This window comes from Ercella succinigenes, from assembly GCF_900002895.1.
Window position 1 is genome coordinate 1 of the sequence record NZ_CDHP01000063.1, and the last position, 103,825, is coordinate 103,825.

Consider the following 103,825-nt stretch of genomic DNA (forward strand, 5'->3'; position numbering starts at 1 on the left):
ATTAATTATGTCTTTATTATTCTATCATTTATCTAATATAAATACATATTATTGAATATATTATTTATATTAGATATTGAAATAGTCTTGTATTTTAAAACTACTTCATTCTGCATCAGGACGAAAAATCTTTTTTTGTCCCGTCATATCAAGTATTCCTTTACCATGACCACTGAGAACCTCCTGCTCGATTGCAAATCTAAGCCATAACATATCCTCTGTCAGAGAGCTTCCTCTTTCTGCAAGAACAATCATTTCCTCTTTTGTTTGTGGCAGTTCTATAGTTACATATATAAGATTTCCACCAGCAGGCCGGATTATTCTTACCTGTTCCATTAATGAAATCTGCGGCCTCTCATCACGGTCTGCATCTATTATTGCACCCATGAGTGTTACAGCAATTTGCATGGCACTTGTAACATCCACAGTTAATTCCTGACCTAGATTAAGTGAAACTACACGTATACCTTCTATAACAGGTATATCAGAAGGCAGTTCGGATTTAATATCAAGAGCATAACCATCTTTATCGATCAGCACACAACCGTCTGGGATAGCAACATAGGCCACTTCGGTTCTTTCCTCAACATTAATGCTTATTTTGCCTGGGAAAGACATTTTTACCACAGCAGATTTTACATATGGCATACTATCAGTAATTTGATTTTCGGCTCCACCATACCTTAATTCAAAAAAATGCCGCAAACTTCCGCCCAGGCCTTTTGCAAGATGTTGTCCTTGCTGTAAACCACTATGATTAACTATATCCTGTTCACTTATTGATACGGTATCTGAAAAAATAAATTCCTGAAGGTGAAATATCGGCAAGGCAAGAAAAATAACAGCAATTGCCAGCAACGCCGCTAACCAGATCAGAAAACTGCGCAATTTTGATTTACGTGGATTTTTTCTGGTTTCGCCCATTCATAATCTCCAATAAACAATTATATATATCTTTTGCCGCTTCAGGTTTTGCAAGCTTCAAAGCCTTTGCACCCATATTTTCAATCAAACTACAATCTGAAAAAAGATTATCCAAAGTATCTGCCAGCCATTGCGAGTTGCAGTTATCATCAGATTGCAAAATAGCAGCACCGGCATCAGACAATGATCTGGCATTAAAAGTCTGATGATCTCCTGCTGCATAAGGATAAGGAATAAGAACTGCGGCTTTGCCCAGAGCAGCCAGTTCTGAACATGTCATGGCGCCTGCTCTTGCAATGACAATATCGGCAGCTGCCATCCATAAGGGAGCATCAAAAATATATTCAAATATACTAAAGTCCGATGACTTTGGGAAATTATCTATAACAGCCTGATAATGTTGTCTGCCTGCCGCCAGAATTATGCGAACATTATTATTCAGTTTGGTTCTTAAATTTTGCCAGAGAGGTTCATTTTTAAGACCGGTTGCAGCATCGTTAAGAGTCTTGGAACCAAGGCTTCCTCCCATCACAAGTATAATTTTCTCATTACTATCCAAAGCAAGGGTGTTCCTTGCCTCTTCCTTCGTCAAATCAAAAAATTCACTGCGTACAGGATTACCTGTAAGCACAACAGGTGCAGTGGTTTTGAAATACTTTTCAGTACCACTAAAGCTAATGCAAATCATCTGACATCTACTTGCAAGTAATCTGTTTGATCTTCCCGGGTAGGCATTCTGCTCATGTAACAAAGCCGGAATCTTCAGTCTGCCTGCAGCTGCAATCAAAGGACTGCAAACATAACCGCCTGTTCCTATAACAGCATCCGGCTTAAATTCCTTTATAAGATTGATACACTGACGGCGTCCGGCAAAAAAATCTCTGACTGCGGCAAAAGTATCTTTGTTTATTCTGTTTGGCAAGCCCCGGGCAGTTATCTCCTTAAACTTGTAGCCTGCTCTTGGGATCATTTCACTTTCCATGCCTCTTGCCGTGCCACAAAAAATTATTTCTGCTTCAGGATCGTTGTTTTTTATCTCTTCTGCAATAGCAAGGGCAGGATTTATATGTCCGCTGGTACCTCCACCTGCCAGAATATATTTTTTTGTTTTTGTCATATATCTCTCCTTCTAGGTTTAGCTGGGACTCGCTTCACCTGATCATGCCCATACCCGCTAGTCGGGGATCCTGCCAAAAGCATATCTGCACTTGTTTTTTTCTTCTGACCGGAGCGGGAAACGCAAAGCAAAAGCCCGATTGCTATAAGGAAAAACAGATTTGACGTGCCTCCATAGCTAAAAAAGGGCAGAGAGATACCTGTTGCAGGCAAAACACTGGTTGCAACACCTATATTTAATAATGCCTGTATACTTATGAGACCCGTATAGCCGGCAGCAAGCATTGCTGCATAATTATCCTTGGCTTTGATCGATACATTTACTCCGGCAACTAAAAATATAATGAACAGAAGCAGTACGGAAAGAGTACCTATAAATCCTAGTTCCTCACCTATGATAGCAAAAACATAATCATTATGAGCTTCTGGCAAATAATTGTATTTTTGTCTGCCCTTGCCAAGGCCAACACCGGTCAAACCACCGGATCCTATTGCTATAATAGCTTGATCTATCTGATAGGTATCGTCATCACTAGCTTCATCAGGATTAACGAACATATTAATACGTCGTTCTACATGTGAGAAATTACTTTTTATTTCCTCACCAAATTCATCCATCGATTTATTATTGACATTTAGATATACAGGCAGCATTGCCCCTATCAACAAAGCTATAATTAAAACCATGATTATAGCTTGAGTTATTCCGCTTATCCATGAACGAAAAGGAATGCCGGAAGCAAGAAAAACAGTGAAAATAATAAATCCTGTTATGATAAATCCTGACATATGAGGCTGCCAGGCAATCAAAAAAAGCCAGACCATCATAGCGGCTGCTGGAATCAGAATATCTGTCCAACCATCTGCAAGCCACTGTCTGACATACCCCCGTTTTTTTGACTTACCTTCAGCTTTGCGTTTTCTGACCCAGGAAAAGTATCCCGCAAGACAAAAAACACTGGCCACTTTCGCCAATTCTGAAGGCTGCAATGTTAATGATCCTATCAAAATCCAGCGTCTGGCACTGTTTATAACTACCCCGAAAAATTTAACATATAAAAGTAAGCCTGTGGTTATGAAATAAAGAAGAATTACAAAAAACATTCTATTAAAGAAATCGACTTTAAAACCAATAGCGATAGCAAGAGCAATAATCAGGCCTGAAGCTGTTATTGCAGCCTGTCTTAAGACATAATACATGGAATTACCTTCATAATTAGCATAGCCATCACTCATGCTGGCACTAAAAAGCATAACAAGTCCGAAAGCTATCATAATCAGAACAGTAAGAAAAAGTGTACCGTTCATCTGATAGACAGGCCTTACCTGCAACTGTCTTGGTACACGCCTTACTTCACGATTTTTTAACTGCGAAGCATGAGCAGAATTTATTCTTTTTTCAAATTTTTTCTCACTGCTTATCACTTAACACCTCATCAACCGGTATTTCTGATTTTCTTATATAAATATAATTTTCTAAGTTCTAAAAACAGGCAGGAGCATTATTATACCCATGATTCCGCCGATTACTGTAATTATGGAAAAAACAACAACAATTTTAACTTCTTTCCAGCCGCCAAGTTCATAATGATGATGTATAGGAGACATACGGAAAATTCTTTTACCACCTGTCTTTTTATAATACGCAACCTGTATTATTACAGAAAATGCTTCAGCCATATAAATGATTCCCACCGGAATGATCAACCAGGGAACACCTAGCAACAAACAAATACCTGCCATAGCAGCTCCCAGCGCCTGGGAACCAGTGTCACCCATAAAAACTTTTGCCGGATAATGATTAAAATATAAAAAGCCTATACAAGCTCCAGAAATAGCAAAAGGCAAAAGCCAGAGGGCTTTGCTGTCAGAAAACAAATGTCCCATCATAAAAGCTATCAATCCTGTAAAAGCTGCCGCTATAGCAGTTACCGTCGAAGCAAGTCCATCAACGCCATCTGTAAGATTTACTGCATTGCAAACAAAAAACAAATATAAAACAACAATTATCCCATAAGGAATTTTAAACCAGCCGTTTATAAAAATTTGATTTTGAGAGAAGGGTAGCAGTATAAAAGGATCTGCAGGGGATAGATACAGATAATAAATAGTAAATAAAACCGAAAAAAGTCCGAGCAAAAAAGTTTTCTGTCTAACTGAAAGACCTTTTTTATTAACTCTTACTTTTATATAATCGTCGAGGAAGCCGGCAAAACCAAATAAAATCATCAAAAGTACAATAATTGAATAATTGTGGCTTTCAGGAGCTATTATCAGAATTACTATAGCTGAAATCACAAGTGGTATCAAAAAGAAAAAACCACCAAAGGTTGGAGTTCCTGATTTTTTGAAATGACTTTTAGGACCATCGTCACGTACAGTTTGTCCTACCTGCAAACGCTTTAATATAGGCATTCCTATTAATCCTGTTAATACAGTGGTCACTAGTAATCCGATAACTATAAGTAATATCTCTAACTCAGAGCTCATTGATATTTTTCCTCCCAGAACGTTTTTATGGCAGATGTTATGTTCTCCATTGCATAAGCTCTTGAACCTTTAACGAGAACATTATCTCCAGATTCCAAAATTGATTTTAAACTATCAATAAGTTCTGCCTGATTTGAAAAAACAGTAATGTCCGCCTTGTTTTTAAAATAAGAAATAGCACCTTTCTTAACAGATTCAGAATCTTCACCAATCAGAAAAATAATAGCATATCCAGCCTCAGCAGCAGCAAAGCCTGTTTCAAAATGTGCTTTTTCTGAATATTCTCCTAATTCCTTCATGCTTCCCAAAACAGCTATTTTTCTATTATTTTGTGCAATTGCAGCCAGCGTTTTTAAAGCGGCCAGCATTGATTCAGGAGAAGCATTGTATGAATCGTCCATGATTATCAGATTATCAAGATTAATTATTTTTTGCCGATAACCTGTGTTTTGGTATTTTCTTATTTGTCTTATAGCACAATCTAAAGGCACATTAAGCAAATCGGCTGTCATCAGGCTCATAAGAACATTTTTTATATGATGTTCTCCTGGAACATTTATATGCACTTCATGTTTTGCGCCATTATATACATAAAAATTGCTTCCACCTGTTCCAGTCCTAATGTCATCTGCCCAAAGTACAGGACCTGGAAAAGTAGATTCAATATCAGTGCCTTTTTTATCTACTGAGACAAGCGCTATGGCAGGAGATATTTCTTGCTTTTTGCGCCAGTCTGAAAGCATTTTATCATCTTCATTCAATATCAGCCAGCCATTTGAATTCATCCCTGCTATAATTTCAGTCTTAGCCAAAAGAATATTTTCACGACTGCCTAAAAGCTCCAGATGTGACCAGCCAATGTTTGTAATCATTGCTATATCGGGACAGGCAATTTTACTAAGCAGCTCAATCTGCCCTCTGCCACGCATACCCATTTCAAGAACAAGAAAATCCGTATCTGGTAGAGTTTTCAAAATGGTCTGAGGCAATCCTATTTCATTATTCAGATTTGCAGCTGTTTGATGAACTTTACCCCCTGCCGAAAGACAGCAACTAACCATTTCACGGGTTGATGTTTTGCCTACACTTCCTGTAACGGCAATAATTTTAGCTGCCAGTGTGTGTCTATAACCACAAGCTATCTGTTGTAAGGCAAACAGCGTATCTTCTACCTGCAAAACTTTTGTACGATTATCGGAAACAATTGGAGTGCTCTGCCAATTATCTAAAAAAACAATGTTTTCATTTGCTCTCAATCGTTTTACTGATTTATGATTTTTGCGTAAAATTAACAAGGCAGCACCTTTTTCCAAAGCCTGATCAATAAAATCATGCCCGTCAAAACGATCTCCCGTAAGAGCCAAAAAAACATGTCCAAGTTCAATACTTCTTGTATCAGTACTTAATTCTTCAAAAAAAACCTCTCCGAAATTTTCAGTATTATTTAAGCTGATTTCATTTTCAGCAATTTTTTTCTGATCTTTTTCTGGCAAAAGAGGTGAACAGGTCCATTGCAAAATCTGCAGAAGATTAAATCGATTCATTTAACCCCTCCCCTCTGAGAGGATTAAAGCAGCGGTTTCTGCATCATCAAAATGAATTGTTTTATCCTTGAATATTTGATAAGTCTCGTGACCTTTTCCCGCAATAATGATCATATCACCACTTACGGCATGATTTATAGCATATTTTATCGCTTCCTCGCGATCAGGAACCACAGTGTATTCGCCTCCTGTTGGTTTTATTCCCGTAATAATATCCTCTATAATTGCCATGGGATCTTCTGTTCTGGGATTATCAGTTGTAATTATAGTTAAATCTGCCATTTTACCGGAAACCTCTCCCATTTCAAATCTTCTTGTTCTGGCACGATCTCCGCCATTGCCAAAAACAACTATCAAACGGTTAGACGCATAATCACGCAAAGTTGCCAGCAAATGTTCAAGACTGGCCGCATTGTGAGCATAATCAACAACAATTTGAAAATCCTTGCCGGTAGGTACACTTTGAACTCTGCCGGGAACAGAAACTACTGCCAAACCAGCTCTTACAGCTTCAAGACCAATACCCATGCTTCCACAAATCGCAATTGCCGCAAGGGCATTGCTGACATTGAAAAGACCAGGCATTCCCACAAAAACTTCACCATTATACCATGGGGATATGAGATCAAATAAAGTACCGGATATACCTCCCCTTGTTTTTTTTCGCAAATTTGCAGCTCTAACATCTGAATTATAATCCAGGCCATAAGTAATGGCTTTGTTATCTGCTGCTTTATATACTTTTTCAAAAATATCTATATCACGGTTGACAACTACCTTTTGACTTATATCAAAAAGCAGCAATTTGGACTCGAGATACTCTTTCATATCTGCATGTTCGTGTGGACCTATATGATCTTCATATAAATTAGTAAATGCTCCTATTTTAAATTTACAGCCGTGAACTCTGCTCAATTTAAGCCCTTGTGAAGAAACTTCCATAACACAGCTATCCATACCTCGACTAACCATTTCATCGAGCAAGGATTGCAAATCATATGATTCAGGAGTAGTTCTCGAAGCATATGTGATAGTGTCTCCAATCATATTCGCGACAGTACCAATCAGTCCGGTTTTTCTTCCTGCAGCAGATAAAACAGCTCTAACCATATATGTTGTTGTTGTTTTACCCTTGGTACCTGTAACACCTATCATATCAAGACGTTCGGAAGGATTTTCAAAAAATCTGGCTGACACATGTGCCAAGCCCTTTCTGGTATCAGAAATCTGTATCCAGGCAGTTTTTTTAAGAGCCTGTTTCTGCAGATCGGAAAGATCAGTATATTTTTTCTGTATCAGTACGGCACTTACATTCTGATTTACAGCCTGTTCTATGAATTTGTGCCCATCGGTAACATAGCCGTCAATACAAACAAAAAGACTTCCTTGCCTGGCCTTCCTTGAGTCATATACTATATTGTCTATATCGGTATTAAGGTCACCTTCTGTTTGTAATATTTCAAGTTCCTTTATAAGTTCAAAGCAAATCATTTTATTCTCCCGCATTACTATCCAAATTATCTGGTGGTTCAACAGACAAATTTTCAACATTATGATTATGATCAGGGTTATCACAGTTATCGCCTACACATTCCTCCATAGGTTCGAACCTCAATCTAACTTGACTGCCTTTTTGCAATCTGTTAGTCACAGGTCTTACCGGATTTCCTGTTTCAGGATCAATCATACTTGACTGACTGTTGCTATCACCTGTTTCTTGATTATCATTATCTACTTCCTCAACCTCTCCATTCTCGGCATTTTCTGCTTCATCCTCCTGATTATTTGCTTGATTATTTGTATTGCCATGAGTAGGTAAAGGATTTTGCTCGATAACAACGCCTAAGCACTCTCCATCTATGAGAATATTTAGCCCGGCTTCTGTAGCAGAAAGCATGCTTTCATGAACTGTTTTACCTGTAAAATCAGGAATAACAACAAGATCATCAGGCACATTTTCGTCGGGGTAAAGATAAATCTGACTTCTTAAATGAACCTGACTGCCGGCTTGTGGCCACTGACTCTTAATAATTGTCTGTCCACCCATAGAAAGCACTCCGGCTTCCGCTCTCAATCCTACGTCACTTAGCGCCCTCATAGCCTCGTTATAAGTCATTCCGACAATATCAGGAACAGGCTTCAGTTCGCCCAGTCTGGATATATCCATTTCACTGTATTCTCTTGAAACACCCATATATTCAAGACTTCTTTCAATAATTGTTCCACATGCCTTGGCAGAACCGGAAGATGACAGCGAACGGTCTCTTGGTTTTTGCAAAACTACCAGAACAACTATTTCAGGGTTTTCAGCAGGAGCCAGCCCAGCAAAAGAAATCGTATGATCACCAAAATCATCAGTAGAGGTACTTGTCTTACCGGCTACTGAATAGCCCTCTATATAGGCAGCAGAACCAGTGCCATACAAAACAACACCCTTAAGTAGTTCCATTACGCGTGCAGAGGTTTCCTCAGAAATTACTTTGCGAATAGTTTCAGGTTGTGTTTCTCTGACAATAGCACCTTCAGAATCTGTGACAGATTTTAATACGGTAGGCTGTATCAAATTACCGCCATTAGCAAATGTGCAGAATGAATTAACAAGCTGCAAGGGGGTCAGTGTTGATGATTCACCATAAGATAATGTTACCATATCAAGTTCAGTCGGCTGCGTATGCAAAATCCCTGTTCCCTCAGCAGGTAGATCAATGCCAGTTATATTCTTGAATCCAAAAGCCTGCATATAATTATAGAATTTATTTACACCGGTTCTTTGCGCCAACTGAGCAAAAACAGGATTACAAGATCTCCAGAAACCCTGTTCAAGAGTCTCAATGCCATGACCTACTTTTGTATGACATGAAATGGTCCAGTCCAGAACCTGCATCGGACTGTCATCAAAAAGTTCCGACTCATTGGACAAAGCCTCTTCAAAAGCAATAGCCGCAGTTATCGCTTTCATCGTTGAACCAGGTTCATATGTATCGGAGATCGCTCGGTTACGCCAGATTTCACTTGATAAAAACTCTATTATTTCTGAATCAGAGGCAGAAATATTATTCAATGCATCCAAACGGGTATTTTCGGCAATCGTTACCGGATCTGAACTGTCAAAATAAGGATAGGACGCCATTGCCAGTATTTCACCGGTATATGGATCCATTGCCACAGCTGATCCTCCTGATGTTACATCATTTAGATTTATTGCTCTTTCAAGCTCTTCCTGAACTATTTTCTGAATATTAATATCTATACTCAAATGCACATTATTTCCATTTTTAGCGCCCAGGCTGGTAGGTACTGAAAATGGCAAAGATCCTCTGCCACTGTAATTATCCGTTTCAACATACTTATAACCTGGTTGACCCGTAAGCAAATCATTATACTGTAATTCTACACCTAATTGTCCGGTAAGATTTCCATTATCAAAATTAGCAAAGCCAATTACCTGGCTTGCAAGACTGCCATTTGTATAATATCTACGTGGTTCAGAATCTATTCTTACACCACCTATATCATTTTTACTCAGCCATTCTCTTAATGCATCGGCTTCATCTCTAGGAACATCTTTTTTTAACTGAACGTATCTTTCATCAGTTTTTGCTAAATCCTCCAGAACAGAGTCAGTCTCTAAATGCAAAGACAAAGCAATCGCTTCTGCTATTTCCTTCTGACTGATATTTTTTGTGATTGATCTAACATCGGAAGGGGTAATACCAATTCTGTACACATAAGTTGTTCCAGCAAGCTCAACACCATTTCTATCATATATGCTGCCTCGCTCAGGCTGTTCTGTTACTTTAGTAAAATGCTGCCTTGCGGCCTGTTGAGCATTGACTTCATGCTCTACGATCTGTATCTGATACAACTGGCTTACTAAAAGAGCTGAAAAGAACAACATGACCACCATCAAAACCAGCAAGGGGATTTTTCCTCCCCTTTGCATTTGTTTTTTCCGGTGGCCTTTGCTTCGCATATCTCTAGCTGCAGAATCTCGAATGGTTCTATCCACAACAGACCTTTGCCGTACTGATCTGTTATTGCTATAGCCCTGTTTCAAATTACTCTACCTGCCTTTGCTGATTCATTGTTTTAAAAAAGCCTTCAACATTTGTAAATATATTATTTAAATATGCTTCCTGATCTACTATTCCGGCATTTCCTGAAGCATAGACAACTCTATCCGTGTCAGGTACATATACACCAACAACCTGGGATCTTGCCGGATCTTGCAAACCTAAATCCTCTATTGCTCTTCTCCTTATTATATCCAGATTAGTCTTCTGAGCAAGTGCTTCACTTATCTGTCTGGATTCCTGCTCAAGTGATGATATTGTTCTTTCTAATCTGATATTTTCAAAATTTGCTTCCAGTATCATAGCCTGACGATATACAACGACACCATAAACAGCAGCAACTACTGCTATAACTGCAATTGCGGATAGGAGAGCTTTAACATGCCGGCGTGCCAGCTGACGATTTATCTGCCTGGCTTTTTCTCTTGCCAGATTTTGTCTTTGTTCAGATTCCTGAACCGATACTCTTCTTACTCTTAATTTTACCGGTTTAGAAACCTGAACTTTATGTGATGGTACTGGCTGTATGATTTTTCTTAATGGTCCGGGAGATGAATAACGGCTGTTGCGTGACATCCCGGAATTTTTTACAGCAAGATTTCCTCTTGTTGAATTCATTTCGGTGCCTCCCCTTTGACAATTCTTTCAAAGCATCTGAGCCTTGCACTGCGAGCTCTTGGATTATTGCCCGCTTCCTTTGCTCCTGCTATCAGTCCTTTTCTGTTTATCTGTCTTCCTAGCGATTCTTTGCCGCATATACAAACCGGAAAAGATCTTGGACAAGTGCAGGGATTTTCCCATTTTTTAAAAGCCTCTTTTACCAGACGATCCTCAAGTGAATGAAAAGAAATAATACAAAGCCTGCCACCATCATTTAGAAGTCCACTTGCATCCTTGAGGAGGCTTTCCAATGAACCAAGTTCATTATTAACTGCTATCCTCAAAGCCTGAAAAGTCCTTCTTGCAGGATGCTGCTGTTCTTTTAAAGCAGATCCGGGCATTGCTCTTTTCACAATTTCAGCCAATTGTACCGTTCTGGTTATTTTTTCTTCATTTCTTTTCTTATCTATTGCCCTTGCAATTCTCATTGCATATCTTTCTTCGCCATACTCTTTTAAAATTTTGGCAATATTCTCAACAGTTTCATTGTTAACAATAAATTCTGCAGTTAGTTGCGCACTCATATTCATTCTCATATCCAGCGGTCCATCCTGCCCGTAGCTAAATCCTCTTTCCGGTTGATCAAGCTGCCAGGATGAAACTCCAAGATCTGCAATAATTCCATCTACTGCATTAATGTTAAGACTATGCAAAACATTTTTTATTTCCGAAAAATCTTCAGGGATTATTTCCCATGTTCCTTTGCCTTTTACAGTTGAGAGTCGTTCAGCAGCAGCTTTTCTTGCCTGCTTATCCTTATCAAAAGCAATCAATTTTCCTTTTTCAGATAATAAATTTAATATTCCTGAACTATGTCCCCCTCCACCAAGGGTACAGTCTACATATATTCCATCAGGTTTAATTGACAGAAGCTCCAGTGATTCTTTGTAGAGAACTGAAACATGTTCAAAATTACAATCCTTTGACATCAAAATTTGAGAGATCTATATCTGACAAAGATCCCTGCTCCTCCTTCTGCTTTTGATAGAAGGATTTCGAGCATATTTCCAATTTATCGAACATGTCAATAAAGCAGACTTCCTCACCGGCACTGACATTAATATGCGACCAAAGTTCTTCCGATACCGAAATACGGCCTTGTTTATCAAAGTCACAAGGCATTGCTTCACCGATGATCGCCCTCTTTAATTTTCTTACGGCTGGATCAGTTCCCGATAATTGACTGATTTGAGATCTGATTTCATGGAAATGCTCTGGAGTATATGCAGACAAATAACCATCGTCAAGGCTAAGAGTGATAATAAGAGTTCCTCCTAAGCTGTCACGCAAACGCGCAGGCACAAAAACACGACCTTTTGCATCAACGGTATGTGTATATCTGGCCATGCCTGCACCTCCTTTTGTAAAACTCCACCACTATAACCCACATTAATTATATTTTGCGCTACAATTCACCACCTAAAATGTATTTTACTGCTTTATCGCAAATAAAGCAATAAATCTGTAAAAAGAGAAAACTTTTGTAATCAAATTTTAATTTTACAAAAATATGCAAAAAAAAAGCTGTCCCTTGTTTTAACATGAGACAGCTGAATTAATTTATCTTAATTTATTAGGAATATTGGTAATTCTTTTTATTATCTTTTTAAAAATTTATTAATCATTTATGATCAAAGCATAGTTATCATTGCTATTTTTGCACAATATTTCTTTCCATTGAAAGGTTGAGCAATATACCTAAGGCAATAAAATTAACCACCATAGCAGTTCCACCTAAGCTTACAAAAGGAAGAGGTATGCCGGTAATTGGCAATAAACCAACACACATTCCCAGATTTTCAACATAGTGTATAGCTATTGCTGCCGTAAGACCCACCATGGCATATGAAGCGGCAGGTCTATAACCTTCCAGTTTGGAAGCAACATAAAATGCTCTTGCAAGAAAAAAGAAAGCAAGGGCAAGCAAGGCTGTAGTTCCTACAAAACCCATATGCTCTGAAACAGCTGTGTAGATAAAGTCTGATTCCTTTACAGGTACATGTACCGGTACATCTGACCTGCTACCGAAAAGACCTCCTGAGGCGATTGCCTGCTGAGATTGAAAAAGATTAAATGAAGCATCAAGATCATGTCCAGGGAACAAAAAAGTGATTATTCTGTTTTTTTGCCAATCATCAAGATACAAAAACCAAATCAAAGGAACGGTAATAACAGCACCCGAAATCCCAAGCAAGACATAACGCCACTTGATTCCCCATATGAAAATCATACAGACAAACATAAAAAGAATCACCATGGCGGTGCCAAAATCAGGCTGTTTAATGATCAAGCCTAAAGGGATGGCATAAACAATAGCTATAAGCAAACCACCTTGCCACCAGTTCAATCGTTTTTCATTCATGCCTTCAAGTATGAACGCCGACACCATAGCCAAGCCAACCTTAGCCAATTCGGATGGTTGAAAGGATCCAACAAAAGGGATTAGCATCCAACTGTCAGCCCCCCATTGATCAACAAGAGAATAACCATCAACCAGAACATATACCAATAATAAAACGCTAACGGAATAAATCATCCAGCCAACAAGCTTAAGTGTTGGTGCTTCCAAAAGACTTATAATCAAAGCTATGACCAGACCAACCAGAACAGCTCCTGCCTGGCGATAAAAATTCATTGGATACCTATCTCCAAACCCATCTGATAAAACCCTGTTCAAGACAAATAAGCCTATAAGAGTTACGGCCATTATGGGAATCAGCAGCCAGTAATCCATTTTTTTGAAAAAAGTATCTCTTTTTAGTTGTTCAAAACCAGTATGAGACATTATTCCTGTTTCTCCTGATCTTCATCAACGGCAACAAAATCGTCCGTATTATCAGAAACCGGAACAAAATCATCCTTATTTTGATCATCTTCATCAATAGCAATAAAATCATCTTCATCTGTCAATTGGGTGAATTCTTCTTCAGTATCATCAGCTTTCAAAGCCGCTTTTATCAACAGCTGTTCTTTTTTTCTGACTGCAAAAATTATATATGCTACAGATGCTACTACCATCAGCCCTGACAAAATCATTGAGATTCTAAGATCTGTTCCGGCTATATAAAGAGCGTCTGTTCTGATTGCTTCTACAAAGAATCTTATGAATCCATACATTCCCAGATAACTGAAAGTCATTATCAATGGTAATTTTACTTTCTTACGTAAATTAAGCAAAATAATAAAAATGATTATATTTCCAATAAATTCATATAAAAAAGTCGGATGAACAGGTAAGGAAGGGTCAAAACCTTCTCCCAAAGCCCTTAGATATCTTGCAGTCTCATTGCTATACATACCCCATGGCATAGTTGTATTGCTGCCAAAGGCTTCCTGGTTGAAAAAATTTCCCCATCTTCCTATGGCCTGACCCAGTGGCAAATAAACCACAAGATAGTCAACAAGTTTTGCCTTGGATATTTTTTTGTATTTAGCAACAAGCAAAATTGCAACAACTCCGCCTATAACACCGCCATAGAAAGCAAGTCCGCCATGCCTTGTATTAAATATTCGTTTTAAATCAACTGCATAATATTCCCATTCAAAAATAACATAATATATTCTGGCAAAAATTATTATCATGGGAATTAGTAAAATAAAGGTATCCATGATATCATCTGCCGATAAGCCAAACTTCTTTGCTTCTCTGGAAGCAAGCAGCAGACATGTAATTATTGCTAAAGCAATTAATAACCCATACCAATATATTGATTGACCGAAAACAGAGAATGCTTCCCTGTTTACAGGAAGATCATTTATACCCAACCCTGGAAAACTAACAAGAAAATCACTATTCACAATTCTTTCCTCCAATACAAAGCATATCCTTTTGCTGTTGTCTCAATCTGTATTATATGCAGATTAAAGATAAATTGGCAGATTAATCTAAAAATCAGACTTAATTTTTACGATTGAATTACTGTAATTACTGGTATCAGATATAAACGAAAGCATATCAGCCGCAATTCCAGCTTCCATTTTATCATATAACAAGGGGTAATCGAATAAATCCACACCATGAAGATTGCACTGTGCCTGAACCATGCCACTATGTTCTACGGCGTCGAGCGATCTTACAAAATCACCGGCTGCGGCTCTTTTTTGTATTTCAAAAAGTTCTTTGTTGACACCTTGCTGCAAAGCTTTTGAAAGCAATTCAGTCAATTTTTCACATGTTTTTTGAGGATCATTAGCTTCACCTCCCATGGCAAGAAAAGCAAAGCTATTCTCACAGGAGTAGTGATAACCAAAAGAATCATTAATCAGACCTTCTGAGAACAAGGTTTCATATATTGGAGAAACTGGCGAGAGCAAAGTGTCCAGCATCAATCTTGCCGCTCTTTGCCTGTTGATTAAATCCAATCCTTCAATCGGTTTTTGGGGCAATATGAAAGGATCTTTAATGCCTATCAGGAATGATGGTGCTGATATATCCATAAACATTTCCGATCCTGAACTATTAACTGCAACAGGTTCTTGTGGCAAAACTGACTCAACAGCAGGGCCTGGCTTTTCTGGAAGAAATTCGGCAATTTCTTTAAGAATACGCGTTTCATCAAAGTCCCCTGCAATTGTAAGCGATAGACTGCCAGGTCGATAAAAAGCAGAATGAATCTGTTTTAGATCTTCAGAGCTTATTTTTTTAACCGAATCTATGGTACCGCCGATATCAGTTCTAACCGGATGATTTTTATAAATATTTTCGATTAGCTGCATATAGCAGCGATTATCGGGATCATCAAAATACTGGCCAAGTTCTGCCAGAATAACCGGTCTTTCAGCCTCCACCCTGTCTGCTTCAAGATAAGGCATTAAAACTGAAGAAAGATATATTTTCAGAGCTCTTTCAAAATGATGAACGGCAGAAAAATAATACATCGTATGTGTATGTGTTGTATAAGCATTAGCAGAGGCTCCAAGTGCGGATAAGCGCCCAAGCAGTCCCCCCTGGTCATCTCTACTAAAAATGCAGTGCTCAAGAAAATGGGCTGATCCTGCAGGTACATCAATTTTTTGCCCTGAAACCATGAAAGACTGGTGTATAGATCCATAAGGTACGGTCATTGCTGCAAAGCGTTTGGAAAAACCAGGACGTGGCAAAACTTTTATCATCATGCCGGAAACATGGCGCCATGTTCGCATTTTTTTACCGGTTAATGGATCACGGGTTTCCTGAACATGGAAACCGGGAAATTCTCTGGATATGTCTAAACTCATGAATTTACCTCCTTCCGAGATTCAGGCAAAAGTCTGTATCTAACTGATACTTCCAGCTTTTGAGCCATATTCACAACTTGTTCTTTTTTTACAGCATTCAACAAAGATAAAGCATCTTCTGTTGAAAGAGTACGTCCAAGAATAACTGCACTTACAACTGAAGATAACATCTGACCGAGATCATCATGACTGGATTCAATAGAAGCTGTCAGCAACCTCTTTGAAGTTTCGAAAAGACGATCATCAAAATCTCCTCTGGCAATGACTGCTATTTGGTCTTCAATAGCAGCAATAGCAGCATCAGTCTGAGATGGTTCGATTCCTGACAAAATAAAAAGAGCAGACAAATATCTTGAATATGCTGAATAAACAGAATATGCCAGCCCCATTTTTTCACGTACAGTGTCAAATAGAAGGGAGTGAACATCTCCGCCAAGCATACTGTTAAGTAAAGATACAATTATGCCCTGATGACTAAAGTAATATGGCAAACCTGTAATAATAAGATTTACTCTGGCCTGTTCTATTTTTTTATATTCATCCTTGCATATTTCTCCTTCTGGTATTTTCACAGAAGCTGGTTTTATGCTGCCAAATTCACATCTATCTTCCGAATATGGTAGTCTTTCTAAGTTGTTATAGATTAACTCCTGCAAACCCGAACTAATTTTGCCGCCAACACAAACCATCACGGATGTTTTGTTTAAAAGATCATTATAAACATCTTTCAAATCTTCCAGGCTTACGTTTTTCAAGTCTTCAAGGTTACCGCCCGCTTTAATACCATGAGGCTGATCACCACAAAATAGTTCCAGGCTGCGATCATATGAATATCTGGCTTTGTCGTTTTCACGTGCTATTGCTTCCATTATGAGGTTTTGCTTCTCTGATTCAAATATCGTCTTACTGAAATTGCCGTCTTCATCAAGATCAGGTTCCAGCAGTATATCAAAGAGAATCTGCACAGCCTGTTTAAAAGGTTTTGAGCCGTCCGACCAACCTATCAAACCATCTACCGTGAGATAAACAGATTGCAAATCACCTTGTTTTTCTACGTGACTGTCAATTGTGCTGCCATACAATCTGTCAAGTTCGGTCGACAGGCTTACACGAGTAGGATATTTCTTACAGCTTGCCGTCAACACCTGCATAAGCAAGGCATAACAAGCTGCTTTTTCACGATTAATTCTCTGTTGAAAAACAATTTGCATACTCGCCTGGGCAAATCTTCTAGTTTGTAAAAACCAAACCGGTATTTTATTTACCGTAGCTGAAACATAACTGTCTTCACAATCCTGATGCCAGGCATATGCCTGTTCAAGATCTTCTTTGATCTGAGTTCCCAGTTGCAGCAAAGAGCCAAATTTCTCTTCAGGTCTTAGCTTTTCGAGGAAAAAAACTTCAATTGTCTGTCCGTAAAGATCCTGCTTTGTATCGTAGAGATACGTTTCTACGGTAGGCGATTTATCTTTGTCATTAACTGTTGGCCGCAGACCAAAATTTGTTATTGACCAGTAGGTTCTGTCACCTACTCTTGTCCTTGTTACATATACACCGTACTCAGGACACAACAAATCAGGATCTAAAACAAAGTTTGCCGTAGGGAAACCCATTGCTCTGCCAATTCTTCTCCCCTTTACAACTTCACCTTTGAGAGAAAACGGTCTACCAAGACAACTGGCAGCATGTTTCATATTTCCTTCCTTAAGCAGTTTTCTTATTCTACTGCTGGAAACTCTTTGATCGTATAAATTAACATCCGGAACAATGATCAGTTTAATGCCTTTTGATTTACACCATTTCTCAAGAAGTTCAGTATCGCCTGCGCCTTTATAGCCAAATCTATAATCAGCTCCTGCTACTACAAGTTTGGTGCTAAGCTTGACACCAATAATCTGCTGAAGAAAATCCTCAGGCTTCATTCGGGAAAATTCATCATCAAAGTGCTGACAATGAACTTCTTCAACACCAAGTTTTCCAAGCTGTTCAACCCTGTCTGACCAAGTGGTGATATATCCGCCAAACCCTTTGTCGTCCTGTAAAACGGTTCCCGGATGTTGATCGAAAGTATATACTGCAGGAATCAAATCGAGCTGCTCACAATTGACAACCAGCGTTCTTATTAAATCTGCATGCCCACGATGAACACCGTCAAAAAATCCTAATGCTACTCCACGGTTATGCTCAGGAATACTCTGTTCAGATTGATCGAAAATCCTCAAGATTTATAAACACCCTTTCTGTTTTCAGATGATTAACATCATCTTCTGATACAATCGCTCCAATGGCTATCAGACTGTTTTTAGCATATATAACATATCTTTTATCCGTAATCAAACCATCAACTGATAAATCAATGTCAGACTCTGCGATCTTTTGACCACAAATAAGTTTGACCGCATTCTCATTTGATAAAACTATTCCCGGATAATCTTTAAATGCACTATCTAAAGGCAGCAATATTTTTTTATCTTGAATCAGATTAACAAAAGATGCCTGATCAGGCAATAATCTGGACATATCAAATAAATCCTCTATATCTTGTGCCTGCTTGTAATCATAAGGGCCGCAGGTTGTTCTGATCAAAGAAGAGGCATGGGCATAATATCCTGAATTTTTGCCGATAGAATCAGCTATAACACGTATATAGGTGCCTTTTGAACATTTAATATTAAGACACATTTCCAAAGTTTTTGCCTTGGGATCACATTTTATATTATCAATAGAAGCAGCATAAATTTTTATTTTTCGGCTTTTTCTTTCGAGAACTTTTCCTTCTCTGGCGTAACTGTACAATGGTCGTCCTTTAACCTTTACAGCAGAAAACATAGGCGGAATCTGATTTTGCTCGCCCTGTAATTGACTGACAAGATTTCTTAAAACAGAATAATCATCTTTTATTAATTCCTGAAGCTCAGTTTCTGAAAAAACATAACTATTGATAATCTCACCTTCAAGATCCATCGTATCTGTCTCTGCACCAAATTTTATATTGACCTGATATGATTTATCGTATTGATCCATAAACTGGACAGCAGCAGTTGCTCTCCCGATACATACGGGCAATAAACCTTCAGCAAAAGGATCGAGTGTTCCGCAATGCCCTATTCGTCTTATGCCTGTTAATTTACGCAAACGAGAAACAACCCCAAAAGAAGTCATTCCCCGGGGTTTATTTATAAGAACTATTCCCTGTGCACTGTTTTTGAGCGCACTCATGGCAAATACCTTTCAGCCTCCCCGATAAGCATATCGGCCGCCTCCTGCAAACTAAACCCCTGCAAAGTCATGCCTGCTGCTTTCGGATGTCCGCCGCCATTATATAAGCTGGCAAACTCAGAAGCATTAAAACCATCACTACTGCGGATATTGACTCGAATTCTCTTGTCGTCAAGTTCTCTTAGCATAAATGACACTTCTACTCCGGCAACATTTCTTAATTGTGAAACTATTCCCTCCAGATCATGTTCTGCAGCACTGTATTCCCTTAGAAGTTTCTGATCAACAATAGCAATTGCCAGTCTGCCAGCAAAATGGAATTGAGCATCACTAAATATTCTTCCGGTCAATCTAAGTTTTGTCTGCGAACTAAGGTCAAATAACTGATATGTTATTTGTCTGATATCAGGTTTGTAGCTCATTAAAAAGGCTGCAGTAGAAAAGGTTCTTGCTGTGGTATTTGAATAAACAAATCCACCGGTGTCAGATATAATTGCAGTCATAAGCAAGGATGCAATATCGGTATCCATGAGATTAATATTCATTCTTTTTTCAAAATCCACAATTAAATCAGATATAATCTCCGCGGTTGCCGCCGCCTGAGAATCAATTAGCCTTAACTCAGAAGACTCTCCGCTTGAAACATGATGATCCAAAGCCATTTGAACCGGAGCTTTTTCAAATAATTCACCCCTGCGACCGGTACGATCAGCATCGGCACAATCAACAGCCAAAGCAATGGTCTGATATTCTTCCCAGTGAGATGATTTGTTTTCATCATACACCTCGGCCAGATCATAAGCAGGAATAAATTTGAGTTTAGGAGAGATAGGCTCATCAATAAGTAATTCAGTTTTTATGCCTATTTTTCTAAGGGCAAGAAGAAGAGACAGTGAAGATCCCAGAGCATCTCCATCCGCACCTGTATGAGGATATATTATAACGCTTTCAGAATTATTTTTTGCCTGCAAAAGGCGCTCCATAACACTGATACGGACATCAATCATCTTTGTCTGCTCCTTTTACTGTTTCGTCTATTAATTTTGACATACGTATTCCACGTTCTATTGAATCATCTACGACGAAATGCAGCTCGGGGGCAACTCTTAATCTGACTCTAGCTGATAATTCTCTGCGAATAAAACCAGAAGCGCTCTTAAGAGCAGCTTCACAGTTTTTCTTTTCTTCTTCTGTTCCCAGTACACTTATATATATATGAGCATGAGATAAATCTCTTGAAGCTCTCACCTCGACTACAGACACCATTGCCGGAAGTCGAGGATCCTTGATATGGTTTTGAATCAGATCTGCAACCACCTTGCGAATTTCATCGCCTACTCTATCTGAGCGTTGCATAATATTACTTCCTCTCAATTTCTTTCATTTCATAAGCTTCGATAACATCATTTTCTTTAAGATCATTAAAGCGCTCAATGCCAATACCACATTCATATCCTGCAGAAACTTCACGGGCATCGTCCTTAAATCTCTTAAGAGAAGAAAGTGAACCTTCATGTATTACTATTCCATCTCTGACTATTCTGACATCACTTGATCTTAGCAACTTACCGTCAGTTACATAACAACCGGCAATAGTTCCCACTCCACTAACTTTGAAAGTCTGTCTAACCTGGGCATGTCCAAGTACATTTTCCTCAAACTCAGGTGTGAGCATTCCTTTCATAGCAGCTTCGATATCTTCTATCGCATTATAAATGACTCTGTACATACGCATGTCAACACCAATTTCTTTGGCGATATCTGCAACGTTCGCTGCCGGTCTGACATTAAACCCTATGACAATAGCATTAGAAACCTCTGCCAAACGAATATCAGATTCAGTAATAGCACCAACTGCGCCATGTACAACTTTTACACGAACTTCATTTTCTTCACCGTTATTCAATTTTTCCAGAGACTGTCTTACAGCTTCTACACTTCCCTGTACGTCAGCTTTAATAATAATGTTAAGATCCTTAACTTCTCCAGCAGCCATCTGGCTGAAAAGATTATCAAGTGACATACGTGAACTTGAGCGTAGCTGTTGTTCTCTTTGCTGTGATTTACGTTTTTCAACCAAGCTTCTTGCTACCTTGTCGTCTGTAACGGCATAGAATATTTCACCAGCCTCAGGAACTTCCGGCAAACCTAAAACTTCTACAGGTATTGAAGGACCTGCTTTTTTCACATTTTTGCCCTTATCATCTGTCATAGCTCTTACATGCCCAATAATTGAACCTGTAACAAGAGTATCTCCTGAACGCAGTGTACCACGTTGTACAAGCACAGTAGCAACAGGACCCCTGTTTTTATCAAGCTTTGCCTCAACAACAGTACCTTTGGCCTGTTTGTCCGGATTAGCTTTAAGCTCGAGCAAATCTGCCGTAAGCAATACCATTTCGAGCAATTCATCCATATTGCTTCCATCAAGAGCCGATACAGGAACCATTACTGTCTGACCGCCCCATTCTTCCGGTATCAACTCATACTTGGCAAGCTCCTGCTTAACCCGGTCTATATTAGCGCCTTCTTTATCAATTTTATTAATTGCAACTATTATCTCTGTATTTGCAGCTCTGGCATGATTGATAGCTTCAATAGTTTGAGGCATAACACCATCATCGGCAGCAACAACCAGGATAGCGATATCAGTAACCTGAGCACCACGTGCTCTCATTGTTGTAAAAGCCTCATGACCTGGAGTATCCAGGAATGTAATTTGACGATCATTGGCTCTAACAGTGTATGCACCAATATGCTGGGTAATACCGCCTGCTTCCCCACTGGCAACAGAGGCAGATCTTATATGATCAAGTATGGAAGTCTTACCATGATCAACATGACCCATAACAACAACGATCGGAGGACGTGGTTTGAGATCTTTGTCATCATCATCTGAATCATCAAACAAGATATCCTCTTCCGTTACTTCAACAAATTTTTCACAAGTAATATTGAACTCCTGAGCAATAATCTCAGCAGTGTCAAAATCTATTTCCTGATTTACGGTCGCCATAACGCCCATTTTCATCAAATGTTTTATAACCTCTGCAGCTGTTTTCTTGATTGCTTCAGCAAACTCCTTAACAGTAAGCATTTCAGGTAGTTTCACATGTGTAAGAACAGCTCTGACAGCAGGAGTTGATGACTGACGCTGTTGCTGGCGACGATTATTCCTATTGTTACGACCACGTGATTTTACCGGATCTTTATAGATTGTTTCCAATATTGTTTCGTCATTTAGTGCATCTACACCTTTACCAGATAAAGCTGCAGCCTGCTGCTTCAGTGTGCGATGCTTGTCTTTAACATCATTCACAACTGTCTTTCTTGGTTCACGTTTATCGTCTCTTTTGTTGCCCTTGTCAAATGCATCTCTGGCAGCAAAATTTGTACGTGGTGCCTGTGGTACTACATCACGAAGCTCATCCGGAACTCCTGGAATTGACATTTTACTTTTGGGTGGTTTGCGGCTTTGTGAACGAGCACCATTATTCTGACGATCGTCCTCATCTTTATCTTTATTATAACCAAAACCACCACCACCGCCGTATGGTCTGTTATTTTGATAACCACCGCCGCCTTGCTGTGGTCTATTACCCTGGTATCCTCCGCCGCCCTGTGGCCGATTACCTTGATAGCCTCCGCCTTGCGGTCTTCCGCCACCTTGTGGTCTATTACCCTGATATCCGCCCTCTTGTGAACGATTACCTTGATAACCACCACCTTGTGGCCTATTGCCCTGATAACCACCGCCTTGCGGTCTGTCTGAATTATTATACTGACCACTTTGAGGACGATAACCATATTGTCCCGGACGTGGACGATCACTACTATAGCTATTTAAAGGACGATCCGCCTGAGGTTTGTCAACCTGTTCGCCTGGTTTCGCTCTGACATAATTACCCTGTTGTGGCCTAATAGGAGGTCTGGCTGCTGGTGTTTTATTATCAGCATGACGACCTTGTTGTGGCCTTACAGGAGTTTTAGGCGCTGCTTTAGAAGCAGATGGCTCTGCCTTATCTGTTTTACTGACAGATTCAGAAGTCTTTGCAGGTTCTGTCTGCTTCTCTTTTTTTGAAACTGCTGCAGTCGTCTTTGTCTCATCATCAGTCTCTTTTTTGTCTTTTTTCACAACTTTTTCTGCAGCAGATTTCTCTACAGCAGTTTTTTCTGTTTTACTTTTTTCGGAGACTTTAATATCAGCAGATTTAGCAGACTTACTGCTTTCTGATTTTGCTTCCTTCTTAGTTTCTTTTTTAGGCTCCGAAGCTTTAGAAGCAGGTAAATCAGAAGTTTTTTTCTTTGCTACAGTTTCTTCGCTTATAACTTCACTGCTTTTTCCCTTTTTAACTTCTTCTTTCGCATCAACTGTTTCTTTCACTTCAGTTTTTGTTATTTTATCTGATGAGGCATCTTCAGTGGATGGAGAGGCTTCCTTGCTTTTGTCAGCCTTACTTACTTTGACAACTTTAACAACACCTGTTATTTTTTTACCAGATACGCCTTGCATAGTAATAGTTGGACCGGTTTGATCTTCTTTTTCTTTTACCGAATTGTCCACGGCAGCTGTTGCATTATTCTGTTTTTCGTCTTTTTTCACCATAATGTCTTGTAAATCCTCCAACACTTTTCTTTATCTTTTTTCTATTTCATATATTTGCCTCTATAATGTTATCTGTATCCGTACATTTATTATCCAGATCCTTAAGTCTGTCAGCAAACCCCTTGTCAACAACAAGAGCCGTTACTCTCTCATCTTTACCAGTCCATTTGCCAAGCTGGTAACGATCACCTTTGATTATAACTTCTATTCCATTTTTGTCAGCAATATTTGTAAGTTTCTCTCTGCCGGACTGAGCCATATCGCAAGCCAGTATCAAGAGAAAGCCCTTTTTTTGTCTGATTGCTCTTTCTACAGCATCACTGCCGCTTATTACTTTTCTGGCTCTTACCGCAAGTCCCAGTAGCCGCCAGAAAGATTCCGCATCATTTTTCTTCAATGGGAAGTGCCTCCATCTCTGCAATAAGTTGCTCAATAACTTCTTTTCCGAGTTTTTTCTTGAGCCCCCGGTCAAACTTATTAGTTTTTAGAGCTTCTCCCATGCAAAGTCTGTTTCTGCAGACATAAGCACCTCTGCCTGCTTTTTTGCCTGTGGTATCTAAAGCAATATTGCCATCACTGTTAAGCACTACTCGAATGAGTTCCCGTTTTGGTTTCATTTCCCTACAGGCTACGCACATACGAGCAGGAACTTTTTTAGACATAATTTACTCCTGTATATCAGAATCCTGATCCTCTTCGGTATCTTCGAAGCCTTCAGGTGCAGTTTCGTCAACTGCCTGCTCGAAACGTGACATCAGTTCTTCTTCGAGCACCGAGCGGTACTGAGATTCACTCTTTATATCAATTTTCCAGCCGGTTAACCTTGCGGCAAGCCTTGCATTCTGACCTTCACGTCCAATTGCAAGAGAAAGCTGATGATCAGGAACAACTACTCTTGCAGTTTTTTCATCATCATTAATATCTACTCTAACAACTTTTGCAGGACTTAAAGCATTGCTGATAAATGCTGCTTCATCCGAACTCCACTCAATAATGTCTATCTTCTCACCCATCAGTTCATCCATTATTGCCTGAACTCTAAGGCCTCTTTGCCCAACACATGAGCCGACACTATCGACATTCTCATCACGAGAAGTTACAGCTATCTTTGATCTTGATCCGGCTTCTCTGGCAACTGATACCAGTTCCACAACACCTGTCGCAATTTCAGGTACTTCCTGCTCAAAAAGCTTTCTTACAAGATTCGGATGGCTTCTCGAAACATATACTATCGGCCGGCCTTTTTTCTCGTCAACCTTCAGTATATAGAATTTCATTCTCTGGTTAAAGTTATAGCCGTCAATTCTTACCTGCTCATTGTAGGGTAGTACCGCTTCAGCTCTGCCGATATCAACAATTACTTCTCTTCTGTCTTTACGTTGTATGACACCCGCGGATAATTCTCCCACTCTGCTGCTGAATTCGTTTTGTATTCTCTCTCTTTCAGCACTGCACAGTTTCTGATTGATAACGTTTTTAGCAGTCTGGGCAGCAAGTCTGCCAAAATCCTGAGGACGAAGCTCATATTCCATCATGTCGCCAATTTCGAAATCAGCAGACAATGCTTTTGCTTCTTCAAGAGACATTTCAGAATTTACATCTTCAACGTCTTCTACTACCGTTTTAGTTAGAAAAACCCGCATCTCACCAGTTTCACGATCTACTTCTGCACGAATATTCTCTGTAGTTTTTGCTTCAAACTCACGTTTGTATGCTGAAACAAGTGACTCTTCGATTGCCTCGAAAAGCATTTCCGCATCTATTCCGCGTTCCTTCTCCAGAAGTCTTATAGCTTCAATCAATTCAGCATTCATGCCTTTTTGTCTCCTTCCAATATATCAGGTGCTTTTATTCAAATAATATAATCCGCTTCACTCTGGAAATATCGGATCGGTTAAAAGTTTTTATGACTCCATCTTCCATTGAGATCGAAATATGATCTTCTGTGCACGGCTCCAGATACCCCTGATAAGTTTTTTCACCATCAACAGACTTATACAATTTTAATTCTACAAGTTCACCCTGATAACGCTCATAGTCCTTAAGAGTCTTTAAAGGGCGTTCAAGACCAGGCGAAGAAACCTCCAGATAGTCATGACTGCTGATTTTAAGTTCTTCATCTATAACAGGGTCGGCCATTCGGCTTACATCTGAACAATCATCAATGCTGACGCCGCCTTTTTTATCTATAAACAAACGTAAAAACCTGGAAGAGCCTTCTTTCACAAAAACAACATCAACCAGTTCTAATCCCATTTGTTCAACTTTTTTTTCCAGAGCATCAAAAACTTTTTGTGCCTGCTGCGACCTATCTGCCATCCATTTTCCTTTCAAACAGCGGTATAAACAAAGAGTGGGGCTTCCCCACTCTTTGCAAACAAGTAAACGTCATTCCTTGCACATTATAACAGTAGCTAGGTTATATTGCAAGCATGGTAAAAGGCTTTCAAATAGGGGTTTTTAACGTCTGCAGAGCATGTTGAATATAGTCGAAAACCCTTTGATATACATGATTTCACAGCTTATCTATTGTGCATTTTATTCGATCAAAGCAATTTTTCTTCAATATTTTTTCGTCATATTGACAAATTAATCGTTTCTTATTTGTTAATTTATGTTGTTTGTTTTCTTTGTTTAAGCCTTCATTTGCTATGAATATTAGGTTAAAATAGGTTAAAGTCATTTATCGGAAATGACTTCAGCAAATGCAAGGGAGTGATGCTTATGGTCAGAATAATTGTAGGCAGCAAAGGAAGCGGGAAAACCGCACGTCTGGTGGATGATCTTAATGCACAGGCATTTAGTGATTCAAACAACATCGTATGTATCCAGTACGGACATCGACTGGACAGACTGGTCAAGTATAAAATACGACTGGTCGATATCATGGAATATCCTGTAAATGGATATCAGGAACTCTTAAGTTTTATAGCCGGTATAAGTGCTAAAGATTATGATCTAACCCATGTTTACATTGACAGTATTTACAAAGTGGCAGGTAGTAGTGATCTGACTCAGCTGGAAACTTTTTTGGGAGATCTGGAGGAATTCTCCGATAAAAACAGTCTTAATGTAACGATTATGTTAAGTGCAAAAATGGACGAGCTTTCGGAACAAATCAGGAAATACAGTCAGCCTCTGGAATAGATAACTAAGCTGATTAATAATAAAAAAAGGGATGCTTCAGAATTTTGAGGCATCCCTTTTTATTTTCCTATTAACTTTACAAAAGCAAATTATACTTCTATTTCATTATTCCAGCTCATCATTGCTCTGAGTTCACGACCAACCTGTTCTACCTGATGCTCTGACTCAATACGGCGGCGAGACATAAAATTAGGTCTTCCTGCCTGATTTTCCAATATCCAGTTACGTGCAAAAACACCTTCCTGAATTTCCTGCAAAACTTTTTTCATTTCTTTCTTTGTTTCATCTGTAATAATTCTGCGACCGATCGAATAATCACCATATTCTGCAGTGTCACTTACAGAATAACGCATCAGCGATAAACCACCCTGTGCAATCATGTCAACAATTAACTTCATCTCATGCACACATTCATAGTAAGCATTTTCAGGATCATATCCTGCTTCAACCAGAACTTCAAAACCAACCTTCATCAATTCTGAAACACCACCGCATAAAACAGCTTGTTCACCAAAAAGATCAGTTTCTGTTTCTTCACGGAAAGTAGTTTCCAGCATACCTGCTCTGGCGGCACCTATACCAAAGCCATAGTCAAAAGCTATATCACGAGCTTTACCTGTAGCGTCCTGATAAATAGCAAAAAGGCCAGGCACACCGCGACCTGCCTGATACTGGCTTCTGACAGTATGACCAGGACCTTTAGGAGCAACCATAAATACATCTATATCGGCGGGAGGTATTATTCTACCAAAATGAATATTAAAACCATGTGCAAAAGCTATAGCTTTGCCAGGTTTAAGATTCGGGAGTATGCTTTTCTCATAAAGCTCTGGTTGTTTTTCATCATTGATCAATATCATGATCACATCTGCTTTGGCTGCTGCGTCTGCAGCTGTAGCGACACTTAATCCTGCAGCTTCAGCTTTTTTCCATGATGGGCTGCCTTCATAAAGTCCAACAATAACATTAAATCCACTTTCATGCAGATTAAGAGCATGTGCATGTCCCTGGCTCCCATAGCCTATAATAGCAACGGTTTTACCATCAAGTGCATTGGTACGGCATTCATTTTCCTTGTAAATCTTTTTCATTTTATCCTCCTACAAATATATATGGTCATAAACCTTATTTATTTTTCTTTGCCTATTATACATCAAAGGCTATCAACATTCATTGCCTGCAAGCCTCTTTCGATAGCAATTGTACCTGTTCTGACCATTTCCAGAATATCATAAGGCTCAAGCATATTGCGTAAAGCTTCTATTTTGTCTTCACCGCCACTAAGTTCAATAGTAAGTGTGTCAGGAGAAACATCGATTATATGTCCTCTGAAAATGTCAACAACCTGCATAACTTCAGCTCTGTTCTGTGCCTTTGCCTTAACCTTTATAAAAACAAGTTCTCTTGAAAAATGATCTTCAGGTGTAAGATGCCTGACCATTAGAACATCAGGTAGTTTATGTAGTTGTTTAGTAATTTTATCAACCAGTTCCTGATCACCCTTTAATGTAACGGTTATCCTGGAAATAGACTCATTTTGTGTTGTACCTACCGCCAGACTTTCAATATTATATCCTCTTCTGGAAAACATATTAGTTACTCTGGTTAGTACTCTGGTTAGTACTCCGGCACGATTTTCTACTAATACCGAAAGGCATTGATTTTTCATGCTTAGCCTCCAAAAATAAATTTTTGCTACTTTTCAAATTATCACTTTTTGAGCTTAAGAGCAACCTCTAATAAGCTTTGTGCTGATTATAGTCCTAAAACAGTAATTTTTATACTTATATTCACTCACGATTAGATAATAGTTAATCTGCCCCGAACATAAGTTTGACTTTTTCCGATTTTCACGCTAATATCATTATAAAGAACTTATGTTCCTTTTGACAAAGCAGATATAGGAGTTTTTTTATGAACACATCAGAAAAGCTTAATATTTTAGGCGAATCCGCTCGTTACGATGTATCTTGCTCAAGCAGTGGGAGTGACCGTTCCAACAATGGCAGCGGAATAGGTTCAACTTATGCTTCAGGGATATGTCATAGCTGGACCGAAGACGGCAGATGTGTTTCATTACTTAAAGTTCTTCTAACTAATTATTGCGAATATGATTGTCTCTATTGTATAAACAGAAAATCAAATGATCATAAAAGAGCCATGTTTAAACCGGCGGAGCTTGCAGATTTAACAATGCAGTTTTACCGTCGCAACATGATAGAGGGATTATTCCTTAGTTCCGGTGTATGGAAAAGTCCCGATCTGACAATGGAACAGATGATAGAGGTTCTGCATTTGCTGAGGAGAGAACATAATTTCCAAGGATATATACATGCCAAAGCTATTCCGGGATCTTCCAGTGAATTGATAAAAAATCTGGGAATTCTGGCTGATAGAGTAAGTGTGAATATTGAGCAATGCACACCTCAAGGTCTCAAAATGCTTGCCCCGGAAAAAAATGCCGCAGCAATTTCAAAGCCTATGCTTATTTTGCGAGATGGTGTTGCAGAATATAATTCACTCACTGTCAGGGAGAAAAAAACACGACCTTTTTCACCAGCAGGACAAAGCACTCAGATTATAGTCGGTGCCAGTCCTGAAAAGGATTTACATATATTGAAAATGTCGCAAAAAATGTATGATCAGTATCAACTAAAAAGAGTTTATTACTCGGCATACATGCCTGTTAACTCAAACCCTCTTCTACCGGCAATTACACAGGCACCGCCTTTACTGCGCGAACACAGACTATATCAAGCCGATTGGCTGATGAGGTTTTATCGTTTCAAAGCTGATGAACTTGTTTCACCACAAAGTCCAGATCTTGATCTCGAAATAGATCCCAAATGCCATTGGGCATTACATAATCTCGATAAATTTCCGGTTGAAATAAATAAAGCTGATTTTGAGCTTTTGTTACGTGTACCGGGCATAGGAGTTATTTCTGCACGCAGAATAATTGCTGCCAGAAGATATCACAATCTCCAACCTGAAAATCTCAAAAGAATGGGAATCGTTCTAAAAAGAGCTTCCTGGTTTATTACATGCAGTGGCAAATATATAGCTCCATTTTTGCCGGAAGCGTCTCAGCTGAGATATCTTTTATCTGATAAAGCAGGAAAGCAAAGGCAAAGTGCCAGACAAATATCTATCGAGGAGCTTCAATATGATTTTGCGAATTGAAAATAATTTTGATGCCATGCTTTCGGCAATTGCCTGGTGCTTTCGCAACAACAAAAAACCTGATGAATTTGTGACAGGTAATGATTGCCCACTCCTGACAGAAACCATATTCACAGAGCCGGAGCCCGATATAGTCAACACTTTTCATAAAAATCTGTCTGCAAGAATTAACCCCGCATCAGCAGCTGAAATAATGCATGATGTGTGGTGTGCCTGGCTTTCTGAAATAGCAGGTATTGAAATGAAAATATATAATTATTTGTATACAGCAATAAAAATGGCATATGATCCGGCGGGCAGAACAGATCTGCCTGAAATATCAGCAGTTGTGAAAGCTGTACGCAAAGCCAATGCTATGGCTCATTATTATCTTGGTATATTAAGATTCCAACTTATAAACAGCAATGACGAAGAAGAAATATATCTGGCAGATATTGAGCCTGATTGCAATATTCTGCCATTGATTATAAAACATTTTTCTGAAAGATTTTATGATCAAAACTTTGTTATAAGAGATCTTCGCCGCAGCTTTGCAGTTTATCACAAAGCCCACGGCAAAACCTCTCTATTTGAATTTGATTTGAATGAAAATACTCAGCTCCCGGCTGTCAGTCTTGGCAAATCAGATTACATGTCTGAAATGTGGAGTGATTATCTAAATCACCTGACAATTCCTGAAAGGAAAAATCAGAAACTGCAAAATGGAAATCTGCCAAAAAAATACCGTAAACATATGACCGATTTTAAACCAGAAAATTAGTCGTCCAATCCAGGCATTATAAGATCACCTGGCAATTTACCTGCCGGTATCATCGGATATACATTGGTTGAACCATCCAGCATTACATGTACGATATAAGGTCCTTTTTCAGCAAGCGATAAATTTATTTCACGCCGCAAGCTTTCAGGATCAGTCGCTTTTCCTGCTTTTATATTATATGCCTCGGCAATTTTAAGGAAATTTGGATTAGTTTCCAATATTGTATGACAATATCTTTCTCCAAAAAACAATTCCTGCCATTGCCTTACCATACCAAGACAGCCATTATCCATAATAAATATTTTAACAGGCATATTATGACTGGCGATAACACCCAGTTCTTGAACTGTCATCTGAAAACCGCCATCACCAACAAACAAGACTGTTGTTCTATCGGGATAAGCAGTTGCCGTACCCATAGCAGCAGGCAATCCAAAGCCCATTGTTCCTAAACCACCGGAAGTAATAAAACTACGTGGTGATTCAACTGGGAAATGCTGTGAAGCAAACATCTGATGCTGTCCCACATCTGTAACAAGTATCGGGTCCTGTCCTTTAAGTGCCTTTGCAACCTCGTGAACTACATATTGCGGCTGCAAAGGATCAGTTGGTTCATACATTGCTTGTTTCAGCTCTTCATATCTGATTTTTTTGTTTTTCAGCAATTCCTGCCAGTCTGCCCAACGATCAGAAAAACTGCCACAAGTCTTCTCATCGGGCTGAGCCTGCAGCATAGTCTTAAAAAAGTCTGCTGCATCATCTTCAATTTGTATATGAGCATTAACATTTTTGCTTATTTCAGCCGAATCTATATCAACCTGTATAACTACTCTGTCATTTTCTTTATTATATATTTCAGGGTCTCCAACAATGCGGTCGCTAAATCTTGTACCTACAGCCAGCAAAAGATCACAATCAGCCAAAGCTTTATTTGCCTGTGGTGTACCATGCATACCAAGATTGCCAAGATATAATGGGTGATCTTCCACTATAGAACCTTTACCCATCAGAGTTGTAGCCACAGGTAAGCCTATGCACTCGGCAAAAGATCTCAAATCTTTGACCGCTCCTTCAGAGATTATGCAGCCGCCCCCTGCCAGAAGCAGCGGTCTTTTTGCCTTGGCAAGGGCAGCATAGACCTGGTCAGACATAGAGGCAGTTCTCACTCTTGGTGGTCTGTGCCTCACATAAGTAGAAGTTGCGGTCACAGAACCTGATTCTGACAAATCAATCTCCATTGCCATTATATCCTTAGGAATGTTTACCAGCACCGGTCCAGGTCTATCTTCGGTGGTCATCTGCCAGGCCTCTTCAAGAATAGGCAAAAGTTCTTCTGGTTTCATGACCAGATAATTATATTTAGTTATCGGCTGGGTAATACCCGTGATATCAGCTTCCTGAAAAGCATCTGATCCTGTAGCCTTCCTCGCAACGGCACCTGTTATTGCAAGCATAGGTACTGAATCAAGCATGGCATCAGCAAGTCCTGTTACTAAATTAGTAGCACCTGGTCCAGAAGTTGCAATCACAACACCCGGAATACCTGTAGCTTTGGCAAATCCCTCAGCAGCATGGGCAGCACCTTGCTCATGCCTCGTTAGAATATGTGGGAAATCTGCTTTATATATGGCATCATACAAAACTATCACCGGACCTCCGGGATAGCCAAAAGCATGATTAACACCCTTTTTTTTCAAAAAATCAACTATTATTTCTGCACCGTTCACTGATAATCCTCCTCTCGGCTGTTTCCAAAATTCTCTGATAATTCATAGAATCAGTCGATTATGCGTGCACCACGACTACTTACATCAACATTTTTCTGATATCTTTTAAGCACGCCGGCCAAATTTCTGTCAGGAGCTGGTACCGGATCCCTTTTACTTAATTCTTCGCTATCAACCAGCAATTCTAATTTTCTTGCCGGAATATCTATCTTTATACGATCATTCTCTCTGACATATGCCATTGGTCCTCCGACTGCCGCTTCAGGACAGACATGTCCAATAGACGCACCTCTGGTAGCTCCGGAAAAACGGCCATCCGTAATAAGGGCAACACTATTATCAAGTCCCATACCAGCCAATGAAGCTGTAGGTGAGAGCATTTCTCTCATACCTGGACCACCTTGAGGACCCTCAAATCTAATAACAACTACATCGCCCGGATTAATCTTTTTGGCAAAAATAGCCTCACTTGCTTCCTCTTCACTGTCAAAAACTCTTGCCGGACCTTCGTGAATCATCATTTCCGGCAAAACAGCTCCTTTTTTCACAACACATCCTGCCGGTGCCAGATTACCAAATAACACAGCCAGACCACCATCAGCTGCATATGGCTCTTTATAATTCTTTATAACCTTGCCATCGGAGCCTTTGCTCATAGATAATTTTTGTTGCAAGCTACCTGTTACAGTGATGGTATCGGTGTTGATAAAACCACCTTTTGCCAATTCCGCCATTACAGCTGTTATTCCTCCCGACTCGTTTAAATCGGTAATGAAATCCGGGCCGGCAGGGTTAAGCTTGCAAAGCTGCGGCGTTGAATCACTGATTTTACTGACTTCCTTGAGATCAAGTTCATAACCGGTTTCTCTGGCTATTGCAAGCAGATGCAGAATTGTATTTGTTGACCCGCCAAGAGCCATATCAACACATAAAGCGTTTCTTATTGCATCAGGTGACATTATTTCTTTGGCAGTTATCCCCTGATCAAGCAATTCAACAATTCTCTCACCTGTCATTCTCGCAAGTCGAATTCTGTCCGAATAAACAGCCGGAATTGTTCCCGAACCTGGCAAAGTAAGGCCAATAGCCTCTGTAAGACAATTCATAGTATTGGCAGTATACATTCCAGAGCAGCTTCCGCAGGTAGGACAGGCAGACATTGCCATCTCATCTAGTTCAGACTCACTGATTTTACCGGCTGAATGTGCTCCAATAGCTTCAAACATATTGCTTAATCCCAGCTGGTCTTTACCAAAACGACCGGGAAGCATAGGACCACCGCTTACAAAAATACTCGGCAAATTCATTCTTGCCGCAGCCATCAGCATACCCGGGACAACTTTATCACAACTGGGGACAAAGACTACTGCATCAAAAGCATGTGCCATTAACATAATTTCACAGCTATCAGCGATAGTATCACGACTAATAAGTGAATACTTCATGCCTGCATGATTCATTGACAAACCATCACAAACTGCTATGGCAGGAAATTCAAACGGAACTCCTCCAGCCTGACGAATTCCCGACTTAACAGCATCGGTCAATGTTCTCAAATGAATATGACCAGGAACAATTTCATTAAATGAATTTACAACAGCAATAAAAGGCCTTTTCATTTCACTTTCAGACAAGCCGAGAGCATAGAGCAAAGAACGATGAGCCGCACGAGCAGGACCCTTCTTTATTGCATCACTTTTCATATTTTTATCCGGTAAAGTTCTAAGTACTTTACCTTCTCCTTTCTGATTCAGGCTTGAAGTTCTTTTACAACCAGATCACTGATCTGACGGGTTCCTATCAAAATCTGCTGATCATCAGCCTGATTATTCTGATAAATATCACCTGTACGATAACCTTTGTCAAGAACAGATGCTACGGCTTTCTCAATTATCACAGCCTCTTGTTCAAGATTGAGCGACAATCTTAACATCATTGCAGCAGACAGAATGGCAGCTAAAGGATTAGCTTTATTCTGACCTGCAATATCAGGTGCAGAGCCATGTATAGGTTCATACATTCCAGGGGTTCCGGAAACACCAAGTGAAGCAGAAGGAAGCATTCCTATTGAACCGGTTATCATTGCAGCTTCATCTGAAAGAATATCACCAAACATATTTGTTGTCACTATAACATCAAAGTCATCAGGTCGTTTGATAAGCTGCATAGAAGCATTATCGACATACAGGTGATCAAGCTCCACTTCAGGATAGTCAGCTGCTGTTTTTATAACAATTTCTCTCCATAATCTTGAGCTTTCAAGAACATTAGCCTTATCAACACTAGTCAGTTTTTTGCGTCTCTTCATTGCCATCTCAAAGCCAACTCTAGCTATTCTCTCGATCTCAACAACACTATATGCCTCGGTATCATATGCCAGCTGACCCATCTGACTGTCTCTTCTACCTCTATCTCCGAAATAAATACCGCCTGTAAGTTCTCTGACAAAAACCATATCAATGCCACGTTTGGCGGTGTCAGGATGTAAAGGACATGCCCGGGCTAATGCCTGATGCAAAACAGCTGGTCTGATATTAGCATATAAACCTAATTCCGATCTCAAACCAAGCAAAGCTCTTTCCGGTCTTTTGTCTCCGGGAAGTGTATCCCACTGAGGTCCGCCTACGGCTCCAAGCAGAACCGCATCACTTTGTTTACATCCTGCTATAGTTGCAGCAGGTAAAGGTTCTCCCGTAGCGTCAATTGCTATACCACCTGCCAGCAATTCCTGAAAGGAAAAATCATGGCCTTTTAAGCCTGCAACAGTTTCCAGAATCTGACGTGTGCAGTTAGTCACCTCCGGTCCAATACCATCACCAGGTATAACTGCTATTTTATATTTTCCCATTTTATATTACTCCTTGTTTCTTTTTAGCAATGTACCCAACCAGGCCATCTGATTCTACTATTTTTTTAATAAATTCAGGAAATGGCTCTGCCTGATAAGTTTCGCCACTGGTCAAGTTACTTATAATACCGGTATCAAAATCTATAGAAAGTTCATCGCCTTCATTAACTGCTTTCGATGCCTCAGGACATTCCATGATAGGAAGGCCCATATTAATTGCATTTCTATAAAAAATTCTGGCAAAGCTTGGAGCAATAACACAGCTAACACCACTTGCTTTAATGGCAACAGGAGCATGTTCTCTAGAAGAACCACAGCCAAAATTAGGACCGGCTACAATGACATCACCTGGTTTCACTCTTTCTACAAAAGTTTTATCGATATCTTCCATGCAGTGTGCTGCCAGTTCCGAAGGTACTGAAGTATTAAGATAACGTGCCGGAATAATTACATCCGTATCGACATTGGCACCATATTTAAAGGCTTTTCCTTGAGCTTTCATAAATATTTCCTCCTATTGGTTATAATCATATTTCATCCGGGGAAGCAATAACGCCTTTTATCGCAGAGGCACAGGCAACAGGTACACCTGCCAAATAAACTTCTGATTCAGGATGACCCATTCTGCCGACAAAATTCCTGTTTGTAGTTGCTACACATCTTTCACCTGCAGCAAGTATACCCATATGCCCGCCAAGGCAAGGTCCACATGTCGGAGCACTGACAACAGCACCTGCATCGATAAATATTTCCATCAAACCTTCACGGAGACATTCTCTGTAAACTCGTTGTGAACCTGGTATTACTATCAGGCGCATCCCTTTACTGACCTTCTGTCCCTTAAGATATTGAGCTGCAAGACGCATATCTTCCATCCTGCCATTTGTACATGATCCAATAACCACCTGATCAATTCGGATTTCTTCAAAGCTTCCTACCTGACGGGCGTTTTCCGGCAGATGCGGGAAAGAAACAGTCAAAGGAACTTCAGACAGGTCTATTTCAATTGTCCTGATATAATCTGCATCTTCATCGGCTTTATAAACCTCATATTCATTTGCTTCATATTTTTCAGGAGCAAATGTTTTTATATAGTCTAAAGTAATTTCATCTACAGGGAAAATACCATTTTTGCCGCCGGCCTCAATTGCCATATTACAAATCGTCAGACGGTCAGCCATATCAAGAGAGGAAACCCCATCACCGGTAAATTCCATTGATTGATAGAGAGCTCCATCCACACCAATCATACCTATTATGTGCAATATAAGATCTTTACCGGTAATACCCGAGTTAAGCTTACCTTTAAGTCGGAAATTAATTGCTTCAGGAACACGAAACCAGGTTTGTCCTATCGCCATCGCACATGCCAGATCAGTACTTCCTACACCGGTGGCGAAAGCTCCTAAAGCACCATATGTACAAGTATGAGAATCCGCTCCAATTATTGTATAACCAGGCATTACAAGTCCGTTCTCAGGCAATACAACATGCTCTATACCCATTGCTGCCTCGCCTTGTTCATAATAGTTTTCAATATCAAATTCATGAGCAAAACGTCGCATCTTTGCACAGTGCTCTGCTGACTTAATATCTTTATTAGGTGTAAAGTGATCAGGAACCAAAGCAACCTTGGATTTATCAAAAACATCTTTTGCTCCGGTTTTTTCAAAAACAGAAATTGCAGGCGGTGTTGTTACATCATTACCCAAAACCAAATCCAGTTTTGCTTCTATCAACTGACCTGCATTTACCTTTTCCAGACCTGCATGAGCAGCCAATATTTTTTGTGTCATCGTCATAGCCATTTTATTATTCCTCCCAGCCTAATTGTTTACGCATAAGTTTATATTCCAGAGAATCAACCAGAGCATGCCATGAAGCTTCCAGAATATCCGTTGATACTCCCACGGTTCTCCAAACCATATGTCCATCTGTTGATTCAATCAAGGTTCTTACTCTTGACGCAGTTGCATCTGCGTTTAAAACTCTTACCTTATAATCGGTAAGCCTGACATTAGTCAGTTCAGGATAAAAAACCTTCATTGCCTTTTTCAATGCACGATCCATAGCATTTACAGGTCCTTCACCTTCCGCAGCAGTTGTTTCGTCAACACCTTCTACCAGAATTTTTATAAAAGCATAGGCACTGTACTCCCCTGTCTGCGGTTGTTCACTGGCAATACGAATTTTTTCCAGATTGAAAAATGGTTTATATAATCCCAGTTGTTTGCAAACAAGAAGCTCCTGAGATGCTTCTGCACCTTCAAAATGATATCCCTGATGTTCCATCTCTTTCAATTTGTGAAGAACAACGGCTACTTCAGGAGCATCCTTGGCAATATCAGGACGCACTCTCCTGATAACATCAAGTACGGCAGCACGCCCTGATATCTCTGACATTAAGAAACGGCGCGCATTACCAACAGACTCCGGGGGCACATGCTCAAAGGTAGCAGGGTTTTTCTTAACACCATCAACATGCATTCCTGCCTTGTGAGTAAAAGCAGATACACCTACATAAGGCTCACCATTTGGAATAACTATATTAGAAATCTCGGCCATTGCCCGCACAATAGGAGTTAACAGTTCAAGCTTTCCCTCAGGCAGACATCTGATATTGTATTTTAATTCCAGATTTGCAATTATTGTTGCCAGATTAGCATTGCCACAACGCTCACCAATTCCGTTTATTGTACCCTGAACATGGCTTGCTCCTGCCATAACTGCAGCAACAGAGTTTGCAACTGCCATGCCTGTATCATTATGGCAATGTATTCCTATTTTTATGCCAGGCAGTTTTGAAATCAACTCCGAAGTCACTCTTGCAACTTCTTCCGGCATGGCAGCACCATTAGTATCACAAAGGCATATACATTCTGCTCCACCGTTTTTAGCCGCAAGCATGCACTTTAAGGTATATTCCTGATCATCTCTCCATGCTTCAAAAAAATGTTCTGCATCAAAAATTATTTCCTTTCCTTTTGACTTAAGCCAGGAAATAGTATCTTCTATCATTGCCAGATTCTCTTTTTTTGAAACTCGAAGTACTTCTCTAACCTGAAGCCCCCAACATTTACCAAAAATAACAATTGTACTTGTTCCTGCGGATATTAGATCTGCAAGCCCCTGATCATCCTGAGACTTGAAACCTTTTCTTCTTGTGCTGCCGAAAGCTGCCAAAATACTGTTTCCGGTTCCTCCGGACTGATATCTGGCAAAAAACTCTCTATCCTTCGGATTTGAGCCCGGATTTCCAGCTTCAATATACTTTATCCCCAATGCTGCAAGATTATCCAAAACCTGGAATTTATCATTGACTGAAAAGGATATTCCTTCCATCTGTGCCCCGTCGCGCAAAGTCGTATCCAGGATCTCAACTATTCGGTTTTCCATATAGATCCTCCTTGACCAAGTTACAACAATCATCTGTCTTTTATTAATTATCTTGACCAAACAAATGATATGCTGCAGGAATTAATTTGTTTAAGAATGCATTTAACCAGCATAATACAAGAATACTCCTGGATACTTAATTTCACAATGTCACACTGACAGGTTTTTCTTAACGCTTTCTGCCAAAACTGGAGTAAAATATAAGTATATGCTATACTTTCGCATTGTATGCCAGACAAAAAGTAACATAAGCAACTATTAATACCAGTTAACCCGGAGAGATTATGAGTTTTTTAACAATTGAGAATATTTCCAAATCATATTTTGACAAAAAAGTTCTGGACAGTGTTTCTTTTCGCCTCGATAAAGGGGAAAGACTCGCACTTATCGGTAGTAACGGAACCGGCAAAACTACGCTGCTTAAATTGATAACGGGACTGGAAAAACCTGACAGCGGTAGAATTATTATGCCCTCTGGTGTAATACCCGGTTATTTATCACAGCATGTCGAAGATATTTGCGATCTGGATAAAACTGCTTTGCATAATCAGGAACTGACAGATCTGGAAAATCAAATGAGAGAAAAAGAAAGAGAAATCTCAGAACTGGCAAACTCAATTGAAATATGCAAAAATGATGAACAGCTTAACACATTAAAACAGCAGCAAAATAGGTTATATGCTATTTACAATAATCTTACTGCAACCTTCGATTCGGCAGGTGGATATAATTTTCGTCATCAGATGATGGATACATTAAACGGCCTAGGTCTCGATAACGATACTTTTGATCGTCCAATGAGTCAATTATCAGGTGGGGAAAGAATGAGGGTCGCATTAGCAAGACTACTGATTAAATCACCCGATCTTTTATTACTCGATGAACCCACAAACCATATGGACGCCAAAGCAATGGAATGGCTGGAGCAATATCTTGTGTCTTTTAAGGGTGCGGTGCTGCTGATATCACATGACCGTATGTTCATTGACAAGACAGCAACATCGGTAGCTGAACTTAGTCAGGGAGCAATCAGAATAAATCCGGGAAATTACAGCAAGTTCATTGAATTGGAACAGGCCAGACAGGAAACACTAGAAAAGGAAATAGCCAATCTGTCCAAAGAATTAAAAAGACAGGAACAGGTCACTCAGACTATGCTTTCACATAGAAATATGTCCGGTTATCATGCCAGAGAAAAAGTTTCCGCTAAGCTGTCTGCAAAATTAAGCCAAATAAAAACAAGTGCAAAAAAAGAAAGAAACAGTCTTAATTTTCGCTTCATGCCGGGGAATCTTGACGGAGCACCTGATAAAGAACTTGTTTCTCTTAAAAATGTATCGATCTCATTTAGCGGAGATAAAAATCTCTTTGCTGATGCCAGTTTTGTAATCAGACGTGGAGAAAGGTATTGCCTTTGCGGTGATAATGGTTGCGGTAAGTCAACTCTGTTAAATCTTATTTTGGGTAAAACAGATCTTTTTGATGGCGAAATCCATTTATCAAGGCAAGCTGTTTTTGGACATATGGGACAGCAGATAGATTTCTCTGATGAAAATGCCTCAGCACTGAATACTTTGTTGGTACACAGCGGTATCGACGAGGCGACTGCAAGAAATTTACTTGCAAGATATGGCTTCCGGGATGTAGATGTTTTTAAAAAGGTAAAAATTCTTAGTGGAGGCGAAAGAGCCAGGCTTTATCTATGCTGTCTGCTGCTGGAACAGCCGGATATGTTATTTCTCGATGAGCCCACGAATCATCTGGATATTAATTCTCGTGAAATACTGGAACAGGCATTAATTGGTTTTGACGGTTCAATTCTATCAGTCAGCCATGACAGATATTTCATAGATAAATGCGCTGATAATATCCTGGGCTTTATAAACGGTAAAATTGACAGTTTTGATTCCTTCACAAATTATAGAAAAAAGGTAAAAGAAACAGAAGAAAAATTTATTAATGAAGATTTAATAAAAAAACAATCGGCCAGTGAACAGGCAAAAGTCAAAGAACTCGCAGGTCGTATTAATCGTGCCGAGGAAAGAAAAAACGAAGCCAAACGCAAGCAAAAAATTCGGGATCTGGAAAAAGAAATAGCAGAACTCGAAAAAGAAAAAACCGAACTGGAAAACAAGTTCAGTCAAGACAACACTCCGGAATTATATGCAAGATATGCTGTTGTACTGCAAAAAACCGAGGATATCTACGAAGAACTGTTTGAATTGTCGGATACATAATTAATTTATCAAAGCAGTTGAAAATTTTCAGGGAATTACCAGCTTTATTGCCGATGGTACAGATTTTATTTTTACAGGCAATGTATCACCTTGTTCCCCGTCAAGATCCAAAGGCACAGAGCAATTGCTATTGCAAACTATTTCCAGCTTTCTTGTTTGGAAATAACTGATACTTTTATGATTTAAATGTTCTCCATTAACAAGTCTCACCAACAGCGGCAAAAAATCTATCCAGCTTTGTTTATGAACAACAAGCACATCAAGGAGACCATCTGTAATACTGGCATCTGGTGCCAAATTACGAAAACCGCCAACACTTTTGGAATTCGAAACAATAAACAGCATTATTTCGTCATCTATTATTTTATTATCTGCCGTTATTGAAACAGGCACAGTCTGCCACAACTGTTGAGGTAAATCCATAGCGCCGCTAAAAACATATGCCAGTTGACCTAAAACTGTTTTAGCATCTGAAGTAGTTTTGTAAGCAACATCGGTTAAAATACCTCCGGCTGCAACATTAAGAAAATACTTGTTTCCAGCTTTGCCTACATCTGACCATATAGTATTAAATCTACGCAGCATTTTACAATATTCATCAACTTCACGGGGAATCCCCAGGGAAAAAGCAAAATCGTTTACAGTACCCGCAGGCAGCATTGCCAGAGGGGTTGTTTGACCACCGTCAAGCATACCGTTTATTACCTCGTTTAAGGTACCGTCTCCGCCAACAGCCAATATCAAATCTGTCTGCCAGGGCTGAAATGTTCTGGCAAGTTCATATGCATCTCCGGCACCTGTCGTCTGCGTTATATCAACCTGGCGAAAAGTTTTATCTTCAACCAGCTTATCTATTATCTGTTGTGCATGCTTTTGCACGATCTGTCGTCCTGAAGAAGGATTTATAATAACTTTTACTTTCAAGTCACATTTCCCTTTCTTATTTTTATATTGTTATACTTATATCATAGCTATTGCACTAGCACATTTCAATCCGTCAAGTGCAGCCGACATTATGCCTCCAGCGTACCCTGCACCTTCACCACAAGGGAAAATGCCTGTTTTTTCCGACTGCATATTATCATTTCGAAGAATCCTCACAGGAGATGAACTTCTTGTTTCCGGTCCTGTAATAACTGCGCCCTCCCAGGCAAAACCTTTGATTTTTCTATCAAACTGCTCAATTCCTTCCTGCAGACTTTTGCATATATAAGAAGGTAGATAATCTTCACTGGCGCAAAAGTTTGAGACTGGTTTGATAGTTGATTCAGTCTTAAAAGGCAGATTATTCAGCATTAACTGCCGGCTGACTTTATCGGTTTTAGCAGCAATACCTTCAGGCATAAAATCTGACAAAAGCTGTGAAGGAGCATTATATCCACCGCTCACAACATATGCTCTCTGTTCCAGACGACGCTGCAGCTCAATTCCACCCAATGGGCTTTGTCCAATAAAGTCTGCTTCAGATATCGATACCAAAAGAGCACTGTTGGCATTATTCATATTTCTGGCATGGTAGCTCATGCCATTTGTTACAATACCTCCAGCCTCAGAAGAAGCAAGTATAACTTCTCCACCAGGACACATACAAAAAGAATAAACAGATCTGCCAGAGGATAGTTTTGTTGCCAGGCGATATTCAGCAGCCGGAAGCTGTGGATGAGACGATGACACTCCGTACTGTGCCGCATTGATCAAATTCTGTGGATGCTCTATTCTTACACCCATAGCAAAAGCTTTTGCTTGCATCGGCAGTCCTGATTTATATACAATTTCAAAAGTATCTCTTGCGCTATGACCTATAGCTAAAATCAAGCGCTTAGTTTTTAGATATACTTGTTTAGAACCTGCTGCACTATCTGAATTGTCTGTAAAAAAAACACCTTCCAGGCACCCTTTGTTCAAATCAAAACCATCTAAAGTGCAATTAAACCTGATCTCACCACCAAGACTGATAATTTTTTCCCTTAAGTTTACAACTACTTTGCGAAGAATATCCGTGCCTATATGTGGCTTTGAAAGATAAAGAATTTCTCCCGGAGCACCACATAAAACAAGTTCCTGTAAAATAGACTCACACCTGGAATCTTTGATTCTGGTAGTCAGCTTACCATCGGAAAATGTTCCTGCACCGCCCTCTCCGAACTGGACATTGCTTTGCAAATCAAGAAGGCCTTCTTTCCAGAAGCTAGCAACATCAATACTTCTTTTTTCTACCGGACTTCCCCTTTCCAGCACAATGGGATTATATCCACATAAAGCCAGATAAAGAGCAGCAAAAATACCTGACGGTCCGAAGCCCGCAATCACAGGCCTGTTGATATCTCTCAACAGTTTATGACTGCTGTTTTTCCGATAATTATCGGGCAATAATCCAGCTATTCCTTTACATTGTGGCAAAACACCTGTTTGAATAGCATAATTTATCTTGATCGCATCTTTTCTACGGGCATCTATTGATTTCCTGATAACAGTCCATTGCGGAATATCTTCATAGGAAATTGATAATTTATCTGCCAATTTAGAAAGCAGTTCTTCCTGACTATGACCCAAAGGCAATACCAGTTCTATTATTTTTTTAACTGCCATTGAATTCTGCCTCCTGTTTTAGCAAATGACCTGCAGCTCTGAAACCGGCAATCCAGCCACTTGACCATGCCCATTGCAGATTAAAGCCGCCGCAAGAAGCATCAATATCCAAAACCTCTCCGGCTGCAAAGAAACCTGAGCAAATACGTGATTCCATACTATCGGGATAAAACAGCCTGACATCAAGACCTCCTGCCGTAATCTGAGCCTGATCCCAATCCCTTGAGCCTGTTATTTTTATATTTAATCCTTTAATTGTATTTATAAGAGAATCAATATGTTCTTCTGTAAGTCTGGAACTAGACAAAGTGGGCACCACCGAATTATGTACACCTGCTTTTACCAGTTCTTCACCCAATCTTCTGTGCATAAGTCCTGTTAGCACACTTTCACAAATCAGATCAGGATGTAAATCTATTCTTTGGCGCAGCCACTGACGAAGTTCTTCCTCACTCATATCCGGCAAAAAATCAAATTCCAAATCTGTATCTATCTCGTTAGAAACAGCATTATATGTTCTCGATAATTCCATTGCAGCGATCCCGGATATACCGTAATTTGTCCACAAAAACTCGCCTCGGTTTTTCTCTAGTATTTTGCCTTCCTGTTTTATACTAGCTATTGCTTCAAAGCGAATACCGCTGCATCTTTTGCAGATTGGTGATTGAAGACATAAAGGTACCAGTGCCGGAAATGGAGTAATAAGATCATGCCCCAGTTCAGCAGCTATTTTATAACCATCTTCAGTTCCGCCAAGAGCAGGTGCGGCAAGACCTCCGGTAGCAAGAACAACAGCATCGGCAGTGTATATTTTGCCGTTACTTGTTTTTACACTAAATGCCGGTTCTGATGTTAATGGCTTCTTACCAAGATATAGAGGCTCTGAGCGTATTATTTCACTAACAGGCTGTTCTGTTTTAACGACGATATTCAATCTGTGCATTTCAAGTCTGATTATGTCAAGAACCGTGGCAGCTTGATTAGATAATGGATATATACGACCTTCCGAATCCTGTCTTGTCTTCAAACCTAATTCTTCAAATAAAGATAAAACAGCAGCAACTGAAAAACGATGCAATGGCCCCCGTGCGAATCTTGCTTCACTACCATAATAACAGTCAGGACCGGCATTAATATTGGAGAGATTACATCTGCCATTACCTGTTGCAAGAAGTTTCCTGCCGGCACGTTTACCTTTTTCCAGCACCAGAACTTTGCTGGTATCAGGCAGTACTCTGGCAGCAGCAATCGCAGCCATCATACCGGAAGCTCCAGCACCAATTATAATCAGAGCATAATTCTCATTCATTTTGCATCTCCGGTTTTACTATCTCCTTGCTTTGCCTAACAAGGCTCAGGCAACGTGCATATTTACTTTTTGTTTCCGGCTCCAGTTTCAATTTTTGACTCAAAATTGCACCTAAAGAAATCAAATCATCTACTTTCCCCTTTTTCAATTCAAGCTCCAGCTCACATATAGGTTCACGCAAGGAACCTCCTAAAATAAAACCCTGATCAAGAGCTATCTCCACAACCGTATCACAATAAGCCAGATCATAACAAAGACGGCTGAAATCTGCCTGACAGATCAATATCAGAGGCTTTTGGTTTATTTGCCGCAATAGATCAGCTAAAACATTTCCGGATTTTTTTCAGCTGATAATGTTGCTGAAAAGATATCAGCATTAAATCCGGCAGCAAATTCCTTTAAAGAAAACTCTTTTCCCAAATCAACATTCCATTCAAATCGCTGATGAAGAGCATCGGCAATTTTCGAACCCATTTTTATGGTAACTACAAATAAATCATTCTCCTGCCTGACACGCAAGGTTGCCCTGTTTTGGCTCAAATCACCTGAAAAAGTGTCAAAATACATACTTTGCATTTTGTAATTTGCCTTTGAAGCAGGAATTATATATTTTGCGACCATTTGATTTGAGAAAAGTTCGGCAACTAATGACTGATCAGAAAATCTGTATTTCAGCTCGGTTTCCATCCTTTTACCTCATCATTTTTGATTATATAAGCTCTGACAACATATCCAGAGTCTTCTCAAAATCCTTCATTGCATTAATCAATGGTTCTGTTCCTGTCAGATCAACACCAGCTTTTGCCAAAATATTGAGAGGATAATCTGAGCCACCGGCAGACAGAAACTGCATATACTGGTCAACAGCATTGTTCTCTATGATATTTTTAGTAATTGCAACAGCCGAAGAAAAACCGGTTGCATATTTAAAAACATAAAACGAATTATAAAAATGAGGTATTCTTGACCATTCCCATGACATGTAATCGTCAATAACAGTCTCAGGTCCGAAATATGAACGCAACAGCTCTGCATAAAGCTTATTAAGGGAATCAGCATTAAGAGTCTCACCTGACTGAAGCATAGAATGAGCAGTCTTCTCAAATTCGGCAAACATGGTCTGTCGAAAAACAGTAAGTCGGAATTCCTCCAGATAATGATTAAGCAGCCAGGCTTTTTCAAGACGACCTTCCTTTGTTGTTTCATCACATTGTTCAAGTAAATATCTGATCAAAAGATTCTCATTAACTGTTGAAGCAATTTCAGCCAGAAAAATGGGATAATGCGACTGTACAAAAGGTCTGGCGGAAGAAAAGAAGGTGTGCATGCTATGCCCTATTTCATGCGCCAGTGTAAAAACATCCGACAAAGTACCACTAAAATTCAGCAGAACATAAGGATGTGTTTTGTAGGTACCCCAAGAATATGCCCCACTGGTTTTTGAAGGTGTTTCGTAAACATCAATCCACCTGTCTGTCAGATGACGTTCAAGTTGTTTTGCATATTCTTTACCTAGAGGAGCAAGTGCTGCCTTTACCATGTCACAGGCCTGTTCAAAGCTATATCTTCTTTTAGGCATTTCGATAATCGGGATATAAGTATCATAAATATGCAGCTCATCAAGTTTTAAAAGACGTCTGCGCAAGTCAAGGTATTTGTTTAGTACAGGTTGAGTATCATGAATAATATCTATCAGATTAGTATACAGTTCCTCCGGCAAACGATCAGAAAAAAGAGCTGCCGCCAGAGAACTGCTGAATTTACGAGCAGAAGCATATACGTAGTCAGATTTAACCTGTGTACTGTAAAGACTCGCCAAAGTATTGCCCAGTGCAGAATAAGACTCATGAACCTTGCGGAAAGCATCTGCTCTTACTCTGCGGTCAGGGTGATCCCGCAGCTGTGCAAACTTCGCCATTGTAAGCTCTATGTCCTGGTCATTTTCGTCTTTTATTTTGCCAAATTTTATATCGACATTATCCAGCATATTATGTACATCTTCCAACCCTTGACTGACATTGCCAAAAGCAGATAATAATTTCTCTTCAGATTCACTAAGAATATGCGGACGCTGGCGAATCTGGTTCATCAGAAGATGCCGATAAGTCTGCAGACCTTTTTCCTGTTCAATATATTCTATAATTTTTTCTTCCGGTATAGCAGCAATCTCCGGTCTTAGAAAAGATGTCATTGCTGCAATCTGAAAGTATAACGACATAATTCTGTCTGTCATATCCTGGTATACAGGCAGACTGTTATTCTCATCTCTTTTCATTCTTGCATAGGCAACAAGCTCACTCATCGCCTGATCAAGTTCAGAATCACATTCAAGAGCGGACAGCAGATTTGCAGAAGAACTGCCTACACGACCCTTCCATTCAACTATTTTTTCAGCTGAGGACTGCATATTTTTAAAGGAAAGTTCCCAAGCTTTATCATCGGAGAAAATATCTTCCAGTCTCCACTTGTACTTTTCCGGTATTTCATCTCTACTTTTCCAGACTGGTATCTCTGAATCTGACATATCGGCATTTCTATTGAACTTTATTGTTTTTATCATACAAAACCTCCATGATTTTTCAAAAAACTAAATATACGATCATATATAAACATTGACCACAATATACTATAATTATTCCATTTTTAAATTAAGTCTACGAATACCTGTTTTAGTTACGACAGTCAGTAATTCATCAGATACAAAATCCGCTCTGACAATTTCTACTGCCAGATTCTGGTCAAAGAGAACCTCATTTTTATCCAAATCAATAACCATCATGCTAGTCCCGGCACCAATAACCATTTTACTGTTTTTTATGGCAAAAGGAGTAACAGACTCTCCCAACTCTATACCAGCACTTAGGTTCCCTCGACTATCTCTTGTGAAAACTTCCCATTTGCCTCCATATCTTTGATTGGCAATAATGACAAGTCCTCCTTGGTATCCCTGTATCATTTTTATCTGATGAAAAGTTTCCTGATACAAGGGCAAATCCTGATTATAAGAAAATCCGTATAATTCACTCACACCACCGGCGGTCATCACCCCATCGCTGTCATAGGCAACTATAGGAAGAACATTTACTGTGTCTGGTAAAAGTTGACCTTGCTCTAACCCTTCTATGCTATATCTCTTAAAAACAGGTTGAATAGAAGCGCCATCCGTATTAACAATAGCTACATCAAAATAATCTTCATATGGTGAAAAAGAAACAGAAAGAACATATCCGGATTCTGGGAAATAGCAGTCATATAACTTCAAGCCTGTTTCTGGCTCAAACATTCTGACAATACCATGTCCATCAGTCTGATCCTCTATAAGAGCCATATAGCCATCAGCTCTAACAGCTGCACCGGCAATCCTACCAGTAAGATTTCCCTTATATAAGATGCCTTCTTCAGTCAGCATAATATAAGCATGCCCGTCACGATCTGCAACCAGAAGATATTCCCCTGCCTTAACACAAAAAGGAGCAGACATCTCTGATTCAGCAGCAAAAATCTCATTACCCTGAATATTCAGATAAGCCACCTGATTCTGACTTATTCTAACAACACCTTGTCCAAGAGGATAAATATTCTGAACCTGTGAGGAATCGGCATCAAAACCTGTATCCAAAACTGGCTGAGTAAATACAGGTTCGGTTTCCTGAGGCCAGTTATTTTCCTCAGGCAGACTTATCGCTAGAATAACAGCAGCAATCATAAGAAGCAAAGCCAGCACAATCAAAACGATCAGGCTGGCCCTGCTTCGGCGTTTAACAGGATAGTGTTTTCTTTGATTAACCATAATATCTAATCAATCTGATAGCCTTCCTCTGTATTGAATACTCCATCAACTGAATTCAAAATAGAATATTCGAGCATTTTATAAGCAGTAATAATGCCTTCACTATTTTTTTGATCAGAAGTGAATGCAGCTTCCCTGTTTATGTAGAAACCAGTATATTTCCCATCAATAAAAACATAATCAGTATAAGCGTCCCGCTCAACAAATTCAACAGTCTCTGTTCTGGCAGGATCACCACTGTCGGTATCCTTTTCAAGATAAAAAACAAGTTTTGCCTTCGCATTATCAACTGCCCCCGGTTCCGGCACATCGGTTGTGTCAATGCCTGCCAGAGTTATACCTATTATACTCTGATAAAATTTTGTATACAGATTTGTATTTGTTTGACTAAATATCTTAGCATCTTTCCCGTTTAAGAAGAAAGCCGCCTCTTCATCACTTGTTGATTGACCCATTTCAAGCTCTATTTCGGTTTCAAAAACGGTTCCGTATATATCAGCTTCTATTTTTGAAACACGACCGATATTATAAAGACAGACAAAAGGATCTACTAAATCAACCAGCGGAGTATCGAGAGCTGTCAAAGTTGAAGTTTCAACAGTAAAAACTGCATCAACCTGATCAGAAACAGCATAAAGTCTGCCAGATTCAGCAATATCTCCTATTTTTAAAGTGAGTTTACTGTTTTTTGTCGCTAATTCAAAAACATACTGCGGGCTGTCAAGACCATAAATTGAAATGTCTGCCGGATTAAGTTCAACAAAATCAGCCGCACTGATGCTGGTAATCTGGGATACCAGATTACCCATGCTATTTGCATCACCTTCTTTATATAAAGGGGATACAACCTTGAAGCTAAGTGCATTTGTCTGTGAATCTTCAGGATCACCTACAAACTCACAATCAACTTCCATTTTTACATTATCCCTTGATCTTTGCATCGAAAAGCTTATCAAATCATTATAAAGAAAATTTACCGGCAAATTGTTATCCAGCCAATAGAGGTTATTTTCTTGAAGTTTTGCAGATACGGATGTGCTGACAGAACAAACTCTGCCACTTCCTTCAAGCATAACATATTCAGAAGTTCCACTGGCAAGAGTATCGCCAATCAAAACTTTTTTGCTTGTATTGTCCTTAAGATGATAATTAATCTCAATTTGTGGATTGCCAAGCCCGAAACGCTCTATATTCTCCGCAGATGTTTCTATTTCACGTTCGGCATTTAATAACAAAATACTATTAACCAGATCTGTAAGTCTCTCTTTATCATAAAAAGAACTGTTTTCATCTGCCAATGTCCAGGTAATCTTTTCAGAATCACCTTCTGAAACCAGCTCAGGTATCAGTAAAAGACTGGTATTCTGATTAATGATTTCTATTTCTTTGATATCAGCAGAAATTAATTCAATTACAGGTTCTATTTCTATTATATTATCATCAGATGGATCTGATGATCCTAAATCTGGCTTTTGATTAATAATTACCAGTACCGCAATCAAAATAATTAAAACAGCACCGAATATTATTAATGTTCTTTTTTGCCTTATCATTTTACGCCTCCGTAATTTACAGATGTTTGCGTTTCCTATATACGACCAGAGCTACGATGAGCAAGGAAATCGGTATAATAAGCATTACAAAAACAGCAGTTATAATAATACTGGTGGTTGTACCTTTGGCAATTGCATAAGAAGTAGGAACTTTGGGACTAATCAGAAGAGTTTCATCCTGGTTTTCACCAGCCAGCCAGTTGATACTGTTATAAAACAAAGTAGGATTATATAAATTTGTACCAAAAGCCTGTATTATATCGTCGCGGAACAAAGCACTGCTGCCATAAACAATAACACGTGCAGGATCAGTTACAGTATCTTGATTAACCCAGCCATTATACTCTGCCAGCAGCCCTATATACTGAAGAGATTGAGCAGAAGAACTTTCGGCATCGCCGCCGACCTCGGCTACACCTTTATCGGAGGTAGTAAGCACAGGTTCTACTGTCAGCCAGTCTCTGGCATTTTTTATTTCATTTATTGCTCTGGTATTGAGAGATAATGTATATCTATCAATTGCAGTTGCCGTAACAGCTCCGGCCGGAGCATTGGCTCTTATAGAATATGCATCCTGCTGATACTGGTTTTCAATATCCTCTTCCCTTAATCTGCTGTTGCTTATTTCAATATTGAATTCCTCAAGTAAAGTGTTCAGCTCTGAAAAATCAGCCTGATTAAAACTGCTTAAAACCATCAAACTGCCACCGGACCGAAGCCAATCGAAAATAACCTGACGGCCTCCTGCCGTAATATCATTTTGAGGATCAACCATAATCAGAGCAGCACAATCTTCAGGTATTTCATTGATATCAAATATATCAAGAGGCAAAACTTTATAATTGTTATTCTGCAGCAGACTCACCATAGTCTGGTATTGATTAGTATAATCAAGCTCGCCATGCCCTGAGGTAAAATAAATAACAGGCGTAGTTTCAGATGCCACGTATCTGATTGCACCGGTGATGCTTTGTTCTGCAATTATACCTGTTACTACAGTTTCATAATACTGATTCATTTCAACCTGATACAGTTCACTACTGATCAGATTTTTTGCCTTGCCTGTATCCTCGCTGAAAACAACAAAATTACCGGCTGAAGGCTTAACTACATTGTCAGGATCAATTTTTTGTAAAATTGTCGGATCAAGATCAGGATCCACAAAAGTCAAGCTGATTCTGCCCGAACTTTTGCTTACATATTCATCAAGCATAGGCATGATATCTGCATAATAGTTATAGTACTGGGAATCCTGCTCAAACAAACCTATGATCTCAATATTTTTGTCAAGATTTGCAAGAATCTCTTCAGTAACATCTCCTATAGAATACATCTTATTGCCTGTCCAGTCCCACTTAAGTTTATCACCAAGCAAATTATCAAAGACAATATTGAACACAAGAACAATCGCAATAAACATTATTGTCGCTATTACAGAAAAATTACGCAGGCTCAGATTTCTCTTATCTACAGCTCTATCTTTCTTAACATCACTTTTCTTTTCTTTTTGTATATTATTTTTCTTCTCACTCATATGCCTCACCTCTGACTCCAGCGTCTTTTTTCTATCACACGGTTTGTTAAAAACAAAAATACTGCAACTATGCTGACAAAAAATATCAGCGGCGATATTTCAAAAATACCTGCAGAATAATTGCCTATACGTGTACTGGGGTTTATCCACCTGACAGCATTTGTAACAGCATCCCCGGCTGAACCGATCTGCGTACTTGATAAACCGAAAAAATTAATTTTGTCTATCAAGGTAGCAGCTATCGAACCAAGCATACTGGCAATTGCATCAATCAGGGTAAGCAGCATGATAACAATGAATGATATAACTGCGGAAATTATTTGATTTTCAGTAAGAGCTGAAGCAAATATACCAATAGCAATATAAGCAGAACCCAGGAAAACAAATCCTATATAGGCTCCCAAAACACTGATATTAATGACACCATCATATAGTAAGGTAATAAAAACATGTATAAATGTACTTGCTGTCATAACAAGAAACAAAGACAAGGCAGCAAGATATTTTCCTATTACGATTTCTATTGTACTGGCGGGGGAGGTATAAAGAAGTACTTCCGTACCGTTTTTACGATCTTCAGAAAAAGACCGCATAGTCATTAAAGGTATCAAAATAAAGAAAAAAGATTGTAAAAATGCCAGTTCACTCACTATATTTATCGCTCCGCTTAAAATGAAAGAAGAAAAAAACAATCCTCCCAGAGCTAAAAATATTGCCAGAATGACAAAACCCATCGGTGAATGGAAATATGCCATAAAATCACGTTTACAAATTGCTTTTATACGATTCATACAAATGCCCCTCCTTTATACCAGCTTATTCTCTGTTACCTTCAGGAATATTTCCTCAAGAGTCGGATCAAGAGATTTCATTTCCACTATAGGCCAGCTATTACGAGCCATTTCGAAGAATACCTGCTTTCTTACATCGGCATCTGCTGAATTTTCAATTTCAAAAATATTTATATTGTCTTCCTTTTCCATAATCAGTTCTGCCATTCTGACACCTGGAATTAACCGTACTTTTTGAATTACTTCTTTGGCAGGTCCCTCCGCAGCCAGTTGGAACTTGGAAGTTTTTGCCATTTTGCGTGACAATCCGTCAGGAGTATCCACCGCAGCAATCTTGCCTTGATTAATGATAACTACTCTTTCGCAAATAGCCTGCACTTCAGGCAGAATATGTGAACTTAGAATTACCGTATGCTTTTTGCCCAGTTCTTTAATGAGATTTCTTATTTCAATAATTTGTTTAGGATCAAGACCCACTGTCGGTTCGTCAAGCACAAGCACATCTGGATTGCCAATCATCGCCTGTGCTATACCAACCCTCTGCCGATAACCTTTAGATAGATTTTTGATAAGACGTTCGGCAACATCCGTTATTCTGACCAGCTTCATTATATTAGCCATTTCCGATATGCGAACAGATTTTTCAACACCCTTGAGATCAGAAACAAATTTTAAATATTCAAGGACTGTCATATCCAGATACAAAGGAGGGTTCTCAGGAAGATATCCAATACATGATTTAGCAGCCTGCGGATTTTCTAAAATATCATGTCCGTTTACAGTAACTTTGCCAGATGTTGCAGAAAGAAATCCTGTCAGGATATTCATAGTTGTGCTTTTACCTGCTCCGTTTGGTCCAAGAAATCCCAGAATTTCACCTTTCTCAACTGTAAAACTGACATTATCAACCGCCAGCTTTTCCCCATAATACTTTACGAGGTTATGAATTTCTATCATAGTATTTCCTCCCGTAATTCAGTTTTGAATGTTTTTTTTGCATATTAACCACGGCAATCATTATACTTGATTGATAATTGAATGTTAATGATAGTTCACAATTGTTCAAAATGATTTAGTTTTGATGAAAAAATATACGGCTGCGAAAAGCAATATTCTCATTTTTTCCAGTTCTACCTTCAACAAAACAAACATTCTGCTCTGACATCTGAACGAATAAAAGAACCTTGCTCTTAAAAACAATTTCACTTATATACTGAATATCAATACCGGTAATAGTCATAGGTATTAACTGGTCACTATCACTGCTATTATAAATTGCAGCTTGTACGGCATCTACAGCCCAGGCCACATAACGAGTATTATTTACATGCCCATTTCTATCAATATCACTGTAATCTGCATATTTTAACAAAAGAGGCAAATCTTGCTCTGGAAGTTCTAGATTTTTTAATTTCGGACAATCAAAATCAAAAACAGAAGGTGCTTCCAGCTGATTATGCAACATCTCCGCATCAATAACCTGTTCAGGTCTAACAGGGCGATGTGTCTCCTGACTTGCAAGAAACCACTCCGAGGAAGCTTGACCGATCAGCTCAGTACCATCCTCGCCACTATAAAACTCGAAATCCCTTAAACATAATAGCCGCCTTGCTCCACGACTCCAGGTTTTTACTCTCAGCGGCTCATGCCATGAAGGCATTCTCTTCATTCTCACTGATTTTTTAGACAATAACCAGCAGATATTAATCGGATCAAGCCTATCAGCTCCCATATTAATACTTTTTGAATGATTATATGCAGCTTCCTGCATCATAGCAAACAAGGAAGACATATGAAGAGTATCATTAAAGTCTGTCTCTATAGCACGAATATCAAAGGAATAGATCCCCTCAAGAAAGTTTTTTTCATTATTAGTATGTTTAGTTGTCATTTTTTATGTCTCCGTAATTTAGTGATTGACGTTCAGCCTCCTGTAAATCTTTTTTGCAAAAAGCAATAATAATAAGACCTATACCAAAAAGTAAAAGCAATGACAAAATGCCATATGAAGAACGTCCGGTCAAATGTGCAATAAGTGCATATAAAGCTGGACCTGTAACGGCTGCGAATTTGCCGAAAATATCAAAGAATCCAAAAAATTCATTAGAACGTTTTGGCGGAACAAGCTTTCCGAAAAAAGATCGGGATAATGCCTGTATACCACCCTGGACTGTTCCTACCATAAAAGCCATAACCCAGAATAATCTTGTTGAAAACTGTAAAGCATCTGCATAGCCTGGAGAATCAGGTTGATACTGTTCCAGCGAGAATCCCATAAAAAATCCGGTCAGACAAATAAGAAAATATATTATTATTGCCACCGATATCATTTTTATAGAGCCAAAACGAGAAGCCAGGCTGCTAAATAAAATTGAGCAAGGAACCGCTACAATCTGTGTTACCAGCAAAGCAAGTATCATGCCGGTTGATCCAAGACCCAGCGAAGAACCATAAACAGTTGCCATGTGAATAACTGTATTGACACCGTCTATGTAGAAAAAATAGGCAATCATAAAAACAAGCATTGCCCGATTATGGATAATATCACTCAAAGTTCGGCGTAATCCTATAAAAGCCTGCCCGATAAGCCGACCTGCCGGACGATCTATATAATACTTCTGTTTAACATTAAATAATATGGGAATAGAAAAGACTGCCCACCAGACAACACAAATTATGACAGAAAGCTTAACAGCCAGAACAGAATCCATACCCCAGTTTTCACCAAACATAATCAAAACAATAGAGATTATAAAAGGAATAGTGCTTCCACCAATATACCCCATAGCATAGCCCCATGCCGAGAGCTTATCCATTTTTTCCGCTTTGGTCACATCAGTAATAAAGGAATCATAAAACAGCAAAGAGCCGGCAAAACCTATATATGAAAAGGCATAGCCGGCAAGCATTATTTTCCAGTTATCAGTCAAAGCCATTGTTGCGGTAAAAACTAATCCTAATAGCAGAAAAAAAGCAAAAAGCTTCTTTTTCATCCCTTTAAAATCACCAAGAGCTCCAAGAACAGGTGCCATAACAGCAATCACCAAAGTTGCAGCCGAAGTCGCATATCCCCAGTAAACATCGCCATTAACACCACCGGAGGAAGCTATTTCGGCAAAATATATCGGAAATATTGCCGCCATAATAATTGTTGCATAAGAGGAATTAGCCCAATCATAAAGAATCCAGCTTTTCTCAGTTTTGTTAAAGCGTGATTCGGAGAGCATACTACTTTGCATTCATTTTTACCGTCCCTCTTATTTATTGACCGAATTGATTGTATTTAATTCTCGAAGGATTATATCTTTTCATATTTTTGAGCATTCTCTCATCCGGCGCAAAAAGAATCATTACCCGTTCCTGATTGTAATTAGTAAGTATGAACCAGTTATCAGCCGACTGTGCATAGCCAGAAAAATCAAGAAGTTTATAATTGCCCTTGCGAGCCTGCTTATCGTCATCAGTTCCTGTTTTTGCCATCAGCTCAAATTCCTTGGCTTTAACTGAAAGAACTCTTTTACGCCTACGCTTAGCAATGATAATATCAATATCCAAATCACCATTAGTTACGATATATTCATATTCTTTGTTCATTCCTGTAAGCAAATACCATAAACCATAACCAATACCTACAAGCAGAAAAGGAATCAGGAAGCTAAACATACTGCCATACATAAAAATAGCAGTCAATAATACGAAGGCAAGTAAAAGAATACCTGCAATTTTTGCGTAATCCTGTCCTGTTTTGCGTTTAGTAACAATTTTCTCTAAAAAAACGTCGTCCATAAGATGACCTCCCTTGTTCTCCTGACTATTCTATCGCAATGTAGTTAAGTTGTACAAGTAAAAAAACTGCCCCTGACAAAACAAAAGTAATGTCGGGGCAGCTTTATCTCTATTTATTTGATGAATGTAATTTCGACGCTATGTCCGAAATCCAATTAATACATGCCTGCTCCAGGGCCACCAGCCGGCATTGCAGGCTCTGGCTCAGGGATATCAGCAACAACAGCTTCTGTTGTCAAGAGAATTGAAGCTATTGAAGCAGCATTCTGCAGAGCAGAACGAGTAACCTTAGCAGGATCAACAATTCCGTTTTCCATCATATTGACATATTCTTCATTGAGAGCGTCAAAGCCGATACCTACATCACTGTTCTTAACCTTTTCGCAGATAACACTGCCGTCAAGACCTGCATTGGCTGCAATCTGGCGTACAGGTTCTTCTAGGGCTTTCAGAACGATACGTATACCAGTTTTTACATCGCCTGAATGATCAGCAATCATTCCCTCAACACCAGGCAAAGCATTGATATAAGCAGTACCACCACCTGCAACAATACCTTCTTCAACAGCGGCTCTGGTTGCAGCAAGTGCGTCTTCTATACGCAGTTTCTTTTCTTTCATCTCAGTTTCGGTTGCTGCACCAACTTTGATAACAGCTACACCACCTGAAAGCTTTGCCAAACGCTCCTGGAGTTTTTCACGATCGAAATCAGAAGTTGTTTCTTCAATCTGTGAGCGAATAGATGCGACACGAGCTTTGATGTCTTCATCTGATCCAGCACCGTCAACAATAATTGTATTTTCTTTCTGAACTTTGATCTGACGTGCACGTCCGAGCTGCTCAAGTTCGGTTTCTTTAAGATCAAGGCCGAGTTCTTCTGTAATTACTTCACCACCGGTCAAAGTAGCTATATCCTGCAGCATGGCTTTTCTTCTATCACCAAAACCAGGAGCTTTAACAGCAACACAGGTGAATGTACCACGCAGTTTATTAACAACCAGAGTAGAAAGCGCTTCACCTTCAACATCTTCTGCAATAATTACCAGTTTTTTGCCTGTCTGAACAACTTTTTCAAGAAGTGGCAGTAAATCCTGAACATTGCTGATCTTTTTATCTGTAATCAGAATATATGCATCATCAAGTACAGCTTCCATCTTATCTGTATCAGTAACCATATAAGCAGAAACATAACCACGGTCAAACTGCATACCTTCAACAATTTCAAGCTCGGTACCCATGGTTTTTGATTCTTCAACAGTTATTACACCATCATTAGTCACTTTTTCCATGGCATCTGCAATCAGTTCGCCTACATAGCTGTCATCTGCTGAAATTGCAGCAACACGGGTAATATCTTTTTTGCCGGAGATTTTTTTGGAATTGTCCTGTATACCTTTTACAGCAGTATCAACGGCCATCATTATACCCTTGCGCAGAATCATCGGATTTGCACCTGCAGCAATATTCTTAATACCTTCACGAATAATTGCCTGAGCCAGCAAAGTAGCAGTTGTTGTACCGTCACCAGCGACATCATTTGTTTTTGTTGCAACTTCTTTTACCAGCTGAGCACCCATATTTTCAAAGCGGTCTTCAAGTTCGATTTCTTTTGCGATTGTTACACCGTCATTGGTTATCATAGGTGAACCGAATTTTTTGTCTAAAACAACATTACGACCCTTTGGACCGAGAGTGATTTTAACTGTATCAGCCAGTTTATTTACGCCTCTTTCCAGAGCATGTCTGGCGTTTTCTGCATATTGTAAATCTTTAGCCATTTCTATCTACCTCCTGTGAGTATATGTTTTTTCAAAACTATTGTTAATTATTAATAAAAAACCGGTCAAATTTCTGATTATTCTACAATTGCCAGAATATCGCCTTGTTTCAAGATAGTGTAGTCTACATTATCCATCTTTACTTCTGTGCCGGCATATTTGCTGATAAGAACTTTATCACCAACATTTACCTGCATTGTAACTTCTTTGCCGTCCACAAGACCGCCAGGCCCTACAGCAACAATCTCGGCAACCTGCGGCTTCTCTTTAGCTGAACCAGGCAGAACAATACCGCTTCTTGTAGTTTCTTCCATTTCAATCATTTTGATGACAACTCTGTCACCTAAAGGTTTAATGGTCATAGTTTTTGCCTCCTTTATTGTGTATAAAATACGCTTTATTAATTCATTAGCACTCTAAACTATTGAGTGCTAATTCCAGAGTCTAATATATTGTTTTTGCAGTGATTTGTCAAGTTATTCGATTGTGAAAAATTATGAAAAATTTGTGTCTAAAAGTCCATGCCAGATTTCTGCCTGATAAAACCAGGACAAGACTGCCGAACTTTCCAGCCAGCTGCTGATATTTTCTGACAAAGGTGCAAGGAGTGCAGCGATAAAAAGAATCACATGTACTATTACAAGGGCAAAAATCAAATTAATCAGTAAACCGGTAAAACGATTTGCAAAACCCAGCAAAGGTAATTTATCCATAAAATCTGTGAGCTTACGGCCTATCATAACGATCAGAATGATGATGACTGACGTAATGATTAAAAACAGACCTGCAGATAAAGCAAAGCGAAACATCATTGATGACAAGTCCTGCCAGGCTGTCTGACCGCCGGAAGAATCTGCAAAACTGCCGATCAAAAGCTGTTCAACGGCACTCGGCAGGCCAAATCCAGCAATAGCCTCGGCAACGGTTTCTCCTGATGCCTGCAACGGTTCAATAGTTTTTGCCTCTATTCTTTCTGCCAAAGGTTGCAAAAAAGGCGCTTTTTCAAGCACCCTTGTCATTGGCCCCATCAGGAACCAGGCTACAGCCAACGATATAAGAGTAGTGGCCAGACTGATCAAGGTCAGTAAAAATCCTCTTTTCCAGCCAATAAAAGCCATAATAAGTATAAATGCTATTACTATAATATCTGTAATCATGTCTCTCCTCAGATTGATAAAAAACTACTGTTTTCTGGTGATTATATTGGATTACCTTCTGCTAAGTCAGCATTGTCGCCATCACCTGGATTTGGATTTGGACTTGGAGCTGGTAATGGAGTTGGGGTTGGATTTTCCGGTTTTGGCGTAGGTGTAAGTGCAGGAGTCGGCTTTGGCGTAGGTGTAGGTGTAGGTTTAGGTGTCGGCTTTGGCGTAGGCTTTGGTGTAGGCTTTGGTGTAGGTGTTGGCTCAGGCTTCACCGTAGTCGTTGCTTTTGTTTCTTCAGATGCAGAAGGCTGCGTTTGGGGCGCAGCCGTCGTTGGTTCTATTGTTTCAGTTGTTGTCTCTTCCTGTATGGTTGTTGTCTGTACTGTCGTTGTACTCCGAGTCGATGCAGTTGTTGTACTACTCATCGACAAGTTACCGTTTGGAGCCCCCGGTATTTCTTTTACCGGGTCAAAGGGGAATTTTTGACCGAAGATAAATTCCTGCAGATGAGGTATCATACCGTTAAAGTCACAAAGATTTACCCAGCTTTGTCCATTACTCTCTGTAAAATATCCTTCTATCGGAATCTGCATCTGTTCTATTTCACCATTCATTATCGGTAGTGTTTTCAGACCCAGATCCATGATCTGACCTTCGCTTAGATTTGTTGTTATATACTGAAGGCCACCTGTTATCATATTAGTCTTTGTGATTACATTTGCTTCATTGAATGCATCAAGCAAAGCCTGCATAACAGTTCTTTGACGACCCATACGGGCATAGTCGGCTCCAATTACTCTGATGCGGGCATATGAAACAGCTTGTCTGCCGTTTAAGAGCTGCACACCGGATTCTGTAACAAGTGGTGATTGCGGTTTGTCCGGATGGTCATTATTGGCGATTATTACACTACTGTTAATATGTTCAATTTCAGCCGGTTGAACATCTATTTTTACACCGCCTACAATATCGATTATCTCTTCCATAGCAAACATGTTAACTACAACATAATTTTGAATATTAAGACGGAAAGTATCGTTGACAACACGTACAGCCATTGCAGGGCCGCCCCTCGCATTGGCAGCATTGATCTTGTCAGGTTGATCTTTGCCTGGGAAATAAACCAACATATCCCTTTGCAAAGAAGTAAGCTTAAGCTTATTGCTTTTCTGATCTATGGTTAGAATCATCATTGCATCCGATAAAGTTTCAATACTATCAGGATCGCGCGAATCAACACCTAAAAGCAAAATATTAGTTACACCCTTAACCTCAGGCAAAGGGTTAAGCAAGCTTTCAGTCGGCACATTGAATTCATCCGGTAGAGTTTCCTTGTCGGAATCAATCAGATTTATTCTGCCCATCACATATCCCCAGACTAACCAGCCTGCCAATAATAAGACTACAAGAATAGACAGAACTATAATTAAAGCACGACGTCTCTTCTGTTTTTTTGTAAGCTGCTTTTTGGGTTTACCGTTTTTATCCAGCTTAACTTTTCTGCCATTAGCGTTTTTCATCCCGTTGGGTGCTGTTTTATTGCCATTTGACATTGTGCTATTTACTGATTTGTTTTTATTTGAACGAGGATCTATTGGCTGCCAGACCTCTGGTTGAGAGTTTCTGCCGCCGTCCTGCTGATGTCTGTTCTTTTTCACAAAAAGACCTCCTGATAAACAGGTCACTTGAACCTGAGTCGATTAATAATATCATGCGGAAGATATTTAAGGCAAACATCTTCTGACAAAGTCAAGTAAAATTTACAGTATAGTATTCTCAGCAATTTGAACTTTCATAGCCATCAGGATTATTTTTTTGCCAGCGCCAGGAATCTTCACACATTGAAAAAAGATCTTTTTTAGCTTTCCAGCCCAGAGCATCGGCAGCTTTTGCCGGATCTGCATAACAAATTGCTATATCACCGGGACGACGTGCATCTATTACGTACGGAACTGACTGTCCACTGGCTTTCTCAAAAGCAGCTACCAGCTCAAGGACACTATACCCTTTTCCTGTTCCAAGATTTATTGCTTCAACACCCGTATGAGAATTTGTGTAATCAATCGCACGGCAATGACCCTGTGCCAGATCTACAACATGAATATAATCTCTGACCCCTGTACCATCAACTGTAGAATAATCGTTGCCAAATACATGTAGTTCCGATCTTCTGCCGACAGCAACCTGAGCTATATAAGGCATAAGATTATTTGGTATACCTTTAGGATCCTCTCCTATTCTGCCGGAAGAATGAGCTCCAATAGGATTAAAATATCTTAAAAGAACAATAGACCACTTATTTTCAGCTATTCCCAGATCTCTAAGTATCTGCTCATTCATCAGTTTAGTCCAGCCATAAGGATTTGTGCAGGATAAAGGGAAATCCTCTTTAATAGGCACTTGATCAGGAACACCGTAAACAGTTGCAGATGAGCTGAAAACCAACCTGTAAACATTGTGCTTTGCCATCACTTCACAAAGAGTTATTGTACTTTTAATATTATTACGATAATACTCAAGTGGCATAGCAACTGATTCACCTACCGCCTTTAAACCGGCAAAATGAATAACTGCGTCAATCTTATATTGATTAAATACGTCATCAAGTGCAGCCTTGTCACAAATATCAAGTTTTATAAAACAAAAATCACGTCCACTGATTTCTTTAACACGCTTAAGGGACTCAATGCTGCTGTTTATGAGGTTATCAACCACAATCAGGTCATGACCCTCATTCAACAATTCGACGCAAGTATGACTTCCAATATACCCTGCTCCACCAGTTACTAGAATTGTACTCATATTTTTATCTCCTGATTTTTTATTTTCCATATTATCTGGAATTGCAAAATTTAATTTTATTTTCAACAAATTCTTTATTATGCAGTCGACGGATATATAAAAACTCAGCCGCCGCACATCAAAAGACTATCAGCTATCTTCTGATCCTTCCAGTGTAATCAGTCTTTATAATATGTTGTTTTGTTGTGAGCTGTTTTATTTTTTTCTGCCAACAACAATTAATGGAACGCTTGCATCAATATCAAATGCTTCTTTTGCGAAACCGCCAAATTTTTCAACATTTTCCAAACCTGATTTTCTTAGTATTTCTAAAAGATCATTGCTGCGCAAAGGATATAACAAAACTTCATTTTTAAAAGACTGATGACCTTTATTATTTTCGATATTCAGTTCGGTCTGAAATATAATACGCTCATTTTCCTTACTTCTAAAATAGTGTCTGGTAAAACTAATCCCTGCTTCCGTATTCTTGATTGTAGGCAGTCCGTCTATATTATAATCAAGTATTCTGTCATAATTAATAATCTGAAGCAGTAATATTCCATCCGGAGCCAATAAAGAAACCATGCCAGCCACTGCTTTGTTTATAGCTTCTTTATCGGGCAAATGAACCAGAGAGTTGCCTATGCAATAGATCAGCTTGTATGACCCGGCAAAAAGCTTTACCTCTTCATGTTCTGCCAAAAAGCTCATATCAGCGGCAAAAGCTTTTACCCCTTCTCTTTGACCAGCTCTATCAGCCATCTTCTGATCGAGATCGCAAGCCTGTACGATGTGACCGGCTTGTGCCAGAATTTCAGCATAGCTGCCTGTACCACAGGCAACATCCAGAATATGTTCTGATTTATCACCTGCCAACTCAAGCAATAATTGTGAAGTTACGGAATAAGCGGGGAAAACCTGATCATAATATTTAGATAATTGTTCATAGAACGCCATACTAATCATCTCCTTGGATAAAAGCTTTTACTTAACAACCTAAAGATATATACTAAAAATAATTTCATCAGTAAAAAGCTGATACAATAATTTTTTTCTTTGACTATAAAGCATATTATATGCCATAAGTATTTACAAATCAGTATATCTTTGCTCGTACTTACTAATTTGTTACAATAAGCTTTGAATATCTCAATTAAAGGAGAATTACAACTGTGAAAAATCCTAATCTTGCTATCAGCAAATTAATAATACTTACTATTGTCAAGCAGATACCTGCAATTACATATAATCAGCTTACAAATCTGGCTTTAGAGACTTTATATATGGACTATTTCACGTATATTCAGGCATATCAGGAATTAAGCCGCGATCATATGTTATTAACTGGAATCAGAAAAGATGAACATGAACTAGATGCTTCCGGTAATCCTTTGGAAAGATGTGATATAACAAGACAAGGTGAGTCTGTTCTGTCTACGCTTGATCATAAAATACCTTTGCATGTTAAAACTTATCTGCTGCAAACAACTGCCACTTGGAGAAAAGATCTTCGCAGACAGCACGATGTCCAGGCTATATACGAGCCGGATGCAAACGGACAGTATAAAGTTGTACTCAGTCAGAATGACGGCGTCCACGAAACTATAAAAATACAACTTACAATTCCTGACCGCCAACTGGCCAAGGGCATCTGCAAGCATTGGAAAAATCAGCCGGGATCAACTTATGTTGCTATGCTGGCATTATTGACCGGTGAAATAAACAATCAAAAAACAGAAGCGTCAAATTCCGATTTGTCTACCAAGGCAAAAGAAAAGGACGAGCATTCTCACCAGGAGCCTGCCCGTCCATATAAACAGGAACAACGACTTATTTAAAACTTACTATTAAACCTGTCTCAACTTGGTTTAAGGCTTTACAAGGTTAGGAATCGCTTTGATTTTTTCGGCAAGTTCAATTGCGAGTTTATCTAAACGCTCCAAATCTTCTTTCCTTGGCAGACCTTTCACAAGTACCGGATCTAACCTCTCCACTTTTAGATTAGAAGTAAGAGCTTCAAGCGTATCTGATATTTTTGTTCCCCAGCCATAAGACCCTATCATGCCATAGAACTTGGTTTTTGGTCTCATAGCATTTGCAACAATAGCTGCGTATGCTATGTTGGGGTGAGGACCTCCAATAACGGTAGGTGAAGCCATTACGACGGCAGCTGCATCAACCAAATCTGTTATAAAATGCCCGGTTTCAAGAGATAAAGAGTCTGGTTTGTCGCCAAGATTTCTGCAAACAACTGACAATCCCTGCTCAGAAAGCTTAATTGTAAGATGTTCTACCATGACTTTTGTACTATCATGCATACTTACATAAGGTATTGCTACAAGGTTCTTAACAGCATCACCTGTCCAGCGCTCATATCTGCGTAAAATTATGTCGGGATCATACCAAACCGGCCCATGTGAAGGTGCAATCATTCTGGGGGATAATTCACGTACACGCTTAGTGTATTTTGCTACATGGTTTCTATAAGGCAGCATTATCTCGGCAAAATAATTTTTGGCCGCCAACCTCTGTTCTGCACTCGAGGTTGAGAATGCCTTTGGTGTAGCATAATGAGATCCAAACAGATCACTGGAAAACAATATATTGTTTTCTTTAAGAAAAACCATATAGTTATCAGGCCAGTGGGCAAACGGAATCATCATAAAGGAAAGTGATTTACCGCCAAGATCAATTGTATCTTCCTCGGTCACAACCATCATCTGGTCTTCTGGTATATGAAGATGCGTATGCATCAGTTCTTTCACTTTGGCATTAGTTACAAGCTGTACTTCCGGATATCGATCTGCTATAGCCTTTGCTGAACCTGCATGATCCTGTTCCGTATGCAGATTAATCAGATAATCCAGTTTTTTTACACCTGCTTCTTCAAGATTACGAAGCAGAACATCTGTTTTTTCAGGATCAACGGCATCAATCAGAGCGGTTTTATCCGAACCGATTATTAAATATGAGTTATAAGTCGTACCATGCGGTGTCGGCATCAGACAGTCGAATAATTCACGTTCTGAATGTGATGCTCCAACTTCAAAAACCTGGTCACTAATCGCTAATACTGGCATTTTGATCTCTCCTTAACGAGATCATACGTCTCCCGGTAATGACCGGAAGACCGTACGAACATGTTTTTTTGACATCCTAAATGATTACAATTTTTATGGCTGTCAATTATTCTTCACTGAACTCTTCCTTGCTGGCACCACATAAAGGACAAACCCAATCCTCAGGGATATCTTCAAAAGCAGTACCTGGAGCTACTCCATTATCCGGGTCTCCTTCAGCAGGATCATAGACATAACCACAAAGATTACAAACATACTTTTTCATTTGTTAAGCCTCTCTTTCATAGTAACTTTTTTGACAGGTCAATTCTGTCTTAACTGACATTATATCGTTATAACAGTTTGATGACTACCTGTATTTGTTACCTGAAATAAGCTAATTTAAAAATTAAAATGGCAAATTAAGATTTTTACCCTTTTTTGCCAGCTTTTCTGAAAAGCGGTAAATGACTATCCTTCGGCCTATTTTTTGTACTATCTCGGCACCAACAGCTTCCGCAAGCTCTTCTGCTATCTCATTTATAGAGCGCTCCGCTGTTTTAAGCACATTAATCTTTATGAGCTCATGCGTTGACATAAGTTCATCCAGGCTTGTTATCATATCACTGTCAACTTCACCTTTTCCTATCTGGAAATTACAGGACATATCATTTGCCATTGCCCTCAACCAGGCTCTTTGCTTGCTACTTATCATTGTATACCTCTTTAAGCTTTTATAATAAGCCATATTCTAAAAAATTTTACCAGTCAATTAATAAATAAATTCAAATTCCAGATCATGCAGTGCAACCAGATCGCCTTCCTTGACTCCCGCTTTTTCAAGTGCTTCTATGACACCTTTTTTCCTGATAATTCTCTGGAAATATTGTATCGATTCACTATCATCAAAATTGGTGGAATCAACAAGATTCTCAATCCAGGCACCTTTAACTCTTAAAACATTTTCTTCTTTAACAATCTCAAACAAGGCATCCTCTTCAAATTTATATAAAGCCTCTTCTTCAACCGAATCAGTCAGAATAGTCTTTGGTAAACTCTGTAATTTAGCCGCCACATATTCAATCATCGGTCTGACTTGTTCATTAATGGCTGCACACATCGGAAAAACAGCCAGACCTTTTTCTTCAATGGCTTTCTTGATTCTGTCCAACTCGGAATCATCTACCATATCAATTTTATTTAAGGCAACAACCTGTGGCCTTGAAGACAAACCCTCATGATAAGATTCCAGTTCTTTGTTTATCTGCTCAAAATCTTCCAAAGGATCTCTACCTTCACTGCCAGAAACATCTATAACATGTATAAGAAGTCTTGTCCGCTCAATATGTTTCAAAAACGAAAGACCAAGACCCATTCCCATATGAGCGCCTTCAATAAGTCCCGGTATATCTGCGACAACAAAACTTGTATCATCGACAGATACAACCCCCAGATTAGGAATTATTGTAGTAAACGGATAATCGGCTATTTTAGGTCTGGCAGCCGAAACAACTGACAAAATAGTTGATTTACCTACATTTGGAAAGCCTATTAAACCAACATCAGCCAGTAATTTTAATTCAATCAGCAGGTCGAAGTCTTCCCCCGGCTCACCTGCCCTGGCAAAATTAGGAGCCTGCCTGATACTGTTTGCGAAATGAATATTGCCTTTTCCACCACGACCTCCTTTTGCCACAACTATTTTTTGTCCTGGCTCAGTAAAATCAGCAAGTGTTTTACCAGTCTGTGCATCCTTGATTAAAGTGCCCACCGGAACCGGTAATAAAAGATCCTCACCACTTTTGCCGTAGCATTTTCTACGTCCGCCCTTTTCACCATCCATAGCTGAATATTTACGTTTAAAACGAAAATCCTGCAAAGTGCTGATATTTTCATCAGCATAAAATATTACACTGCCGCCACGACCACCGTCGCCACCGTCAGGGCCTCCATTAGGAACATATTTTTCTGTATGAAATGAAACCATGCCATTACCGCCATTGCCGGCTCGGACATAGACTTTGGCGCTATCAATAAACATGGCCATAGCCTCCTTTTATGATGTCAAAAAGAGCCCGGCCGCAATTGTCCAGGCCGGACCCTTCCATCTTCGTTACTTCTACAAGAACATAATCACTCAGCAGGGTATACACTTACCTGCTTTTTGTCACGTCCTAAACGCTCATACTTAACTTTACCATCAATAAGAGCAAATAATGTATCATCTGAACCGATGCCTACATTATTGCCTGGATGAATCTTCGTACCACGCTGTCTAAAAAGAATATTACCAGCTGTTGCCAATTGGCCGTCTCCTTTTTTTGCACCCAGACGCTTTGACTCTGAATCACGTCCGTTACGAGTACTACCAACACCCTTCTTATGGGCAAGAAGTTGCAAATTTACCTTAATCATTGCGATGCACCTCCTTTAATCGAAGCTTTTCTCTTTTATACACACATACTGCCTACCATAACTGTCACTGATTTGACAACAACCCAAGGCGAAAGAATCAACAAGAGTTTTCGCAATCAGATACTGCCCGGAAGGCATCGAATCAGGATCAGGAAGCTCACAGGATATATTACCTTCCTCTAAACAATAATCAACTTTTAATCCTGCCAGATCTTCAAGACTACCTATAACCGTCTGAGCTATCGCAGAGACAGCTGCACAGATAATATCCGAACCTGACTGAGCCATACCCGCATGACCTTTTGCCTCAAAACGGCGAATAAAGCCACTGGGAATACGATACAAATTAACAGTGATCATAACCTGTTCCTTTTGTCAAAAGCTTTTGCTTTGACTGTTCAAATCAAAATCACACTGTGATTTTATTGATACGAACACGAGTATAAGGTTGTCTATGGCCTTTTTTTCTTCTATAGCCTTTTTTAGCCTTATACTTAAATACGATGATCTTTTTCTGTTTGCCCTGTTTGACAATTTCTGCTTCAACAACAGCTCCGTCTACAACAGGTGTTCCTGCTTTAAGACCATTGTCATCAGATACAGCCAGAACCTGATCAAATTTGATGGCATCACCAGCTTCGCCTTCGAGCTTTTCAATGAAGATTTCATCTCCAGCCGAAACACGGTACTGTTTGCCGCCAGTTGCGATAATAGCGTACATTAGTTTTTCCTCCTGCATACAGTCTCGCTGCCTCAGGCATGCAAAGCATTTTAGGAGCCCGGGCCATGCGGTCACCGAAACATGTTATCATCATATTCGCAAATTGTCAAACAGATCAGACAAACACCAAAATCAGATTAAGACCACTAAGAGCGAGCAAAGCACTAAGTGGCAAAGACAACCAAATTTTACAATCTGCAGCAGATAATTGTCTTACCGCAAGTTTTGCAGAAAAAAGCACAGCTATACCTGCAAGCAACCAGATAATACTGTCACTTGGGGTATTTTTCAGCAACACAGAAGATAATAGCAGCCAGACAGCAAAAGCAGCAAATAACAACCATGTTAAGACAGATATCAAATTAATTATTACTGTCTTTTCCAAATCTCTGTCTGCAATGCCTATTCTGGCATCAGGAATAAATACAATCATAATTGAAACAAAAATTAATATTTTCAGCCACCAGGAACATAAAGATAATCCCAAAATGCCAAATAAATTAAAAGTTAAAAACACAATTACCAGCAAAGAAAGTATAAGCGGCAATGAATTAAGAATCCATACAAAATTGCTATTATTTGGCTCATAAAAGCTTTCAACATCAGTATCAGAAAGCTTTTGTCTGCTTGCAAAAACACTTCTGAGAGCTGTTAAGTAAATTATTAATATAAACAGAAGAAGTACCGCTATATAAACAAAAGACAGTGATTCCACCTCTCTGGATGCCTGTTGGATTCTTTGATAAATATCGGAAGTATTTTCTATCTGAGCAGATTGTCTGGTAAGCACCGCTGATGTAACTTCATTTACATATGATGATGACATTGAAGGTAAAGTCAAGCCGCCTTTATTGAACTCATAAAGCGCAAACCTTGCATCGGAAGATTGAATTAAACTGAGATTGCCTGATTCATCTTTGATTAATCCGGGAAAAAGCCACGCATCTTCACTGCTTATTGCTTCAAATAGCGTTTTTGTCTGTACTGAAGTATTTTCATCGGTAAAAATAATCAAAGTTTTATCAGACGGCCAATTTTTTGCCATATCTGCTGTAAAACTCTGCCAATCTGCACAATCCACAAAAATATCATCCGGCCATGCCATTAAAAGATTTGAGTTATCCCATTGCTGGGAAAGCGAATAGGCGTAATCCCCCGGTATTCCCAGAGCTATAATCCAGATATCATCAGATTGTATTGATCTGGAAGTTTTCCAATTCACCCACCCGGAGATATAATGCGAGTAATCATCATTGTCATAACCGCTACTAACAGACTTAATCATAACCGGCATACCGGCTTGTTCAAAAGAATAGGAAAGCCAGTCAGCTTCTGTCCGTCTGATGGAGCTATCATCCGGTATAAAGATAATTACCGATGCTTTATTAAAATTATTCTGCTCAACTGTTTTGAAGTTGAATTTTTGAGTAGCAAAAACAACAAGCGCTGTTAGTAAAATGAATAATAAAACTATACAGATAACTGTGATTGTCTGCCCTCTTTGATGATTTGATCTGTGATTATCATTTTTATTCATGCTTTACATGATTCCTTTGCATAGCATCTGGCAGCATTTACAGCCGCATGCCAAAGCTTAATTTTTTTCTCTGCTTGTTCATTTGACATCAATGGTTCAAATACTTTGTCACTTTTCCTGATCCGGGCAAATTCACTTTCATTCGCCCATAAACCAACTGCCAGTCCTGCCAGTCCTGCAACTCCCAGTGCGGTGGTTTCTGTAACGGCCGGACGATCAACCGGCACCTGGCAAAAATCAGACTGCATCTGCATCAAAATATTACTGACACTAGCACCACCATCAACCCGCAAAACAGAAATATCACAAGAGCTCTCTTTTTGCATACAGTTAAGAACATCCTCACTTTGAAAAGCTATTGATTCCAGAACAGCTCTGGCTAAATGTTCTTTCTTACTTCCTCTGGTAAGACCGGTCAGCATTCCTCTGGCATTCATATCCCACCATGGAGCACCAAGACCTGTAAAAGCAGGAACAAAATACACACCGCAACTATCACCAGCCTGCTCTGCTAAAATATCACACTCAGCAGAGCGTTTGATTATCCCCATTTCGTCTCGCAGCCACTGTATTGCCGAACCAGCATTAAATACACTTCCTTCAAGAGCATATGCTGTACCTTCGGCTGTCTGCCAGGCTACGGTAGTCAGTAATCCACTACTGTTCATTACAGGTTTTTCTCCCGTATTCATCAAGAGAAAACAGCCAGTACCATATGTATTTTTTGTCATTCCGGGTTTATGACATCCCTGACCAAACAAAGCAGCTTGCTGATCACCGGCAATTCCGGAAATCGGTATTCCACCGACAACTATACTTTCATCAACAATTCCAGCGATTCCTGAAGAAGGAACAATATCTGGCAATATAGCAGCAGGAATATTAAATATATCCAAAAGTTCGTGATCCCACTTCAGATTGTGAATATTCATAAGCATAGTTCTTGAAGCATTACTTACATCAGTCACATGCTTTCTTCCTGCCGTAAGTTTCCAGACAAGCCAACTATCGATAGTACCTGCAAGCAGCTCGCCTTTTTCAGCTCTTTCCAGTAAATCAGGCTGCTGCTCAAAAAGCCATTGCCATTTAGTAGCAGAAAAATATGCATCCGGTATAAGACCTGTTTTTTCATATATTAATTGACTTTGACCATTATCAACCAGTCTACGGCATAAATCAGCAGTCCTTCTGCACTGCCATACGATGGCAGGAGCAACAGGTTTGCCACTTTTTCTATCCCAAAGCACAGCTGTTTCACGCTGATTTGTTATTCCCATTGCTTCAATTTGAGATATATCCAAACCTGATTCTGCAATTACTGAGCTTAAAACATTTAATTGTGTACGCCATATTTCATCAGCATCATGTTCTACCCAGCCTGGTTGAGGAAAATACTGATTGAATGACTGCTGAGCAGTAGCTATGATATCCCCATCAATCGAAAAAATTACCGCACGGCAGCTCGTAGTGCCCTGATCCAAAGAGATTAAATATCTATTGTTGTCCATAGTATTTTGAAGTCTCCGGCAAAAAACAGAAACTTTTCCTCCTTATTGTGCAAATAGTTTCGTCTGACTTTTAGAGATAATTATAACATAAACAACGCAGACTCCACTTTCCCCCGTGAAATCTGCGTCTTTAACTCTTGAATAAAAATATTGATTATATCTTATGCCTGGAATTAAACTATCATAATGAAAATATTATTTTTATGATTACAAAATAGTACTTCATATGATTAGGATTATTCTTCATCCTCCGTCTGCTGTTCCTGTGGAGGTAGCATGACAATCGGAGATTCCTGCTGCTGTTCTGCTTTAGCAAGTTCCAATGCTTCTTGATATTTTTTCAATACTTCTCCGGAAATTTTTTCCCTGAATTCTGAATTGATCGGGTGAACAATATCCTTAAATTCACCGTCTTGCGTTTTGCGGCTCGGCATGGCAATGAAATATCCATTAGTACCTTCAATAACCTTTATATCATGTACGACAAAAGAGTTATCGAAAGTAACTGAAACAATGGCTTTCATTTTCCCCTCGTTACCCATTTTCCGAATGGTTATGCTTGTAATTTCCATGTAGAATCCTCCATTCTTATTGCGCTTTGACAGTATTTTGTTTAACGGGCACAAGATTTTAGTATATTTTTACCAAGTTCTCTAAGACCATTATATCACTATTCAAAGGTACATTCAGCATTGTTTGTCAATATAATTAAAACTTTTATTATTTCAGAACACAAGATACTAAATATCTGGCATGCTATTGTCTATTATGATAAAATAAGCAGATGTATTTTTCAAAGGCGGTTTGTTACGTTATGAATAAAAAAAATCAATACTATCAAGCGATATCCTTAAATCCGGGTGATCGCATTTTTTTTATAGGTATAGGTGGAATAAGCATGAGCGGTCTGGCTGAGCTGGCAAATGCTTCTGGTTTTGTTGTAGCCGGTTCTGATATGCACACAGGAGCAAGAACAGATCACCTGAAATTAAAAGGTGTGAAGATTTTTGACGGCCATTTGGCAGACAGAATCGATAGTTTCAATCCCGATCTGGTAGTCTATACTGCAGCAGTTCAAAGTGATAATCCAGAATTAATAAGAGCTGCTGAAAAAGGTATTATCACAGTAGACAGAGCAGGATTTCTTGGCTGGATAAACAGATCATTCCGGCAAATAATCAACATTGCAGGTACACATGGTAAAACAACCACCACTGCAATGTGTTCTTTAATCTTGATAGCTTCCGAACAAGATCCTACTGTTCATCTTGGGGCAGAACTCATTCAGTTTGAAACAACAGTACGTGTTGGCAAACCAGGCGATCTGATGGTATCGGAAGCCTGTGAATATAAAAACAGTTTTTTGAAATTCTTTTCTACCACAGCTGCTGTGCTTAATATTGATTATGATCATGTTGATTGTTTTAAAAACCTCGATAATCTAATTGATGTATTCACAGATTTCGTCAGTCAAGTTCCTTCTGACGGTTATATTGTTCTTCCTACAGCGGATAAAAACATCGAAAAAATGACAAAAAATTTAATCAATAATTTTGCCGAAACCAATTGTCGGTTGCCGCGCATTATCTGGTTTGGTGCTCAGGAAGATACTAATTATTTTGTAAAATACAAACCGGATTTTTATTACAATAATTTGATTTTCTCTGAAGGACTACCTCAATTCGATGTTTATTACCGAGGCAATTTCTATGGGAGGTTTAAGCTTCAGATACCAGGCAGACATAATGTAGATAATGCAATGGCGGCCATTGCCTGTGCACATCTGCATGGTGCAGATCCTGCCGCAGCAGTAAAAGCGCTTGCAGAGTTTCAAGGTGCTGAGGGCAGATTTACTTTTACCGGTCATTATCGTCAAGCCAAAGTTATAGCAGATTATGCTCATCATCCGGCAGCGGCTGCGGCCACATTGGAAGCGGCGGCTAATATACCCCATAAGCATATTTGGGTTGTGTTTCAGCCACTTACTTTCAGTCGTACAGAAATACTATTTGATGATTATGTAAAAGTATTAAAAGACTGCGAATATGTATTATTTGCAGAAATATTCAGCGATAGAGAAAAAAGAAGAGATTATATAAGTTCAAGAGATATTGCAAAAGCAATAAATAATCTTGGTGGCAATGCTGTTTTTTGCGATTCTTTTGCAGACATAAAAAGCAAATTGGATAAAGTTGTTTCGGAAGGCGATTTAATTCTGGTTCTAGGTCCAGAAGATATAAGATCATTTGCAGATCAACTAACAGGTCGAAAAGATTTTATGCAGCGAGGGAAATAAGAGGAAATCAAAATGAAGTTTATAAGGAGAATTATAGGCAAGGCTTTATATGGAATAGCTAAGGCACATTCATATATTCTTGGAGGAATTATCTATCTGATAGAATCGGGAATACTTCTGGCCAAAAGCTTTATCAGAGGCTGTGCTGTTGTTATAAGTACAGGCGGCTGTCTTGCAATCATTCTTTTGATAGGTCCGGTTGGAAATTGGTTGATGAGACGTCCCGCCCTGGTAGCCATTTTGCTTATAATACTTGTTTTCCCTATTCTGGGAGCTATTTCAAGCTCATATCTAAAGTATTTTAAGGAAATAAGCACGCTCTATCTAATGAATTTGTCCAATCATATGATATATCCAGATAAATATAATTACAGAACTTATAGCTACTATAAAGAACAGTTCCAAAAAGAAGAAGAAGAAAAGGAAAGACAAAGACAGTATCGGAGGCGTCAACAGCAACAACAGTGGGAAGAACGCTTTAGGCAGTGGCAAAACTTTGGAAACACAGGAGATCAATATCAGAGAGCCGGCAGTTCCTATGGTGGTAATCCTTTTACCGATTTCAAGAAGAAATATGAAGAAAGCTGTGCAACTTTGGGAATCCCGGTCACGACCGATCCAAACAAAATCAAGCTGGCATACAGGCGTAAAGCCAAAGTGTCACATCCTGATGTCAATAAAGCACCAGACGCCACGCAACAGTTTCAAAAGATTAATGAAGCTTATGAATTCCTAAATGAAGACAATATCCAGAGATATCAGAAGATGGGGCAATAATATTTTTTCAAAATCAAAGTTCAATTAAATCTAACAAAACACTTTATTTGCATAAACTAAAAGATTGCCTCTTAAACAAATTTGAGGCAATCTTTTTTTACTTTAAGTAATATAGTTCTTAATAATACAGCAATACTTTTTAGTTATGTTTTTAATGAGGCACCTCATTATCTTGCTGTTCCTGCACTTCTTCTGCCTGATTATCTTCTACGGTCTCATTTTCATTTGTTTCAGGCTCAGAAACCTTTTTAGTAAGTGCTTCAACAGCTGCTGCAGAGGGAACAGGTCCTGGTGCCGGTTTAGCATCGGGTACATACTGCATGAACAATTCCTCGAACTCCGGACCTTCGATCTTTTCTTTTTCCAGCAAACGCTCTGATAGAGCATCCAGTAAATCCCGCTGTTTAGTTAAAAGCTGTATAACCTTCTCATAAGCCTCATCGATAATCTTCTTGACTTCTTCGTCTATTATACCGGCAAGCTTTTCACTGTATTTCTGCACATGACCATAATCCTTGCCCAGGAAAACTTCATCATCTCCACCGAAAACAAGATTGCCAAGTTTTTCACTCATTCCATATTTAGTTATCATATCACGAGCTATACCATTACAGCTCTGAAGATCAGAGGAAGCACCAGTACTGATTTCATCAAAGATAAGCTCTTCGGCAGCACGACCTCCCAAAGCAATCATAATCTGGGAAATAAGCTGGCTTCTTGTGGCATAGTATGAATCCTCATGAGGTTTATGTGCTGTATATCCTCCTGCACCGCCGGCAGGTATAATGGATACTCTTTCAACCTTATCAGTTTCAGAAAAATTTCTCAGCACTATAGCATGTCCAGCTTCATGGAAAGCAGTAAGTTTTCTTTCTTTCTCGCTGATAATCCTGCTCTTCTTCTCTGGACCAATCATAATTTTGAAAACAGCCTCAGAAATATCAGAATAAACTATACTCTTTGAACCTCTTCTGGCAGCAAGCAAAGCAGCTTCATTCAAAAGATTTGCCAAATCTGCACCGGTAAAACCAGGAGTTATCTTTGCAATTTCTTTCAAATCTATGCCAGGATCAAGAGGTTTACCCTTGGCATGTACTTTAAGAATTTCCTCACGACCTTTAATGTCAGGACGCATAACAGTAATTCTGCGATCAAATCGTCCCGGACGCAACAATGCCGGGTCAAGTATATCCGGTCTGTTGGTAGCAGCCATTACGATAACGCCTTCATTTGGACCAAATCCATCCATCTCTACCAAAAGCTGGTTTAAGGTTTGTTCGCGTTCATCATGTCCACCGCCCATGCCTGCGCCTCTATGACGTCCTACAGCATCAATTTCATCAATAAAAATTATACAAGGAGAATTTTTCTTTGCATTCTCAAAAAGATCACGAACACGAGAAGCACCGACACCAACAAACATCTCAACAAAATCAGAACCACTGATTGAGAAAAAAGGAACACCGGCCTCTCCTGCTACAGCTTTTGCCAATAAAGTTTTACCTGTACCGGGAGAACCAACCAGCAAAATACCACGCGGTATTTTGGCTCCAAGTTCAGAATATTTTTTAGGGTTTTTGAGAAAATCAACAACTTCCGTAAGTTCTTCTTTTTCCTCATCTGCACCAGCAACATCATCAAAGGTAACTTTATTTTTGCTGGGATCATTTAACTTAGCTCTGCTTCGGCCAAAGCTCATGGCATTTTTGCCATCACCTGATTGCCTGCTATATGTAAACCATATAAACAAGGCCATACCGCCGACCATTATTACAATCAGAATTATATTTAACCAGCCGGCAATATCGGTAGGCTCGTCATAATCAAAAGAATCTATTTTACCTTCATTTTTTGCTTCAGTCAGCACGTCGAAAATACTGTTCATCCACATCGGTGAAATTTGTTTACTATATACGGTAGGCGCAGAATCACCGGTTCTATTTAAGGTAACTTCCAGATTGTAGCCGTTAACCATTACTTTCTCGACTTCACCTTTTTCTATCTGATTTATTAATTCTGATAGATCAACAGGTGCGGGCTGAGTCATTCTGGACATCAATACTGACATAATGATAATAACAGCCAGTAATATTATGTAAAAGGAAAGTCCTCCGGGTCTTTTTGCTTTCATTTGCTTCCTCCCTGGCTATTATCTCTGTCATCTCCCAGAATAGAAACATCTGGAAGATTTCTATATTTACCATCAAAATCAAGCCCATATCCGACTATAAATTCATCCGGTATCTTCATTCCGACATAATCAACATTTACTTCCACACGTCTGCGTTCTGGTTTGTCAAAAGCAGTACAAAGAGCAATACTTGAGGGATTCCTTGTAGTAAGAAGCTCTTTAAGATGTTTTAATGTTAATCCTGAATCAACTATATCCTCGACAACAATAATATCTTTGTTTGTAATATCAGAATCAAGGTCTTTTGTAATTCTCACAACACCTGAAGTTTTCGTTCCACTGCCATAGCTTGATACAGACATAAAGTCAACTCTCAGCGGCACAGTAATATACCTTGCCAGATCAGCCATAAAAGCATATGCACCTTTAAGGACACAGATCAGGATAATTTCCCGTCCTTCATAATCCTTTGATATCTGTGCACCAAGCCGCTGGCACATCTGATCTATTTCTTCACGAGTTATCATGGTTTCTTTAATGTATTTTGCCATTTAATACTATGCCTCCCAGGTATGTTTGAATGATAATTATAACAATAAATATAATAAAATACTTGTATCACAAGTCACCTGTTTTTTTTTCTACGGACAAGTTATCTTTTATCCATCTAATTCTTACTCCTTTTTGAGCTTTATCAGCTCTACAGACATATTGGTGACCACAGACATAATCAGCCAGCCATACTATATCATTACCTTTTGCAATGACAGGAATATAATTACGCTGATTTGCAGGTATATGCTCTTCATTCATGTATTTTTTTAATGTTCGGGTTCCCTTTCGATTAACCGGTCTGATTATATCTCCAGATTTTCTTAATCTGACCGAACAATCTTCAAGCTGTGATTTGTCAAAACAATTCATTTGGCTATTATAACGGAAATCAGGCTGATACTCAATAATTACTGCTTCTATATATCCCAAATTATCAGGCAGTTCGATAATGCCGGGAACATTTAGAGAAAGTTCCCAATCTAAAGAAGAAAGTTCTGCTTTTTGCTGTTCGTAAGCAGGTCTCTTTCTTTCAAGATATAAACAATCATCTTTCCTAATAACACTCCAGCCGCCAGGAAGATCATATGGTCCTCCCTGATTCATGAGCAGGCTTTGCATGAGGGAAAAATGCTTTTGTCCAAGATCTCTTCTTGTTTGACAAACGTATTCAAAAAACAAACCCAGAACTCTGATTTGCAAGGCACTGTGCTGGCAATATAATGTTGTGCAATCAAGTGATTTATTCTCCTTATTGAAAGCAATCACAAAAAGCTTTTGTGATTGCTGATTAAGATAGTCCTGATCCTCTGCCAGATTAAAAGCTGCTCTGGCTATCAATTTTACAGGATTGTACCCTATAGTTTTTTCCCAGACAGGCAGCAGCATGTGTCTGATGCGATTTCTTGTATATACGACTTCTTCATTCGTATGATCTGTTCTCCAGGGTACTTTTTCATAATCGAGCCACTCTATGATCTGATCACGATTTAAACTGAGAAAAGGTCTGATATAAGGTGGTTCAAAAAATTTCATTCCCGCAAGTCCTGCAAGACCGCTTCCACGAGAAAGATTAATTATCAAAGTTTCAGCCTGGTCTTGCATATGATGTGCCAAAGCTATTTTTACTGTTGACTGCGGCGATAATCTCATAGTCAGTTTTTTACTGCATTGTTCAAAAAAAGATCTTCTGACATTTCTACCGGCTTCTTCCAGGCTCAATCCCGATTCTTTGGATATTTTCTTTAAATCTACCCTTAATTTATTAAACCTAATATTGTTTTTACTGCACCACTTTTCAACAAGCGCTAAATCAAGATCAGCTTCCTCACGAAGCCCATGATGAATATGAGCTGCTTCCAACTCTATACCTAACTTTTCTCTGAGCTGAAAAAAAACAGCAAGCAGCGCCATAGAATCCGGTCCGCCAGAAACACCTACTATAATACCATCTCCTAATTTAAGCATATTATGCTCAAGTATTTTTTCTGATGTCTGCCTTACGAGATCTATCAAAACTGTGCTATCCTTTCCCATTCATTTTTCTTTTTAGCAAAAATTTTTAAAATGGTGGCGGCTCTGTCGGATATCTACCCTCATCTTTTTCAAAAAACATCGTATATTTAGGCCACCAGCCAAGATGAACCGTACCAGTTGATCCTTGTCTGTTTTTAGCAATTATGACATCGGCATCCTCAGTTTCAGTAGGCATGTTTTCAGAATCATAATAGCTCTCACGATACAAAAACATAACAACATCGGCATCCTGCTCGATCGCTCCGGAATCACGCAAATCAGACAACATTGGTTTTTTATCGGTACGTGCCTCACAGGCACGGCTAAGCTGAGAGAGAGCTATAACCGGAACTGCAAGTTCTTTTGCCATAATTTTCAATGATCTTGAAATCTCTGAGATTTCTTGTTGTCTGCTATCCGATCTTGACTGCCCATTACCGCTCATCAGCTGAAGATAATCAACAACAACAAGTCCAAGTTTATTATCCAATTTAAGCTGACGGCATTTTGACATCATTTCCAAAACACTGGTGCCTGATCTATCATCAATAAATACGGGGGCAGAGTAAAGCGGGGGCAAAGCCTTTGCTATTTTATCCCAGTCTTCACTTTGCAATTCTCCTGTTGTAAGTGATTTTGCATTAACAAGAGATTGTGCGCTAAGCATACGATTACCAATTTCTTCTTTAGACATTTCAAGACTAAAAATAGCGGCAGGAACATTATATAATGTAGCCGCTTTTTGAGCTATATTTAGAGCAAAAGCAGATTTACCCATAGCAGGTCTGGCAGCAACAATAATCAAGCCGCCTTCACGAAGTCCGCCAAGAGAACGATCAAGACTGGGAAAACCTGTCATCACATGTCTTTCATGTACTTTACCTTCTGCCATTGAAGCTAGTTCATTTACAGTTCTGCCCATGATATCTTTTAAGCTTTCAAAACCAGAGCTGTCTCTGTTTTCCCTGATTTCATAAATTCTTTTTGCGGCAATGTCAAGCAGAAGATCAGCCTGATCGCCATCCTCAAAGCAAAGACCTGTTACCTCATCCATCGCAGAGATCAATCTACGTAAAACAGATTTCTGTCTGACCAGATCAGCATAATGTGCGGCATTAGAAATAATAGGCACCTGATCCGGCAGGGAACCTACATAACTTAATCCTCCTGCTTTTTCCAGCAAGCCTTTGCTTTCCAGCATATCTGTTACGGTTAAAATATCTACCGGCTTACTCGCCAGATAGAGCTCTGTAATTGTCTCATATATAAGAGCATGATCCGGCCTGTAAAAATCATCAGGACGCAGCACAGCTGTTATTTCAGCCAAGGCACGCTTTCCTGTCATTGCAGATCCCAAAACAGATTGCTCTGCCTGAAGATTATGAGGCGGTATACGCCCGGCAACTCTGACAGGAGTTTCGGCGTTTTTGGTTGACATAAATATTAAGCCTCCAGATTATCAACTTTTTGTTCAGGATAAAGCAACTACTTTTATACCTATTTTAACGGTTACCTGCTGATGAAGCTTCACTTCAGCTTCAAAATCTCCAAGGTTTTTTATCTGTTGCTTAAAGTTAATATTTCTTTTATCTACCTTATATCCTTCTTTTTCCAGCAGATTAGCAATATCCATTGAAGTTATAGCACCATACAGGCGACCACCTTCCCCTGATTTTGCCGGCAAAGAAAATATTTTATCTTTAAGTTTGGCTCCTACTTCCTTTGCCTCTTCAAGATTACGTGCTGCCTTTGCTGCTTCTGCCTTCTTTTTATTCTTTACTGAATTAAGATTGGCTGGTGTAGCTTCAAGCGCCAGATTCTTTTTAAAGAGAAAATTTCTTGCATATCCATCGTTCACTTCAACAATATCATCTGCTTTACCATGACCTTTTACGTCTTGTAAAAGTATAACTTTCATAAAAACAACCTCCGATTTTAGACTAACCTTTATTCTATCACATCTTTAAGTTTTAAGTCATTGTAATACTTTCTATTTGCACAAAACAAAAAAATTGCAATTACTTACTTTGCACAAAAATTTGCTAAAAATAGCAAATATGAAATTGTATAATAATTGCCTTTATGCTAAACTCCTGTCAAAGTGAATAGTATGTGTTTGCACGCAATGCGCTGGTATATATGCCAGAGGAACTCGGATGAAATTTCCGGACTATCCCAGTAACCGTGAAGCTGACAAAACGGCAAAAGCCACTGCCTTAGCAAGGTGGGAAGGTGCCGAAGTAGGATGAAGCAAAGTCGGGAAACATGCAATCACATTATACTCCTGGGGTTGAGAAGGTTTTTAACTTTATTTTTTAAAAGCTCCTCGGATTTTCTGTGGAGCTTTTTGCTTCCTTGGATACTATTCACAAAATTTAAGGAGGAAACTATATGAACAAAAAGAAATTTATTTCAATGATGCTCGCTTTGCTGATGGTGTTTGCTGTTTTTACTGGTTGCGGCCAGTATACTACAGTTGAAAATACCACCACAACTGCAGAAAAAACCACTACAACTATAGAAAAAACCGAAGCAACAACAGAACCGGCTGCTGACATAACTGAAGCAGAGTCTGATGTTCTCTCATTCATGGATATGAAAGGCAGAGAAATAAAACTTAATGATACTGCCAAGAGAATAGTTGCTCTGACAGCTGCTGATTGTGAAATACTATATGCGATTGGCGCGGGAGAAACACTTGTGGGACGTGGTGAATATTGTGATTATCCTGCAGAAGTACTAGACGCACCGGCTGTACAGTCTGGAAATGAAACTAATATTGAACAGATTATCGCACTTGAACCGGATATTATATTGATGGGAACAATGGCACAGACGCAAGAGCAGATTGACGCACTTGAAAATGCAGGTATATTGGTTGTCGTAAGTGATGCTCAGGACATAAACGGAATCTATACAGCTATTGAATTAATAGGAAAAGCCACAGGTCAAAACGACAATGCAGCCGATTTAATCGCTAAGATGAAAACTGATTTTGCGGAAATAAAGACTGCGGCAGAAGAAAAATCAACTGCCGATTCAAAATCAGTATATTTTGAAGTTTCTCCTTTGGAATGGGGATTATGGGCTGCCGGCAAAGATACGTTTATGCATGAAGCTGCAGAAATGATCGGTCTGGAAAATACTTTTGCCGATGTTAACCAGTGGGGAGAAATATCTCAAGAACAGGTAATTGAGAGAAACCCTGATTATATCGTAACAATCACCATGTATTTTGGAGAAGGACCTCTTCCTGAAGAAGAAATAATGAGCAGAGATGGCTGGGCAAGTATCACAGCAGTTTCAGAAAAACAGGTTTTTAACGCTAATTCTGATGAGCTTTCAAGACCAGGCCCAAGATTGGTTGATGGCGTAAAATCGCTGTTTGATTTCGTTTACGGAGAATAAATGAAAAAAAGAGATAGTTTCACAATTATTGAATATATTATTTCTATTTGCATAGTAATTTCTATTTTTATTCTATGTGTGTTCGCAGGCAGTGTAAATATTGCGATCAAAGACACTTTTTCTGTCTTGATGGATAAAATAACCGGCAATGCTACTGTAAGCAGCAATACTGTTTCTATCATCTATAATGTCAGACTACCCAGAGTGATTAATGTTGCGCTTGTTGGCGCAGCATTATCGCTTTGTGGAGCCGCCATGCAAGGACTTTTAAGGAATCCCCTTGCAGACGGCTCCACCCTGGGAGTATCTTCCGGTGCTTCTTTAGGTGCAGTTATCGCAATAGCCTTCGGTATAAATCTGCCCTTTTTCGCCTCAGGCGGTACAATGATAATGGCTATTCTTTTTGCTTTTGGTTCTCTAGTTCTGATACTTTCACTTGCTTATCGCCTGGATTGTTCTCTGGCAACAAATACAATTATTCTGATTGGTGTTGTTTTTACCATGTTTGCACATAGCCTGATCAGCCTGATAGTAGTTTTTGCCAGTGAAAAAGTTAAATCCATTATGTTCTGGACTATGGGCTCACTATCCGGCAGCAGCTATACCAATGTCTTGACTATGCTAACAGCACTTCTCATATGTGGCTTTTTTATTCTGAGGTATGCTTCCGAACTAAATGCATTTGCCATCGGAGAAGATAATGCCAGACATATCGGGGTAAATGTTAAAAAAGTAAAATTTGTTATTCTTATTGCAGCATCGGTTCTTATTGGTGTAAGCGTTTCAATTGGCGGTACTATTGGTTTTGTTGGACTTGTCATTCCTCATATCGCAAGAATGATTTTTGGTCCGAATCATAAACGCCTGCTGCCTGCTTCAATGTTGTATGGTGCTTCATTCCTTATGCTGGCAGATCTTATCGGCAGAATAATACTAAAGCCGCTGGAACTACCTATAGGAGTTGTTACTTCTTTTATTGGTTCAATAGTTTTTGTTTACATTTTTTATTCAACCAGGAAAGCGAGATGATCAGATGCTTACAGTCAAAAACTTAGGTGTTAGCTATGGCAGTTTGAAAATAATTGATGATGTCAGTTTTTCTGTTCAAGCTAATCAATGGCTTATGATCGCAGGCCCTAATGGTGCTGGTAAAAGTACCATTGTAAAAGCTGTAACTCAGGGAATACCATATTGTGGTAAAGTTTTCTGGAAAGAAAAAGATGTCTCGCACATTAGACCGGTAAAACTGGCAAAGCAAATAGGTGTATTAACCCAGAATCATTCAGTAGGATATTCTTTCTCTGTCGAAGAAATTGTAAAACTAGGCCGGTATGCCTGGTCAGGTGGTTTCTTTTCTTCCCTGGACAACGATTCTGATCAGAAAGTTAATTATGCTCTGGAAATAACAGGTATGAACCAGTTTCGTGATCATTCTGTACTTACGCTTTCAGGAGGAGAATTGCAGAGAACTTTTTTAGCTCAGGTGTTTGCCCAGGATCCTCAATTACTGATTCTGGATGAACCTACCAATCATCTAGATCTGGTCTATCAAAAACAGATGTTTGAATTGATCAGAGAATGGCTTAAACAGCCGGAACGTGCTGTTATTTCAGTTGTGCATGACCTTAGCCTGGCTAAAAATTACGGGACACATGCCCTTCTTATGAATAAAGGAAAAGTTGCAGCTTTTGGTGAAACAGATAAAGTTCTTGGTGCCGATAATTTGTCAGAGGTCTATTCAATGGATGTCTATCAATGGATGCAGGATATTTTATCTTGTTGGCAATCAAATGCAAAAGGGATTTAAGAAATCCCAGGAGGAAGTAAATGCTGTTACATCGCTTTACAAATGGAGATACTATTTTAAGAGAAAATAACAGTATTATAGCTCATTTTGCAGGTTCTCGAAAAATTTTGAGCAGCGCACCTCATAATGGTGGTCTTAGAACAAATCTTAAGTATGCTTTCAATCACTGTGCGGAGAGAACCGAAGATGCGATGCGCGGTTCAACTTATGCCGAACATATAAGGATTCTGTCATCTGAATTAGGACTTGATCCAGACTTAAGCTGCGGAATCAGCACTGGAGCCTATGCAGAAAATGTCGCAATTGTATCCAAAAAATACCGTAACACAGAAGTTACAGCAGTTGTAACGGCCGGCATAGATGTTAATGGCGGCAGAGCAGGTGATCCTGCAAATTGGCATGAAGCAGATACTGGTTATATACATATCCCCGGAACCATAAATATTATGCTTTTTTTCAATAATAATTTGACAGATGGCGCTATCTGCCGAGCACTTATTACATGCACAGAAGCTAAAAGTGCTGCTGTATCAGAGCTTGCTGTCCCGAGCTGCTATTCTAACAGCCTTGCGACAGGATCAGGTACAGATGGTGTAATTATAGTCTCTGATCAAAGCGACAAATTAACATTAACCGATGCAGGCAACCATTTTAAGCTTGGAGAACTCATAGGCCAGGCAGTCAAATCTGCTGTTAAAGAAGCACTTTTTCTTGAAACCCAGCTTTGCCCTCAAAGGCAATTTGATTTTTTCAGACGATTAAGCCGCTATGGTATAAGCGAAAAAACATTAAATACCCGTTTTATTTTGCAAAGCAGCAGTGATGGCATAGCAATTAGCGAGAACTTAGGAAGCAAAACAAAAGCGTTAAATATTTTCCCGGGTGAACTAAATAAATTAATTAACAAAAGAGAAGTCATCATGATGTCTATCTTGTATGCACATATGTTAGATCAACTTTCATGGCATCTAATCACATGTGAAGATGCTGTTCAAGTAGTAAGCTTGCTGCTGAATAAATATCTTAATTACAAATTAGCAACATCAAATAATATGGTTTATAAAAATATAGACTCTTGTATCATATTTCTGACCGAAGCTTTGGAAAAAGCTATTTGCCGCTGCATTTCCGATCACTTAAATAGCAAACCCCTTGTCAAAATTTAACATAAAATTTTGACAAGGGGCTTATGTTTAATACTTACCAGTTATATTTTCAATTAACTTTATTCACCTGTATAAGGCATTAAAGCTATGTGTCTGGCACGTTTTATAGCAATAGTCATTTCACGTTGATGACGGGCACAATTACCGGACATACGTTTTGGCAATATTTTACCGCGCTCTGAAATAAACTTGCGCAAACGAGCAACATCTTTATAATCTATAACTTCAACTTTATCGGCACAAAAAGCACAGACTTTGCGTCTTCCGCGTCTGGGACGCATTCCACGTCCACCGCCGTTTCTCATATCAGCCATGAGTGCAATCTCCTTTCACAATTCAAATCAAATCAGTTTCAGATTAAAGATCGAAAGGCAGCGAGGTATCATCATCCGGAGCCGGGAAAAAACCTTCATTATTGTTTCCACCATTCGCAGCCGGTTTCGCATCATTTGACTGATTCGAAGAAGATCCATACTGCGGTTCGTTTCCTGCATAAGAATCACCTTTTTTGGTATCTCCAAAATAGATTTCATCAGCAATAACTTCAGTTGTAGTACGTTTTTTACCTTCCTGATCTTCCCAATTCCTTGTCTGAATACTTCCAACTACCACAATACGTGATCCTTTGTGGAAATATCTGCCAACAAATTCTGCTTGCTGCCTCCAGGCAACAACCGGGATAAAATCTGCTTGCCGCTCTCCGTTTGCACCTTTGAAACGGCGATCAACTGCTATGGTAAAAGTACATACAGCTACCTGATTAGGGGTAGTTCTCATTTCTGGATCACGGGTCAATCGACCCATTAATATAGCCTTATTCATTCGCTCACTAACCTTTCCGACTCGTCAATCGTCAGCACGAATAACCATATAGCGCAATACGCCATCGGTAATCTTAAGCACACGTTCGAGTTCTTTTGGGAATTCAGCTTCTGAACTGAAGTTGATCAGAGTATAATATCCTTCTTTCTGATCATTAATCTCATAAGCGAGACGTCTGCGACCCCATACATCAACATTGTCGATAGTTGCCTCAGATTCGATCAGACCTTTGATCTTTTCAGATGTCGCTGTTATCGCATCATCTCCGATGGCAGGGTTAAGGATAATCACTGCTTCATACTTTCTTGCCATTTTGTTTCACCTCCTCCTGGACTAAACGGCTCCTATACTTATGTATAGAGCGAGGATGACATATCCCGTCCCGGGACATGTCTACTAATGTGCAAATAGAATATATGCACATTAGGGTACTATATCACGCTATAATTACAGCGTCAATAGCAAAATAAAAGTTAAAATTATATTTTTAAAATATCTGGGAGCAGGCAAAAATTTTAAATTCAAACAGTAAAACAATTATTCACAACAAAGTCTCCTCTCCTATCCGTCTTGATTTCAAGAGAAGCTAAAATAATATAACTGCGGATTTTTATTGTACACACATTGTAAATGCTTTTTCTAAAAAAAACATTCAAAATACTAATAGACTTTAAGTTTTTCCCTCAAAATCTTTTATATCCGCTGCCAAAGCTTTTAATAATTCATAGATCTGTTGAGCCGTTTTTTCATAATATTCATAAGATCCTCCATAAGGATCTATAATATCTTCTTCTGGAAAACCAGCTGCCTCTCCAAGAGATTTAATTCTATTCTCAAAATTAGGGAAATATTTGCTTAGCAATTCTTTCTGATCATTTGTCATTGTAATCAAGATATCTGTGCTTTCAATTATCTCAGGAGTCAGCCTTACAGCAGTATGTAAACTTAAATCAATATCATAAACATTTCTCATAACCTCAACAGCATTTACACTTGCAGGATCACCAGGCCATGCCTGAATACCGGCAGAGATTATTTCAATTTCATCTGTATTCAAATTTATATTTTTTGCCAAAATATTCTTTAGCAAAGCAGCAGCCATAGGGCTGCGACAAGTATTACCTGTACATACAAAGCAAATTTTCATTTGTTTACCTCCAAGTCAGATTAACTTCGCTTGCCGCTTTTAGAAGCCGGTTCATATATGCACTTCCCATTCCATCTGCAGGCAGTGCCTCAGCTATAATTAAGTCAACACCAGCCTGATCAAATTTTCTCAATGCGGAAAATAACTTTCTTGAAGCAGCGGCAGAATCAGGCTCGAAAGCATAGTCAATATATACTTTACCTGTCTCTTCGATATTATCATTTAAAGGATACCATTTATCTCTAAGCAGATTTCTTGTCTTGACACAAGAAAACAAGCCTATTTTCACAAAAAGCTTCGATTCCAGCCCTTGTTTGGCAGTAATCCTATTTATTTCATCCGCCCTGTCTTCTATATTATCTCCTTTTGCAACATATACTTGCGCATTCGGAGCATAGTGACGATATTTCATGCCAGGAGCTTTGGGAATCTGATCCTTACCTGAAATATTTTCATTTGAAATAACCTTAATACCAGTCTGTTTCTCAATCATCTCCGCAGTTATTGCGCCTGGCCGTAGTATCACAGGAACAGATCCTGTTAAATCAAGAACAGTTGATTCCAGTCCGAATTCACATGCACCATCATCTATAATATATGGAATCAGTCCTGAAAGATCTTCGTAAACATGCCAGGCACGAGTTGGGCTTGGGCGGCCTGAGCGATTGGCAGAAGGAGCAGCTACAGGAACACCTGCTGCTTTGATCAGTTTCAGAGCAGTCTGATGTGACGGAATTCTGACAGCTACCGTATCCAGCCCGGCTGTTACTATATCAGGCACACTACAGTCTCTGGGAAGTACCAGAGTTAAAGGTCCTGGAGAAAAAGTCTTAAGCAGAAGCTTTGCAATCTCTGAATCACCAAGTACAATACCTGTTAATTCCTCAGCATCAGAAACATGTATGATTAGAGGATTGTCAGCCGGCCTGCCTTTAACTTCGAATATTTTTGCCACAGCAGCCTCATCGAGTGCATTTGCTCCCAGACCATAAACCGTCTCTGTCGGGAAAGCTACCAACTCGCCGCAACGTAAAGCAAGAGCAGCAGGTTTAATCTGCTCATCTAATAAAAGACTATCAACAGTTATAATCTCTGTTTTGTATTGACTCACAAATTAGCCTCCGTACTGTTTGCAGATACTTTCTCATCATGAGCCGCAGCATATAAGGCCTGAATTATTTCTTCTATATCACCTTCAAGTATTTCATCAAGACGGTATAGTGTAAGGCCTATTCTATGATCTGTAACACGTCCCTGATGATAATTATAAGTTCTTATTCTCTCACTTCTATCGCCTGTTCCCACCTGATTTTTTCTATCACTAGCAATTGTATCAAATTGTTGTGACTGTGCTATTTCCAAAAGCCTTGACTTAAGAACACGCATTGCACTGTCTTTATTTTTATGCTGTGATCTCTGATCCTGACATGAAACAACAAGGCCGGAAGGTTTATGTGTTATCCTAATTGCCGAGTCAGTACGATTAACATGCTGTCCACCGGCTCCCGATGCTCTGAAAGTATCGATCTGCAAATCAGCAGGATTAATATCCACCTCTACATCTTCTGCTTCAGGTAAAACGGCAACGGTTACGGTAGAAGTATGAATGCGGCCACCAGATTCTGTTACCGGCACTCGTTGAACACGGTGTACACCACTTTCATATTTTAATCTGCTGTATGCACCATTTCCTTCTATAAGAAATACTAATTCTTTTACTCCACCTAATTCTGTTTCATTTGAATCAATAATTTCAATTCGCCAGCCTTTTTGTTCTGCATAAGAACTATACATTCTAAACAAAACAGCTGCAAACAAAGCGGCCTCATCACCACCGGCTCCACCTCTGATTTCCATAATAACATTGCGTTCATCATTTGGATCTTTTGGAGCAATAGCAGCCTGCAAATCTTTTTCCAGTATTTTCAGTGATGATTCCAGTTCATTTATTTCCTCTCTTACGAATTCTCTGAATTCAGAGTCTTCAGACTCTCTGAAAAGCTCTTTACTATCATTAAGCTGATCTGTAATATTGCTCCATTTATTATACATTTCAACTATTCCACTTAACGAAGAATGCTCCTGCATAAGTTTACGATACCTGTCCTGATCACTCATCATGGCAGGATCTGCCAACAGCAGATTAAGCTCTTCATATCGTTCAACAGTTTTTTTCATTTGCTCATGAAAATCCGGCATATTTAAACAGCTCCTTAAAGTTCATCTAATTATTTTTTTCGGTATTTATATCAATATCAAACCAAGACATTATCATTTATCAAGACATCAGTATAATTAATAATACTGTCATCAGGTGATTATACTTTTTTTATTTACTATAGTACAGCAAATCCAGCTTTTAACTCGTATTAAATCGTTTAAAAGCATTCCCCTTTTGTCATGGCAAACATCGACAGCGGTGAAACCAACTAATATTTTAGCAAAATAACCAAAAAGAGACTATTTATTCTGACAATTTCATTATCACTATGGTAACTTAGGTTCTCATCCTTTATAATAAGCGTGGCTTTTTTTTATTTTCAGGAAGCTGATGATAATTTTGAAAGGGGAAACATACATGCTAAAAACACATGAAATTGAGCAAATGACCTGTGTGGCCAAAGGGCCTAATCATGGTCCCGCACCTATTCCCGAGGAAGGTCGCTGGATACAGGCCAAAGAGATAAAAGATATCTCCGGCTTTACACACGGTGTTGGCTGGTGCGCTCCACAGCAGGGTACCTGTAAACTGTCACTTAATGTAAAAGATGGAATCATTCAGGAGGCTCTGATTGAAACTATCGGTTGTACAGGAATGACACATTCTGCCGCTATGGCTGCAGAAATTCTTTCTGGCAAAACTATTCTGGAAGCTTTGAATACAGATCTGGTTTGCGACGCCATCAATACTGCTATGCGTGAATTATTTTTGCAAATAGTATATGGTAGATCACAATCTGCATTTTCAGAAGGTGGATTGCCAATCGGTGCAGGTCTTGAAGATTTAGGAAAAGGACTGCGCAGTTCAATAGGTACAATGTACAGTACATTAGATAAGGGTCCACGTTATCTTGAGCTTACAGAAGGATATGTCATAAAAATGGCTCTTGATAGTGATGATCAGGTTATTGGTTATCAGTTCCTTAAAATCGGACCAATGCTGGAAATGATCAAAAAGGGTGTGGATGCCAACGAAGCATATCAAAAGAACATCGGCACATACGGCCGCTTTGACGATGCTGCCCGTTATATCGACCCTCGTCATGAATAAAAACATATCGTGAAAGGAGCAACCATCCATGGCACTTTTTGAAAGTTATGACCGTAGAATAGCACAGATCAACGCAGCACTGGCCGAATATGGCATCAGCTCTATTGAAGAAGCTAAATCCATATGTGAGGCTAAAGGCATTGATCCATATAAAATTTGTAAAGATATACAGCCTATCGCCTTTGAGAATGCAGCATGGGCCTATGTAGTAGGCGCTGCAATTGCAATAAAAAAAGGCTGCACAAAAGCTGCAGAGGCTGCAGAAGCTATAGGAATAGGTCTTCAGGCCTTTTGTATTCCTGGTTCTGTTGCTGATGATCGTAAAGTAGGTATTGGACACGGTAATCTTGCCGCTATGCTGCTTCGTGAAGAAACAAAATGTTTTGCTTTCCTGGCAGGACATGAGTCTTTTGCAGCCGCAGAGGGAGCAATAGGAATTGCTAAATCAGCCAATATTGTCCGTAGTGAACCATTGAGAGTTATTCTTAACGGTCTTGGCAAGGACGCAGCAATGATTATTTCTCGTATAAATGGCTTTACTTATGTTCAAACTCAGTTTGACTATGCTTCAGGTAAAGTTAATATCGTAAAAGAAACACCTTATTCAGAAGGTGATCGTGCAAAAGTTCGCTGTTATGGTGTTGACGATGTACGTGAAGGCGTTGCAGTTATGCATCTGGAAGGTGTTGATGTTTCAATCACCGGTAATTCAACTAATCCTACCCGCTTCCAGCATCCGACTGCAGGAACATATAAGAAAGAATGTCTGGAGCAAGGGAAAAAATATTTCTCTGTTGCTTCTGGTGGTGGTACAGGACGTACTTTACATCCTGATAACATGGCTGCCGGCCCTGCATCTTATGGTATGACAGATACTATGGGACGTATGCATTCTGACGCTCAGTTTGCAGGTTCTTCATCAGTTCCAGCACATGTTGAGATGATGGGCTTCCTCGGTATGGGTAATAATCCTATGGTTGGCGCATCTGTTGCTGTTGCTGTTGCAATAGAGCAGGCAGGCTGATTTAAACAATTATAGATACTAAAGAAGTATATAAAAAGGACTGTTATGAAAGAGATTAATCTCTTTCACGCAGTCCTTTTTTATTCAAAAAAATCAACTACAATTTTTTAGAGCAAGTTGCGGTAAATTCGAAAAAACTATTTGTCTTCATTGTTTTCTTGTATTTTTGATTCACTCAGAAATTCTATTATTTTTTCTGACATCAGAATCCGGTTTCTTGCTTCGACACTTAAATCGAGTGCCAGGCGGCGTAAAAACTCATGCATCTGATCATTTTCCAGATTTTCTGCTGTAATCCTATCCAGAACCTCTGCTGATGTTCTTACCAGATCATTTTTTTGTCCTGCAAGATAATGAGAATAAAGTTCCTCAGCCTGCTGAGCAGTGCGGCAATCAGATATAAGATGTTTTAAATCCTGCATTGATAAAACCTGTTTCAAAGTTGCTATCATTATGAGCAAAGATACATGTGTCTGCGAGTATTTTTTTGACTCAGCTCTTGGAATTAAACTATCTTTTATATAATTATTTATCATTGCCGGAGTGAGAAGCTTATCTTTGTCCTTCTTGGTAAAAAGACTAAGCTGCCGTTCTATATAAGTCTGCACCTGATCCATGTATAAACCTATATCAGGAAGCTTATCCCAGTCGGCCTGACTAAATCCCTGAACCTCACGAAGCCATTCCATTAATTCATTAGTCTTTTCCATTCTTTTTACCTCAATCAAGTCAGTTTATGTCTCAACCATAATAATCTTTTTTATCGCTTTTTCCAATTGTCTTCGCGGCAATGTCATAAGTCTACCACAAGTCAGACATTTAAGAGCAATATCTGCACCTGTTCTGGTCACTTGCCAAATAAATCCACCACAAGGATGCTTTTTCTTGAGCTGCAGCTGCTCTCCTACTTTAAAAGGATATAATTCAAATTGTGATGACATATAGACAAAGCCTCCTTTTACATACTTATATTCTACTGCAGATAACAGCCCTTGGATTGCCACCATAATCATTGTGCATTTCTATTTTATCCCAACCATTTTCATCTGCAAGTGTTCTTATATCATTAGCCTGATCATAACCATGCTCACAAATCATAAAACCTTCCGGAGCAAGAAACTTACCAGCTTCGGCAAATAAACGTCGATACAAATTTAATCCGTCCTTGCCCCCATCAAGCGCAAGGACAGGTTCATAAAGATAAACCTCTGCCTGAAGACGAGGGATTACATCAGCTTCAATATAAGGAGGATTTGCAGATATAAGATCGTATTTCTTTGCATCTGGTCTTGCCGGCCAAATATCAGTTATAAAAGTTTCTGTTCTTTCAGCAAGTCCGTAGCGATTAATATTTCTAACAGCAAATTCCATAGTTTCAGGACTGATATCGGCCAAATTAAGTTTTACATTAAAACCCTTTGCAATCAGTTCTAAAGCCAGTGTAATACCAATGCAACCACTACCTGTAAAGGTGTCAAGTAAAAAAACTTCTGCCGGCAGAAGATCACTTTTTTCAAGAACCTTTTCAATTAGTATTTCTGTATCAGCTCTGGGGATCAAAACACCTGTTCCCACATCAAACTCACGGCCAAAGAAATCTGCTTTACCTGTAATATAAGCAAAAGGCTCTCTTTTCAAGCGCCTGGTTAAGGCCTGCAGAAATTTTACTTTTTGAACATCGGAAAGAATGCTTTTGTTTTCGGTAATCAAACTGGACATATCATATTCCAAAATATCTCTCATCAAATATCTGAACTCAGAAAGAGGAAGATCTATATCTGCTTTTGTCATTTCATTTACAGCATATATTTTCAGATCTTCTATGGTAGCAATATTTTTCAATAATTCACCAGTTGTCTTTATCATCTTCTTTTGGCAAAACAGCTTTCATTGCGGTTATTGCAACTTCCAGCATACTGTCATCAGGATCGGCAGTAGTAAGTCGTTGCATCCACAAACCCGGAGCTGCAATAGCTCTTGTAAATTTATTATCAAAGCGTCCTGTAATGCGTATTATTTCATACGATATACCAGCTATTGCAGGTACCAAAGCAAATCTAATCAACATATTAAGCCAACGGTTTCTCCAACCTAAAAAAGCAAATACAATGATACTAACTATGATTACGGTAAACATAAAAGCTGTTCCACACCTAGGATGAAATCTACTAAATTTTCTGGTATTTTCAACAGTCAGTTCTTCTCTTGCTTCATAGCAGGCAATGGTTTTATGCTCAGCACCATGATACATCCATACTCTTTTTATATCCTTCATTTTTGAAGCCAGCACAAGGTAAGAAACAAAAATAGTAATTCTGATAACACCTTCAACCAAAGCAAGTGATAAAGTAGCACTTCTGGAGGTAAGGTCACTCTTAAAAACATACTCTCTAAGAAGATCTGTTAAAAGACCAGGCAAAAGGATGAAAAGAACTATACTGAAAAGTATTCCTAAAATTGCAGAAAAATAAAGCATCAAGTCACTATGCTTTTCTAAAAACATATCCAGTTTACTTTGCTTTTTTTCTACTTTAACACTTTCAACAGTATTTATTTTTTCACTCTGCTGATCAGCTTCTGTTTTTTCAGCTTCAGGTATATCTGCAGCAGATATACCTTCTACAGTTGCAGCAGCTGCTACAGATACTGCGGAAGGACTGCTTGGGGCAGTTTCTTCTTCCATACCCTCTTCCATATATTCAGCAGATTTCAATAAGGCTTTTGTACCTGAAACAAGCTGTCTGAATAATCTTACCGAACCTCGTACAAAAGGAATATTAGCAGAACCAGACCATTTATTAGCAGGAAGTTCTTCTACGACTATTTCTCCATTTGAACGTCTAACAGCCATAGCTTTTTTATCCGGACCTATCATCATTAAACCTTCAATCAGAGCCTGTCCACCTATGGTTGTTTTTTTGCATTCCGCTTCTTCTTTTTTTGTTTTAATTTTTTCCATAATTAATCAGGTATCAGCAAAATTATATCTCATATAATCAAACCGATAATCTACCTCCTGTTGACTCATAATATCAGATAATGCGATAAAGCATTATTTATTGCTCCTTATTATCTCATGAAATTCAATAAAGAAAAAGGAGGTTGGTTACTCCCAGCCTCCCTTCGATAGTAATTATTTCTGTTCCATTCTCTTTTTGAATTTATCAACACGTCCGCCTGTATCTATCAGTTTCTGCCTGCCTGTATAAAAAGGATGGCATTTTGAACAGATATCAACTGTCATACTTGTCTTAACCGATTTAGTTTCAAAAGTTTCGCCACAAGCACAACGTACAGCTGTTTTGACGTAATCAGGATGAATTCCACTTCTCATTTCTATCACCTCTCAAGAGTATAGCGCGTATCTTTGCCCATTGCCTTGACACGTATGCCATACCAGATTCCAATATGCTTAACAGATTTTATACTATTAGCATTTAGATGTCAACAATATTATCTATTATTACCATTATTATTTCCATTTGATGAATTATTGCCGTTTGCCTGTCCATTAGGACGAGTTCCTCTCATAGCTTCAAATACGCTCTTGTCATTAAAAGAAACATTTACAGAAGAAGTAAAATGTTCATTGTTTTGAGTTTTTAGCAGAAGATTAATGATCGTCTCAGTGACGGCAGCGGTGTCAAGCTGACTGAAAGCTTTTCTGATTGTCCAGACAGCATCAAGCTCTTTTTCTGTCATCAGTAATTCTTCACGCCTTGTGCCTGAACGGTTTATATCTATCGCAGGGAAGATTCGTTTTTCAGAAAGCTTGCGGTCAAGATATACTTCCATATTGCCTGTTCCCTTAAACTCTTCAAAAATTACTTCGTCCATTCTTGATCCGGTTTCAATCAATGAGGTAGCAATAATTGTCAGACTGCCGCCATTTTCAATATTTCTTGCCGCACCAAAAAATCTTTTGGGTCCATATAAAGCTCCGGGATCAAGCCCACCGGACAAAGTTCTTCCTGTTGGGTTAATAGTAAGATTATATGCTCTGGCTAACCTTGTCATACTATCAAGAAGTATTACTACATCTTGCTTTAACTCAACAAGCCTCATAGCTCTCTCCAAAACCAGCTCAGTTACTTTCACGTGATTTTCAGGAGTTTTGTCGAAAGTTGAATAAACAACTTCACCTTTAATAGACCTTTGCATATCCGTAACTTCTTCCGGTCTTTCATCAATCAAAAGCACGATAAGTTTTACATCTGGATTATTTATGCTGATTGCATTAGCTATTTTTTGGAGCAAAATTGTTTTACCTGCTTTAGGTGGCGAAACAATCATCCCTCTTTGACCTTTGCCTATGGGTGCAGACAGGTCAATTATTCTTGTGGAAAGTTCATTTCTTGCAGTTTCAAGCCTAAATCTATCATCAGGGTAAATAGGTGTCAGACGATCAAATTTAGGTCTGCGGATCATTTTTTCTGGAGGCATTCCATTTACTTCTTTTATATATAGCAAAGCCTGATATCGGTCTGATTCGCGCTGAAGCTTGCCAGGACCGGTTACATAGTCACCTGTTCTCAGATTAAAGCGTCTTATATATTGTGGTGGTACATATATGTCCTTGCTTCCCTGAAGATAATTATCTTTACGCAAAAAGCCATAGCCATCCGGCATAATTTCCAAAGTCCCGGCAACAAGTTCTCCCTGTTCTACAGCAGTACGCTTAGATCTATTATCATTTTGTTTTTTAATTTCATTGTTTAAAGGAGCATTGGTCTGAAGAGGTCTTCTTTGCTCTTTATTTCCCACCGATTCAGGCGGTGTCTGAACTTTTTCCGACTGCTCAGATTGACTTTTGACCTCAGTTGTTTCTTTCTTTACTTCGGAAGAAATATTATCAGAAATACCAGGTTTAGCACTCTCTATTGATGCAACAGATTCGTTTTCCTTAATTTCAGAACTTACGCCTGCCGGCGCAGAAATTTCGCCAGAAGCAACATTTTCTGTTTTTATAGTTTTTTCTTCAACTTTCGCTCTGCGTGTTCTTCCTCTTGAAGCTGTAGTTTTTTTGGCAGGTGCTTTTTGTGTCTCAGACTTAATTTCTGTTTCGCGGGTTTCAGCTTTGGCACTTTCATTTTCTACAGGTTTCTCCGGAGTTTTTTTGTCAGCAGTTTGTTGCTCTGGAGCCTTTTTGACTGCAGATTCTTTTTCTGTAGTCTGTTTTGTTGTTCTTCTACCTCTTGTTTTTCTGACAGAAGAGCTTGCAGGCTTACTATCTTTAGTCTCCACTTTTGCTTCGACTGTTTTAGATTGTTTATTCTCTGGTTCTTCAACAGAAGTTTTCTCGGCAGATGGTTTCTTGGTAGTGCGTCGCCTTGCAGGTAAGGAACCTTTTTTCGTTTCACTTACTTGTGCAACAGACTCGCTCTCCTTTTCAGAAGATGTTTTTTCAACATTACCTGAAATATTCTCTTTTGCCTCGGCTACAGTCTTTGCCTTTTCAGTTGTTTCAACTTTGACAGGCGTCTTTTTAACTGGCGCTTTTGATTTTGCTTTAACTGAGGGTTTAGAAGTTGAAGATTTAGCAGCTGAAGATTTAGCCGTCGATGTTTTAACAGTAGTAGTTTTTTTCTCTCTTACTGCTTTCTCTTTTTTTTCGGATTTTTGTTCAACTGGTGGCTTCTGCTCAACATTCTCTGATTTTTGTTCAGCATTTTGCAGAAAATTAATCAGCTCAGGCTTAGTCATTTTTCTGGCTTGGGTTAAAGTTAACAAACCGGATAATTCAGCAAGCACAACAAGATCAGCCTTGGTCTTGCCTGAAAGATTGGATAAAGGCATTCAATCACCTCGTATAGCCAAAATAATTGGCGAAATTTAATAGTATCAATAGTTTATGAAGCAATCCTTGAGAAACGCAAAAGAATCTGTCTAAGATGCAAATTCAGTCCGCAGACCTATTCATGGAGAACAGAGAATGTCAATAAAATGAAATTTCGTTCAAGAATCTGACTAAATTATATTGACAGAAATGGCTCACGTCAAGGAAAAGCTAAGCAAAATTGCAAAAAAAGTTACAAATCAGTGAAAAATGCTATTTTATTAAGGAGCTTATATTAAATTCTTAGGGTTTCTTCAACATCTATTTCCCAATTTGCTTGTTTTACAAACCCATATCTCTGAGCAACTTTGCAAAATCGATACAAAACTACATGTCTTTTATCTCCAATTTTGCTCTATAGTGATGCTTGATCTCGTTTAATTTTCCTACTATCTACATATTTGTTATTAAAAAGCTGTTGCAAATTATGCAACAGCTTTTTTAGATATTAACTACTATTTTTTCCTAAAGGTATTATTTGCAAAAATATTATCAGGCATCGCTCAAAGCAGCAAACTTATCCATCATCGCCAAAGCACGTCCTGTTCCTATTGCAACACAGGAAACAGCATCGTCAGCTACTACTACATCTATACCTATTTTGGCAGACAACATTCTATCTAAACCAAATAACAATGCTCCACCACCTGTGAGGACGATTCCTCTTTGACTGATATCAGCCATAAGCTCAGGGGGAGTGCGTTCAAGTACGGAATGAACTGCTTCAAAAATCTGGCTTACCGGTTCTTCCAAAGCTTCTAACATTTCTGTTGAGGAAACTGAAATAGTTGCTGGCAAACCTGTAATTAGATTTCTGCCGCGAACTTCCATTGTCAGTTCTTCTTCTCTGGGATACGCACAGCCGATATTTATTTTAAGTTCTTCCGCAGTGCGGTCACCTATCAAAATATTATGTTTGCGACGAACATGCTTAACAATCGCTTCGTCAAATCTGTCACCAGCTACTTTAAGAGAATAATCAACAACAGGTTGGCACAATGATATAACAGCTATATCCGTTGTTCCTCCTCCGATATCAACTATCATGCTTCCACAAGCTTTGGCAATATCTATACCAGCACCTATAGCAGCTGCAATTGGTTCTCTGATAAGGAAAACATCCTTTGCTCCTGCATGTTTACATGCATCTTCAACAGCCTTTTGTTCAACAGGAGTTATGACACTTGGAACACAAACTACTATTGTTGGTTTGAAATATTTTGCTCTAACTCCACGACATACACGTCCGATAAAAGCCTTTAACATAACCTCGGTAACTTTAAAATCTGATATGACACCATCTCTCAATGGTCTGATTGCATCTACAATACCTGGTGTCCTTCCAAGCATTAAACTTGCACTTTCACCAACGGCCAGAACTTTGCCCGTTTTTGAATTAATTGCAACCACCGAAGGTTCTCTGAGAACAACTCCTTTTCCTTTTACATATACAAGTACTGAAGCTGTGCCTAGGTCTATTCCGATATCCATCCCTAATCCCATGTGGTTTTCCTCTCCTGCGGTCTGATATATATCCGACTTATTAAAATTTATTAAACAGGTTATTTACCTATAATGTTCAATTGTTGCTCACGCCATACAATGATACAATATGTTGATAATATAATCAATAATTATAGTTGTCAAAAGTCCTTTACCTGGAGGTATCATTTAGTGCTTAAACTGCTAGCTTGCCTTTTTATGTTACTTGATCATATAGGATTTTATTTCGATAGTTTTCTGCCACCTTTTTTAGCATTGCTATTGCGAACATTCGGCAGACTTGCTTTTCCTATCTTTGCATGGCATGTCGCCAGAGGATATATACGAAGTCATAACATTTTTTTGTATTTTACAAGACTTGCTGTATTTGCAATAATCTCTGAATTGATTATAAGGTATTCAAATCAAATGGCAGGAGTAAATATTCCTGGAACAAATGTACTTGTAACTTTTGCCTTGTCTGTAGTTCTGATTGCAGGTTACCAGATAGCAAGATTTTCTTGGAAAGATGTCGTAGCCAGTTTACGTCCTATTGCTGCAGCAGATGGCACATTGCCGGTAAAAGGAGTTCCTGAAACATATAATGTCAGAATCAATCTAGGTGGAATAGAGCTCGATCCCAAGATAGGTTTACCTCTTGGAACCTTAGTAATGTTTATAGCTTTTTTAGCTGCAATATGGCTTCGTCCTGATTATGAAATCTACGGAATGATGACTGTTTTGCTTATTTACATCGCGATTGACAAACAGGATGAATCCAATTGGGAAAAAAGAATCTGGAAGTTTCTTATTCCTTTGAACATTATATTCATGGCCTATAGGATTATTTTTTATCCACAAATAACAGCATGGGCTATTCTTCAGTTGTTCTCATTACTTTCGATACCAATATGCATAAGGCATATTCGTGACAAAAAACCTCCTGTCTGGGCAAAATATGCATTCTATTTATTTTACCCTTTGCATATTTTTGCATTGGCTCTAATTTTTAGTCTTATCGGCTGATACTATGGTATTTGATGCTATTTGTGATAAAATAACCCTTATTTAAGCAAAAGAAGAAGGGGTTTTAGAAATGGCTTATTCTGTAAATATTGATCGCAAGTGGCAAAAGAAATGGGAAGATAACGGCTTGAACCGTTTTGACGAGAATAGTACAAAAGAAAAAATGTATGTTCTTGAAATGTTTTCTTACCCTTCCGGTGCCAATTTGCATGTCGGGCACTGGTATAATTACTCATTATCTGATTCATGGGCCAGAATGAAAAAGATGCAGGGATATGAGGTTTTTCAGCCAATGGGTTTTGATGCATTTGGTCTGCCGGCAGAAAACTATGCAATCAAAACCGGTATTCATCCTCAAGACAGCACATTGAATAATATAAAAACAATGGAAAAGCAGTTGCGCGAAATGGGTGGTCTTTTTGATTGGGAACATGAACTGGCTACCTGTATGCCTGATTATTATCGTTGGAATCAGTGGTTATTTCTCCAGTTGTATAAAAAAGGGCTTGCTTATCGCAAAAATGCACCTGTAAACTGGTGTCCCGATTGTCAGACTGTTCTTGCTAACGAGCAGGTTGAAGAAGGGGAATGTGAAAGATGTCATGCAGAGGTTACCAAAAAAAATCTGACCCAATGGTTCTTTAAAATCACAGATTACGCACAGGAGCTGCTTGATTGTTTGCCGGATCTGGACTGGCCGGAGAAAACAAAGAAAATCCAAACAAATTGGATTGGCAGATCAGAGGGCGCGGAAATTATCTTTGGAGCCCAAAAAAATGGACAAGCTTTGCTAGATGAAAATAAAAGCCAAGTTACTCTTCCGGTATTTACTACAAGAGCAGACACTTTAATGGGAGTAACCTATGTTGTTGTCGCTCCTGAAAGTGATCTTTGCGATCTTTTAACTACGGAAGATTGTAAAGCTCAAGTTTCTGAATATCAATCTCAGACCAGAAAAATAAGTGACATTGAGAGAATGTCTACTGTACGTGAAAAAACTGGTGTTTTTACAGGTTCATACGCAGTACATCCAATTACAGGCCAGGAGGTTCCGATCTGGGCATCGGATTATGTCATTGCCGGTTATGGAACAGGTATTGTAATGGCGGTTCCTGCGCATGATGAACGTGACTATGAGTTTGCGCAAAAATTTAATTTGCCAATAAAACGCGTCATCTCATCTTCTGATAACAGCGATGATGCTCTGCCTTTTACGGAAAAAGGAATTTTGGTAGACAGTGATCAGTTTACAGGTCTAAAGTCAGCGGATGCAATAAGTGAAATTGTTAAAACATTAAAGAGCAGTAGCAAAGGAAGCATGAAAATAAATTATCGTCTCAGAGACTGGCTTGTTTCAAGACAAAGATACTGGGGTACGCCTATTCCGATAGTATATTGCGATCACTGCGGTGTTGTTCCTGTTCCAGAAGATCAGCTGCCGGTAGAATTGCCATATAATGTGGAATTTACACCAGATGGTGAATCTCCATTAAAAAAATGCGCTGAGTTCATAAATACTAAATGTCCAACTTGCGGCAGGCAAGCCCAAAGAGATGCTGACACTTTGGATACTTTTGTGTGTTCATCATGGTATCAGTTCAGATATGTTGATAATAAAAATAATAAACAGGCTTTTTCCAGAGAAAAAGTAAACAATATGTGCCCTGTAGACAAATATATAGGTGGAGCAGAGCATGCCGCAATGCATTTACTATATTCACGTTTCATTACCAAAGCCCTGAGGGATATGGGATATCTTGATTTTGACGAGCCATTCAAATCTCTTGTTCATCAGGGAACAATATTAGGTGTAGACGGTCAAAAAATGTCTAAGTCACGTGGTAATACGATTTCTCCTGACGAATATATTGAAGATCATGGTTCCGATGTTTTCCGTATGTATCTCGGCTTTGGTTTTGCCTATACCGAGGGCGGACCATGGAGTGACGACGGTGTAAAGGCAATTGTCAAGTTTATTTCAAGGGTAGAGAAATTGATTGAAGAATTGTCTTCAGCATCACAGTCAGGTTTTGATTATGATAAAGATACTTTAGGGCAACAGGAAAAAGATCTTAACTATGCAAGACATTATGCGATTCGCGGAGTAACCACAGACGCTGAAAAATTCCAGTTCAATACTTCAATTTCCAGAATGATGGAATTGCTTAATGCGATCAACAAATACATGCAAGCTAATGATCTTAAAAACTCTTTAAGCTTTCTTAGGTCGGTTGCGATAGACCTGATCAAACTTATGTCACCTTTTGCGCCTCATTTTTGTGAGGAAATGTGGGAGAAACTTGGTCAGAATGAATCAGTTTTCCTAAGCACATGGCCAGTATTAGATGAAAAAGCACTTATAAAAGATACTATCGAAATTGCCGTTCAGATAAACGGGCAGGTAAAATTCCGAATAAATATCCCTAGCGATGCAGATCAGGATCAGGTTCGTGAGCTGGTGGAAAGCGACAGTAATTATGAAAGCTTTATGGCAGGCCGTAAAACCGTAAAATTCATCTACGTAAAAGGCCGCCTGGCTAATCTGGTTGCTAAATAGGACTTAAGCAAAATATGTTATATGCATTTTCCATTATAATCGGCTTAATAGCCGGTCTAATTATTACAAGGCGTCCCAAGGCATTGTTGCTGGAGCAGATAAATCTGCTCTGGCTACTGTTGCCGGCTGCAGTATTAGCAGCAGCACCTCAGATTATAATTTTATTAGACAGAGATATTCTCTGGCGTGATAATAACCAAATTCTCAAAGGTCTAATTAGTTCTTCACATATTATTTTTACATTGATTGTTCTGACTAATATTGTAACTGTAGTTATTAAAATATTTTCTACAATAAAATCAATCTTGATAAAGTACAAAACAAACAGAAAAATCGATCCGAAAGGCTCTTTTTTGAAAAACACTTTATCTTTTAGCAAAGACTACAAACTACTCGTAGTTTCTTTTTTATATGCAATTGCAATGGTTTTTCTTGCAGTAGGCATTGTTGCGCATGCTGCCGTTTTACTCAATAATCAGGGTCTTATGCCAATTAGCGAAAATTATCTTTTAGAAATTGATGATCCGGTAATTGAGCAGGGCATCAGAAATGATGCTCTATATTTCAAAAGGGTAATTACTGATGACACTATACTGCCAGAGCTTGGACAAACAATAAAATTGGATAAATTGACATTTCTTCTTCCCAGTGGCTTTTCATACATCAGTCCTGCCGAACTGATCATAGCCGTATCCTTATTCTTCACGGTGATTTTCTCAATGTTGTTTGAAAGCAGCAAGGTTCATGGAGGACTAGATGAAATCAAAATTTAGCAGAAAAGATGGCGTATACCTTAAGACGATCGATCCTATGATGCGTTTTTTCCCCTTCATTATGAAAAAACGAAATGAATCTGCAGTTTATTTCAGACAACAAATTGACATAACAAATTTACGTATCTGGCTTTCTGAAATTAATCATTTAAACTATGAGCCAATTCCCAAAAGTCAATCTTCAGAAAAAAAACCAGATAGATCAGCAGCTACATTTTTTCATGTAATAATGTCTGCTCTTGTTCAAACAATTAATGAAAGACCGCACCTTAACAGATTTGTTTGCGGACAGAGAATTTACCAGCGCAATAATATTTCCACAGCTTTTGTTATCAAAAGAGCTTTTAATGACGAAGCAAAAGAAGAGGTTGTTGTACTAAATTTTGATGCCAATCCTGGTTTAGCAAATTTATCCAAGGAAATACGTTTTGCAGTTCGAAACATTAGAAAAAAAGCTATGTCTAATGAGAAAAAAAGGCATGGTATTGTCAATTTATTCAATTATGTAATGAATATTCCAAGACCATTTATTCGCAGTGCAGTTCGTTTTCTGACCTGGCTTGATTATCACGGCTGGTTACCCATTTCCATTTGCAAGCTTGATCCGATGCATAGCAGTATCTTTATTTCTAATTTGGGCAGTCTACAAATTGATGCACCTTATCATCATCTTTATGAATGGGGTACAACTTCAATTTTCCTTACTATCGGAGCACCCTCAAAGCAAGCCGTCGTAACTGAAAACAATCAAATTGAAGTTCGCGAAGTAATTAATCTTGCATTCACTAT

The 103,825-nt window shown here is 39.0% G+C and carries 95 protein-coding genes and 1 riboswitch; of the genes, 17 read left to right on the forward strand and 78 right to left on the reverse strand.

Annotated features, from left to right (window positions below):
- Positions 1 to 105: 105 nt before the first annotated feature.
- The 22 genes from AC0KSB_RS13280 to AC0KSB_RS13385 form a co-directional block, all read right to left on the reverse strand.
- Positions 106 to 924, reverse strand: a complete 819-nt coding sequence (locus AC0KSB_RS13280; RefSeq protein WP_472310078.1) for a cell division protein FtsQ/DivIB — start codon at positions 922 to 924, stop codon at positions 106 to 108.
- Positions 896 to 2,041, reverse strand: a complete 1,146-nt coding sequence (murG, locus tag AC0KSB_RS13285; RefSeq protein WP_472310080.1) for an undecaprenyldiphospho-muramoylpentapeptide beta-N-acetylglucosaminyltransferase — start codon at positions 2,039 to 2,041, stop codon at positions 896 to 898. The genes AC0KSB_RS13280 and murG overlap by 29 nt, the downstream gene beginning before the upstream one ends.
- Positions 2,038 to 3,465 (reverse strand): FtsW/RodA/SpoVE family cell cycle protein, encoded by a 1,428-nt coding sequence (locus AC0KSB_RS13290; RefSeq protein ID WP_472310082.1) that lies wholly within the window; start codon positions 3,463 to 3,465, stop codon positions 2,038 to 2,040. The genes murG and AC0KSB_RS13290 overlap by 4 nt, the downstream gene beginning before the upstream one ends.
- A 51-nt stretch (positions 3,466 to 3,516) precedes the next feature.
- Positions 3,517 to 4,530: a phospho-N-acetylmuramoyl-pentapeptide-transferase gene (gene mraY / locus AC0KSB_RS13295; protein ID WP_472310084.1), complete on the reverse strand. Its 1,014-nt coding sequence runs from the start codon at positions 4,528 to 4,530 to the stop codon at positions 3,517 to 3,519.
- Positions 4,527 to 6,074 (reverse strand): UDP-N-acetylmuramoyl-tripeptide--D-alanyl-D-alanine ligase, encoded by a 1,548-nt coding sequence (locus tag AC0KSB_RS13300; RefSeq protein ID WP_472310086.1) that lies wholly within the window; start codon positions 6,072 to 6,074, stop codon positions 4,527 to 4,529. The genes mraY and AC0KSB_RS13300 overlap by 4 nt, the downstream gene beginning before the upstream one ends.
- Positions 6,075 to 7,565: a UDP-N-acetylmuramoyl-L-alanyl-D-glutamate--2,6-diaminopimelate ligase gene (locus AC0KSB_RS13305; RefSeq protein WP_472310088.1), complete on the reverse strand. Its 1,491-nt coding sequence runs from the start codon at positions 7,563 to 7,565 to the stop codon at positions 6,075 to 6,077.
- Position 7,566: 1 nt separating this feature from the next.
- The gene (locus tag AC0KSB_RS13310; protein WP_472310090.1) at positions 7,567 to 10,131 is read right to left on the reverse strand and encodes a penicillin-binding transpeptidase domain-containing protein; all 2,565 of its coding nucleotides are present in this window, start codon (positions 10,129 to 10,131) and stop codon (positions 7,567 to 7,569) included.
- Position 10,132: 1 nt separating this feature from the next.
- Positions 10,133 to 10,765: a hypothetical protein gene (locus tag AC0KSB_RS13315; protein WP_472310092.1), complete on the reverse strand. Its 633-nt coding sequence runs from the start codon at positions 10,763 to 10,765 to the stop codon at positions 10,133 to 10,135.
- Positions 10,762 to 11,736, reverse strand: a complete 975-nt coding sequence (rsmH, locus tag AC0KSB_RS13320) for a 16S rRNA (cytosine(1402)-N(4))-methyltransferase RsmH (RefSeq protein WP_472310094.1) — start codon at positions 11,734 to 11,736, stop codon at positions 10,762 to 10,764. The genes AC0KSB_RS13315 and rsmH overlap by 4 nt, the downstream gene beginning before the upstream one ends.
- The gene (locus AC0KSB_RS13325) at positions 11,720 to 12,154 is read right to left on the reverse strand and encodes a division/cell wall cluster transcriptional repressor MraZ (RefSeq protein ID WP_472310096.1); all 435 of its coding nucleotides are present in this window, start codon (positions 12,152 to 12,154) and stop codon (positions 11,720 to 11,722) included. The genes rsmH and AC0KSB_RS13325 overlap by 17 nt, the downstream gene beginning before the upstream one ends.
- Before the next feature lie 304 nt (positions 12,155 to 12,458).
- A complete protein-coding gene (locus tag AC0KSB_RS13330; protein WP_472310098.1) occupies positions 12,459 to 13,592 on the reverse strand; it encodes an FtsW/RodA/SpoVE family cell cycle protein in 1,134 nt (377 codons plus the stop codon).
- The gene (gene lgt / locus AC0KSB_RS13335) at positions 13,592 to 14,605 is read right to left on the reverse strand and encodes a prolipoprotein diacylglyceryl transferase (RefSeq protein WP_472310100.1); all 1,014 of its coding nucleotides are present in this window, start codon (positions 14,603 to 14,605) and stop codon (positions 13,592 to 13,594) included. The genes AC0KSB_RS13330 and lgt overlap by 1 nt, the downstream gene beginning before the upstream one ends.
- A gap of 87 nt (positions 14,606 to 14,692) precedes the next feature.
- Positions 14,693 to 16,024 (reverse strand): EF-P 5-aminopentanol modification-associated protein YfmH, encoded by a 1,332-nt coding sequence (gene yfmH / locus AC0KSB_RS13340; protein WP_472310102.1) that lies wholly within the window; start codon positions 16,022 to 16,024, stop codon positions 14,693 to 14,695.
- A complete protein-coding gene (locus AC0KSB_RS13345; protein WP_472310104.1) occupies positions 16,021 to 18,246 on the reverse strand; it encodes a bifunctional riboflavin kinase/FAD synthetase in 2,226 nt (741 codons plus the stop codon). The genes yfmH and AC0KSB_RS13345 overlap by 4 nt, the downstream gene beginning before the upstream one ends.
- Positions 18,224 to 19,243, reverse strand: a complete 1,020-nt coding sequence (gene truB, locus AC0KSB_RS13350; RefSeq protein WP_472310106.1) for a tRNA pseudouridine(55) synthase TruB — start codon at positions 19,241 to 19,243, stop codon at positions 18,224 to 18,226. Before truB ends, AC0KSB_RS13345 begins: the two co-directional genes overlap by 23 nt.
- Positions 19,240 to 20,250, reverse strand: coding sequence for a DHH family phosphoesterase (locus AC0KSB_RS13355; protein WP_472310108.1), 1,011 nt, complete (start codon positions 20,248 to 20,250; stop codon positions 19,240 to 19,242). The genes truB and AC0KSB_RS13355 overlap by 4 nt, the downstream gene beginning before the upstream one ends.
- On the reverse strand, positions 20,243 to 20,599 hold the full coding sequence (gene rbfA, locus AC0KSB_RS13360; protein ID WP_472310110.1) for a 30S ribosome-binding factor RbfA: 357 nt from the start codon (positions 20,597 to 20,599) through the stop codon (positions 20,243 to 20,245). Before rbfA ends, AC0KSB_RS13355 begins: the two co-directional genes overlap by 8 nt.
- Before the next feature lie 4 nt (positions 20,600 to 20,603).
- Entirely contained in the window at positions 20,604 to 23,849 is a 3,246-nt protein-coding gene (gene infB / locus AC0KSB_RS13365; protein WP_472310112.1) for a translation initiation factor IF-2, read from the reverse strand.
- A gap of 46 nt (positions 23,850 to 23,895) precedes the next feature.
- Complete coding sequence (locus AC0KSB_RS13370) at positions 23,896 to 24,246, reverse strand: L7Ae/L30e/S12e/Gadd45 family ribosomal protein (protein ID WP_472310114.1); 351 nt, start codon at positions 24,244 to 24,246, stop codon at positions 23,896 to 23,898.
- Positions 24,233 to 24,514, reverse strand: a complete 282-nt coding sequence (rnpM, locus tag AC0KSB_RS13375) for an RNase P modulator RnpM (RefSeq protein WP_472310267.1) — start codon at positions 24,512 to 24,514, stop codon at positions 24,233 to 24,235. Before rnpM ends, AC0KSB_RS13370 begins: the two co-directional genes overlap by 14 nt.
- On the reverse strand, positions 24,515 to 25,663 hold the full coding sequence (gene nusA, locus AC0KSB_RS13380; RefSeq protein WP_472310116.1) for a transcription termination factor NusA: 1,149 nt from the start codon (positions 25,661 to 25,663) through the stop codon (positions 24,515 to 24,517).
- Between the two features lie 34 nt (positions 25,664 to 25,697).
- Positions 25,698 to 26,168, reverse strand: coding sequence for a ribosome maturation factor RimP (locus AC0KSB_RS13385; protein ID WP_472310118.1), 471 nt, complete (start codon positions 26,166 to 26,168; stop codon positions 25,698 to 25,700).
- 405 nt (positions 26,169 to 26,573) lie between these two features.
- On the opposite strand from AC0KSB_RS13385, the gene AC0KSB_RS13390 reads away from it, so the two are divergent.
- Positions 26,574 to 26,996, forward strand: a complete 423-nt coding sequence (locus AC0KSB_RS13390; RefSeq protein ID WP_472310120.1) for a hypothetical protein — start codon at positions 26,574 to 26,576, stop codon at positions 26,994 to 26,996.
- Between the two features lie 89 nt (positions 26,997 to 27,085).
- On the opposite strand, the gene ilvC is transcribed toward AC0KSB_RS13390, so the two are convergent.
- Both ilvC and ilvN read right to left on the reverse strand, forming a co-directional pair.
- Positions 27,086 to 28,087 (reverse strand): ketol-acid reductoisomerase, encoded by a 1,002-nt coding sequence (gene ilvC, locus AC0KSB_RS13395; protein WP_472310122.1) that lies wholly within the window; start codon positions 28,085 to 28,087, stop codon positions 27,086 to 27,088.
- Between the two features lie 62 nt (positions 28,088 to 28,149).
- Complete coding sequence (gene ilvN / locus AC0KSB_RS13400; RefSeq protein WP_472310124.1) at positions 28,150 to 28,665, reverse strand: acetolactate synthase small subunit; 516 nt, start codon at positions 28,663 to 28,665, stop codon at positions 28,150 to 28,152.
- Positions 28,666 to 28,910: 245 nt separating this feature from the next.
- Here ilvN and AC0KSB_RS13405 point away from each other — a divergent pair, with 245 nt between their 5' ends.
- Both AC0KSB_RS13405 and AC0KSB_RS13410 read left to right on the forward strand, forming a co-directional pair.
- On the forward strand, positions 28,911 to 30,179 hold the full coding sequence (locus AC0KSB_RS13405) for a putative DNA modification/repair radical SAM protein (RefSeq protein WP_472310126.1): 1,269 nt from the start codon (positions 28,911 to 28,913) through the stop codon (positions 30,177 to 30,179).
- Positions 30,163 to 30,939 (forward strand): TIGR03915 family putative DNA repair protein, encoded by a 777-nt coding sequence (locus AC0KSB_RS13410; RefSeq protein WP_472310128.1) that lies wholly within the window; start codon positions 30,163 to 30,165, stop codon positions 30,937 to 30,939. Before AC0KSB_RS13405 ends, AC0KSB_RS13410 begins: the two co-directional genes overlap by 17 nt.
- Here the strand turns inward: AC0KSB_RS13410 and ilvB are convergent.
- The 6 genes from ilvB to cimA are packed head-to-tail and all read right to left on the reverse strand — an operon-like array spanning position 30,936 to position 38,910.
- Positions 30,936 to 32,666, reverse strand: a complete 1,731-nt coding sequence (ilvB, locus tag AC0KSB_RS13415; protein WP_472310130.1) for a biosynthetic-type acetolactate synthase large subunit — start codon at positions 32,664 to 32,666, stop codon at positions 30,936 to 30,938. The two genes, AC0KSB_RS13410 and ilvB, sit on opposite strands and share 4 nt — an antisense overlap.
- Before the next feature lie 50 nt (positions 32,667 to 32,716).
- The gene (ilvD, locus tag AC0KSB_RS13420) at positions 32,717 to 34,369 is read right to left on the reverse strand and encodes a dihydroxy-acid dehydratase (protein ID WP_472310132.1); all 1,653 of its coding nucleotides are present in this window, start codon (positions 34,367 to 34,369) and stop codon (positions 32,717 to 32,719) included.
- Positions 34,370 to 34,416: 47 nt separating this feature from the next.
- Positions 34,417 to 35,514, reverse strand: a complete 1,098-nt coding sequence (leuB, locus tag AC0KSB_RS13425; RefSeq protein WP_472310134.1) for a 3-isopropylmalate dehydrogenase — start codon at positions 35,512 to 35,514, stop codon at positions 34,417 to 34,419.
- A 1-nt stretch (position 35,515) separates the two neighbouring features.
- Positions 35,516 to 36,016 (reverse strand): 3-isopropylmalate dehydratase small subunit, encoded by a 501-nt coding sequence (gene leuD / locus AC0KSB_RS13430; RefSeq protein WP_472310136.1) that lies wholly within the window; start codon positions 36,014 to 36,016, stop codon positions 35,516 to 35,518.
- A gap of 25 nt (positions 36,017 to 36,041) precedes the next feature.
- Positions 36,042 to 37,322 carry a 3-isopropylmalate dehydratase large subunit gene (leuC, locus tag AC0KSB_RS13435; protein ID WP_472310138.1) on the reverse strand — a complete coding sequence of 427 codons (1,281 nt, stop codon included), beginning with the start codon at positions 37,320 to 37,322 and terminating at the stop codon, positions 36,042 to 36,044.
- A 4-nt stretch (positions 37,323 to 37,326) separates the two neighbouring features.
- Positions 37,327 to 38,910, reverse strand: coding sequence for a citramalate synthase (gene cimA, locus AC0KSB_RS13440; RefSeq protein WP_472310140.1), 1,584 nt, complete (start codon positions 38,908 to 38,910; stop codon positions 37,327 to 37,329).
- 284 nt (positions 38,911 to 39,194) lie between these two features.
- Between cimA and abc-f the strand changes: the two genes are divergently transcribed.
- On the forward strand, positions 39,195 to 41,147 hold the full coding sequence (gene abc-f / locus AC0KSB_RS13445) for a ribosomal protection-like ABC-F family protein (protein ID WP_472310142.1): 1,953 nt from the start codon (positions 39,195 to 39,197) through the stop codon (positions 41,145 to 41,147).
- Positions 41,148 to 41,174: 27 nt separating this feature from the next.
- Here the strand turns inward: abc-f and AC0KSB_RS13450 are convergent, their stop codons facing one another.
- The 20 genes from AC0KSB_RS13450 to AC0KSB_RS13545 form a co-directional block, all read right to left on the reverse strand.
- Positions 41,175 to 42,071 carry a diacylglycerol/lipid kinase family protein gene (locus AC0KSB_RS13450; protein WP_472310144.1) on the reverse strand — a complete coding sequence of 299 codons (897 nt, stop codon included), beginning with the start codon at positions 42,069 to 42,071 and terminating at the stop codon, positions 41,175 to 41,177.
- Positions 42,072 to 42,107: 36 nt separating this feature from the next.
- Positions 42,108 to 43,736, reverse strand: coding sequence for an NAD(P)/FAD-dependent oxidoreductase (locus AC0KSB_RS13455; RefSeq protein ID WP_472310146.1), 1,629 nt, complete (start codon positions 43,734 to 43,736; stop codon positions 42,108 to 42,110).
- The gene (locus tag AC0KSB_RS13460; RefSeq protein ID WP_472310148.1) at positions 43,726 to 45,045 is read right to left on the reverse strand and encodes a BaiN/RdsA family NAD(P)/FAD-dependent oxidoreductase; all 1,320 of its coding nucleotides are present in this window, start codon (positions 45,043 to 45,045) and stop codon (positions 43,726 to 43,728) included. The genes AC0KSB_RS13455 and AC0KSB_RS13460 overlap by 11 nt, the downstream gene beginning before the upstream one ends.
- A complete protein-coding gene (locus AC0KSB_RS13465) occupies positions 45,038 to 45,358 on the reverse strand; it encodes a hypothetical protein (RefSeq protein ID WP_472310150.1) in 321 nt (106 codons plus the stop codon). The genes AC0KSB_RS13460 and AC0KSB_RS13465 overlap by 8 nt, the downstream gene beginning before the upstream one ends.
- 8 nt (positions 45,359 to 45,366) lie before the next feature.
- On the reverse strand, positions 45,367 to 45,732 hold the full coding sequence (locus tag AC0KSB_RS13470) for a CYTH domain-containing protein (RefSeq protein WP_472310152.1): 366 nt from the start codon (positions 45,730 to 45,732) through the stop codon (positions 45,367 to 45,369).
- A gap of 22 nt (positions 45,733 to 45,754) precedes the next feature.
- Positions 45,755 to 47,605: an oligoendopeptidase F gene (gene pepF / locus AC0KSB_RS13475; protein WP_472310154.1), complete on the reverse strand. Its 1,851-nt coding sequence runs from the start codon at positions 47,603 to 47,605 to the stop codon at positions 45,755 to 45,757.
- Between the two features lie 72 nt (positions 47,606 to 47,677).
- Positions 47,678 to 48,835: a DUF5711 family protein gene (locus AC0KSB_RS13480; protein WP_472310156.1), complete on the reverse strand. Its 1,158-nt coding sequence runs from the start codon at positions 48,833 to 48,835 to the stop codon at positions 47,678 to 47,680.
- A 5-nt stretch (positions 48,836 to 48,840) separates the two neighbouring features.
- On the reverse strand, positions 48,841 to 50,388 hold the full coding sequence (locus AC0KSB_RS13485) for a DUF4340 domain-containing protein (protein WP_472310158.1): 1,548 nt from the start codon (positions 50,386 to 50,388) through the stop codon (positions 48,841 to 48,843).
- Between the two features lie 16 nt (positions 50,389 to 50,404).
- Positions 50,405 to 51,922, reverse strand: coding sequence for a DUF7088 domain-containing protein (locus AC0KSB_RS13490; RefSeq protein WP_472310160.1), 1,518 nt, complete (start codon positions 51,920 to 51,922; stop codon positions 50,405 to 50,407).
- A 5-nt stretch (positions 51,923 to 51,927) separates the two neighbouring features.
- Positions 51,928 to 52,713, reverse strand: coding sequence for an ABC-2 transporter permease (locus AC0KSB_RS13495; RefSeq protein ID WP_472310162.1), 786 nt, complete (start codon positions 52,711 to 52,713; stop codon positions 51,928 to 51,930).
- A gap of 15 nt (positions 52,714 to 52,728) precedes the next feature.
- Complete coding sequence (locus AC0KSB_RS13500; RefSeq protein ID WP_472310164.1) at positions 52,729 to 53,670, reverse strand: ABC transporter ATP-binding protein; 942 nt, start codon at positions 53,668 to 53,670, stop codon at positions 52,729 to 52,731.
- 115 nt (positions 53,671 to 53,785) lie between these two features.
- Positions 53,786 to 54,604, reverse strand: coding sequence for an acyl-[acyl-carrier-protein] thioesterase (locus tag AC0KSB_RS13505; protein WP_472310165.1), 819 nt, complete (start codon positions 54,602 to 54,604; stop codon positions 53,786 to 53,788).
- Positions 54,594 to 55,952 (reverse strand): MFS transporter, encoded by a 1,359-nt coding sequence (locus tag AC0KSB_RS13510; RefSeq protein WP_472310167.1) that lies wholly within the window; start codon positions 55,950 to 55,952, stop codon positions 54,594 to 54,596. The genes AC0KSB_RS13505 and AC0KSB_RS13510 overlap by 11 nt, the downstream gene beginning before the upstream one ends.
- A gap of 22 nt (positions 55,953 to 55,974) precedes the next feature.
- Complete coding sequence (locus AC0KSB_RS13515; RefSeq protein ID WP_472310169.1) at positions 55,975 to 56,499, reverse strand: DUF6106 family protein; 525 nt, start codon at positions 56,497 to 56,499, stop codon at positions 55,975 to 55,977.
- A 155-nt stretch (positions 56,500 to 56,654) separates the two neighbouring features.
- The gene (gene groL / locus AC0KSB_RS13520; protein ID WP_472310171.1) at positions 56,655 to 58,277 is read right to left on the reverse strand and encodes a chaperonin GroEL; all 1,623 of its coding nucleotides are present in this window, start codon (positions 58,275 to 58,277) and stop codon (positions 56,655 to 56,657) included.
- A gap of 77 nt (positions 58,278 to 58,354) precedes the next feature.
- The gene (locus tag AC0KSB_RS13525; protein WP_472310173.1) at positions 58,355 to 58,639 is read right to left on the reverse strand and encodes a co-chaperone GroES; all 285 of its coding nucleotides are present in this window, start codon (positions 58,637 to 58,639) and stop codon (positions 58,355 to 58,357) included.
- Between the two features lie 132 nt (positions 58,640 to 58,771).
- Positions 58,772 to 59,434 (reverse strand): CvpA family protein, encoded by a 663-nt coding sequence (locus AC0KSB_RS13530; protein WP_472310175.1) that lies wholly within the window; start codon positions 59,432 to 59,434, stop codon positions 58,772 to 58,774.
- Between the two features lie 41 nt (positions 59,435 to 59,475).
- A complete protein-coding gene (locus AC0KSB_RS13535) occupies positions 59,476 to 61,080 on the reverse strand; it encodes an LCP family protein (RefSeq protein WP_472310177.1) in 1,605 nt (534 codons plus the stop codon).
- Between the two features lie 118 nt (positions 61,081 to 61,198).
- On the reverse strand, positions 61,199 to 62,224 hold the full coding sequence (gene galE / locus AC0KSB_RS13540; protein ID WP_472310179.1) for a UDP-glucose 4-epimerase GalE: 1,026 nt from the start codon (positions 62,222 to 62,224) through the stop codon (positions 61,199 to 61,201).
- A gap of 195 nt (positions 62,225 to 62,419) precedes the next feature.
- On the reverse strand, positions 62,420 to 63,163 hold the full coding sequence (locus AC0KSB_RS13545) for a class I SAM-dependent methyltransferase (protein WP_472310181.1): 744 nt from the start codon (positions 63,161 to 63,163) through the stop codon (positions 62,420 to 62,422).
- A gap of 215 nt (positions 63,164 to 63,378) precedes the next feature.
- Here AC0KSB_RS13545 and AC0KSB_RS13550 point away from each other — a divergent pair, with 215 nt between their 5' ends.
- Positions 63,379 to 64,044: a DUF4364 family protein gene (locus AC0KSB_RS13550; RefSeq protein ID WP_472310183.1), complete on the forward strand. Its 666-nt coding sequence runs from the start codon at positions 63,379 to 63,381 to the stop codon at positions 64,042 to 64,044.
- A 30-nt stretch (positions 64,045 to 64,074) separates the two neighbouring features.
- Here the strand turns inward: AC0KSB_RS13550 and AC0KSB_RS13555 are convergent, their stop codons facing one another.
- The 10 genes from AC0KSB_RS13555 to spoVG all read right to left on the reverse strand — a co-directional run bounded on the left by AC0KSB_RS13555 (position 64,075) and on the right by spoVG (position 72,018).
- On the reverse strand, positions 64,075 to 65,286 hold the full coding sequence (locus tag AC0KSB_RS13555; protein ID WP_472310185.1) for an FprA family A-type flavoprotein: 1,212 nt from the start codon (positions 65,284 to 65,286) through the stop codon (positions 64,075 to 64,077).
- Positions 65,287 to 65,392: 106 nt separating this feature from the next.
- Complete coding sequence (gene rd / locus AC0KSB_RS13560; protein WP_472310187.1) at positions 65,393 to 65,551, reverse strand: rubredoxin; 159 nt, start codon at positions 65,549 to 65,551, stop codon at positions 65,393 to 65,395.
- 123 nt (positions 65,552 to 65,674) lie between these two features.
- Entirely contained in the window at positions 65,675 to 65,980 is a 306-nt protein-coding gene (locus AC0KSB_RS13565) for a YhbY family RNA-binding protein (protein WP_472310189.1), read from the reverse strand.
- A gap of 57 nt (positions 65,981 to 66,037) precedes the next feature.
- The gene (gene obgE / locus AC0KSB_RS13570) at positions 66,038 to 67,306 is read right to left on the reverse strand and encodes a GTPase ObgE (RefSeq protein WP_472310191.1); all 1,269 of its coding nucleotides are present in this window, start codon (positions 67,304 to 67,306) and stop codon (positions 66,038 to 66,040) included.
- 92 nt (positions 67,307 to 67,398) lie between these two features.
- Positions 67,399 to 67,680, reverse strand: coding sequence for a 50S ribosomal protein L27 (gene rpmA / locus AC0KSB_RS13575; RefSeq protein ID WP_472310193.1), 282 nt, complete (start codon positions 67,678 to 67,680; stop codon positions 67,399 to 67,401).
- 15 nt (positions 67,681 to 67,695) lie between these two features.
- The gene (locus AC0KSB_RS13580) at positions 67,696 to 68,040 is read right to left on the reverse strand and encodes a ribosomal-processing cysteine protease Prp (protein WP_472310195.1); all 345 of its coding nucleotides are present in this window, start codon (positions 68,038 to 68,040) and stop codon (positions 67,696 to 67,698) included.
- Between the two features lie 49 nt (positions 68,041 to 68,089).
- Positions 68,090 to 68,401 (reverse strand): 50S ribosomal protein L21, encoded by a 312-nt coding sequence (gene rplU / locus AC0KSB_RS13585; RefSeq protein ID WP_472310197.1) that lies wholly within the window; start codon positions 68,399 to 68,401, stop codon positions 68,090 to 68,092.
- Between the two features lie 115 nt (positions 68,402 to 68,516).
- Positions 68,517 to 69,938, reverse strand: a complete 1,422-nt coding sequence (locus tag AC0KSB_RS13590) for a hypothetical protein (RefSeq protein WP_472310199.1) — start codon at positions 69,936 to 69,938, stop codon at positions 68,517 to 68,519.
- Positions 69,935 to 71,446, reverse strand: a complete 1,512-nt coding sequence (glpK, locus tag AC0KSB_RS13595) for a glycerol kinase GlpK (protein ID WP_472310201.1) — start codon at positions 71,444 to 71,446, stop codon at positions 69,935 to 69,937. Before glpK ends, AC0KSB_RS13590 begins: the two co-directional genes overlap by 4 nt.
- Before the next feature lie 236 nt (positions 71,447 to 71,682).
- Positions 71,683 to 72,018 carry a septation regulator SpoVG gene (gene spoVG, locus AC0KSB_RS13600; protein WP_472310203.1) on the reverse strand — a complete coding sequence of 112 codons (336 nt, stop codon included), beginning with the start codon at positions 72,016 to 72,018 and terminating at the stop codon, positions 71,683 to 71,685.
- A 242-nt stretch (positions 72,019 to 72,260) separates the two neighbouring features.
- On the opposite strand from spoVG, the gene murC reads away from it, so the two are divergent.
- Positions 72,261 to 73,742 carry a UDP-N-acetylmuramate--L-alanine ligase gene (gene murC / locus AC0KSB_RS13605; protein ID WP_472310205.1) on the forward strand — a complete coding sequence of 494 codons (1,482 nt, stop codon included), beginning with the start codon at positions 72,261 to 72,263 and terminating at the stop codon, positions 73,740 to 73,742.
- A gap of 12 nt (positions 73,743 to 73,754) precedes the next feature.
- Entirely contained in the window at positions 73,755 to 74,519 is a 765-nt protein-coding gene (locus tag AC0KSB_RS13610; protein ID WP_472310207.1) for a J domain-containing protein, read from the forward strand.
- Between the two features lie 151 nt (positions 74,520 to 74,670).
- Here the strand turns inward: AC0KSB_RS13610 and ftsH are convergent, their stop codons facing one another.
- The 5 genes from ftsH to rplI all read right to left on the reverse strand — a co-directional run bounded on the left by ftsH (position 74,671) and on the right by rplI (position 80,635).
- Positions 74,671 to 76,650 (reverse strand): ATP-dependent zinc metalloprotease FtsH, encoded by a 1,980-nt coding sequence (ftsH, locus tag AC0KSB_RS13615; RefSeq protein ID WP_472310209.1) that lies wholly within the window; start codon positions 76,648 to 76,650, stop codon positions 74,671 to 74,673.
- Complete coding sequence (hpt, locus tag AC0KSB_RS13620) at positions 76,647 to 77,201, reverse strand: hypoxanthine phosphoribosyltransferase (protein ID WP_472310211.1); 555 nt, start codon at positions 77,199 to 77,201, stop codon at positions 76,647 to 76,649. Before hpt ends, ftsH begins: the two co-directional genes overlap by 4 nt.
- A 67-nt stretch (positions 77,202 to 77,268) precedes the next feature.
- A complete protein-coding gene (tilS, locus tag AC0KSB_RS13625) occupies positions 77,269 to 78,738 on the reverse strand; it encodes a tRNA lysidine(34) synthetase TilS (RefSeq protein ID WP_472310213.1) in 1,470 nt (489 codons plus the stop codon).
- 25 nt (positions 78,739 to 78,763) lie between these two features.
- Positions 78,764 to 80,155 (reverse strand): replicative DNA helicase, encoded by a 1,392-nt coding sequence (gene dnaB / locus AC0KSB_RS13630; protein ID WP_472310215.1) that lies wholly within the window; start codon positions 80,153 to 80,155, stop codon positions 78,764 to 78,766.
- 33 nt (positions 80,156 to 80,188) lie between these two features.
- On the reverse strand, positions 80,189 to 80,635 hold the full coding sequence (rplI, locus tag AC0KSB_RS13635; protein ID WP_472310217.1) for a 50S ribosomal protein L9: 447 nt from the start codon (positions 80,633 to 80,635) through the stop codon (positions 80,189 to 80,191).
- A gap of 181 nt (positions 80,636 to 80,816) precedes the next feature.
- A riboswitch (cobalamin riboswitch) is annotated at positions 80,817 to 81,004 on the forward strand.
- 104 nt (positions 81,005 to 81,108) lie between these two features.
- Between rplI and AC0KSB_RS13640 the strand changes: the two genes are divergently transcribed.
- The 4 genes from AC0KSB_RS13640 to AC0KSB_RS13655 are packed head-to-tail and all read left to right on the forward strand — an operon-like array spanning position 81,109 to position 85,098.
- On the forward strand, positions 81,109 to 82,125 hold the full coding sequence (locus tag AC0KSB_RS13640; RefSeq protein WP_472310219.1) for an ABC transporter substrate-binding protein: 1,017 nt from the start codon (positions 81,109 to 81,111) through the stop codon (positions 82,123 to 82,125).
- Positions 82,126 to 83,154 carry a FecCD family ABC transporter permease gene (locus AC0KSB_RS13645; RefSeq protein WP_472310221.1) on the forward strand — a complete coding sequence of 343 codons (1,029 nt, stop codon included), beginning with the start codon at positions 82,126 to 82,128 and terminating at the stop codon, positions 83,152 to 83,154.
- A gap of 4 nt (positions 83,155 to 83,158) precedes the next feature.
- Positions 83,159 to 83,932, forward strand: a complete 774-nt coding sequence (locus AC0KSB_RS13650) for an ABC transporter ATP-binding protein (protein WP_472310223.1) — start codon at positions 83,159 to 83,161, stop codon at positions 83,930 to 83,932.
- 20 nt (positions 83,933 to 83,952) lie between these two features.
- On the forward strand, positions 83,953 to 85,098 hold the full coding sequence (locus AC0KSB_RS13655) for an adenosylcobinamide amidohydrolase (RefSeq protein ID WP_472310225.1): 1,146 nt from the start codon (positions 83,953 to 83,955) through the stop codon (positions 85,096 to 85,098).
- A 59-nt stretch (positions 85,099 to 85,157) separates the two neighbouring features.
- Here AC0KSB_RS13655 and rpsR read toward each other — a convergent pair whose 3' ends face one another.
- The 6 genes from rpsR to prfA form a co-directional block, all read right to left on the reverse strand.
- The gene (gene rpsR / locus AC0KSB_RS13660) at positions 85,158 to 85,412 is read right to left on the reverse strand and encodes a 30S ribosomal protein S18 (protein ID WP_472310227.1); all 255 of its coding nucleotides are present in this window, start codon (positions 85,410 to 85,412) and stop codon (positions 85,158 to 85,160) included.
- A 43-nt stretch (positions 85,413 to 85,455) separates the two neighbouring features.
- Positions 85,456 to 85,920 carry a single-stranded DNA-binding protein gene (locus AC0KSB_RS13665; RefSeq protein ID WP_472310229.1) on the reverse strand — a complete coding sequence of 155 codons (465 nt, stop codon included), beginning with the start codon at positions 85,918 to 85,920 and terminating at the stop codon, positions 85,456 to 85,458.
- Positions 85,921 to 85,944: 24 nt separating this feature from the next.
- Positions 85,945 to 86,232, reverse strand: a complete 288-nt coding sequence (rpsF, locus tag AC0KSB_RS13670; protein WP_472310231.1) for a 30S ribosomal protein S6 — start codon at positions 86,230 to 86,232, stop codon at positions 85,945 to 85,947.
- A gap of 358 nt (positions 86,233 to 86,590) precedes the next feature.
- Positions 86,591 to 87,067 (reverse strand): low molecular weight protein arginine phosphatase, encoded by a 477-nt coding sequence (locus AC0KSB_RS13675; protein WP_472310233.1) that lies wholly within the window; start codon positions 87,065 to 87,067, stop codon positions 86,591 to 86,593.
- 4 nt (positions 87,068 to 87,071) lie between these two features.
- The gene (locus AC0KSB_RS13680; protein ID WP_472310235.1) at positions 87,072 to 88,178 is read right to left on the reverse strand and encodes an L-threonylcarbamoyladenylate synthase; all 1,107 of its coding nucleotides are present in this window, start codon (positions 88,176 to 88,178) and stop codon (positions 87,072 to 87,074) included.
- Positions 88,175 to 89,266 carry a peptide chain release factor 1 gene (gene prfA / locus AC0KSB_RS13685; RefSeq protein WP_472310237.1) on the reverse strand — a complete coding sequence of 364 codons (1,092 nt, stop codon included), beginning with the start codon at positions 89,264 to 89,266 and terminating at the stop codon, positions 88,175 to 88,177. Before prfA ends, AC0KSB_RS13680 begins: the two co-directional genes overlap by 4 nt.
- A 379-nt stretch (positions 89,267 to 89,645) precedes the next feature.
- On the opposite strand from prfA, the gene AC0KSB_RS13690 reads away from it, so the two are divergent.
- Complete coding sequence (locus AC0KSB_RS13690) at positions 89,646 to 90,338, forward strand: iron-sulfur cluster assembly scaffold protein (RefSeq protein WP_472310239.1); 693 nt, start codon at positions 89,646 to 89,648, stop codon at positions 90,336 to 90,338.
- Positions 90,339 to 90,366: 28 nt separating this feature from the next.
- Entirely contained in the window at positions 90,367 to 91,362 is a 996-nt protein-coding gene (locus AC0KSB_RS13695) for a GGGtGRT protein (RefSeq protein WP_472310241.1), read from the forward strand.
- A gap of 137 nt (positions 91,363 to 91,499) precedes the next feature.
- On the opposite strand, the gene AC0KSB_RS13700 is transcribed toward AC0KSB_RS13695, so the two are convergent.
- From AC0KSB_RS13700 to mreB, 7 genes are all read right to left on the reverse strand, one after another.
- The gene (locus AC0KSB_RS13700) at positions 91,500 to 92,072 is read right to left on the reverse strand and encodes a DUF1836 domain-containing protein (protein ID WP_472310243.1); all 573 of its coding nucleotides are present in this window, start codon (positions 92,070 to 92,072) and stop codon (positions 91,500 to 91,502) included.
- 24 nt (positions 92,073 to 92,096) lie between these two features.
- The gene (locus tag AC0KSB_RS13705; RefSeq protein ID WP_472310245.1) at positions 92,097 to 92,303 is read right to left on the reverse strand and encodes a DUF951 domain-containing protein; all 207 of its coding nucleotides are present in this window, start codon (positions 92,301 to 92,303) and stop codon (positions 92,097 to 92,099) included.
- A gap of 25 nt (positions 92,304 to 92,328) precedes the next feature.
- Positions 92,329 to 93,228: a peptide chain release factor N(5)-glutamine methyltransferase gene (gene prmC, locus AC0KSB_RS13710; RefSeq protein WP_472310247.1), complete on the reverse strand. Its 900-nt coding sequence runs from the start codon at positions 93,226 to 93,228 to the stop codon at positions 92,329 to 92,331.
- Positions 93,209 to 94,321, reverse strand: a complete 1,113-nt coding sequence (locus tag AC0KSB_RS13715) for a DUF1385 domain-containing protein (RefSeq protein WP_472310249.1) — start codon at positions 94,319 to 94,321, stop codon at positions 93,209 to 93,211. The genes prmC and AC0KSB_RS13715 overlap by 20 nt, the downstream gene beginning before the upstream one ends.
- Before the next feature lie 174 nt (positions 94,322 to 94,495).
- Entirely contained in the window at positions 94,496 to 94,696 is a 201-nt protein-coding gene (gene rpmE / locus AC0KSB_RS13720; protein ID WP_472310251.1) for a 50S ribosomal protein L31, read from the reverse strand.
- A gap of 119 nt (positions 94,697 to 94,815) precedes the next feature.
- On the reverse strand, positions 94,816 to 97,158 hold the full coding sequence (rho, locus tag AC0KSB_RS13725) for a transcription termination factor Rho (RefSeq protein WP_472310253.1): 2,343 nt from the start codon (positions 97,156 to 97,158) through the stop codon (positions 94,816 to 94,818).
- 532 nt (positions 97,159 to 97,690) lie between these two features.
- Positions 97,691 to 98,701, reverse strand: a complete 1,011-nt coding sequence (gene mreB / locus AC0KSB_RS13730) for a rod shape-determining protein MreB (RefSeq protein WP_472310255.1) — start codon at positions 98,699 to 98,701, stop codon at positions 97,691 to 97,693.
- A gap of 171 nt (positions 98,702 to 98,872) precedes the next feature.
- Between mreB and AC0KSB_RS13735 the strand changes: the two genes are divergently transcribed.
- From AC0KSB_RS13735 to AC0KSB_RS13750, 4 genes are all read left to right on the forward strand, one after another.
- Positions 98,873 to 99,706 carry a TraX family protein gene (locus AC0KSB_RS13735; protein WP_472310257.1) on the forward strand — a complete coding sequence of 278 codons (834 nt, stop codon included), beginning with the start codon at positions 98,873 to 98,875 and terminating at the stop codon, positions 99,704 to 99,706.
- A gap of 70 nt (positions 99,707 to 99,776) precedes the next feature.
- Positions 99,777 to 102,263 (forward strand): leucine--tRNA ligase, encoded by a 2,487-nt coding sequence (leuS, locus tag AC0KSB_RS13740; protein ID WP_472310259.1) that lies wholly within the window; start codon positions 99,777 to 99,779, stop codon positions 102,261 to 102,263.
- A gap of 14 nt (positions 102,264 to 102,277) precedes the next feature.
- Entirely contained in the window at positions 102,278 to 103,036 is a 759-nt protein-coding gene (locus AC0KSB_RS13745) for a DUF5317 family protein (protein ID WP_472310261.1), read from the forward strand.
- Positions 103,020 to 103,825, forward strand: an 806-nt coding sequence (locus tag AC0KSB_RS13750; RefSeq protein WP_472310265.1) for a hypothetical protein, incomplete at its 3' end; no start/stop codon positions are given. The genes AC0KSB_RS13745 and AC0KSB_RS13750, both read left to right, overlap by 17 nt.

Coding starts and splice junctions, on each gene's coding strand:
- leuD (WP_472310136.1), bottom strand. CDS start 36,016: ATGAAAGCTCAAGGAAAAGCCTTTAAATATGGTGCCAATGTCGATACG.
- AC0KSB_RS13510 (WP_472310167.1), bottom strand. CDS start 55,952: ATGCAAAGTAGTATGCTCTCCGAATCACGCTTTAACAAAACTGAGAAA.
- tilS (WP_472310213.1), bottom strand. CDS start 78,738: ATGGGAAAGGATAGCACAGTTTTGATAGATCTCGTAAGGCAGACATCA.
- AC0KSB_RS13650 (WP_472310223.1), top strand. CDS start 83,159: ATGCTTACAGTCAAAAACTTAGGTGTTAGCTATGGCAGTTTGAAAATA.
- murG (WP_472310080.1), bottom strand. CDS start 2,041: ATGACAAAAACAAAAAAATATATTCTGGCAGGTGGAGGTACCAGCGGA.
- AC0KSB_RS13280 (WP_472310078.1), bottom strand. CDS start 924: ATGGGCGAAACCAGAAAAAATCCACGTAAATCAAAATTGCGCAGTTTT.
- nusA (WP_472310116.1), bottom strand. CDS start 25,663: ATGAATGCTGAATTGATTGAAGCTATAAGACTTCTGGAGAAGGAACGC.
- AC0KSB_RS13410 (WP_472310128.1), top strand. CDS start 30,163: ATGATTTTGCGAATTGAAAATAATTTTGATGCCATGCTTTCGGCAATT.
- rd (WP_472310187.1), bottom strand. CDS start 65,551: ATGAAAAAGTATGTTTGTAATCTTTGTGGTTATGTCTATGATCCTGCT.
- AC0KSB_RS13470 (WP_472310152.1), bottom strand. CDS start 45,732: ATGGAAACCGAGCTGAAATACAGATTTTCTGATCAGTCATTAGTTGCC.
- leuB (WP_472310134.1), bottom strand. CDS start 35,514: ATGGGAAAATATAAAATAGCAGTTATACCTGGTGATGGTATTGGACCG.
- rsmH (WP_472310094.1), bottom strand. CDS start 11,736: ATGTCAAAGGATTGTAATTTTGAACATGTTTCAGTTCTCTACAAAGAA.
- AC0KSB_RS13565 (WP_472310189.1), bottom strand. CDS start 65,980: ATGATAAGTAGCAAGCAAAGAGCCTGGTTGAGGGCAATGGCAAATGAT.
- AC0KSB_RS13690 (WP_472310239.1), top strand. CDS start 89,646: ATGCTAAAAACACATGAAATTGAGCAAATGACCTGTGTGGCCAAAGGG.
- rpsF (WP_472310231.1), bottom strand. CDS start 86,232: ATGGCAAGAAAGTATGAAGCAGTGATTATCCTTAACCCTGCCATCGGA.
- AC0KSB_RS13695 (WP_472310241.1), top strand. CDS start 90,367: ATGGCACTTTTTGAAAGTTATGACCGTAGAATAGCACAGATCAACGCA.
- leuC (WP_472310138.1), bottom strand. CDS start 37,322: ATGGCTATGACGATGACACAAAAAATATTGGCTGCTCATGCAGGTCTG.
- AC0KSB_RS13555 (WP_472310185.1), bottom strand. CDS start 65,286: ATGCCAGTATTAGCGATTAGTGACCAGGTTTTTGAAGTTGGAGCATCA.
- leuS (WP_472310259.1), top strand. CDS start 99,777: ATGGCTTATTCTGTAAATATTGATCGCAAGTGGCAAAAGAAATGGGAA.
- AC0KSB_RS13640 (WP_472310219.1), top strand. CDS start 81,109: ATGAACAAAAAGAAATTTATTTCAATGATGCTCGCTTTGCTGATGGTG.
- AC0KSB_RS13355 (WP_472310108.1), bottom strand. CDS start 20,250: ATGATTGATGTCCGTATCAGTGTTATGGAGCGCCTTTTGCAGGCAAAA.
- hpt (WP_472310211.1), bottom strand. CDS start 77,201: ATGGCAAAATACATTAAAGAAACCATGATAACTCGTGAAGAAATAGAT.
- obgE (WP_472310191.1), bottom strand. CDS start 67,306: ATGTTTATTGATAGCGCCAAAGTCTATGTCCGAGCCGGCAATGGCGGT.
- yfmH (WP_472310102.1), bottom strand. CDS start 16,024: ATGAGTTTAGACATATCCAGAGAATTTCCCGGTTTCCATGTTCAGGAA.
- AC0KSB_RS13665 (WP_472310229.1), bottom strand. CDS start 85,920: ATGAATAAGGCTATATTAATGGGTCGATTGACCCGTGATCCAGAAATG.
- rplI (WP_472310217.1), bottom strand. CDS start 80,635: ATGAAAGTTATACTTTTACAAGACGTAAAAGGTCATGGTAAAGCAGAT.
- ilvN (WP_472310124.1), bottom strand. CDS start 28,665: ATGAAAAATCAATGCCTTTCGGTATTAGTAGAAAATCGTGCCGGAGTA.
- prfA (WP_472310237.1), bottom strand. CDS start 89,266: ATGCCGGATTTTCATGAGCAAATGAAAAAAACTGTTGAACGATATGAA.
- AC0KSB_RS13460 (WP_472310148.1), bottom strand. CDS start 45,045: ATGAATGAGAATTATGCTCTGATTATAATTGGTGCTGGAGCTTCCGGT.
- rbfA (WP_472310110.1), bottom strand. CDS start 20,599: ATGCAACGCTCAGATAGAGTAGGCGATGAAATTCGCAAGGTGGTTGCA.
- AC0KSB_RS13405 (WP_472310126.1), top strand. CDS start 28,911: ATGAACACATCAGAAAAGCTTAATATTTTAGGCGAATCCGCTCGTTAC.
- murC (WP_472310205.1), top strand. CDS start 72,261: ATGAATAAAAAAAATCAATACTATCAAGCGATATCCTTAAATCCGGGT.
- AC0KSB_RS13655 (WP_472310225.1), top strand. CDS start 83,953: ATGCTGTTACATCGCTTTACAAATGGAGATACTATTTTAAGAGAAAAT.
- galE (WP_472310179.1), bottom strand. CDS start 62,224: ATGAGTACAATTCTAGTAACTGGTGGAGCAGGGTATATTGGAAGTCAT.
- truB (WP_472310106.1), bottom strand. CDS start 19,243: ATGAGTGCGCTCAAAAACAGTGCACAGGGAATAGTTCTTATAAATAAA.
- rpmA (WP_472310193.1), bottom strand. CDS start 67,680: ATGATTAAGGTAAATTTGCAACTTCTTGCCCATAAGAAGGGTGTTGGT.
- rpmE (WP_472310251.1), bottom strand. CDS start 94,696: ATGAGAAGTGGAATTCATCCTGATTACGTCAAAACAGCTGTACGTTGT.
- AC0KSB_RS13505 (WP_472310165.1), bottom strand. CDS start 54,604: ATGACAACTAAACATACTAATAATGAAAAAAACTTTCTTGAGGGGATC.
- groL (WP_472310171.1), bottom strand. CDS start 58,277: ATGGCTAAAGATTTACAATATGCAGAAAACGCCAGACATGCTCTGGAA.
- AC0KSB_RS13700 (WP_472310243.1), bottom strand. CDS start 92,072: ATGGAAAAGACTAATGAATTAATGGAATGGCTTCGTGAGGTTCAGGGA.
- rpsR (WP_472310227.1), bottom strand. CDS start 85,412: ATGGCTGATATGAGAAACGGCGGTGGACGTGGAATGCGTCCCAGACGC.
- AC0KSB_RS13500 (WP_472310164.1), bottom strand. CDS start 53,670: ATGATAGAAATTCATAACCTCGTAAAGTATTATGGGGAAAAGCTGGCG.
- rho (WP_472310253.1), bottom strand. CDS start 97,158: ATGCCTTTATCCAATCTTTCAGGCAAGACCAAGGCTGATCTTGTTGTG.
- AC0KSB_RS13330 (WP_472310098.1), bottom strand. CDS start 13,592: ATGTCTCATACTGGTTTTGAACAACTAAAAAGAGATACTTTTTTCAAA.
- mreB (WP_472310255.1), bottom strand. CDS start 98,701: ATGGGATTAGGGATGGATATCGGAATAGACCTAGGCACAGCTTCAGTA.
- prmC (WP_472310247.1), bottom strand. CDS start 93,228: ATGATAAAGACAACTGGTGAATTATTGAAAAATATTGCTACCATAGAA.
- cimA (WP_472310140.1), bottom strand. CDS start 38,910: ATGGAAAACCGAATAGTTGAGATCCTGGATACGACTTTGCGCGACGGG.
- AC0KSB_RS13485 (WP_472310158.1), bottom strand. CDS start 50,388: ATGATAAGGCAAAAAAGAACATTAATAATATTCGGTGCTGTTTTAATT.
- AC0KSB_RS13300 (WP_472310086.1), bottom strand. CDS start 6,074: ATGAATCGATTTAATCTTCTGCAGATTTTGCAATGGACCTGTTCACCT.
- AC0KSB_RS13480 (WP_472310156.1), bottom strand. CDS start 48,835: ATGGTTAATCAAAGAAAACACTATCCTGTTAAACGCCGAAGCAGGGCC.
- AC0KSB_RS13610 (WP_472310207.1), top strand. CDS start 73,755: ATGAAGTTTATAAGGAGAATTATAGGCAAGGCTTTATATGGAATAGCT.
- AC0KSB_RS13385 (WP_472310118.1), bottom strand. CDS start 26,168: ATGGCAGATAGGTCGCAGCAGGCACAAAAAGTTTTTGATGCTCTGGAA.
- rplU (WP_472310197.1), bottom strand. CDS start 68,401: ATGTACGCTATTATCGCAACTGGCGGCAAACAGTACCGTGTTTCGGCT.
- abc-f (WP_472310142.1), top strand. CDS start 39,195: ATGAGTTTTTTAACAATTGAGAATATTTCCAAATCATATTTTGACAAA.
- AC0KSB_RS13715 (WP_472310249.1), bottom strand. CDS start 94,321: ATGGAAAAAATTAAAACAAAAAAAGAAGAAGCGGAATGCAAAAAAACA.
- dnaB (WP_472310215.1), bottom strand. CDS start 80,155: ATGTCAACCAAAAACGCCGAAACTCCTGTCAGAGTTGCCGGGCGTATA.
- AC0KSB_RS13745 (WP_472310261.1), top strand. CDS start 102,278: ATGTTATATGCATTTTCCATTATAATCGGCTTAATAGCCGGTCTAATT.
- AC0KSB_RS13705 (WP_472310245.1), bottom strand. CDS start 92,303: ATGTCATCACAATTTGAATTATATCCTTTTAAAGTAGGAGAGCAGCTG.
- AC0KSB_RS13495 (WP_472310162.1), bottom strand. CDS start 52,713: ATGAATCGTATAAAAGCAATTTGTAAACGTGATTTTATGGCATATTTC.
- AC0KSB_RS13390 (WP_472310120.1), top strand. CDS start 26,574: ATGGTCAGAATAATTGTAGGCAGCAAAGGAAGCGGGAAAACCGCACGT.
- AC0KSB_RS13525 (WP_472310173.1), bottom strand. CDS start 58,639: ATGACCATTAAACCTTTAGGTGACAGAGTTGTCATCAAAATGATTGAA.
- spoVG (WP_472310203.1), bottom strand. CDS start 72,018: ATGGAAATTACAAGCATAACCATTCGGAAAATGGGTAACGAGGGGAAA.
- AC0KSB_RS13455 (WP_472310146.1), bottom strand. CDS start 43,736: ATGGCAGTTAAAAAAATAATAGAACTGGTATTGCCTTTGGGTCATAGT.
- AC0KSB_RS13545 (WP_472310181.1), bottom strand. CDS start 63,163: ATGGCGTTCTATGAACAATTATCTAAATATTATGATCAGGTTTTCCCC.
- AC0KSB_RS13490 (WP_472310160.1), bottom strand. CDS start 51,922: ATGAGTGAGAAGAAAAATAATATACAAAAAGAAAAGAAAAGTGATGTT.
- AC0KSB_RS13645 (WP_472310221.1), top strand. CDS start 82,126: ATGAAAAAAAGAGATAGTTTCACAATTATTGAATATATTATTTCTATT.
- AC0KSB_RS13305 (WP_472310088.1), bottom strand. CDS start 7,565: ATGATTTGCTTTGAACTTATAAAGGAACTTGAAATATTACAAACAGAA.
- infB (WP_472310112.1), bottom strand. CDS start 23,849: ATGGTGAAAAAAGACGAAAAACAGAATAATGCAACAGCTGCCGTGGAC.
- AC0KSB_RS13315 (WP_472310092.1), bottom strand. CDS start 10,765: ATGAATTCAACAAGAGGAAATCTTGCTGTAAAAAATTCCGGGATGTCA.
- AC0KSB_RS13580 (WP_472310195.1), bottom strand. CDS start 68,040: ATGATCACTGTTAATTTGTATCGTATTCCCAGTGGCTTTATTCGCCGT.
- ilvD (WP_472310132.1), bottom strand. CDS start 34,369: ATGAAAAGTGATGCAATAAAGAAGGGTCCTGCTCGTGCGGCTCATCGT.
- pepF (WP_472310154.1), bottom strand. CDS start 47,605: ATGATAAAAACAATAAAGTTCAATAGAAATGCCGATATGTCAGATTCA.
- AC0KSB_RS13325 (WP_472310096.1), bottom strand. CDS start 12,154: ATGGCCAGATATACACATACCGTTGATGCAAAAGGTCGTGTTTTTGTG.
- ftsH (WP_472310209.1), bottom strand. CDS start 76,650: ATGAAAGCAAAAAGACCCGGAGGACTTTCCTTTTACATAATATTACTG.
- glpK (WP_472310201.1), bottom strand. CDS start 71,446: ATGGACAACAATAGATATTTAATCTCTTTGGATCAGGGCACTACGAGC.
- ilvC (WP_472310122.1), bottom strand. CDS start 28,087: ATGAAAAAGATTTACAAGGAAAATGAATGCCGTACCAATGCACTTGAT.
- mraY (WP_472310084.1), bottom strand. CDS start 4,530: ATGAGCTCTGAGTTAGAGATATTACTTATAGTTATCGGATTACTAGTG.
- AC0KSB_RS13515 (WP_472310169.1), bottom strand. CDS start 56,499: ATGGACGACGTTTTTTTAGAGAAAATTGTTACTAAACGCAAAACAGGA.
- AC0KSB_RS13590 (WP_472310199.1), bottom strand. CDS start 69,938: ATGAATAAAAATGATAATCACAGATCAAATCATCAAAGAGGGCAGACA.
- AC0KSB_RS13675 (WP_472310233.1), bottom strand. CDS start 87,067: ATGAAAATTTGCTTTGTATGTACAGGTAATACTTGTCGCAGCCCTATG.
- AC0KSB_RS13530 (WP_472310175.1), bottom strand. CDS start 59,434: ATGATTACAGATATTATAGTAATAGCATTTATACTTATTATGGCTTTT.